Origin of the sequence: Streptomyces iranensis, from assembly GCF_017874715.1 — a bacterium.
Classification (GTDB): Bacteria; Actinomycetota; Actinomycetes; order Streptomycetales; family Streptomycetaceae; genus Streptomyces; species Streptomyces iranensis.
Genome location: NZ_JAGGLR010000036.1, coordinates 1 through 85,905, shown reverse-complemented (window position 1 = coordinate 85,905; position 85,905 = coordinate 1). Strand labels below are relative to the sequence as shown.

Annotated in this window: 74 protein-coding genes and 3 pseudogenes; 31 read left to right on the top strand and 46 right to left on the bottom strand. The window is 71.2% G+C overall.

What is annotated here, in order from left to right:
* Nucleotides 1-135 precede the first annotated feature (135 nt).
* From avaA7 to J2Z30_RS45355, 10 genes are all read right to left on the bottom strand, one after another.
* A complete protein-coding gene (gene avaA7 / locus J2Z30_RS45400; RefSeq protein ID WP_044567028.1) occupies nt 136-1,056 on the bottom strand; it encodes a 3-diazoavenalumate denitrifying reductase in 921 nt (306 codons plus the stop codon).
* Entirely contained in the window at nt 1,053-1,580 is a 528-nt protein-coding gene (locus J2Z30_RS45395; protein WP_044567029.1) for a hypothetical protein, read from the bottom strand. Before J2Z30_RS45395 ends, avaA7 begins: the two co-directional genes overlap by 4 nt.
* Entirely contained in the window at nt 1,577-3,283 is a 1,707-nt protein-coding gene (avaA6, locus tag J2Z30_RS45390) for a 3-aminoavenalumate diazotase (RefSeq protein ID WP_044567031.1), read from the bottom strand. The genes J2Z30_RS45395 and avaA6 overlap by 4 nt, the downstream gene beginning before the upstream one ends.
* Nucleotides 3,280-3,882, bottom strand: a complete 603-nt coding sequence (locus tag J2Z30_RS45385) for a hypothetical protein (RefSeq protein WP_052701133.1) — start codon at nt 3,880-3,882, stop codon at nt 3,280-3,282. The genes avaA6 and J2Z30_RS45385 overlap by 4 nt, the downstream gene beginning before the upstream one ends.
* Nucleotides 3,879-5,123, bottom strand: coding sequence for a beta-ketoacyl-[acyl-carrier-protein] synthase family protein (locus J2Z30_RS45380; protein ID WP_044567033.1), 1,245 nt, complete (start codon nt 5,121-5,123; stop codon nt 3,879-3,881). Before J2Z30_RS45380 ends, J2Z30_RS45385 begins: the two co-directional genes overlap by 4 nt.
* Complete coding sequence (locus tag J2Z30_RS45375; protein ID WP_044567035.1) at nt 5,113-5,376, bottom strand: phosphopantetheine-binding protein; 264 nt, start codon at nt 5,374-5,376, stop codon at nt 5,113-5,115. Before J2Z30_RS45375 ends, J2Z30_RS45380 begins: the two co-directional genes overlap by 11 nt.
* Nucleotides 5,373-5,651 (bottom strand): phosphopantetheine-binding protein, encoded by a 279-nt coding sequence (locus tag J2Z30_RS45370; RefSeq protein ID WP_020865623.1) that lies wholly within the window; start codon nt 5,649-5,651, stop codon nt 5,373-5,375. The genes J2Z30_RS45375 and J2Z30_RS45370 overlap by 4 nt, the downstream gene beginning before the upstream one ends.
* Nucleotides 5,652-5,731: 80 nt before the next feature.
* A complete protein-coding gene (locus J2Z30_RS45365; RefSeq protein ID WP_044567039.1) occupies nt 5,732-7,117 on the bottom strand; it encodes a class I adenylate-forming enzyme family protein in 1,386 nt (461 codons plus the stop codon).
* Nucleotides 7,117-8,154: a 3-dehydroquinate synthase II family protein gene (locus J2Z30_RS45360; protein WP_044567041.1), complete on the bottom strand. Its 1,038-nt coding sequence runs from the start codon at nt 8,152-8,154 to the stop codon at nt 7,117-7,119. Before J2Z30_RS45360 ends, J2Z30_RS45365 begins: the two co-directional genes overlap by 1 nt.
* Complete coding sequence (locus J2Z30_RS45355; RefSeq protein WP_078956413.1) at nt 8,151-8,957, bottom strand: 2-amino-3,7-dideoxy-D-threo-hept-6-ulosonate synthase; 807 nt, start codon at nt 8,955-8,957, stop codon at nt 8,151-8,153. The genes J2Z30_RS45360 and J2Z30_RS45355 overlap by 4 nt, the downstream gene beginning before the upstream one ends.
* A 209-nt stretch (nt 8,958-9,166) precedes the next feature.
* On the opposite strand from J2Z30_RS45355, the gene J2Z30_RS45350 reads away from it, so the two are divergent.
* The 3 genes from J2Z30_RS45350 to J2Z30_RS45340 are packed head-to-tail and all read left to right on the top strand — an operon-like array spanning nt 9,167 to nt 12,229.
* Complete coding sequence (locus J2Z30_RS45350) at nt 9,167-9,763, top strand: flavodoxin family protein (RefSeq protein ID WP_063791053.1); 597 nt, start codon at nt 9,167-9,169, stop codon at nt 9,761-9,763.
* Complete coding sequence (locus J2Z30_RS45345; RefSeq protein WP_308280268.1) at nt 9,760-11,367, top strand: MFS transporter; 1,608 nt, start codon at nt 9,760-9,762, stop codon at nt 11,365-11,367. The genes J2Z30_RS45350 and J2Z30_RS45345 overlap by 4 nt, the downstream gene beginning before the upstream one ends.
* A complete protein-coding gene (locus J2Z30_RS45340) occupies nt 11,360-12,229 on the top strand; it encodes a LysR family transcriptional regulator (RefSeq protein ID WP_209469120.1) in 870 nt (289 codons plus the stop codon). The genes J2Z30_RS45345 and J2Z30_RS45340 overlap by 8 nt, the downstream gene beginning before the upstream one ends.
* Nucleotides 12,230-12,252: 23 nt before the next feature.
* On the opposite strand, the gene J2Z30_RS45335 is transcribed toward J2Z30_RS45340, so the two are convergent.
* From J2Z30_RS45335 to J2Z30_RS45295, 9 genes are all read right to left on the bottom strand, one after another.
* Nucleotides 12,253-13,566 carry a sensor histidine kinase gene (locus tag J2Z30_RS45335; RefSeq protein ID WP_078957237.1) on the bottom strand — a complete coding sequence of 438 codons (1,314 nt, stop codon included), beginning with the start codon at nt 13,564-13,566 and terminating at the stop codon, nt 12,253-12,255.
* A 5-nt stretch (nt 13,567-13,571) separates the two neighbouring features.
* Complete coding sequence (locus tag J2Z30_RS45330; RefSeq protein WP_107073230.1) at nt 13,572-14,267, bottom strand: response regulator transcription factor; 696 nt, start codon at nt 14,265-14,267, stop codon at nt 13,572-13,574.
* 35 nt (nt 14,268-14,302) lie between these two features.
* Entirely contained in the window at nt 14,303-16,531 is a 2,229-nt protein-coding gene (locus J2Z30_RS45325) for an AfsR/SARP family transcriptional regulator (protein WP_063790840.1), read from the bottom strand.
* Between the two features lie 122 nt (nt 16,532-16,653).
* Nucleotides 16,654-17,835 carry a hypothetical protein gene (locus J2Z30_RS45320; protein WP_245389208.1) on the bottom strand — a complete coding sequence of 394 codons (1,182 nt, stop codon included), beginning with the start codon at nt 17,833-17,835 and terminating at the stop codon, nt 16,654-16,656.
* 2 nt (nt 17,836-17,837) lie between these two features.
* Entirely contained in the window at nt 17,838-18,734 is an 897-nt protein-coding gene (locus tag J2Z30_RS45315; RefSeq protein ID WP_044567050.1) for a class I SAM-dependent methyltransferase, read from the bottom strand.
* An 82-nt stretch (nt 18,735-18,816) separates the two neighbouring features.
* Complete coding sequence (locus J2Z30_RS45310) at nt 18,817-20,544, bottom strand: GH3 family acyl-acid amido synthetase (RefSeq protein ID WP_044567053.1); 1,728 nt, start codon at nt 20,542-20,544, stop codon at nt 18,817-18,819.
* The gene (locus J2Z30_RS45305; RefSeq protein ID WP_044567056.1) at nt 20,537-21,172 is read right to left on the bottom strand and encodes a hypothetical protein; all 636 of its coding nucleotides are present in this window, start codon (nt 21,170-21,172) and stop codon (nt 20,537-20,539) included. The genes J2Z30_RS45310 and J2Z30_RS45305 overlap by 8 nt, the downstream gene beginning before the upstream one ends.
* Before the next feature lie 201 nt (nt 21,173-21,373).
* Nucleotides 21,374-22,156, bottom strand: a complete 783-nt coding sequence (locus tag J2Z30_RS45300; protein ID WP_052701135.1) for a DUF6182 family protein — start codon at nt 22,154-22,156, stop codon at nt 21,374-21,376.
* A 113-nt stretch (nt 22,157-22,269) separates the two neighbouring features.
* Nucleotides 22,270-22,854, bottom strand: coding sequence for a TetR/AcrR family transcriptional regulator (locus J2Z30_RS45295; RefSeq protein ID WP_245389207.1), 585 nt, complete (start codon nt 22,852-22,854; stop codon nt 22,270-22,272).
* 161 nt (nt 22,855-23,015) lie between these two features.
* On the opposite strand from J2Z30_RS45295, the gene J2Z30_RS45290 reads away from it, so the two are divergent.
* The gene (locus tag J2Z30_RS45290; RefSeq protein ID WP_044580744.1) at nt 23,016-23,966 is read left to right on the top strand and encodes an SDR family NAD(P)-dependent oxidoreductase; all 951 of its coding nucleotides are present in this window, start codon (nt 23,016-23,018) and stop codon (nt 23,964-23,966) included.
* 35 nt (nt 23,967-24,001) lie between these two features.
* On the opposite strand, the gene J2Z30_RS45285 is transcribed toward J2Z30_RS45290, so the two are convergent.
* Nucleotides 24,002-24,925: a LysR family transcriptional regulator gene (locus J2Z30_RS45285; RefSeq protein WP_044567060.1), complete on the bottom strand. Its 924-nt coding sequence runs from the start codon at nt 24,923-24,925 to the stop codon at nt 24,002-24,004.
* Between the two features lie 50 nt (nt 24,926-24,975).
* On the bottom strand, nt 24,976-25,593 hold the full coding sequence (locus tag J2Z30_RS45280) for a TetR/AcrR family transcriptional regulator (protein ID WP_044567062.1): 618 nt from the start codon (nt 25,591-25,593) through the stop codon (nt 24,976-24,978).
* 113 nt (nt 25,594-25,706) lie between these two features.
* On the opposite strand from J2Z30_RS45280, the gene J2Z30_RS45275 reads away from it, so the two are divergent.
* A complete protein-coding gene (locus tag J2Z30_RS45275; protein ID WP_044567065.1) occupies nt 25,707-26,087 on the top strand; it encodes a nuclear transport factor 2 family protein in 381 nt (126 codons plus the stop codon).
* 79 nt (nt 26,088-26,166) lie between these two features.
* Nucleotides 26,167-26,469: a muconolactone Delta-isomerase family protein gene (locus J2Z30_RS45270; protein WP_044567066.1), complete on the top strand. Its 303-nt coding sequence runs from the start codon at nt 26,167-26,169 to the stop codon at nt 26,467-26,469.
* A 29-nt stretch (nt 26,470-26,498) separates the two neighbouring features.
* On the opposite strand, the pseudogene J2Z30_RS45265 reads toward J2Z30_RS45270, so the two are convergent.
* From J2Z30_RS45265 to J2Z30_RS45250, 4 genes and pseudogenes are all read right to left on the bottom strand, one after another.
* A pseudogene (locus J2Z30_RS45265) lies at nt 26,499-26,708 on the bottom strand (SDR family oxidoreductase); the annotation flags it as partial.
* Nucleotides 26,709-26,825: 117 nt separating this feature from the next.
* Nucleotides 26,826-27,470: a mycothiol-dependent nitroreductase Rv2466c family protein gene (locus J2Z30_RS45260; protein WP_044567070.1), complete on the bottom strand. Its 645-nt coding sequence runs from the start codon at nt 27,468-27,470 to the stop codon at nt 26,826-26,828.
* Between the two features lie 15 nt (nt 27,471-27,485).
* Nucleotides 27,486-27,641, bottom strand: a complete 156-nt coding sequence (locus J2Z30_RS45255; protein ID WP_209469119.1) for a hypothetical protein — start codon at nt 27,639-27,641, stop codon at nt 27,486-27,488.
* Between the two features lie 315 nt (nt 27,642-27,956).
* Nucleotides 27,957-28,670: an SDR family NAD(P)-dependent oxidoreductase gene (locus tag J2Z30_RS45250; RefSeq protein WP_044567072.1), complete on the bottom strand. Its 714-nt coding sequence runs from the start codon at nt 28,668-28,670 to the stop codon at nt 27,957-27,959.
* Between the two features lie 490 nt (nt 28,671-29,160).
* Between J2Z30_RS45250 and J2Z30_RS45245 the strand changes: the two genes are divergently transcribed.
* Nucleotides 29,161-30,378: a YbfB/YjiJ family MFS transporter gene (locus J2Z30_RS45245; protein ID WP_044580746.1), complete on the top strand. Its 1,218-nt coding sequence runs from the start codon at nt 29,161-29,163 to the stop codon at nt 30,376-30,378.
* An 8-nt stretch (nt 30,379-30,386) separates the two neighbouring features.
* On the opposite strand, the gene J2Z30_RS45240 is transcribed toward J2Z30_RS45245, so the two are convergent.
* On the bottom strand, nt 30,387-32,738 hold the full coding sequence (locus J2Z30_RS45240) for a thiamine pyrophosphate-binding protein (RefSeq protein WP_044567074.1): 2,352 nt from the start codon (nt 32,736-32,738) through the stop codon (nt 30,387-30,389).
* A gap of 153 nt (nt 32,739-32,891) precedes the next feature.
* On the opposite strand from J2Z30_RS45240, the gene J2Z30_RS45235 reads away from it, so the two are divergent.
* Nucleotides 32,892-33,371 carry an Lrp/AsnC family transcriptional regulator gene (locus J2Z30_RS45235; protein ID WP_044567075.1) on the top strand — a complete coding sequence of 160 codons (480 nt, stop codon included), beginning with the start codon at nt 32,892-32,894 and terminating at the stop codon, nt 33,369-33,371.
* A 4-nt stretch (nt 33,372-33,375) separates the two neighbouring features.
* Here the strand turns inward: J2Z30_RS45235 and J2Z30_RS45230 are convergent, their stop codons facing one another.
* Complete coding sequence (locus tag J2Z30_RS45230; RefSeq protein WP_044567077.1) at nt 33,376-36,231, bottom strand: helix-turn-helix transcriptional regulator; 2,856 nt, start codon at nt 36,229-36,231, stop codon at nt 33,376-33,378.
* Between the two features lie 158 nt (nt 36,232-36,389).
* On the opposite strand from J2Z30_RS45230, the gene J2Z30_RS45225 reads away from it, so the two are divergent.
* Nucleotides 36,390-37,904 carry a 4-hydroxyphenylacetate 3-hydroxylase family protein gene (locus J2Z30_RS45225; RefSeq protein ID WP_044567080.1) on the top strand — a complete coding sequence of 505 codons (1,515 nt, stop codon included), beginning with the start codon at nt 36,390-36,392 and terminating at the stop codon, nt 37,902-37,904.
* An 18-nt stretch (nt 37,905-37,922) separates the two neighbouring features.
* On the opposite strand, the gene J2Z30_RS45220 is transcribed toward J2Z30_RS45225, so the two are convergent.
* The 7 genes from J2Z30_RS45220 to J2Z30_RS45190 form a co-directional block, all read right to left on the bottom strand.
* Nucleotides 37,923-40,160 (bottom strand): helix-turn-helix transcriptional regulator, encoded by a 2,238-nt coding sequence (locus tag J2Z30_RS45220; RefSeq protein WP_209469118.1) that lies wholly within the window; start codon nt 40,158-40,160, stop codon nt 37,923-37,925.
* A 263-nt stretch (nt 40,161-40,423) separates the two neighbouring features.
* Nucleotides 40,424-40,906 carry a flavin reductase family protein gene (locus J2Z30_RS45215; protein WP_245389206.1) on the bottom strand — a complete coding sequence of 161 codons (483 nt, stop codon included), beginning with the start codon at nt 40,904-40,906 and terminating at the stop codon, nt 40,424-40,426.
* A 128-nt stretch (nt 40,907-41,034) separates the two neighbouring features.
* The gene (locus J2Z30_RS45210; protein ID WP_044567084.1) at nt 41,035-44,052 is read right to left on the bottom strand and encodes an AfsR/SARP family transcriptional regulator; all 3,018 of its coding nucleotides are present in this window, start codon (nt 44,050-44,052) and stop codon (nt 41,035-41,037) included.
* Nucleotides 44,053-44,088: 36 nt separating this feature from the next.
* Complete coding sequence (locus tag J2Z30_RS45205; RefSeq protein WP_044567085.1) at nt 44,089-44,958, bottom strand: dioxygenase family protein; 870 nt, start codon at nt 44,956-44,958, stop codon at nt 44,089-44,091.
* Nucleotides 44,959-45,027: 69 nt separating this feature from the next.
* On the bottom strand, nt 45,028-46,083 hold the full coding sequence (locus tag J2Z30_RS45200; RefSeq protein ID WP_044567087.1) for a maleylacetate reductase: 1,056 nt from the start codon (nt 46,081-46,083) through the stop codon (nt 45,028-45,030).
* 209 nt (nt 46,084-46,292) lie between these two features.
* On the bottom strand, nt 46,293-46,694 hold the full coding sequence (locus J2Z30_RS45195) for a cupin domain-containing protein (protein ID WP_044580748.1): 402 nt from the start codon (nt 46,692-46,694) through the stop codon (nt 46,293-46,295).
* A 154-nt stretch (nt 46,695-46,848) separates the two neighbouring features.
* Nucleotides 46,849-47,322, bottom strand: a complete 474-nt coding sequence (locus tag J2Z30_RS45190; RefSeq protein WP_044567089.1) for a carboxymuconolactone decarboxylase family protein — start codon at nt 47,320-47,322, stop codon at nt 46,849-46,851.
* A 157-nt stretch (nt 47,323-47,479) separates the two neighbouring features.
* On the opposite strand from J2Z30_RS45190, the gene J2Z30_RS45185 reads away from it, so the two are divergent.
* The 3 genes from J2Z30_RS45185 (at nt 47,480) to J2Z30_RS45175 (ending at nt 51,073) form a co-directional block, all read left to right on the top strand.
* Nucleotides 47,480-48,136, top strand: a complete 657-nt coding sequence (locus tag J2Z30_RS45185; RefSeq protein WP_209469117.1) for a hypothetical protein — start codon at nt 47,480-47,482, stop codon at nt 48,134-48,136.
* A gap of 81 nt (nt 48,137-48,217) precedes the next feature.
* A complete protein-coding gene (locus J2Z30_RS45180; RefSeq protein WP_052701136.1) occupies nt 48,218-49,591 on the top strand; it encodes a WD40 repeat domain-containing protein in 1,374 nt (457 codons plus the stop codon).
* 93 nt (nt 49,592-49,684) lie between these two features.
* Complete coding sequence (locus J2Z30_RS45175) at nt 49,685-51,073, top strand: WD40 repeat domain-containing protein (RefSeq protein WP_044567092.1); 1,389 nt, start codon at nt 49,685-49,687, stop codon at nt 51,071-51,073.
* Nucleotides 51,074-51,091: 18 nt separating this feature from the next.
* Here the strand turns inward: J2Z30_RS45175 and J2Z30_RS45170 are convergent, their stop codons facing one another.
* Nucleotides 51,092-51,499 (bottom strand): ester cyclase, encoded by a 408-nt coding sequence (locus J2Z30_RS45170; RefSeq protein WP_044567093.1) that lies wholly within the window; start codon nt 51,497-51,499, stop codon nt 51,092-51,094.
* A gap of 265 nt (nt 51,500-51,764) precedes the next feature.
* Between J2Z30_RS45170 and J2Z30_RS45165 the strand changes: the two genes are divergently transcribed.
* The 4 genes and pseudogenes from J2Z30_RS45165 to J2Z30_RS45150 form a co-directional block, all read left to right on the top strand.
* Nucleotides 51,765-52,889, top strand: coding sequence for a methyltransferase domain-containing protein (locus J2Z30_RS45165; RefSeq protein ID WP_044567096.1), 1,125 nt, complete (start codon nt 51,765-51,767; stop codon nt 52,887-52,889).
* A gap of 30 nt (nt 52,890-52,919) precedes the next feature.
* Entirely contained in the window at nt 52,920-54,080 is a 1,161-nt protein-coding gene (locus J2Z30_RS45160) for a sensor histidine kinase (protein WP_044567098.1), read from the top strand.
* Nucleotides 54,077-54,736 carry a response regulator gene (locus J2Z30_RS45155; protein ID WP_044567101.1) on the top strand — a complete coding sequence of 220 codons (660 nt, stop codon included), beginning with the start codon at nt 54,077-54,079 and terminating at the stop codon, nt 54,734-54,736. Before J2Z30_RS45160 ends, J2Z30_RS45155 begins: the two co-directional genes overlap by 4 nt.
* Before the next feature lie 395 nt (nt 54,737-55,131).
* Nucleotides 55,132-55,610, top strand: a pseudogene (locus tag J2Z30_RS45150) (aldo/keto reductase); the annotation flags it as partial.
* A gap of 28 nt (nt 55,611-55,638) precedes the next feature.
* Here J2Z30_RS45150 and J2Z30_RS45145 read toward each other — a convergent pair.
* Nucleotides 55,639-56,109 carry a MarR family winged helix-turn-helix transcriptional regulator gene (locus J2Z30_RS45145; RefSeq protein WP_044567103.1) on the bottom strand — a complete coding sequence of 157 codons (471 nt, stop codon included), beginning with the start codon at nt 56,107-56,109 and terminating at the stop codon, nt 55,639-55,641.
* Nucleotides 56,110-56,242: 133 nt separating this feature from the next.
* On the opposite strand from J2Z30_RS45145, the gene J2Z30_RS45140 reads away from it, so the two are divergent.
* From J2Z30_RS45140 to J2Z30_RS45130, 3 genes are all read left to right on the top strand, one after another.
* Complete coding sequence (locus J2Z30_RS45140) at nt 56,243-57,307, top strand: alkene reductase (protein WP_044567105.1); 1,065 nt, start codon at nt 56,243-56,245, stop codon at nt 57,305-57,307.
* Between the two features lie 35 nt (nt 57,308-57,342).
* Complete coding sequence (locus J2Z30_RS45135; protein WP_245389204.1) at nt 57,343-57,528, top strand: fumarylacetoacetate hydrolase family protein; 186 nt, start codon at nt 57,343-57,345, stop codon at nt 57,526-57,528.
* A gap of 517 nt (nt 57,529-58,045) precedes the next feature.
* Nucleotides 58,046-58,402, top strand: a complete 357-nt coding sequence (locus J2Z30_RS45130; protein WP_044580750.1) for a histone-like nucleoid-structuring protein Lsr2 — start codon at nt 58,046-58,048, stop codon at nt 58,400-58,402.
* Nucleotides 58,403-58,510: 108 nt separating this feature from the next.
* On the opposite strand, the pseudogene J2Z30_RS45125 reads toward J2Z30_RS45130, so the two are convergent.
* Nucleotides 58,511-58,940 (bottom strand): annotated as a pseudogene (locus J2Z30_RS45125) (type III PLP-dependent enzyme domain-containing protein); the annotation flags it as partial.
* A gap of 226 nt (nt 58,941-59,166) precedes the next feature.
* On the opposite strand from J2Z30_RS45125, the gene J2Z30_RS45120 reads away from it, so the two are divergent.
* Complete coding sequence (locus tag J2Z30_RS45120) at nt 59,167-59,784, top strand: TOPRIM nucleotidyl transferase/hydrolase domain-containing protein (protein ID WP_044567108.1); 618 nt, start codon at nt 59,167-59,169, stop codon at nt 59,782-59,784.
* A gap of 247 nt (nt 59,785-60,031) precedes the next feature.
* Here the strand turns inward: J2Z30_RS45120 and J2Z30_RS45115 are convergent, their stop codons facing one another.
* Both J2Z30_RS45115 and J2Z30_RS45110 read right to left on the bottom strand, forming a co-directional pair.
* Nucleotides 60,032-61,177, bottom strand: coding sequence for a Glu/Leu/Phe/Val family dehydrogenase (locus tag J2Z30_RS45115; RefSeq protein WP_044567110.1), 1,146 nt, complete (start codon nt 61,175-61,177; stop codon nt 60,032-60,034).
* Nucleotides 61,174-64,110, bottom strand: coding sequence for an FAD-binding and (Fe-S)-binding domain-containing protein (locus J2Z30_RS45110; protein WP_044580751.1), 2,937 nt, complete (start codon nt 64,108-64,110; stop codon nt 61,174-61,176). The genes J2Z30_RS45115 and J2Z30_RS45110 overlap by 4 nt, the downstream gene beginning before the upstream one ends.
* 170 nt (nt 64,111-64,280) lie before the next feature.
* On the opposite strand from J2Z30_RS45110, the gene J2Z30_RS45105 reads away from it, so the two are divergent.
* A complete protein-coding gene (locus J2Z30_RS45105; RefSeq protein ID WP_245389203.1) occupies nt 64,281-65,249 on the top strand; it encodes a LysR family transcriptional regulator in 969 nt (322 codons plus the stop codon).
* 202 nt (nt 65,250-65,451) lie between these two features.
* Here the strand turns inward: J2Z30_RS45105 and J2Z30_RS45100 are convergent, their stop codons facing one another.
* Together J2Z30_RS45100 and J2Z30_RS45095 are read right to left on the bottom strand one after the other, a co-directional pair.
* A complete protein-coding gene (locus tag J2Z30_RS45100; RefSeq protein WP_209469121.1) occupies nt 65,452-66,852 on the bottom strand; it encodes an amino acid permease in 1,401 nt (466 codons plus the stop codon).
* 273 nt (nt 66,853-67,125) lie between these two features.
* Entirely contained in the window at nt 67,126-68,106 is a 981-nt protein-coding gene (locus tag J2Z30_RS45095) for a LysR family transcriptional regulator (protein WP_044567116.1), read from the bottom strand.
* A 173-nt stretch (nt 68,107-68,279) separates the two neighbouring features.
* Between J2Z30_RS45095 and J2Z30_RS45090 the strand changes: the two genes are divergently transcribed.
* The 5 genes from J2Z30_RS45090 to J2Z30_RS45070 all read left to right on the top strand — a co-directional run bounded on the left by J2Z30_RS45090 (nt 68,280) and on the right by J2Z30_RS45070 (nt 73,804).
* Nucleotides 68,280-69,452 carry an NAD(P)/FAD-dependent oxidoreductase gene (locus J2Z30_RS45090; protein WP_044567118.1) on the top strand — a complete coding sequence of 391 codons (1,173 nt, stop codon included), beginning with the start codon at nt 68,280-68,282 and terminating at the stop codon, nt 69,450-69,452.
* A gap of 29 nt (nt 69,453-69,481) precedes the next feature.
* Nucleotides 69,482-70,879 (top strand): 2-oxoadipate dioxygenase/decarboxylase, encoded by a 1,398-nt coding sequence (gene hglS / locus J2Z30_RS45085; protein WP_044567119.1) that lies wholly within the window; start codon nt 69,482-69,484, stop codon nt 70,877-70,879.
* Between the two features lie 24 nt (nt 70,880-70,903).
* On the top strand, nt 70,904-72,433 hold the full coding sequence (gene amaB / locus J2Z30_RS45080; RefSeq protein WP_044567121.1) for an L-piperidine-6-carboxylate dehydrogenase: 1,530 nt from the start codon (nt 70,904-70,906) through the stop codon (nt 72,431-72,433).
* A gap of 260 nt (nt 72,434-72,693) precedes the next feature.
* Nucleotides 72,694-73,239 (top strand): MPN domain-containing protein, encoded by a 546-nt coding sequence (locus J2Z30_RS45075; RefSeq protein WP_308280267.1) that lies wholly within the window; start codon nt 72,694-72,696, stop codon nt 73,237-73,239.
* Nucleotides 73,240-73,393: 154 nt separating this feature from the next.
* Nucleotides 73,394-73,804: a VOC family protein gene (locus tag J2Z30_RS45070; protein WP_245389202.1), complete on the top strand. Its 411-nt coding sequence runs from the start codon at nt 73,394-73,396 to the stop codon at nt 73,802-73,804.
* Between the two features lie 44 nt (nt 73,805-73,848).
* Here the strand turns inward: J2Z30_RS45070 and J2Z30_RS45065 are convergent, their stop codons facing one another.
* Complete coding sequence (locus J2Z30_RS45065) at nt 73,849-74,379, bottom strand: GNAT family N-acetyltransferase (protein WP_044567125.1); 531 nt, start codon at nt 74,377-74,379, stop codon at nt 73,849-73,851.
* A 392-nt stretch (nt 74,380-74,771) separates the two neighbouring features.
* Here J2Z30_RS45065 and J2Z30_RS45060 point away from each other — a divergent pair, with 392 nt between their 5' ends.
* The 4 genes from J2Z30_RS45060 (at nt 74,772) to J2Z30_RS45045 (ending at nt 82,040) form a co-directional block, all read left to right on the top strand.
* On the top strand, nt 74,772-77,711 hold the full coding sequence (locus J2Z30_RS45060; protein ID WP_078957239.1) for an AfsR/SARP family transcriptional regulator: 2,940 nt from the start codon (nt 74,772-74,774) through the stop codon (nt 77,709-77,711).
* A gap of 241 nt (nt 77,712-77,952) precedes the next feature.
* Nucleotides 77,953-79,551, top strand: a complete 1,599-nt coding sequence (locus J2Z30_RS45055; RefSeq protein WP_052702004.1) for an FAD-binding oxidoreductase — start codon at nt 77,953-77,955, stop codon at nt 79,549-79,551.
* Nucleotides 79,552-79,665: 114 nt separating this feature from the next.
* On the top strand, nt 79,666-80,943 hold the full coding sequence (locus J2Z30_RS45050) for an MFS transporter (protein WP_044567127.1): 1,278 nt from the start codon (nt 79,666-79,668) through the stop codon (nt 80,941-80,943).
* Nucleotides 80,944-81,029: 86 nt separating this feature from the next.
* Nucleotides 81,030-82,040 (top strand): Glu/Leu/Phe/Val dehydrogenase family protein, encoded by a 1,011-nt coding sequence (locus tag J2Z30_RS45045; RefSeq protein ID WP_044567129.1) that lies wholly within the window; start codon nt 81,030-81,032, stop codon nt 82,038-82,040.
* A 36-nt stretch (nt 82,041-82,076) separates the two neighbouring features.
* Here the strand turns inward: J2Z30_RS45045 and J2Z30_RS45040 are convergent, their stop codons facing one another.
* The 4 genes from J2Z30_RS45040 to J2Z30_RS45025 all read right to left on the bottom strand — a co-directional run bounded on the left by J2Z30_RS45040 (nt 82,077) and on the right by J2Z30_RS45025 (nt 84,742).
* The gene (locus tag J2Z30_RS45040) at nt 82,077-82,460 is read right to left on the bottom strand and encodes a DUF7919 family protein (protein ID WP_245389201.1); all 384 of its coding nucleotides are present in this window, start codon (nt 82,458-82,460) and stop codon (nt 82,077-82,079) included.
* Between the two features lie 146 nt (nt 82,461-82,606).
* A complete protein-coding gene (locus tag J2Z30_RS45035) occupies nt 82,607-83,476 on the bottom strand; it encodes an ABC transporter permease (protein ID WP_044567131.1) in 870 nt (289 codons plus the stop codon).
* Nucleotides 83,436-84,290, bottom strand: a complete 855-nt coding sequence (locus J2Z30_RS45030; protein ID WP_044567133.1) for an ABC transporter ATP-binding protein — start codon at nt 84,288-84,290, stop codon at nt 83,436-83,438. Before J2Z30_RS45030 ends, J2Z30_RS45035 begins: the two co-directional genes overlap by 41 nt.
* Nucleotides 84,287-84,742 carry a MarR family winged helix-turn-helix transcriptional regulator gene (locus J2Z30_RS45025; RefSeq protein ID WP_044567135.1) on the bottom strand — a complete coding sequence of 152 codons (456 nt, stop codon included), beginning with the start codon at nt 84,740-84,742 and terminating at the stop codon, nt 84,287-84,289. The genes J2Z30_RS45030 and J2Z30_RS45025 overlap by 4 nt, the downstream gene beginning before the upstream one ends.
* Before the next feature lie 150 nt (nt 84,743-84,892).
* Here J2Z30_RS45025 and J2Z30_RS45020 point away from each other — a divergent pair.
* Nucleotides 84,893-85,905, top strand: a 1,013-nt coding sequence (locus J2Z30_RS45020; protein WP_209469116.1) for an alpha-L-arabinofuranosidase family protein, incomplete at its 3' end; no start/stop codon positions are given.

Below are 85,905 nucleotides of genomic sequence, written 5' to 3'. Positions count from 1 at the left end.
CCCACCGGCGGGTCCCCCTGTTCGCGGCGGCGGTGCGGGCCCCTAACCGGGGGGGGGTGGTCGCCGCGGCACGGCGGGCGGGGGTTCCCCCCCCGGGGCGGGGCGGGGCCGGGGGGGGGCCCCGCCCGCGCCCGGTCAGTCGGCGGCCAGTCCGGGCCGCCAGCTGGGTATCGAGGGTTTCCAGTCGAGCGCCTGCCGTATGCGGTCGTTGGACGCGCCGCGCATGGCGGTCAGCTGGTGGGCGGTGAGCCAGCCCAGCAGCCGCTCGGCCAGTGGCGTCGGCACCGTACGCGGCGGGGGTGCTCCGAGCAGCCGGGCGTACTCGGGCAGCCAGACCGCGGCCTCCGCCGGGTCGTCATCGGCCACGTTGAACACACCGTCGGTATCCGCCTCGACGGCACGGACCGCGGCCCGTGCGGCGTCCTCGACGTGGAGGAACGAGGTGACGCCGGTGGCGGGCTCGGGCAGTGGCAGCCTGCCGCGTGCCACCGCGCCGCGGATCGCACCGTCTCGGTGGTAGAGGGTGCCCGGCCCGTACAGGGTCCCGTAGCGCAGGACGATGCCGGAGAGGTTCGCGGCGCCCAGTACCCGGCGCTCCAGTTCGCTGATCGCGTGGGCGGTGATCGCCCAGCCCGGATCCGGTGCGTCGATATGGAGCGGCGCGTCCTCGGTGAGCACCGGCCCGCCGCGGGGCGCCGTGGCGAACGCGATGCTCTGGGCCACCATCCGCCGCGCACCGGCCGCCTCTGCCGCCGCGATCAGATGTGCGGTGCCTTCGGTGCGCAGCCGGGCGGTGCGCTCCAGGCCCTCCGCGGTGGGCCCGCGCAGCGCGGTCAGCTGATGCACCACCACCTCGGGCCGGGCCGAGCGCACCGCCGCGCGCACCGCCTCGGCGTCCAGCGCGTCGGCCACCACGATGCCGTCCGGGCCCAGCCCGGCCGCCCCGGACGGCTCCCGTACCAGCGCGGTCACATGGTGGCCGCGGGCGCTGAGCAGCGGGATCAGCACCCGGCCGATCACTCCGGTGGCCCCGGCGACAAGGACCCGAGCCGTCATGTCGCGCCTCCCTGGGCCCGCATCAGCAGGCGGCACGCGGGATCGCCGTCCCGCAGACACGCGGTGGCGCAGTTACGGGTGAGTTCGACCCCGAGCCCCTCCGACCAGCCGGCGTGGATGTCGGTGCACGGGCATTCGTAGCCGTCGAGCGAACCGGCCATCCGGACCATGGTCACGGCGAAGTTCTGCCGCATGGTGAGCTCGATGTCGCCGTCCGGGAGCACCGCGGTGCCGCCGTCGCGCAGTTCGTTCGGGAACATCCACTCGGAGCAGGCGTCGTACCGGCGGCGGAGTTCCTCGAGGTCGGCGGCCGGCTTCCCGCCGAACTGGCGGCGGATCCGCTTGCCCACCTGGACGGCCACATACCGCAGCGCCTCGGCGTTGACCTCGTTCGCCACGTCGTGTCCGAACCTCTTCGCCACGCCCTGGTACCAGCGCGCGTCGTGCAGCCACCACTGCCGGTACACGTCCATGGTCCTCGGCCGGGGGCCCGTACCGGGGCTCGTATGGTCGAGCGCGGTCATCGCACCTTCCCGTCCAGCTCGCCGTCGGCCACCCGGGCCCGGAACCGCTCGCGCATCTCCCGCTTGAGCACCTTGCCGGTGGCTCCCTTCACCACCTCGCTCGCGTCCATCCGGAGCGCTCCGGTCAGTTGCGGGAAGCCTTCGGCGGCCAGCACCCGGTTGACGTCGGCCGTCCATCGGGCGTCGTCCCGGTCCGCGTCCCCCACGTCCGCCACGTCCGCGCGCACCTGCAGCAGGGCGTAGGCGTCGGCGGCCCCGTCGCCGTCCCAGTCCGCGCGTACGCCCTCGGGCGCGACCGCCACCACCGTGCAGTCCTCGAGCTCGGGCAACTCGCGCAGCAGCAACTCCTCGGTGCGGGTGCTGAACACGATGCCCGCGGGGGTGCGGATCGCGTCCGGCGCGCGGTCCAGATGGTAGAAGTTTCCTTCCTCGTCCCGATAGGACAGATCGCCGGTGAGCCAGTAGCCACCGAGCCGCAGCCGGTGGAAGGTCAGCGAGTCGTTCCAGTATCCGGGGGTGAGCGTGGGTGAGCGCACACCGAGGCGGCCGATCTCGCCGGGCGGCAGCGGTGTGCCGTCCTCGGAGAGCACCGCCGCCTCGGCGAAGCTCATCGGTTTGCCGACGCAGCGGGAGAACGACGACTTGCCGGGACTGTGTCCGTTGTGGAAGAGCGAGTAGCCGGTCTCGGAGGAGCCGAGTCCGTCGGTGAAGACGGATCCGGAGACCCGGCGGCGCTTCAGGTCCCGGCCGACCGTCTCATGGCTGCCCTGCTCGATCAGCGCTTTGATATGGGTCTCGTGCGCCGCGTCCCCGGTGTTGTACCACGCCTCCACGCTGGACAGATCGCGCGCGGAGAGATCCTGGGCGGCCATCTCCCCGTAGGTTCCGGAGAACGCGAACACCGTGGTGGGGCGGAACGACTCCATGGCGTCGAGGACGTCGACCCCTCGCTGGCTGGACAGCATGCGGACGGGCGAGCGGAGCAGGAAGCCGAACAGCATGACCGAGATGGCGGCGTTGTGCGAGCCGGGCAGCGCGACCAGCAGCCTGCCCATCGCGGAGCCGACCGACAGCTTCAGCCGGTGCAACTGCGCGTACAGCAGGGTTTCGTGGGTGTGCGGTACGGCCTTGGGCATGCCGGTGGTGCCCGAGGAGTGGGAGATGATGATCGGGTCGGTGGCGTGGTGGGCGTACGGGTAGGCCGCGGGGAGGGGCTCGCGGTGTTCCGCGCGGATGTCGGCCGCCGTGACGCAGAAGCCGAGGCCCAGTTCGGCCCGGTCGCGGGCCAGGACGGCGTGGTGGGCCTGGTCGGTGATGGCGCCGACCGCGCCCTGGCGCCGCACATACTCGCGGGCGACCTCCGGGCGGAGGTTGCCGTTGACGAAGGAGGGGATCGCGCCCAGGGAGGTGAGGGCGAGGAAGTTGATGGCGAACTCGGTGCTGGACCAGGTCTGGATCGCCACCGGGTCGCGGGGCCCGACACCCTGTGCGTGGTACCAGCCCGCGTAGATCTCCACGGCCTCGTGCAGCTCTCCCAGGGTCAGTACCTCGGGGTGGCCGCCGTCCGGGGCCTGCCAGGTGGCGTCGGTCCACAGGACCTGCTCGTCGAGCGATCTGCCGTACGCCTTCAGCCGGTGGATCACATTCCCGGCCCCCAGGGCGGCGTCCTCGCTGATCCGCGCGCGTTCCTGCTTGGTGATCATGGTGTGGTTCCTTGGATTCGGGCGGCCAGCTCGACCAGGCCGCGAAGGGTGCCGTACTCCCCCGAGGGGGCGGGCGGGATGTCGGACGGCGGGCGCGGGACCGGATCGCCCCGGTCCAGCACGATGGCCACGGCCAGGTCCGCGGCAGGCGGGCCGGTACGAAGCTCGCGGTACGCCGCCGTGGTGCGCTCGGAGCCGGTCAGCTCGACCCCGATCAGCACGACGCGGTCCAGCTCCCCGTCCTCCAGCAGCAGTTCCGCGGCGGCCAGCAGCTCACCGGCCGGGTCCGCCACGGTGGACAGGCAGAGCAGCGGCCCGGTGATGGCGAACTCCCGGCTGAGCTGCCCCAGGACCGCGTTGGCGGTGGACTGCATGAACAGCAGCGGATTGTGCACCTGCCCGGCCACGAGCAGACGGCTGCCGAGGTCGAGGGTGGCGGCGTCCCCCATCGTGCTGGCCAGGACCATGGCGGTCCTGGAGCCGTCGCCCGGCCGGGCGGTCAGGCATCGCTCGACGGCCTGGTACACCATCGGGTTGAAGGCGGACTCCACGAAACCGGCGACCGGCGGCGCGGAGGGGCCGGACATCGCGGCGATCATGCTCGCTCCAGTACCAGCGCGGTGTTGGCGCCGCCGAACGCGGCGTTGACGGTGAGGGCACGCCGGAGCTCGGCCTTGTGGGGGCGGTTGGGCACATAGTCGAGGTCGCAGTGCGGATCCGGTTCGGTGAACCCGGCGGTGGGCGGCAGCACCCCGTCCCGCAGCGCGAGCAGGGTGATCACGAGTTCCACGGCTCCGGACGCCTCCAGCAGATGTCCCGTGGTGCTCTTCGTCGAGCTCACCGGCGTCCGGGCGGCCGCCGCGCCGAAGAGCGTGCGCAGGCCCCGGGTCTCGGCGGGGTCGTTGTACCGGGTGGCGGTGCCATGCGCGTTCACATAGTCGATCCGCGGGCCGCCCGCACGCCGCAGGGCCCGGCCGGCGGCCATGGCCAGCCCGGCGCCTTCCGGATGGGGCCGGGCGATGTGGTGGGCGTCGCCTGCGGCGCCCCAGCCGGTCAGCGCGCCGAGAGCGCGCGCTCCCCGGCGCCGGGCGCTCTCGGCGGATTCGAGCACGACGGCGGCGGCCCCGTCCCCGAGCAGCAGACCGCTGCGGTCGGCGCAGAACGGACGTACCATCCCGTCCCGGGAAAGGGCGAATCCCGAGTCGAACTTGGCCAGGTTCTCCTCCTCCACCAGATACGCCCCGGCGCAGATCGCGGTGTCGGCCCGGCCGGAGGCGATGAGCCCGCAGGCGTGTGTGATCGCGGTGGCCGAAGCGACGCACGCGCTGGTGAACGCCAGGCGGGGGCCGCGCAGGCCGAGGGTGTCCGCGAGGGTCTCGGCCTGCCACGCGGGCACGGTCTCCGCGGCACCGCCGGAGTCCACGGCGCCGGGAGAACCGGGACCGGGAGAACCAGGAGAACCGGGTGACCCGGAAGTCCCGGAAGGCCCGGAAGACCCGGGAGCGCCAGGTGCGCCGGGTGCGCCGGGTGCGTCCGCGGCGCGCCAGAAACGGGTCAGGCCGGTGAAGTCGCCCGCGGTCCCGACCAGGACGGCGGCCTCGGCACCCGTCGGCAGCGCGGCCATGGCGACCGCCGCCCCGGCGACCTCCGCCAGCACCTCCCGCAGCGGGGCGGCCTGGCCGCCGGTGGCGGCCAGGCCCGTTCGGTACGGGCCGGTGTCGAAGCGGGTGATCGGCGCGAACGCGGGCCGCCCGTCGAACACGCCCTCCCGCACGGCGTCCGCCCCGGTACCGAAGGCCGTGCGCACCCCGAATCCGGTCAGCAGCACCTCACGGTCCATGAACGCCCGCCAGATAGTCGGTGATCCGGCGTATTGAGGTGAATTCCGCAAGGAACGCGTCGGCCGGCTCGATCTCCAGGCCGTAGCGCAGCTCCAGTTGGTGCAGGAACCACACCAGCCCCAGCGAGTCCAGGGCGAGTTCGGCGTCGTCGTCCAGGACGGGCGGCAGATCGGCGAAGATCTTGGGGTCGGACAGCAGTTCCCGGACGGCGTCGGTGGTGATCCTCGGCCGGGCTTCGGATTCCGCGGTCATGCCGTGGCGCCCCGCTCCACGACATCGTTGATCAGGTCGCCCAGGTTCATCGCGCCGGCCTGCTCGATGTCGCTGTCGGGGAACTTCACGTCGAACCGGCGCTCCAGGCGGAGGAGCAGCTCGATCAGGCCCAGTGAGTCGATGTCGATTCCACCGGTGCCCATGGGGCTGTCATCGCTGATCTCGTCCGCGGCGAGCGGATGGTTCATCTCCTCGCTGATCGTGCTGAGCACGAAATCGCGGATCTCCTTCTGCAAGGCCGTCTGCGTCTCCATGGTGCGCAACCTTTCTGTGCCACAGGGGGTCGATGCGGGGTGGTCGGCGAGGGCTGGTCGGCAAGGGGCGGTCAGCCGGGTCAGAGGTCGGGAGCGCGGGCGAGCAGGGCATCGCGGCGCCTGATCAGCTTGCCGTTGGACGTGCGGGGCAGATCCGCCAGGACGTGGACGCCGCGGGGCACCTTGTAGTCGGCCAGCCGGTCCCGGCACCAGCGCAGCAACTCCCCCGCCGAGGGGCCGTCCGCCGCGACCGAGACATAGGCTTCGGTGGCACCGTCGTGCACGACCACGGCCCCGCTGACCCCGGGGTGCCGGCGCAGTACGGTCTCCACCTCGGTCAGGTCGACCTTGAGGCCGCCGATCACCACCAGGGAGTCGCCACGGCCCAGCAGCCGCACGGCGCCGGAGGGATCCAGCTCGGCCCGGTCATGGGTGCGCAGCCAGCCGTCGGCGAACCGGTCGCCGCCGGAGGCGTGCAGATACGGTGAGCCGTCCGGCAGCCGGACGTCCAGCTCGCCCTCGCGGATCCTCAAGAGCACACCGGGCGCCGCCCGGCCGACCGAGGGCCGTGAGGCGCCGCTCACCTCCATCGCGATGACGCCCGTCTCGGTGGTCCCGTACGACTCGCCGACCCCGGTGCCGAACCGTTCGGCGAATCGCGCGGCGGTCTGCGGCGGCATGATCTCCCCACCGGAGACCGCCGCGCGCAGGGCGGGCAGGGCGGGCAGATCCCGGGCGGTGCTCAGCAGTTCGTAGTGGAACGGGGTGCCGAAGATCACGTGGATGTCGTGGCGCCCGGCGGCGCCGAGGATGTCCTTGGCCGACACCCGTGGCGCGAAGACCGCCGAGACTCCCGCGGCGAGGGAGTGCAGCACCCCGGCGATCAGGCCGAAACTGTGCGCGGTCGAGCTCAGCAGCAGCACCCGCTCGCCCAGGACCGGCATCCCCTCGATCCGGGTGAACCGCTCGATCTCGGCCGACAGGGAGGCCGCGGTCCGCCCGATCACCTTGGGCAGCCCGGTGGAACCCGAGCTGAACTGCACCAGCCGGTGCTCGGTCGTCGCCGGGCGACCGTCCGGGTACCGGGAGGTGACCACCTCGTACCTGGGCTCGAACTTGAGCGGTGAGCGGCCCGCCGTACCCGCGCCGACCAGGAACTGCGGGTGGCACAGCGAGCGCAGGGCGTCCACCTCGGACGGTTTGAGCCGGTGGTCGACGAGCATCACCTGGGCGCCCAGCCGCCACAGCGCGAGCAGCACCTCTATCTGGGTGCAGCTCGGCGGGCTCTGGAGCATCACCGTATGCCCCTCGCCGATCCCGTGCCCGGCGAAGACCGCCGCCTCCATGTCCACGGCGGCCCGGACCTCGCCACGGCTCACCGGGTGGTCGCCATGGACGAGGTAGGGCAGCTCGTCGGGATGGGCGTCGAACAGCGTGTCGAGGAGCTCCCGCATCGGTGCGCTCATCAGTGTTCCTTGCAGAACTCGCCGATGGGGAAGCCCACATGACGCTGGTCCGTGGCCAGGTAGCCGAGCAGCTCGTCGCCGCGCCGCAGCTCGGTGACGTTGTGGACCTTGCCGCCGGGCCCGAGCACCCGCACATGCCAGTCGTCCTGGACGGTCAGGCTCACCACGGTGTCGTCGGCTGCCCGCGCGGTGATGGTCAGCAGCGGACGGGACTCCAGCTTGGCCCGGCCGACCGTGACCGGCCGGGTCCGGCCCTCGGAGTTGACGGCCAGGGTCGTGCTGCCCGAGCCCAGCTCGCTCAGGTAGTTGGTCCGGTTCTCCGGGCCGAGCACATAGGAGTGCAGGGCGCCGGCGTTGACCCGGAACGGACGGGTCGGCATGTACGGCAGCGGATGGGTCTCACTGCAGCACAGGATGAAGCCGGTCGAGTACGAGCCGACCAGGATGCCCTCGTCCTCGGCGAAGTGGGTGCAGGTGTCCACGCACACCCGGTCGCCGAGCCCGTGGTGCTCGATGCGGTCGACGGTCAGCGTGGTCAGCTCCAGCGGGGAGGTTCCGGCCTCCAGCAGCCGGGCCAGCGCGAACACCTCGGCGGCGTCGGAGGGAGCCAACAGGACTCCGTCCGAACCGCGTTCGAGCACGTCCAGCACGGTGGCGGCCTCGTCCAGGTCCGCGCAGACGGTGATCAGCTTTCCGGCGGAGCGGTCCGCGGCGGCGAGCACGATCTCCAGGGGGATCTTGGTCGGGTCGGCGAAGCGGACCACGGTGTGGGGCAGCGCGACCGCGGCGGCGCACGCCAGCCGCAGCGACGGTTCGTCGTGCACATCGACCCAGGCCGCGTCGGCGTCGAGGCCGTACAGCTGCTGCTCCTCGGTCACCGCCGCGGTGGTGACGGCGGTGACGGTGGGGGGCAGCGCCTTGAGGACGGATTCGTCATCGCAGAGCACACCCTGCATCCGGGTGTGGATGGCGGCGTCCACGACGGACTCGAGCCGGGCCTGCGGAACGGTGCGGAGGTCGATCCATGCGAACTTCATGCGGCTCCTGTCGCGATCGTCGAGGGGTGGGGGGCCGTTCCGGCTTCGGCGGCGTGCACGACGGCGGCGAGCCGTGCCACCAGCGAGGAGGGTGAGGGCGAGGAGAAGATCCGGCGGCCCACCGCGAGGCCCCGGCAGCCCGCGAGCATCAACGAGGTCCCATGGCTGACCAGGTCCGAGCCGTCGGGCGGACCGCCCGCCGCAAGGATCGGCAGCGGACAGCTGTTCACCACCTCGGCCATCCGCTCCATCGGCAGGGCGATCGAGGTCTTCACGAGGTCGGCGCCGAGATCCGCGGCGATGTTCACGGCATGGGCGAGCAGCGCCGGGTCGTGCGGATCGGCGATCCGCGGCCCCCTCGGGTAGATCATCGCGAGCAGCGGCATGTTCCAGAGGTCGCACGAGGCCGCGACGGTCCCGAGATCCCCCAGTTGCCGGTGCTCGGTGTCCGAGCCGAGGTTCACATGCACGCTCACCGCGTCCGCGCCCAGCCGTACGGCCTCTTCGACGTCGCCGACGAGCACTTTGGCGTCGGTGTCGGCCGCGTGCACGGTTCCCGCGCTCAAGTGAACGACCAGGGCGCAGTGGCGCAGGATGTCCGGTGCGATCGCCCGCGCCCGGCCCTTGTGGACGACGACCGCGTCCGCGCCGCCGTCCACCAGTGCCCGGAGCAGCCCGTTCCAGCGGGCCTGGGACACCACCGGCCCATCGGACACACTGTGGTCGAGCGGGACGAAAAGAAATCTTCCGTCCCCCGCGACCGAGAGCCTCCGCATCCGGAATGATTTACCAATATCGGTCATGTGCCAGGCACACCTCTCCCAAGGGGCGAACCACGCAGAGGATTGCGGAGACAGAATGGCACGGCTATGCAATAGCGAGCGGATATCGAATCTCCATAACTCTGCGGTTATGCGGCTCTGAGGAATTTCTGAGATTGCTCTGACAGGCTGTCCGACGGCTATTCCGCCGGAGCCGAAACCGCGTTTTCCAGGAGGCTGGTTTGACCGCCTTGACCGACCCGGTTCGCATCTCGATCGCCTGTCACGGCGGACGTGGTCACACCGCCAGGCTGGGTGAGGCCGTACGAACCGGCGCCAGCCGGGTTCCGCACACCGAGGTCACATCCGTCCAGGTCGACCGGATCACCGATCAGGACTGGCATCGGCTCGACGACGCCGACGCGATCGTCTTCGGTGCCCCGACCTATATGGGCACGGCCTCATCGGCCTTCCACACCTTCGCGGAGGCGAGCGCCAGGCGCTGGCTCACCCGCCGCTGGCAGGACAAGCTGGCCGCGGGATTCACCAACTCCGGCTCGATGGCGGGAGACAAGGCCGGCACCCTGGGCTATTTCGCCACCTTCGCCGCACAGCACGGCATGCTCTGGGTCAGCCTCGGACTGGCCCCCGGCTGGAACTCCTCCTCCGGCAGCGAGTTCGACCTGAACCGGCTCGGTTTCCACCAGGGCGCCGCCGCGCAGTCCCCCGTGGACGACAGAACGGGGACGGTGCACAAGTCCGACCTCGCCACCGCGGAACATCTCGGGCACCGGGTCGCGGAGCTCACCCGCACCGTCGTCGCGGGCAGACGAGCGCTGGAGTCGTGAGCCACCGGCCCGCCGCGTCGGCCGCGGCCGGGGACGAGGGCCGTGCCGTGGTGGCCCCCGCCCGGCAGTGGTGGACCGTGGCCGTGGCGGTCCTGGCGCAGACGCTGGTCCTGCTGGACAACACGGTCCTCAACGTGGCGATGGAAACCCTCGCCGATCCGGTCCACGGGCTCGGGGCGAGCGCGGCGGACCTGGCGTGGGCCAACGCCTCGTATTCGCTGGTCTTCGCCGCGGGCAGCTTCGCCGGTGGCGCTCTCGCCGACCGCTACGGACCGCGCCGCACCCTGGTCGCCGGGCTGGTGCTGCTGGCCGGTGCCTCCTCACTGGCCGCGTTCTCGGACGGGGCCACGGAACTGATCGTCACCCGCGGTTTCATGGGCGCGGGCGGGGCGCTGATCACACCGGCGACGCTGGCGATCGTCACCCGCGGCACCGCGCCGGCCGACCGGACCCGGGCGATCGCGGTCTGGGCCTCCGCGGGCGGCGCCGCCGTCGCGCTCGGACCGGTGGTCGGCGGTGCGCTGCTGACCCGGTTCTGGTGGGGCTCGGTGTTCCTGGTCAACCTTCCGGTGGTGGCGGTGTGCCTGGCCGGCACGGCTCTCCTGGTGCCCGAGCTGCGCTACGGCGAGCGCAGGGTGCTCGACCCGCTTGGCCTGGCGCTCTCCGTACTGGGGCTGGGCCTTGTGGTGTACGGCGTCATCCGGGGCGGCCGCCCCTCCGGCTGGACGAGCCCGGCCACACTGCTGCCGGTGGCGCTCGGCCTCGTCCTGCTGGCGGCGTTCGTGGTGTCGCAGCACCGCCGGGCGGTACCGGGCTTCGATGTGCGCCTGTTCACCGAGGCGCGCTTCGCGGGCGGCAGCGTGACCCTGCTGCTGCTCTTCTTCGGCCTGGCGGGGCAGCTCTTCTACTGCGCCTTCTATCTGCAGGGGGTGCACGGACTGTCGGCGCTGGCCGCCGGGGCCGTGATGTCGGCCGCCGCGGGCGGCATCGTCCTCGGCAACCAGGTCTCCCCCGCGCTGTCCCGGCTGCTGACCGTCCGCTGGTGCGCGGTCGCCGGGATACTCCTGTCGAGCGCCACCTTCGGCGGCTATCTGCTCTTCGACGCCGACACCCCGGTGGTCTGGATCGCCGGGACGCTGTTCGCGCAAGGCGCGGGTGTCGGGCTGGTGGTCGCGCCGATGACGGCGGAGATGATGGCCGCCCTGCCACCGCGGTACACCGGGGCCGGCGCGGCGATCAACGCCGCGGCCCGGCCGGTGGGCAGCACGCTCGGGGTCGCGGTGCTCGGCTCGGTCCTCGCCACCGCCTATCGCGGGGCCGTCCGGCCCGCGCTCACCGAGCTGCCTCCCGGGCCCCGGGGCCGGGCCCTGGACTCCGCGGAGGCCGCTCGGGCGGTGGCGAGGTCGCTGAACCGGCCCGAGCTCCTCGCCGCGGCGGACCGGGCCTATCTGCACGCCATGTACGTCACCGCCGCGTGGACGGCGCTGCTGTCCCTGGCCGGTGCCGTCCTCGTCATCGGATATTTCCGGCCGCGACCATCAATGACGGAGGCAGGAAGTGGATATGGGGCTGCGCCATCTTCGAATCGTGCTCACCGTGGCTGAATCGGGCAGCATCAGCCATGCGGCCGCCACCTTGAAGATCGCCCAATCCGGCCTGTCCACACAGCTCAGACGCATCGAGCAGGAATTCGGCGGGCCGCTGTTCCGCCGCCGCCCGAACGGCGTGGTGCCGACCGAGCTCGGCGTCCATGTGCTGGGGAGGGCCAGGCAGTTGCTCGACGAGTTCGGCGATCTGCTCTCCACGGCGCGGGCACTGGCCCAGCCGGCCGAGCCGCCGCGGGCCGTCGGGCTGGGCGGAGTGGACAACCCCTGGGTGCCTCTGATCGCCGCGCTCGTCCGGGAGCGGCTGCCGCACCATGAGCAGCTGACCTATCTGGAGCCCTCGTCCCAGGCCGTGCTGGAGCTGCTGCGCACCGAGAAGATCGCGCTCGCGGTCATCAGCGAGTTCCCGGACGTCGTGCCGCCCGCGGTCCGCGAGTTCGCCGTCCGCGACCTCGACACCGAGCCGGTGCTGATCGGGCTCTCCCCCGGCCACCGGCTGGCCCACCGACAGCTGATCACCCTCGAGGAGTTGGCCGAGGACACCTGGGTCGCGCCCGGCGACCGCTCCGACGGTCTCGGCCTGAGTCTGAGGATCGCCTGCGAGCGTGCGGGGTTCACCCCCCGGTTCCGCTACTTCGGCGCCGACCAGACGACCGCGGCGGCCATCGTGAGCGCGGGGAACGCGATCGGGGCCTTCTTCGCACCGGGCGACCACTGCCCGGGGGTCTCGTTGAAGCGGCTGGCGAACGGCCGGCTGTGGCGCCGGACACGGCTGGTGTGGGACGCCGAGTCGCCGCTTGCCGGGCTCGCCGAGGATCTCGACGGCGGCGCGCTCGACTGGCGCCGGCCGTACGCCTCGTGAGCCCGGCCGCGGATCCGGCCGGCTCAGCCCCCGGGAACGTCGGGCCGTCTGCCTCCGACGGAGAGGCACGACGCGATCGTCCGCTCCCGCGGCACCGTCTCCCCCACCACCCGCGCCGCCGGCAGCTCCACGGTGAACAGCGCACCGTGCCCCGGCCGCCCCTCGGCGGTGATCCGCCCCCCATGGCTTTCGACCACCTCGCGGGCCAGCGCCAGTCCGAGCCCGAACCGTCTGCCGCGCCCTGCGGAACCCCTGGCGAACCGCTCGAAGAGGCGCGCGGCCTCCTCCGGTGCGAACCCCACTCCGGTGTCGCGTACGGACAGCGACACGATGCCGGGAAGCGGGGTGTCCACGGACACCGTCACCTCTCCGCCGGGCGGGGTGTGCCCCATCGCGTTGTCGACCAGCGCGGCGATCACCCGGCGCAGGGCCGGCCCGGTGCCCACCACCACATGCCGCCCCGGCCCCGGCCGCAGCCGCACCGCCAGCCCCATCTCCTGGGCCCGGACGTCCTCGGCGGAGACCGCCTCCTCGGCGAGCGCGGTCAGGTCGACCGGATCGCGGGATCCCGGCGACTGGGACAGCCGCGCGGACAGCAGCAGGTCGTCGATGACGTCACCGAGCTGCCGGGTGCCGGTCACCAGCCGCTGCAGGTCGGTGGACAGCTGCTGGGGGGTCTCCGAGCCGCAGCGCCGGGCCAGCAGCTGGGCGCGGGTGTGCAGCTGGGTCAGCGGGGTGCGCAGTTCATGGCTGGCGTCCGCGACGAACCGCCGCTGCCGGTCCAGCGCCTCGGAGAGCGGCTCCATGGACCGTCGCGCGAGCATGCCGCTGGCGGCCGCGACGAGCAGCAGACCGACCGCCTCGGCCGCCGCGAAGGCGAGCAGCAGATGGTTGCGGTCGGCGCGCTGGAACCGTTCCCCGTACGCCGCCTGGACGAGCTCCGAGCCACGCCGGGCGGTGCGCACCGTGTACTGCTCACCGCCTCGCTCCACCCGTTCCAGCACCGGAGGAGCGCCCGCGCGGACCGCGGCCAGGCTGGATCTCACGGGCAGTCCGGCGGGGGTGCCGGGGGTGCTGCTGACCGCTCCGTCCCGCTCCACGGTCATCCACACACAGACCGGCGGACTCTCGACGGTGTTGTGGTCGATGCCCCACTGGGTTTCCCGCTCCGCGTCGGCGCGCTGGGCGAACAGTACGACGGTGTAGACGATGCCCCCGACGATCAGCATGATCACCGACATCACCAGCGAGATCCGCCAGGTGATCGTCCACTGGGCGGCGGCGAGCCTGCGCTGCTCGGGGCTCCGCGCCGGGCGGCGCGGAAGACGGATCGGCATCGCGTTCACAGGGCCCCCAGCTGGTAGCCGCGTCCCCGCACGGTGCGGACGACGTCGCGGCCCAGTTTCCGCCGCAGATAGTAGACATAGGTGTCGACGATGGACTCCGCCGAGGTGTCGGGGAAGACACGCTCACGGAGATGTGCGCGCTCGTGCACGGTCCTGGGGCCTTCGGCGAGCACGTGGAGCAGTCCGAATTCCCGCAAGGAGAGTTCGACGCCCGTGCCGTCGGCCAGGCGCACCTCGCGGCGCCGGAGGTCCAGCTCTCCGTCGCCGAGCGGAAGGACTTCGGCGTCGACGAGGTCGCGCCGGTGCAGCGCCCGCACCCTCGCCAGCAGTTCGTCCACTTCGAAGGGCTTGACCAGATAGTCGTCCGCGCCGGAGTCGAGGCCGGTGACACGCTCGTCGAGTGCGCCCAGCGCGGTCAGCACCAGCACCCGGGTGGTGACACCGACCCTTCGTAATCGTTTCACCAGGTCCAGGCCCTCGATGCCCGGAAGCATCCGGTCGATGACCATCACCTGATGTCGTCGTCCCAGAGCGAGATGAAGCCCCCGTTGGCCATCGAATGCCACATCGACGTCGTAACCCTCTGAGCTGAACAATTCGACCAGCATGTCTGCGGTTTCCCGGTCGTCCTCGACCAATAACAGCCGTGTCTGATCCGCAGTCGACCGGTCTATATCGGCTGGATAGATCATTCGCACATCTTGACCCAATCCGCGTCGGTACGACGTCAGGGGTGCGAAACAGGGTCGTGAAGGCGCCGGAAACGGCTCTCGGGAAATACGCGCGTCGCGGGTGCGGACCGGGCACCGACGCGGCTCAGGATGCTGTCGAGAACAGCTTCCAGACCAGGGAGAAGGTCTTCGACGGACCTCAGATCGGCGAAGGCCGCGACAAGCAGGTCGGCCGTGTGGCCCGCCCCGCGGCGCCGCCCCGCGAGCACCGCGCCCACGATGGAGTCCCGCTGCCGGGCCAGCCAGCGCGCGGCTGACTCATCGCCGTCGAGGGCGGGGAGCGGGCAGCCGGTGTGCGACGACGGCATCCGGGCGCCGTGCCGCGGACCGGGGTTGATCCGCTCGCAGGCCCGGCCGTACCAGGTCAGCAGCTCGCGGAGGACGGCACGGCCGACCGGCTCCTCGGCCTCGGCCACCTCCCGGGCCAGCGCCCGCACCAGGTCGTTGAGGTGGTACCGGCCGGGGCTCGGGGAGGTCAGCAACCGGGCGTCGACCAGCCGTTCCAGGGTGTCCTGGGCCTGGTGGACCCGGCAGTTCAGCATGACCGCCACCGGCTCGGGGGTGACATCGGCGGCGCCCAGGACACCCAGGGCGCGGAAGGCGGCGTCGGGGACCGGGCCCGCCGGAGGGCCGAGGTGGGCGGAGTGGGCGCGCAGCGCGGCGTACTGGGAGCGCAGACCGGTGCCCACGGTGAGATCGCCGACACGTAACTCGTCGAGTAATCGGCCGGATGAGGTGAGCCGTTCGGCCATGTCGTCGAGCGACCACTGCTCCCGGGCCAGACAGCGCGCACCGGCTATGCGGAGCGCCAGCGGCAGCCCGGCGCAGACGGACGCTATGCGCCGGGCCGCGAACGGCTCCTCCCGCACCCGCCGATGACCGACGACGCCGCCCAGCAACTCCAGTGAGGCGTCCTCGGGGAGCGGCCTCACCGTGAAGGTGTACGCCCCCTCCAGATCCGCGAGATGGCCGCGGCTGGTGATGATCAGCCGGCTGCCGCCGCTTCCCGGGATCAGGCTGCGGACCTGGGCGGCGTCATGGGCGTCGTCGAGGACGACGAGCATCCTTCGGTCGGCGATCAACGACCGGTACAGGTACACCCGTTCGGCCAGGCCCTGGGGAACAGCCGAACGACGCAGCCCCAGATCCGTCAGGAACCGGGCCAGTACGTCGGCGGGAGAGGCCGGCCGGCCGTTCGCGTCCCGCAGTTCGGCGAAGAGCTGGCCGTCCTCGAATGTGTCGCGCAGGCCATGGGCCAGGTGCAGGGCCAGGGCGCTTTTGCCGACGCCGGGCCCGCCGGTGAGGGCCACGATCACCGCGCTGCCGGGGTCCGACGCCGGGGAGCACACCAGGGAACGGAGCACCGCGGCCTGGTCGGCCCGTCCGGCGAAGGCCGTGGGAGCGACCGGCAGCTGGGCCGGCCGCGGCCGGTTCCGGGAGGGCCGGGCGGCGGTCACGCGCTTCTCGTGCCCGGCGGAGGGCCGCGGCCCGTCGTCCCTCAGCACCCGCTGCTGCATGCGTCTCAGCTCGGGCCCGGGTTCGGCGCCCAACTGGTCGATCAGCAGGGCTCGGCTGCGCTGGAAGACCTGGAGGGCCTCGGCCTGCTGCCCCGAGCGGGACAGGGCCAGCATCAGGCGGGCCGCCATCGGTTCGTCCAGCGGGTTCTGCAGGACCAGCCGCCACAGTTCGGGAAGCATGCCGTGGTGCCGGCCGAGTTCCAGCTCGACATCGATCCGCTTGGCCACGGTCTGCCTGCGCAGCTCCTGAAGGTGGCGCACCTCGACGTCGCACAGGGTGGACGAGGGGATGTCCAGCAGTGGTTCATCCCGCCACAGCGACAGGGCCCGGTTCAGTTCATCGGCGCCGGTGGACAGGTCGCCGGAGGCGATGGCGGATTCGCCGGCCCGACGGTGGGCGGCGAACCGGCCGAGATCGCTTTCGTACTCGTCCAGTTCGATGAGATATCCCGGAGAACGGGTCACGATCCGCCCGGCCACCTGCCGGCCGAGCACCTGTCTCAGCCGCATCACATAGGTGCGCAGAGTGGCCGAGGCACTGGACGGCGGAAATCCGTCCCACAGAAAGTGTGAGAGGCGGTCGGCGGACACGACACGGTTGGCGTTGAGCAACAGCGCGGCAAGGAGAACGCGCTGCCGCGCCGCCGGAACGGTCAACTGACAGCCCTCGGCGTTGATGACGAGAGGACCGAGAAGCGCGAAGTCCACAACTACCTCATTCGGACGTCGAGTAGACCTCACCACGCTCTTCGCAGCGTGGCCTCAATGAGGCTAAACCATGACTCAAACCAAAACACCGGCAGAAAACCTAGTGTCCTGGGTCAGGGATTTCAGCCGTGGAGAGAGGAGGTGAGTGCCTTCAGGGGAACTCGACGATGTCTTCCGAGGAGCGCGGAGGTGAGGCGGTAGGCGTCGACGAAGGCCCGGCCGCCGGTGTTCCGCCGCAGAAACGCCGCCACGTCCGGTGCGTCGGGCGCGTCGTCCCTGGCGAGCAGTTTCCCGGCGCGGCCGACGAATTCGCGCAGCAGGTCCATGCGGAACGACTGACCGCCGCCGTTGCCGAGAGCCGCGATGAAGTACAGGCGCGTCCCGAGCCGGACGGCGTCCGTGGATCCGCAAGTGCCGAGCTCGTCCGCGAGCCCGGCGACCGTGTGCCGGTGGTCGACGCCATGACGGCTGGAGCGCACGATGCCGTCGAGCGGCACTCTGCTGAGACCGAGGCGATGGGTGTCGGCGCCGAGCGCGCCGAAGATCTTCTGCAGGAGGATGTAGTCCTCCGTCAGCTCGCGGTCGTGAACGAGAACGATCTCGTCGTACTGCTCCAGCATCGGCACCAGGTCACGCAGCGCGCAGCCCAGGTAGTTGGGGTGCCCGGTGGCCGAGGTGACAGCGCGCAGGGGCAGGCCCTGGGCGGTGGCATCGAGATAGACCGGGCCTCCGTCGCGGCGGGCGTCCAGGCACAGACCGCGCTTGGCGAGATACTCGACCACCTCCTCGAGCCCCGTCCTGGGCGGCATGGCCCGGGTGATGCCCGGGTCGTACAGCCCCAGCCAGTCGTAGTGGCCACGCCAGATCTCCAGGACGCGCCGGCTCACCGGATGCGTCCAGCCGGTCTCCTCGACCGCGCGGACGTACGGCTGAAGCGCCTCGTCCGGTGGCGGCGACGGCTGCGCCTGAAAGGCGGTGTAGACCCGGCCGACATCGTCCTCCGTGCACCGGGACGGGTCGATGTCCGGGCAGGCGCGGTCCAGGTACTCCCAGAAGCCCGCGGTCTGGCGAGTGATGTTGAAGGCTGTGTGGTTGTAGAGGTAGTCGGTATCGGTCAGCGATCGGGTGGCGCGGTACATGACGTCCACCCACAGCAGACCCTTGAGGTGGCTGAGGCCCAGCGCCTTGGTGGGGGTCACGGTGACCGGGGCGATCAGCACCCTGGGGCGGCGCGGGGAACCGTCCGCCGCCGCCGGGCCGGTGCCGTCGTGCGGCCCGGCGGCGGGCCGTTGGGGGGCGGCCATGTTCACTTCCGCACGCCGTGGACGAGGAACACCCGCTCGACGTCCGGGACATGGCGCGGGTGGACGGGGTCGGGCCACCGTCCGTAGTGCGCGGATTCCTCGCCCGGCTGCACCGCTTCCGCCTCGATGCCGTACTCGGCGAAGAGCGCCTCCGGCTCGTCGTGCCCGGACAGCCAGGGGCAGCCCTGGCGCTCGAAGACCTCGAGCAGCGGCGCGACGGCGGGGGCGGTGAGGGTGGTGGCGCTGACCATGTCCGCGGCTATCCGGCTGCCGGGGGCGGCCAGGTCCGCGACACGGGAGAGAAGCTGCCGGGCCTCGTCGTCGGTGAGGTAGTACAGCAGTCCTTCCAGCAACCACAGGGAGGGCTCTTCCGGACGGTAGCCGGCCGTGACGAGGGCGTCCGTCCAGTCCGGGCCGAGCAGGTCGACGCCGATCGGACGTCTGGTGACCCGCTGCCGCACCGGCTCGTCGCCGAGGGCCGACTCCTTCGCCTCCAGGACGCCCGGCCGGTCGAGTTCGAAGAGCTCGACCGGCCGGGTCCAGGGCAGCCGGTAGGCACGGGTGTCCATGCCCGCGGCCACCATGACCACCTGGGGATATCCGCCGTCCGTCACCTGGGTGAGCAGATAGTCGTCGAAGTACCGGGTCCGGATCGCGTTGAAGTCGACGGTGCTCGGCACCTTCTGCCCGGGAACGTCGTGTCCGGGATCGCCCTGTCCGGGATCGGTGTGGCGGGGCCCGCTCGCATCGGCGACCTGGCCGAGCAGATCGCCTCCGAGGGCGCCCACGAGGCGGGCGGCCAAGGGGTCCTCGTAGAGCCGGTCCGGACGCTCGGTCTCCTTGGCGCGCAGCGCCGCCGTCAGCAGGGACGTCCGAGCGATCGCGTCGAGTGGTGCCACGTGGGTGCTCCTTGTACGAGGGGATGCGAGGGGATGCGAGGGGGGGGAAGGGCGAGGGCCGGACACGTGGCCGCAGAGCGCCTCAGCTGCCGAGCAGGCGCTGCCAGGCGGCGTCGTCGTGCTGGAAGACCCGGTCCTTGACCTGGGCCGGACGAGTTCCGGCGGCGACCCTGTGCTGCCAGTCGCGGGCGAAGGCGTCCGGCGCCACGCGGTGGATCTCGGGGGCGTCCAGCCGGCCCGTCCCACGCGCCGACCGGTAGCCGGGGGCGGCGGCGCTCAGCGCCGCGTCGACCGCACGTCCCAAGGCCGCGGTCTCCCGGTCCGACCAGGGAAGGAACGGCTCCAGTGCGAAGGCGTACCGCGGCCGCACGGCGCCCTGTGCCGGTCCCGCGCCCGCGGGATCCCCGCCGGGCCGGGTCGCCGGGGCGCCGACGACCCGGCAGGTGGCGTTGCGCACCTCGAGCCCGGTGGACGTGAGCGCCGTGCGCAGGGCGGTCACCACATGGGCCTCGCGCAGCCGCTCGCCGACGGCGTCCGAGAGGGTGCGCCGGCCGGCGTACTCGACCCGCGGGATGTCCCCGACCCGGTCGACCACCCGCACCACATCACCGAGCGCGTACCGGTACAGGCCGCCGACGTGGCTGATGACGGCGTGGTACTCACGACCGGTCTCCAGCTCGTGGAACAGCTGAGTGGCGGAGTCGGGCCGGAGGTCCTCGTCGGCGTCGACGAATTCGAGCAGCCCGCCGGTGATCGCCGGTGATCCGGCGGTCAGATGGCGGTCGAGGGCGACGGCCACGAAGCCTTCCGACGCCGCCACCGGGGCGGGCAGCGCGGTGACCCGGGGCCCGAACGCCTCCCGCAGCCGCGGCAGATAGAGCGAGGCCAGGCCGGTGGTCCAGCAGAACAGCAGTTGCATCCGGGGCCAGACATGCGTGGGCAGCAGCCCTCCCGCGCGCTCCGCCGACCTCTCCAGCAGTCGGGCGCGGCCGGGGTCGGGGATGCCGCCGGGGTGCCCGTCGACCGTGCCGTCGTGCAGATCCTTGACCAACCGGGGCCACCACTGGACGAGTTGGTGCGGCACCGCGGCGACCATGGCCGGGTTGATACCGATGACACACCGCACATCATGCTCGATCGCGGCGCGCAGCCGCACATAGCCGCGCTGCAGGTGGTCCGCGGGGTCCACGAAGTCGGGCAGGGTGCTCCAGGGGGCCCGGCTGCCCGGCTCCGCCGCGAGGGGCTCGCCGAACGCCTGGCCGAAGTCGACCTGGCTGGCGCCCAGATGCGGCTGCCCGGAACGGGTGGTGCCGACCGCGGGGGCCGGGTCGTGTTTGAGGTTGAGCGTGGCGTCCGCCCGGTGGACGGCCTCCGGGAAGTGCTCGACGAAGTTGGCCCACGCCGCGTAGTAGAAGGGAAAGAAGGACGTGCGCATGAACTGCCGGGTGATCGGGATCTGTTTGCTGTCCCCGGTGCTGCCGCTGCTCTTGAAGAAGACCACGGCGGGATCCGCGCTGAGCACGTGTCGTCGCCCGGCGGCGGCCGACTCGATCCAGGGGGCGAGCGAGGCGTAGTCGGCGATGGGGACCGCCGCGCGGTACTCGTCCACGCCGCCGCAGCGGGAGAAGCCGTGCGCCTTCCCGAACTCGGTGTCCGCGTTCTCGCGCAGCATGCCGCGCAGCGCGTCGTCCTGGGATTCCCGCGCGTTGTCCAGCGCGGCCAACAGCCGGTCACGCTCGCCGAGCACCCTGCTCCGGTAGGCGGAGAACGTTCCGCCCGCCGCGTCGGCCATCTCCGCCGCCTCAGCCATGTGCACCGTTCCTCACAGCCTTCTCCACGAGATCCACGGACTCCTCGACACCATCGGACCGGCCGAGGTTGATGACGTTCAGCCCGGCCAGCTCTTTCCTCAGCACATCGCCCAGATCGGCCTGAAAGCGCGTGAACGACTCCTCGGTGGGCTTCTCGCCGTAGTGCTCCATCGGATTCGCGTCCGCTCCCCAGCCGCTTCGCTCCCAGGCGACGGCGGGCTCCACATCGAGGTAGACGACCTGGTCGGGCGGCGGGAAGGACCGCCACCAGGAGAGCAGCGACGGGTTGTCGTAGCCGAGGAGGGAGCACTTGGCCAGGAGTTTGTAGTGGTAGGAGTCCACGATCACCGGTCGGTCCGGCGGGGCGTCCGCCACCCGGTCGCGCAGATGCACCGCCGCGATCTGCACCAGGGTGAGAAAGAGATCCGAGGAGTAACGTCCCGCGGGCGCCCGCAGCGCCTCGGTGAGGAATTCGTCGCGCACCCTGCCGATGAGCGAGTACACCGGGTCCAGCAGCGCCTCGTCGTACGAGACGACCGTCCAGGTCCCCCGCTCGGCGAGGCGCTCCAGCACCGAGGACTTCCCGGAGTAGTCGGGCCCCAGCAGGACCGTTGATCGCAGCCTCACCCGGCGGGCCTCCCCTCGGCGGCGGTGCCGGGTTCCGGGCCCGCTTCGGGAGGCAGCGCGCGGGCCGTACGCGTTTCGGGCATCTGCTCTTCCTTCGCTCGTCCACCTGGATTCACCGAGTATCCGAGCGCGATGTATCGCCTCGATAGCGTCGTCGGCGGCGACACGTCACGGGGCGGGTTCACCGGTCATGGGCGTAGGTCAGGAAACCCGGACTCCGCCGCTGACCGAGAGTCCCGCGCAGGCGCGCAGCCGGCCGGGGCCGGCGGTCTCCGGACCGTCACCGGAGGTGTCCGCATCCGTGTCGGGGACGACCCGGAGCATGTCGAAGGGGCCGTCCGACGGGTCGAGTTGGGGTACGTGGTGGATCGCCAGTTCCGTGTGCTCGTCGATCAGCTTCGTGATGACGGCCTCGGCGAGAACATGGTGGACGTGGACGAGGTAGGCGGCCAGGGACACCCGCGTCGTGACGGCGTACAGCCGTGCCCGGCGGACCGGTGCGTGAGCGTCGCCCTCCGGCGGGGGGACCGCCGCGGGCACCTCCAGCCGGGCGGGGAGGGCCGGCGGCTCCGCCGTGGGGAAGAGTCTGAGCAGCCGGCGAAGTGGCGACCGCTCCCCCGAGTCGTCGGGCGCCGTCCACGCCATGGAGCCGTCCCGGCTGATGTGGTGGAAGTCGAATCGGGTGGCGAGGTTCGCCGGATTTCCGGTGAGGAACACGGTCCTGGTGTAGGCCCGGAGCCATGCCTCGCGCAGGGTGTCGGGAAGGCTCAGGGCATAGCCCAGCACCGATTCCGCGTAGATCCGGGGTTCGAACCGGCGCAGTACGACGGTCACGGTCGTCGTCGCCGACGCGGCCTCCGCGGCGATCTCCGCCATCCGTTCCGCGGTGAGCGGCCGGGCGTCCAGCGCCTCCGGGTCCCGCCCCGTGTGTGCGACGCGGATCCTGGAGGCGAGCTGGGTCTGGAGAAACTGTTGGGTAAACATACGCAACTTCTCTCTGGCGCGGGACCGTCGCGATGGCGCCATTCCTCTGACCATCCGGTGTGGGTCCACCGAGTGTTCAGAGGACCTCTATCGTCCCGATAGCGCGGACCGTGTCAGCTCCTCACGACGCCGCGCAGGAGCAGGTCGATGAGCCGGGTGGCCAGGTCGCGCCGGTCCTCGCCCAAGGCCATGAGGCTGATCCCGCCGAGGGCCATCAGCACGTCCTGGGCGTCGGCCTCAGGCCGCGCCGCCGGCCGGCCCTCCCCGGACGACAGCAGGTGATCGATCGCCTCGGCGAGCAGACCCCGGGTCTGCAGCCGCTCGCTGTCGTCGGTCAGCACCACTCTCAGCGCGTCGGCCATCCCGCCCTTGGCGGCCATGAAGTCGATGAAGCGCTCCATCCAGGTCCGCAGCGCGTCCACCGGTGGCAGTGTGGCGGCGAGGTGCGGCGCCGCCTCGCACAGGCGCCGCACTTCCTGCCGGTAGACCGCCTCGACCAGGAGTTCCCTGGACGGGAACCGGCGGTAGAGCGTGCCGACGCCGACACCGGCCTCGCGGGCGATGTCCTTGACCGAGGCCCCCGCTCCCTCACGGGCGAACACGGCCGCCGCCGTCTCCAGCAGCCGGTCCTCGTTGCGTTGCGCGTCGGCGCGCAGCGGCCTCCGGTGCCGCGCCGCGTTCCCCTCGATGCCGGTCAATCCGGGTCCCCTCTCGCCACCACTTGCAACCGGAACCGGTTCCGCTTACCGTCGAGAAGCGAACCGGAACCCGTTCCGGATACGAGCGTACGACGGCCCACCGCCACCGCGCCACCGGCCGCGCGCTCGCCCCCCATGCCACCATCTCCCTGGAGCTCGACATGACCGACCACCTCATCACCACCCCCTTCGGGGCCCGGACGACCGCCGCCGAGGTGCTGGACGGCGTCGACCTCACCGGCAAACACGCCCTCGTCACCGGAGCGGCCTCCGGCATCGGACGCGAGACCGCACGCGTCCTGGCCGCCGCCGGTGCCGAGGTCACCATCGGCGTCCGCGACCTGGCGGCGGGTGGGCGGGCCGCCGAGGAGATCTCCCCGGCGAGTGGCCCGGAAACGGTGCACGCCGCCCTGCTCGACCTCGCCGACCAGAGCTCGGTGCGCGCCTTCGTGGCGGCTTGGCGCGGGCCGCTGCACATCCTGGTCCTCAACGCCGGTGTGATGGCCTCGCCACTTCAGCGGACGAAGGAGGGCTGGGAGACGCAGTTCGCCACCAATCACCTCGGCCACTTCACCCTCGCCACCGGTCTGCACGGCGCCCTGGCGGCAGCCCGTGGCGCACGTGTGGCCGCGGTCAGCTCGGTCGGCCACGTCAACGGCGGGGTGCTCTTCGACGACATCAACTTCGAGCGGCACCCCTACGACCCATGGGCGGCCTACAGCCAGTCCAAGACCGCCAATGTGCTGTTCGCCGTCGAGGCGAGCCGCCGCTGGGCATCCGATCTGATCGCCGTCAACGCCCTCAACCCCGGCCGTATCACGAGCACCCGGCTCGGCCGCCACATCGGGGACATCTCCGACAGCCCCGCCTCGTTCGATCCGACCAGCACCGACGTGTCCTGGAAGAACGTCGAGCAGGGGGCCGCGACCTCCGTGCTGCTCGCCGCCTCCCCGCTGACCGAGGGCGTGACCGGCCGGTACTTCGAGGACTGCGACGAGGCCGGACCCCATCAGCCCGGTGTCCGGCGCGGAGTGGCCGCCCACGCACTGGACGCTCGCCACGCGGCCCGTCTGTGGCAGGTTTCCTGCGACCTGCTCGCAACCACCGCCTGACACGCCATGCCCCACGAGGTCCGACGAGAGGGGAACTACCGCTTGCACGGATCCCCGTCGGGAAGCCATGCGTCCGGCGCGTGGATGCCGAGGTCGCCGACGCCTTCCGTCAGGGCGTCCACGGTGCTCAGAACGGCCGGGCGGAGCTCTTCCCGGCGCCAGACGAGGGACCAGGTCCAATAGACCTTCGGCTCGACCACGGGACGCATCACCAGATCAGGCGGCAGTGGAGCGGTCTGGCCCTTGGGCGAGTTGAGGATGGGCCGCCCGCGACGGCGTACGTGGTCGAAGAACACGGGGCCGGTGACACCGCCGTCCGTGATGCGCACGGCGGGGGCGCCGGTGTCGGCGGCCAGCCGCTCCGCGTAGTCGTTCCAGGACACCCATGTGGTGGCGTCGTCGTCCAGCAGAACGACGGTGTCCTGGGCGCGGACCTCGCCGGTGTCCTGCCCGACCGAGACGGCGTAGAGCCGGTCCGCTCCGATCAGCCGGGCGCTGAGCCCGCGCTTCTCCAGATCGTCCGTACGGATCCAGCACACCGCGAGGTCGAGGCTGCCGTCCGCGACGCGGGCAGCCTGGGCGTGGGAGGGCGCCACCCATGCGTCGATGTGCAGGCGCGCCACGGACGAGGCGCGGGCGGTCAGGTCCGAGGGCAGCCAGTTGACGTATCCGAGCCGGACCGGTTCCGAGCCCGCGATCCTCGCGGCGCGGTTGCGGAGATCGTCGGCGCGGTCGAGCAGGTCCCGGGTGTGCGGGAGCAGGGCCGCTCCGGCCGGAGTGAGGGCCACCGAACGGCGGTCGCGGTCGAAGAGCCGGACCCCGAGGTCCCGTTCCAGCGCCTTGATCTGCTGGGACAGGGAGGGACCGGCGATAAGGAGCCGCTCCGCGGCCCGGCCGAAGTTCAGCTCCTCGGCCACCGCGACGAAATACCGCAACTGACGCAGCTCCACGATCGCCATGCTACCCGCGGTGGGAGGCGGCACCCATGAGCGGATCACCGGCCCTCGCCTCAGGCGCCGACCGGCGCCTGCGGTGTGCGAGCTCCCAGCAACGCCAGGCAGTTCGGCCACACCGCGCTGAGCCGGGAAGCGTCGTTGTAGAGCTTGGCGAACAGGACCTGGCCCTCGAGCTGCGCGACCACGGACCGAGCGGCTTCGCGGGTGTCGGCGACGGTGGCCTCGTCACGCTCGACGGCATCGGCGATGACCGAGTCGACCATCTCGACCTGGGTCTCGAAGATCTCCTGTAGCCGCTTGCGGACGGCTTCGGTCTGATTGCTCATCTCCAGGGTGAGGTTCCCGAACATGCAGCCCGAAACGGTCCCGCAGCTCCGCTGGCCGGCGTGCTGGGCGGCCTCCGTCTCCTCGAACAGCCGCCGTAGCCGCCGCAGTGGCCGCGCGTCGCTGTTCAGGATGCGGGTCCAGTCATGCCGCTGGGCGGTCCAGTGCTCGTCGATCACGGCCAGCGCGAGGGCCTCCTTGGACTCGAAGAAGTAGTAGAAACTGCCCTTGGGCACTCCGGCCGTCTTACAGATCTCGGCCACCCCCAGAGCCGAGTAGCCGCGCAGCTCGATGAGCGACCGCGCAGCGCTGAGGATCTTTTCCCTGGCATCACTCGTCCGTCCCATGTTGCCAGTATACGACCGATCGACTACCTTTTTACTAGACCGGTCATCTACTGATGACCCTCCATCCGCGAACAACCCCGCCCCCGCACTCTCCCGTTGGAGGAGCCGACGCCGTGAGTACCGACGCAGTGAACGACCCGATGCACGAGGTGCTGAGGCACTGGCAGACCGCCTTCGACAGCCACCAGGCGGACGTCATGGCCGACCTGTTCACACCCGACGCCCTCTTCCAGGGATTCGGTCCCGGGACGATCTCCGGCCGGGACGCGGTGCGCGGCTACTACGAGGCCGTTCCGGACTACCGCAGGGCTCATCTCGGGGACGTCCACGGCTACCGGATCGGCGAACACGTGGCCGGTGGCTTCGCCGACGTCACCTTCCGGGATCCGACGGGCTGGGAGGCCCCGGTGCACCTGTCGCTGGTCCTCCAGCACGAGGACGGCAGTTGGCGGATCCGCCAGTACCACGTCTCCCGGATCGTCGCTGATCACTGAGGCCGGCGACGATCGCGCGATGCCAGGCCGGGCGCGCCGCACGGCCTGGCCCCCGCAGGGGCCCGAGAGAGGAAAAGCCATGAAAGAGTTCCTGGTCGAGCTCACCACCACCGTCCCCGAGGGCACCGACCCGGCCGAGGTCGACCGTCGCCGTGCGGCCGAAGCGGTACGGGCCCGGGAACTGACCGCCACCGGCCACCTGGCCAGGCTGTGGCGTCCGGTGGGTGAACTGCGCAGTATCGGTCTGTGGCGGGCCGCCGACGAGGCCGAGCTGCACGAGAAGGTGCTCGGTACGCTGCCGCTGTGGCCCTGGATGACCGCGGTGGTCACCGCCGTGCAGCCGCACCCCAATGACCCGGGTCGAGGTAGACGATCGCGTTGACCAGTGCGACGGTCGTCGACCCGGATGCCACGGGCCGCGTACTCGATCGCCAGCGCCCTGGTGACCGCGTTCAGTCCGCCCTTGGTCAGCGAGGCGAGCGCTGAGGGCGTCCGTGAGTTGGCGTGGTCGACCAGGCTCGTGGAAAGGTTCACCACGTGGCCGCCACCGTCCCGGGAGAGCATCGCGGCGACGGCGCTGCGGGAAGTTTCGGAGAAGCCACGCAGGTTGACCCCGCTCACGAGGCCATAGTGCCGTCTCCATGATGCGCCCGGCAGCGGCGCACCCGCACGCCGGGACGGCGGCACCGGATTCCTCCCGGCGCCGGCGCCCCGGCGTGTCACGTCGGGTGGCGGGGCTCAGTCGAAGAGCGGGCCGACGGCGCGGCTGCGCTTGATCTCGTAGAAGCCGGGCGTGGAAGCGACGGCGAGGGTCCCGTCCCACAGGCGGGCCGCCTCCTCACCCTTGGGCGCCGGTGTGACGACGGGACCGAAGAAGGCGACCTTGCCCGACGGCGTGTGCGGACCCGGCACGGCGATGATGGGACTGCCCACCTCCGAACCGACCAAGGTGATGCCCTCGCGATGCGACAAGCGCAGTGCTTCGTCGTAGGCGTCGGTGTCACCGGCGTCGGCGAGGTCGGCAGGCAACCCGGCCTCGCCGAGCGCCGCTTCGATGGTGGCGCGGGTCCTGGGTTCCTGGTTGAGGTGGTACCGGGTGCCGAGAGCGGTGTAGAGGGGCTCCAGCACGTCGGCGCCGAAGGCGATCTGCGCCGCGATCAGGGTGCGAACCGGTGCCCAGGCCCGGTCCATGAGGTCGCGGATGTGCTCCGGCAACTCGTCCAGGCGCGTCTCGTTGAGGACCGCCAGACTCATGACGTGCCAGGTGATGTCGACGGGCCGGGTCTTGCGGACCTCCAGCATCCAGCGAGAGGTCAGCCATGTCCACGGGCAGACGGGGTCGAACCAGAAGTCGACCGGCAGGGGCGACGGTACAGGGGGCATGTGGTGTCCAGTGGTTCAGTGATCGGTCGGGAAGTCGGTGGAAGCCGTCAGATGGGCCCAGTCGTCGATGTCGTTCTGGAGTCGTTGCCGGCCCGGCTCGATCAAGCGCGGCGCATCGCTGCCGAGCACCAGATGCACGGGCGGGTCTTCGGCGTCCAGCACGGTCAGCACGGTTAGCAGGGCCTTGGCGGCGCGGGCCGGGTCGCCGGTCCGGTTGCCGTCCTTGGCCTTGCGGGCAGCGCGGTGAGACCGGCCATGGACGGCAGGGTGACGATGTGTCCGCCGCGGCGGCGTCTCAGATAAGGCAGGACGGCCCGGATGGCCGCCACGGTCCCGTAGACGTGCTGATCAGCACGTCGATCGGGCCGATCCCGCGCTCGATCCGGTCGACGACGACCCGGTGCCCGGCGGCCGGCGCCTCCTGGGCGAAGGGCAAGGGCGTGCCCGGGGCGCCCTGTACCGGCGCCCGGGGCAGGCGGCCCGGGGTCAGTGGCCGGCGCTCTGGCCGCCGTCGACGTGGAGGATCTCGCCGGTGACGAACGGGGCGTTCTCCAGGTAGACCACGGCGTCGACGATGTCGCCGATTTCGCCCATCCGGCCGACCGGGTGGAGGGCGGCGAGTGTCTCGTGGTACTCCGCCGGGTGCATCGGCGTCCTGATGATGCCGAGGGACACGGCGTTGCTGCGTATGCCGCGGGTGGCGTATTCGATGGCCAGGGCCTTCGTGGCCGACTGCAGTCCGCCCTTGGTGAGGGAGGCCAGTACGGAGGTGACCGCGGAGTGGGCGTGGTCGACCAGGCTGGTGGTGATCTGGACGATGTGTCCGCCGCCCTGGCGGAGCATCTGCTCGGTGGCGAGCTGGGTGATGCGGAAGAAACCGCCGAGGTTGACGCCGGTGACCGCGTCGTAGTCCGCCTGCGTGTACTCGGTGAAGGGCTTGGCGACGAAGATGCCGGCGTTGTTGACCAGGGTGTCGATGCGGCCGAAGCGCTCGATGGCGGCACCGGCCACGCGCTCGGCGGTGGCGGGGTCGGCGATGTCGCCCTGGACGGTCAGGATCTCGGGGTCGGAAGAGGGGGCGATCCCTCGTGAGGTGGCGACGACGGCATGGCCGAGCTTGCGGTACGCCTCGACCAGGCCCGCGCCGATGCCCTGGGACGCGCCGGTGATGACGGCGACCTGCTGACCGGAAGTGCTCATGGTGACTGTCTCCAGTGGGGTGGGGTGTCCGGACCGGCGCTGATCACCGGCCCTTCCATGAACATAGACGACCGGTCGACAAACATCCAGGAACAGCGAGCGCGCCCCACCGCCCCCGCACGGCTGTGACCTGCGGTGGGAGCCGGCGCCTACCAGACGGGAGGAAGCCGGTCGCAGCGATGCCCTGGTCAGGCCGGTCCGTCCGAGGCATCGAGGCCGGGGAGAGGAGGGTCCGCACCTCCGCGTGCGTGGTGCCCGTAAGAGGCCGGGCCTACCAGGAGGGAGGAAGCCGATCGTGGCATTCGCCCTGGCGGCGGGCGCAGTCTGAGGCCATGGGAGCGTAACGCCCCCCAGGCTTCCGTACCGCGAAACCGTCGAGGACCACATCGTGACCGCAGCAGCTCCGCGCCCCCACGCCACCGGCTCCTGGAGCGTCCGCCACTCGCCCTGGACCCATGTCGCGCAGGCGGCCGCCGCGCTGGGGGCGGGCATGGGTGTCGGCCGTTTCGTCTACACGCCGATTCTTCCCCTGATGCACACTCAGGCCGGGCTGTCCGCGGCGACGGGTGCGAATCTCGCCACCGCCAACTATGTCGGGTATCTGATCGGCGCGCTCGCCGGAACCTTCCTGCCGCGTCTGATGCGCTCCCCCGCCGTGCTGCGGAGTTGTCTGGTGGTGCTGGCGGTGTCCCTGGCCGCGATGCCACTGACCCACGCCACCGGTGCATGGCTGCTGCTCCGGCTGTGCGCGGGAGTGGTCAGTGCGGTGATCTTCGTCATCGCCGTCAGCTCGCTGCTCAGCCATCTGCGCGACCATCCCGCCCACTTGCCCGGGTGGGCCTTCGGCGGCGTCGGAGCCGGTATCGCCCTGTCCGGATCGCTCGTCCTCGCCCTGCGCACCATCGCGGACTGGCAGGCCGCGTGGTGGGCCTCCGCCGGACTGAGCGCGCTGCTCGCCCTTCCCGCGTGGTTCCTGCGGCCGGAACCCGCGCCCGCGTCGGTGCCCGCCACTTCCCGGCCCGCCACTTCCCGGCCCGTCACTTCCCGGCCCGCAGCGGAACGGCGGGCGAGCGGCCCGCGCACCCATCGCTGGTTCACCGCGCTCTTCGCCTCGTACACGCTGGAGGGCGTCGGCTACATCATCGCCGGTACCTTCCTGGTGGCGGCCATCGAGCAGAGTTCCCCCGGCTGGATCGGCGGCGGTGCCTGGGTGCTGGTGGGCCTCGCGGCCATTCCGTCCTCCGCGCTGTGGGCGGGGCTGGGGCGGCGCTGGTCCCGCCCCAGCCTCCTGCTGGCCGCGCTGGGCGTCCAGGCCGTCGGCATCGCCCTGCCCGCGCTGATCGGGGGCGTCGCCGCGGCGCTGATCTCCGCGGTGCTCTTCGGCGCCACGTTCATCGGCGTCAGCACCCTCGCGCTCGCGACCGGCGCGCATCTGCGCTTCCCCCGCGCGGTCGCGCTGCTGACGGCCGGATACTCGGTGGGCCAGATCCTCGGCCCACTGGTCGCCACCCCGCTGCTGCGCCACGGGTACCACCAGGCCCTGCTCCTCGCGGCGGTGGTCGTGCTGGCCTCCGCTGTCGCGGCGGCCCTCCTCCGGATCGGGTTCCCCCACCACATGCCCGCGCTCGGCCACCCGGTCGTCCGTGCGGAGCCCGCACCCGACCGGCAGTCCACGGGCCTCGGCACCGCCGAGGCCCGGACGGACTGACCCCGCCTTCAGTCGACGAGGTCCAGCGCGGCGGTGACGATGCTGTCCGTGTCGATGCCGTGGTAGCGGTGGACGTCCTCGATCGCACCGCTCTGGCCGAACCGCGACACACCGAGGGTGGTGACCGGCGTGTTCTGGACCGTGCTCAGGAAGGCCAGCGTGTGCGGATGGCCGTCCAGCACGGTGACCAGCGGTGTGGCCCGGTCGGCGGGGAAGACCTGGTCGAGGATCCAGCTCGGGTCCTGCGACAGGCCGCGGCGGGCCTGAAGCGCGCGGAAGAGCAGGTCCGGGCTGGTCACACAGACCACGTCGGCGCCGTGGCCGAGGGCGGCGAGCCGGTCGGCGGCGGCCAGGGCCTCCGGGATCAGGGCGCCCATCGCGGCGAGGGTCACCACGGGCCTCTCGTGACGGCGCAGCCGGTACGCTCCCGCGGTCACCTGCCGGCGGCGGCGCTCGCGGGCGGCCGGGTCGCCGGGCACGTCGGCCGCGGACTGGTCGACGGGCCGGGTGGACAGCCGAAGATAGGCCGAACTCCCGTCCGGCCGACCGAGGTTGCCCAGTGCGGCCAGCAGACACCATTCGGTGTCGATCGCGAACGCGGGCTCGAAGGTGACGCAGCCGGGCTGTTCGATGCCCAGTGAGGGTGTGGTGATCGACTGGTGGGCGCCGCCCTCCGGGGCGAGCGTGACCCCGGACGGCGTGCCGATCAGGATCGACTGGCCGCCCGCGTAGATGCCGAACGACCACGGCTCCAGGGCCCGGTTGACGAAGGGGTCGTAGACGACGCCGATGGGCAGCAGCGGCTGGCCCCAGCGGCTCCAGGTGGCACCCAGCTCGCCGAGCAGGCCGACCAGGTTGGTCTCCGCGATGCCCAGCTCCACATGCTGGCCGGTGGGCCGCTCCCGCCAGTGCAGGATCGTCTCGGCGTCATCGGCGAACCAGTTGGGGCGCTCGGTCGGCGACCACACACCGACCTTGTTGAGCCAGCCGCCGAGGTTGGTGGTGGAGCTGACGTCCGGGCTGACGGTCACGATCCGGGCGGCCGCCTCCGGCGCCCGCCGGGTGAGGTCCAGCAGGACGCGTCCGAGGGCCTGCTGGGTGTTGCCGGAGCCGGTCGGTGCCGGGCGGGCGAGGTCGGCGGGGACCTCGGGGGCCTGCCGCGACGCGTGTCCGGGGCGGCGCAGCCGCCCGGCGGCCGCCGCGCACCGGGCCGCTTCCGGCGATCCGGCGGCGAAGGCCGCCCACGGCCGGTCGGGGTCCGTTCCCAGGCGGTCGGCCAGGGTCCTCATCTGGTCGGCGGTCAGCAGGGAGGAGTGGTTCTGCGGATGGCCCTCGGTGGGCAGCCCGTAGCCCTTCACCGTGTACGCGAAGATGACGGTCGGTCGGGTGTCGTCGACGCTGTCGAACGCGTCCATCAGCGCGCCGATGTCGTGCCCTCCCAGGTTGCGCAGCGCCGCCAGCAGCGAGGCGTCGTCCAGGGGGGCGATCAGGTCCGCGATCGGCCCGGCGGTGGAGCCGCTGCCGGGCAGGCGCTCGCGCAACTCGTCGGCGGAGCAGCGCAGCAGGCGCTGGTACTCGGGGTTGTCCATGGCGTCGATACGGGCGTGCAGGGCCTCGCCGCCCGGCCGCGCGAACAACTCCCGCAGCGCGTGCCCGTACTTGAGGCTGATGACCTGCCAGCCGGCCGCGGCGAACATGCCCTGCAGCCGGTCCGCGGCGATGCCGGGGACGACCCGGTCCAGGGACTGCCGGTTCAGGTCGACGACCCACACCGCCTCGCCCAGGCTGGGCACCATCGGGTCCTGGATCGCCTCCCAGATCGCGCCCTCGTCCAGCTCCGCGTCGCCCAGCAGGGAGTACTGCCGTCCTCTCCCCGCCCCGCCGAAGCGGCCCTCCACATAGCGCCGTGCGAGGGCGCCCCACAGGGGGGCGGTGGCGCCGATGCCGACCGAGCCGGTGGAGTAGTCGACCGGGTCGGGGTCCTTGGCCCGGCTGGGGTAGCTCTGCAGGCCGCCGAAGGCGCGCAGGGTGGTCAGGTAGGACTCGTCCAGCTCGCCCAGCAGGTAGTTGATGGCGTGCAGCACGGGTGAGGCATGGGGTTTGACCGACACCCGGTCCTCAGGGTTGAGCGCGTGGAACCACAGCGCCGTCATGATCGAGGACATCGAGGCGCTGGACGCCTGGTGACCGCCGACCTTCAGCCCCGAGGGGTTCGGCCGCACCCGGTTGGCATGGTCGATGATCGCGGTGGACAGCCACAGCACCCGCTGCCCGACCGCCTCCAGCACGGCGAGCTCCTCCGTCCGGGCACGGCCCGAGCCGTTACCGCCGATCGCTCTCAGCTCCGGGTCCAGGACCATCACCGACCGCCTCCGCTATCCGCACCACGCCGTGGGAAAATGATTTTGTGCTCCGTCAGTAGACAGATAGCTCTTCAACTGCACAAGATGCTTCTCTTTCGTTGAGCATTCTGCTCATGCTCCGGGTCGAATGAGGGACGTCGATTGAGCACTATGAACAGTGAGCGAGGGGTGGACGCCACCGACGCGCGGATCCTGCTCGCCCTCGCCGCCCAGCCACGGGCCACCGTCGTCGCCCTGGCCGAGCAGCTGGGGTTGTCCCGCAACACGGTCCAGGCGCGGGTGGCCAGAATGGAGCAGGGCGGCGCGCTGGGCTCCTTCGAACGGCGGATCACCCCGAACGCGCTGGGCCATCCGCTCACCGCGTTCGTCACCGCGCGGGTCGATCAGCGCCGGCTGGCCGAGGTGTCCGAGGCACTGGCGGGCATCGCCGAAGTCGTGGAGGTCTTCGGCCTCAGCGGCGAGACGGATCTGCTCGTACGGGTGGTCGCCGTGGACGCGGAGGATCTGTACCGGATCGCAGGGCAGATCCTCGCCGTTCCCGGCATCGAGCGCACGACGACGGCCCTGGCCATGCGCGAGCTGGTGCCGCACCGCCTCACCCCGCTGCTGCGCCGTGCCGCTGCGGAGTGAGCGTTCAGGACGCCCCGTCGGCGATGCCACCCCGTTCGAGCGCCAGCCGGGTCAGTTCGACGCGCGTGTTGATGCCGAGCTTGGTGAAGATGTGCCTCATGTGGGTGTTGACGGTGTGAATGGACACATAGAGCCGGTCGGCGATGGCCCGGTTGGTGAGTCCGTCCACCACGAGCGGGATCAGTCTCCGCTCGGATCGGGTCAGGTTCCCCCACCCCGGGGGGCCGGTGGTGTGGTGCCGTGGGGCCCCGGTGCGCACACCGAGCCGCCGGAGGCGCCCTCTGATCCGTTCGTGGTCGCGCAGGGCTCCTGAGGCCGACGCCAGCTCACCCGCTTCCTCGAGGTACGGGATCGCCGGGGCCGTATCGGCGGAAGCGGCCAGGAGTTCGCCGAGATCCTCGCAGGCCGCGGCCAGGGCCAGCGGTCTGCCACCGCTCCGGTAGGCGCTGATCGCGGACTCCAGTCCACGGGGATCGCCGTGGAGCAGGCCGTCCACATGGGCGCGGACCGCCCGGATGATCCGCTGGCTGTCGTCCCGCGCGGTCAGGCCGCGCAGGGCGGCGGACACGGCCTCCGCGACCGACGGGTCCCCGCCGCGGAGCGCGATGCGCACGATCCCGGGCCAGTGGGACGGCGTCACCGCCAGCAGCCGCGTCGGCTCACGGTCCCCGAAGCCGGCCGTGAGTGCCACTGCCGCCGGGGTGTCAAGGCCGCCCTCCGCGTCCGCCAGACAGGCCCGCGCGAGCGCCACCCACCGGCCGTACCGCTGCGTGGTCGGGTCGGGACCGGCTTCGGCGGCGCGGAGATGGTCCCTCGCCCTGGCGAGGTCACCACGCCGGATCTCCACCAGTGCCAGCACGGACCAGGCCCGCGCGTTCGGTCGGGTGATCTCGAGTTCGTCCGCCACCGTCAGACTGGCCTCGGCCTCCACGGCCGCGTCGTCCAGCGCCCCCTGTTCGAGGAGGGCGCAGGCACGGGTGGCATGCCAGTGCGGAAGTGACCAGCCGAGGCCCAGCGCCTCCGCCTCGCGCTGTCCGTCCCGCAGGATCCGCTCGGTGTCCGCGAGCCGGTCGGTGGCGAGCAGCGCCATGGCCAGCCACAGCGCCGGGATCCGCGGGGGCCGCAGATAGAGCGCGCCGGACTCCGTACCGGCGCGCCCGGCGGCCTCCTCGGCGAGCTCGACGGCGCGGGCGAGGCGCCCGCGGTAGAAGGACGTCTGCGACTGGAACACCATGGCGCTGACGACGACGGCCGGATCGTCGCCGCGGTAGGCGGCCGCGACCAGCCCGGTATCGGTCTGCTCGGCGGCGGTGATGTCCCCGAGGTACACATGGCCCGTCCCCTTGGTCTTCAACAGCCGGACGCGCACATCGGTCGGCAGCGCCGGAAGGTCCAGAGCCCGCCGGAGGTGTGTCATCGCGGCGGTGTCGTCGCCCGCGGCCTGGTGGATCTCGGCCGCCACCAGGCGCAGACACGCCTCCCGCGGCGGTTCGAGGCGGTCCGACAGGGTGGCGTCGACCAGGTCGAGGGCCTCGTGTACCCGGCGGGTCCGGCCGAGGTACTCGGCGGCGTCGGTCAGCAGCGTGACGCGGCGCCGGTCCTGTGGGGGCAGCAGTCCGGCGATCCGCTGAGCCAGGTCCGCGGCGGCGTCGGGGGCCGACGCCGACAGTTCCCGTACGGCGGTGGTCAGCGTGGTCACGGCCTCCTCGTCGACCGGGCCGCCCGACATGACGACATGCCAGGCCACCTCGGCCGACCGGGCCCCGATGCCACGCAGACTGTCGGCCGCCTCCCGGTGCAGAGCGGTCCGTACGGCCTGCGGCAGGTTCTCGTGGACGGCCTGCCGCATGAGGTCGTGGCGGAAGGCGAGTCGCGGGCCGTCGGCCGAGAGCAGACCGGCGTTCAGTGCGGCCTCGACGCCCGACAGCAGGCTGCCGACCCGTCTGCCGAGCATCCGGGCGGCCGTGCCGAGGTCGAATTCACGGCCGAGGACGGAGCCCATCTGGAGCAGGCGCGCGGCATCCTCCGGGAGCCGGTCCAGCCGCGCGGCGACACTCCGCCGGAAACCGGCGGGGATGGAGTCGTGCACAAGGCTCGCCACGCCCGCCTCCACCTTGACGGCGTCCGTACCGGCGAAGGCTCGCACCAGTTCGATCGCCAGGAACGGGTTGCCCGCGACATCTCGCAGACGACGGGCCAGACCGGGTGACGGCGTCGCCCCGAGGACATCGGCCGCGATCTGCCCCAGCTCCCGCTGCGGCAGGGGGCCGAGGGGCAGCCATCGGGCTCCGAGGCGCTCGAGGTCCTCCCGCACCGTGGCCACGGTCGGCCGCTCGGCGTCCGGCCGTACCGCCAGCACCCACAGGATCCGCGAGCCTGCCAGCCGTCCGGGCAGGGTGCGGAGCACGAAGAGGGTGGCCGGATCGGCCCACTGCGCGTCGTCCACCAGCACGGCCACCGGGGCGCGCTGGGCCCGCGTCTCCAGGGCGTCCGCGATGCCGTCCAGCAGCCGGAGCCGCTGGTCGTGGGTGGCCACGGCGGCCCGGTGGGGACCGTCGGAGGGCTGCAGGGCGGACTGCAGGGCCGCTCCCGCCGCGTACTGGTCGAGCTCGTCGGCCCGTACGGACACCACATCGAAGCCGGACCGGCGCGCCATCCCGTCCAGCTCCGCGAGCAGCCGGCTCTTGCCGACGCCGGGCGCGCCTTCCACGACGACGCGGGCGCCCCGCCCGGCAAGCACCGCTTCCAGATCCTCACGGACAGCGGCGATCTCGCGGTCCCGTCCTCTGAGGGGCAGCCCGGCCACGGCCCGGTCCCCGCGCCCCCGGGCCACTTCGCCCGCGGGGTCTGTGCTGCGCATGGGGCCAGCATGCCGCACGGCCACATCGCCCTCAACGCCGGTTCCCCCGCGCTGGACGCTTTCACCCGGGTGATTTCCGGTGCCGCGCCGTCCGCTCACCCCGCCGCGGCGCATGCTCCGAGCCGTCCAGATCTCTTGTCCCCGGAGAGGAGCACGACGTGCGTACAGGCAAGGAATACCTGGCGGCGCTGAACGACGGCCGCACGGTGTGGGTGGGCGACGAGCTCGTCGACAACGTGGCCACACACCCCACGACCCGGGCGTACGCCCGCAAGCTCGCCGACTTCTACGACCTGCACCACCGCCCCGACCTCCAGGACGTCATGACGTTCGTGGACGAGGAGGGCGTCCGGCGGTCCATGACGTGGTTCCAGCACCGCTCCAAGGACGACCTGCGGCGCAAGCGGCGCTACATGGAGACGGTGCTGCGGGAGCTCGGCGCCGGGGCGGTCCCGCGCACCCCGGACGTCAACAACTACGTCCTGCTGACCTACGTCGACGACCCGGAGCCCTGGAGCAGCCAGTCCGTCGGCACCGACGGGAGGGACCTCACCGAGGGCATCATCGACTTCTGGAACGTGGCACGGGAGGGCGACCTCAACACGACACCGGCGTTCGTCGACCCGCAGACGGACCGCTCGCGCGATTCCGCACAGGCCGAGTCCCCGGCCCTTCAGGTGGTCGGCACCTCGGACGAGGGCATCACCGTACGGGGCGTGAAGGCGATCAGCACCGGCGCGGCCTTCGGGGACTGGATCCACATCGGGGTCTTCTACCGCCCCGGCATCCTGCCGGAGCAGATCATCTTCGGGGCGGTGAAGCCCAGCACCCCGGGGGTCACCATCATCTGCCGGGAGAGCAACGTCCGGGACGGCGAGGACGTCGAGCACCCGCTGGCCTCCCAGGGTGACGAACTGGACAGCGTCATCGTGTTCGAGGATGTGCTCATCCCCTGGGACCGGGTGTTCCACATCGGCAACCCGAAGCACACCTCGCTGTACCCGCAGCGGGTCTTCGACTGGCTGCACTACCAGGCCCTGGTCCGGCAGATGGTGCGCGCCGAGCTGATGCTCGGCCTGACCCTGCTGATCACCGAGCACATCGGCACCTACCAGCTGCCGCCGGTGCAGACCCGGATCGCCCGGTTCGCCGGCTTCCACCAGACGCTCAGGGCGCATGTGATCGCTTCGGAGGACGAGGGGTTCACCACCCCAGGCGGCCTCTACAAGCCGAACGTCCTGATGTTCGACTTCGGGCGGGCGTACTACCTCGAGAACATCGCCGGAATGGTCCACGAGGTGATCGACCTCGCCGGTCGTGCCTCGCTCATCTTCCCCACCGAGGGCCAGTGGCAGCGGCCCGAACTGCGGCCCTGGCTGGAGGCGTTGCAGACGGGACCGGTCGGGAGGCCGCACGACCGGCTGAGGATCAGCCGGGTGATCCGCGATCTGTTCCTGTCCGACTGGGGCGACCGCATCAGCACCTTCGAGAACTTCAACGGCACGCCCCTGCTGGCCATCCGCACCCTCACCATGAAGCGCGCCGAGCTGTCCCCGAGCGGCAGCATGGCAGACCTCGCGCGCAAGGTCTGCGGCATCGAGGGCGTCGACGAGCGGGAGGAGACCGCGTACACGGCCCAGGCGGACTACGCCCGGCGCCAGGACGCCTCGTAGCGCGGTGCGGGGCCCGGGTCAGAGCACGCCGCGCTCCCGGGCCCCGGCCACCGCACCGCTTCTGTCGTGCGCGTCGAGTTTGCGGAAGATGGCCCGTACCTGTGTCTTGACGGTGTTGTGGGACACATGGAGCTCGGCGGCGATCTCACGCAGGGTCAGCGGGCCGCACAGGGCGCGGAGCACTCGGCGCTCCCCCGGCGACAGATCCTGGGGCCTCGGTGCGGAAGGCTCGACGGCCGTGTCCTCACCGGCTCGGCCGAGCAGGTCCGTCAGTACCCCGCGCGATTCGCACCCGGACGCCGCCCGCTCGGCCGCCTCGCGGGCCTCCCGCGCCGCGTCCGCGTTGCGCCGCGCGCTCTCCAGTCGCGCTCGCGTGGCGTGGCACAGGGCGCGGATGTGGGGTTCGTGCGACGTCCGGGGCGGGCCCGCCAGCGCCGCTTCCGCTTCGGCCAGAACTCGTGCGGCCTCCTCGGCCCGGCCCTCTTCGAGGAGCAGACCGGCGCGGGCGATGTAGGCGGACACGGAGACGAAGTGCCCGCTCAGGCCGGTTGTCGCGGCCACTTCGAGGGCCTCGTCGCTGAGCCTGCGCACCGGCTCGTGACGTCCGGCCAGCAGCGCGCACAGCGCCCGCAAACCCAGGGCGCGGACGAGTGCCAGGCTGTGCCCGGCGGCGTGTGCGTCACGCGTCGCCTCGCCGAGCAGTGCCTCCGCCTCCTCGTACCGGGAGGTCCACAGGGCGGCGGCGCCGCGGGCCGTACAGGCCAGGGCGCGCCAGGACGTCAACGGCGGGGTGCCGCCGACGGCGGACGCGCCGAGCCGGTCGGCGGTCAGGACCTCCCCCTTCAGACAGCAGGCCATGGCCTGGGCGACGGCCGCCGCATCGGACACCGTGCTGCCTTCGCCGACCGTCTCGGGCCCCGTCTGTCTGAGCCGGGCCACGTCCAGCCAGCGCCGGGCCGTCTCAGGGGCGCCGCCGGAGAGAGCCGCCATCGCCGCCACGACGCACAAGCGCGCGTCGGCGGCGACCGTGCGGCGCGGCAGGAGGTCCAGCCACCGCGCGACCAGCGCCCCACGGCCCGCCGAGATCGCCTTCTCCCAGGCGCCGAGGATCGAGGCGACGGCCGCCGGCTCATCGCCGCCGAGCACCCAGTGCCGTACGGCGGCGGTCGTCTCGCCCTGCCGGGAGTACCACTGAGCGGCGGCCCGGTGCAGGGACACGACGGTGTCCGGCCCTTCGGAGGTGAGGACGTCGGAGAGCAGCGTGGCCAGTGCCCGGTGATGCCGGTACGCCGGCGGATCGGCGGCGACGGGTACGAGCAGTCGCACGGTCCGCGCGAGCTCCCGCAGCAGTACGCCCGCCCGGTCCCCGGCGAGGGCCTGGCACGGCCCGGTGCTCAGCTCGTCGAGCACGCTGGTGCGCAGCAGGAACCGGCGCTGTTCCGTGGTGAGCCGGAACAGCACCTCGGTGGCCAGATACTCGGAGACCGCTTGCCTGCCGTGGGCCACGTTGCGTTCGGGGTCGGCCTGGTCGGCCGGGCGGGCGAGGACGCGCCCCATGACGCACAGCCCCGCCGCCCATCCCTCGGTGGCCTCGTACAGCGCGCTCGAGGTGTCCGCGGCCGGAGGGGCACCGAGCAGATCGGTGAGCACGGCCTGTGCCTCCTCTGGAGTGAAGGCCAGGTCGTGCTGGTCGAGTTCGGCGACCAGACCCCGGGCGCGCAGGGTCGGCACGGGCCTTCCGGGGACGTGCCGGGTCGACGACACGGCACGGAAGCCCCGTGGAAGGCGGGTCAGGAAGTCCGCCAGGCTGTGGACCGCGTCGGCGTCCGTGATCGAGTCCAGTCCGTCGAGGATCAGTGTGAGCGGCTCCTGTTCGCCCAGTCCGGTCACCAGGCTCGGCAGGATCTCCTCGAGCCATGCGTCGAGCGTCCACTCATCGCGGTCGAGGCGGACGGGCAGTTCCGGCCGTACCTGCCGCAACGCCCGCAGGATGCCGGCCCAGAGCCGGCCCGGGGCGTTGTCGTACCCGTCCAGGCTGAGCCAGGCGCACTTGCCACGGGCCGCCGCGCCATGCGCCCACTCGGCCAGGAGCACGGTCTTCCCGGCACCGGCCGGTGCGGAGACCACCACCACGGGCTCGGTCGCCGCGTCGAGCCGGCGCAGCAGACGCGGGCGGGTCAGGAGGTGCGGGGGCTGGGCCGGAGGACGCAGCTTGAAGGCCGGCACGGAGCGGGACATGGCACCTGCACGGGACATGGCACCTTCAGTGGAGTCGTCGGGACGGGCGGAGCCCCCGACGGCCGTGGCTCGCCCGGCGAGAACCGGCATCGGGGGCGGTGGTGGGCCGGTCACGGCCCCGCGGCGGCCTCCTTCGGGCCGCCGCGACCAGCGCTGAGCGGATCGGCGGAAGTCGGCTGCAGTTCGGTGGCGCGCCCGAAGGGGCGCGGGGAACTGCTCGACCAGCCACGACGGTGCCGCGGGACGATCGACGGCAGGTCAAGGCACTTCCAGCGGAACGCTTAGTGCCTGAACCCGCCGAACCCTCCCGCGAAGTAGAGCAGCGGCCGGCCGTCCACCCGGTGCGCGCATTGGCGGACGTCACCCACGAAGATGGTGTGATCGCCGCCGGGCAGCGCCTCGGCGACATCGCACACGACTGCCGCGATGGCGTCCTTCAGCACCGGCACCCCGTGGTCGTCGGCGGTCTCGACCCCCGCGAACTTGTCCGGTTTGGAGGCGCCGAAGTTCCGCGCCAGGTGCTCGCCGTCCTCGCCGAGGACATTGACGGCGAAGCGGCCGTGCTCCGCGATCGCGGTCCGCGTGTACAGGTGGTTGCCGACGCACACGAGCAGCTGGAGCGGGTCCAGGGACAGGGCGCACACGGCGCTCGCCGCCATGCCGATGGGTGTGGATCCGGAGCGGGTGGTGATCACGCTGACGCCCGTGGCGAGCCGGCTCATCGCGCCTCGGAAATCGAGTGTGGTGTCAACGGTTTCCATCATCGGAGGACCTCCGTGGAAGGGGAGCTGAACCCTGGTGGCTGGTGTGAAGCGTGCGACTCCGGCTGTTAACGCGGGAGAAATCACGGCCCTGGGCGTGACACCGCCCGGAGTTCACCCGGCCCGTCCGCTCAACGGCGCAATCGGTCGACCAGCCGTCGCAGGTCCGCGGACGGCGGCACTCCCAGCTCCTTCATGACGCCCAGATAGCCCCGGTACAGGTCGAGCAGTTCATCGTCCGATCCGGCCGCCTCCGCGGCGCACAGGGCGAGCCGCCACGCCTGCTCCCGGTAGGGATCGCTGTCCAGCACGGCACGCGCGAGCCGGCGGGCCTCCCGGACGCGGCCGAGGTGCAGCGCCACGGCCGCCGCGTCCACACGGGCCCGCAGGAGGGCGGAGTCGAGTTCGGCGCGCCTGGTGTCGAGCCAGTGGGTCGAGAGGGAGTCGAAGTACGAGCCGCGTTCGGCGATGGCCAGGGCGCGCCGCAGGGTGTCCCACCGGTGCTCGCCGTCCTGCCGCGCGGCTTCCGCGAGCAGTCGCCGCAGGGTCCCCGAGGCGCTCACGACGGCGGACGCCGGTGTCAGGCGGTACGCGTCACCGTCCTGGAGGAGCGACAGCCCGTCGGGCAGCACCTCGCGCAGCCGGTAGACGGCCTGCCGAAGGTAGCTGCGCCCCGTGGCGTCGCTGCGGCCGGGGAACAGCGCCTCCAAGAGGGCCTGGCGCCTGGCGCCCGCCGAGGGTTGGTCCAGCAGATAGGCGAGCAACTCGACGCTCTTGGCCAGACGAGGACGGACCTCCCGCCCGTCGGCGGCCAGCCGCACCGGGCCGAAGTCCTCCAGCGTCAGCAGGGGTTCGGCACACCCGGTCACCGGTCTCGCGGTGGCGAGCGCGGACACGAGCTCGTGCCAGCGTGAGGAGTGGGTGGGTTCCGCGTCGGCCCGGCGCACGGCGACGGAGGGCACGTCCTCCAGGGCCTGCAACAGCAGATTGCGGGGGCCCTGGGCGGTCGCGACCTCCAGGGCCAGATCGGCGGCGGCGTCCGCACCGTCCTCGTCGCCGGTGCGCCACAGCGCCTCGCTCAAGTAGACGGCTGCCGTGGGGAGTTCGAGATGTCTGTCGCCCCCGCGCATGGCGGAGACCGCGGTGGTGAGGTGGGGCACGGCGTCGTGGTCGCGGCCGGTCAGCAGCAGCGCCAGGCCCCGCCAGGTGCCGGCCAGTTCCGCGGTGAACGCGTAGTGCGCGCAGCCTCTGCGCTCCGCCTCGGCGAGCGCCCGAGCCGCTCGTGGCGGGTCGCGATCCAGGCGCAGGGCCAGTTTCGCCTCGAGGAGCAGGCTGAGGATCTCGTACACGCGGGAGCCGGTCGACGCGATCCGCCGCCGCCCGGCCAGCAGTGCGGACCACGCGTCGTCCCGGCGTCCGAGGTCCGCCATCAGCTCCGCGGCCTCGAAGGCCGCCAGCCAGACGGGCCCCGGTCCGTCTCCGACCGCCGCGTACGCCTCCTCCGCCCGGGAGATACGTCCCTCGGCGCGCAGCGCCGCGACCCTCCATGGCGTCCCCGCCACCCTCCGCCAGGCGCCGGAGGTGCTGTCCCGCAGCTCGCGGAGGTGGCCGGACCGGTAGGCGAGGCGCATCACCATGGCCTCGAGGGGGCCCGCGACCCGGTCGAGTACGTCCGGGGCGAGCCGGGGTGCGCTGTCGTCCGCCAGAGCCAGCACGGCCGCCGCGATGTCGCGGGGGTGCCCGGACGGCATGACGCCCAGGATCTCGCGCGCCCCGTCGATCCTCCCAGCGTGCCAGAGACACCACACCAGCAGGGCCAAGTCCTCCTCGCCGCCCGGCTGTTCGGCGAGGCCACGCCACCACCCACGGCCGTGGTGGTCGGCCAACTGCACGCCCCGCCAGCACTGTTCGAGCCCGAAGGCGACACGGAGCGCCGCGGAGGCCAGGCTCGGAGTGGGCGCCGGGCGCATCCGGTCGAGCCAGCCCTCGGCGGTCGTCAGGTCGAATCGCCCGAGTACATCGGGCAGCGCACGTTCGGCGACGTGTCGGGCGGCGGCGGTGTCACCGCTCATGAGCAGCTCGGCCACGGCATCCTCGTGGCGCCCCCGGCCCTGGAGCAACGTGGCGTACCCCCGGCGCAGCACCCGCAGGGCGTCCGCGTCCAGGCATTCGATCCGCCGTTGGAGATGGTGACGGAACCGCGGCAGTGCGACCATCCGGCTGCCGTCGGCGGACCAGTTGAGCGGCAGCCGTCGGCCGCGGAGGGCGGCCATCGTCCGGTCCGGCGACACCAGTCCGAGGGCGCCCGCCCGCTCGGCCGTCACCCCGTCGTCGAGCAGGCTCGTACGGATGAGCAGGGCCGCCTCCGCGGGCGTGAGCTGGGTCAGCAGCCCGGCCGCGAGGCACTCGTGCTGTGCGGCGGAGGCGGCCGCGTCGGCGCCCCACCAGTCGTACAGGACTCCGGTGACCCAGCCGCCCGTCGCCGCCACCAGGTGGGACGGGTCGTCGCCCCGGTCGGAGCCCCGGTCGGTGCCCCGCAGGGCTTCGGCGGCCTCGGCCACGTCGAAGGCCAGCTCCCCGTCCTCGAGGAAGGCGACGCGATGGACATCGCCGAGGCCACCGAGCCCCGGGGGCAGCTCCACGCGGGAGATCAGTACCAGCCGCGGCCCTTCCGGCAGACTTCCGACGAGTGCGTCGAGCAGCCCCTCCGCACCGGCGCACCCTCCGATCGTCTCCACGCGGTCGAGCACCAGCACCAGGTCCGTCCCGGCGAGCGCCCTGGCGAGCAGGACACCGGCCTCCGACGCCGAGAGTCCACGCGCCAGTGCATCGGTCAGCGCGGTCGCCGCGGCCGGCGCATGCGGCTCGACGGCCGCCGTGAGAAGGCGCGTCAGCGCCGGCCCGTCGGCACCGGGACCTGCGTTGCCGGGCATCCCGGCGAGCGATACCCAGGCGACAGGTCGGGACAGCGCCCGTGCGGCCTGGACCACGGCGATCGTCTTGCCCGACCCCGCCGAAGCGGCCACGACGAGCACCGGGTACCGGTCCAGCAGCCGATGGATCCCGCGGACCAGCCTCGGCCGGGGTATGACATGGCCGGGCAACCGGGGCAGGGCGCCACCCCTCTCGCCCGGATCGCCGCCGCTCATGGATGACCGCCTCGTCATGGTGTGCGGCCGCCGGGATCAGTCCGCGGGGCGGGGTTCGAGGACGAAGGTGTGCCGCAGCACGGTGTACGGCTCGTCGGTCAGCTCGCGGCAGGGCCCGGTGCCGGCCTCGTAGGTGTCATAGGACGTGATCAGCGACTCCTTCACCCCGAACACCGGATCCGTGTCCAGGTACGAGTCGTCCGACGGGAACAGCATGGTGGTCACGCGCTGGAATCCCTCAGCCTCGATCAGCAGGTGCACATGGGCGGGACGCATGAGCGACCTGCCGGTGGCGCCCAGGAGTTCGCCGACCGGGCCGTCACCCGGGATCGGGTAGCTGGACGGGCGGATGGAGCGGAAGCCGAAGTGTCCCGTCTCGTCGGTGCGGAGAAGCGCGCGCATGGCCGGGTCGACCTGGCCTGGCACATCCACGTCGTAGTGGCCGTCCCCGTCACTGTGCCAGACGTCCACCGCCGCGTCGGCCACCGGCGCTCCCGCACGGTTCACGACCCGTCCCTCGAAGAACAGCGGGGTCCCGGGCAGACCTCCGGAGATGTCGGCGGCGTCCGCGTGCCGCGGCCTGTCCTCCCTGAAGAAGGGGCCCAGGACGCTGTTCTGGGTGGTTTCCGTGGGCCGCCGGTTGCTGAGGGAGTCGACCAGCATGGTGATGCCCAGCACGTCGGACAGCAGGATGAACTCCTGGCGCGTCGATGTGCACATCTGCCCGGTGCGCGTCAGGAAGTCCACTCCCCGGGCCCACTCCTCCTCCGTAAGCTCGACATCGCGGACGAAGGCGTGAAGGTGCCGCACCAGCGATTCCAGGATCTCCGCGACGCGGACATCCTTGGTGTCCCGCATGGTGGAGATCACGGCATCGGTGATGGTGTCGCTGGTCAGATCACGCATGGCGCGCTCCCGTGGTGGTTGGGTGTCGGTGGCGGAGTCGGTCCGGGCATCTTCATCACCGGATGACGTTCACGGTGTCTCGCCGGCCCAGGCGCGGGTCAAGAGGGCGCGCACCGCGGTCCGTTCCACTGGCCGCGGATTCCAGTAGCCGTCCCGCACGATGAGGTCGGCCGCCCGCTCGATGCCCGATTCCGGCATGCCGAGGTCCCGCAGTGCCCTGGGGGCGCCGAGCCTCCCGGCGAAGTCGAAGAGACCGCTCGCGGCGTCGTCCCGGGCCAGCGCGTACGCGATGCGGGCCATGGCCTCGGGGGCCGCCGACCCGTTGTAGGCGACGACGTGTGGCAGGACGACCGTGTGGGTTTCGGCGTGCGGAAGCCCGAAGGTGCCACCGAGCACATGGCACACCTTGTGGTGCAGGGCCATGCCGACCGTGCCGAGGCAGGTGGCCGCCAGCCACGCCCCGTACAGCGCGTCAGCCCGCGCCTCGCCGTCGTCCGGGTGGAGCGCGATGGCCGGAAGGGATCGGGTGAGGGAGTCGAGCGCCTCACCGGCCATCAGGAAGGCCACCGGATCCCGGTCCTGTGCGTAGAGGGCCTCCACCGCGTGCGCCATCGCGTTGACGCCGCTGACCGCCGATATCCCCACGGGAAGCGTGAGCGTCAGGTCGACGTCGTACACCACCGTCTTGAGCAGCACTTCCGGCAGCCGGCGGGTCGTCTTCCTGCCGCTTTCGGTCTCTCCGAGGATCGGCGTCATCTCCGAGCCCGCGTAGGTGGTGGGCAGCGCCAGCTGCGGAAGACCGGTGCGCACGGCGATCGCCTTGCCGAGGCCGATGGTCGATCCACCACCGATGGCGAGCACGGAGTCCGCGTCCACGCTTCCGGCGTAGCCGACCGCCTTCTCCGTGATCTCGACAGGGGTGTGCGGCGCCGCTTCGGCGAACGTGCCCACTGCCGTGGCACCGAGCAGGTCGCGTATCTCCGCTGCCTGGTCCCATTGGCCGGGGGTGCACAGGATGAGCACCCGACGGCATCCGAGAGCATCGGCCTCCTCGGGGATACGGCTGCGGGTACCGCTGCCGAAAACCACCTTGGTGATCTGCCCCCGATGCACGAATGTCTTCATCAGAATGTCCTCGGTCCCGCCGGTGCTCTGTTCATGGAAGAAAGCCTCGGCATTCGGGTGATCTCCGTCAACGGAATCGGCGCGCGATGACGGGCATCGGCGTGGAAATACCGTGTTCATGCGACCGGCACCGCCATGGCCGGGGCCATGGCGGTGTGCGCGTGCGCGTGCGGGCGACGATTCGGCTCCGCCGCGGCAGCCTCGGCAGGTCAATCCGTGGGCCGCGGATGGCGCAGATGAGCCCGCTGCTCCAGCTCCTCCTCGTCGACCAGCGTGAGCATCGGCTGGCCCGGCGCGCACAGCATGAACACCACGAACTTGCTCGGGGCGTCCGACAGGGCGTTGCCGTTCTGGTAGTGGATCAGGTCACCGCCCGGCTCGAACAGCGTCTCACCGGCCTTGATCACGCGCTCCGGCTCACCTTCGAGCTCGAACCGGATCGCGCCCTCGGTCACATAGCCGTAGCACGGCCCCGAGTGGCGGTGCGGAGGAGTCCCCGGGTCGCCGGGAGGCCACTCGACGAGGACGGTCATCCCCGAAGCACCCTCGGGGATGAAGGGCGGCTTGACGTCCGCCAGCATCTTGGGTCCGGTCCCATCCGCTGAGTCCATCTCGTGCACTGTGCTACACCTCCGTGGGCCGGCCCGGAACGGGCGGACGATCCGCGTCGGGGATTCCGGGCTCGAACAACTCGAATCACAGGGAAGAAAAGGCACGGCCCGCATCTGTGACACGCCGTGCGCCATCAGGGAGAACGCGGTTGGCTCAGCCGAACTGGCCGACCTGGTAGCCGCCGGCCGGCTGCTGGTTGATGATGTTGATGCGGTTGTAGCTGTTGATGACGGCGATGAGGGATATCAGGGCGACGAGCTGGTCGTCGTCGAAGTGCTTGGCGGCGTTCGCCCAGACCTCGTCCGTGACCCCACCGGCCGCGTCCGCGACCCGGGTGCCCTGCTCGGCCAGCTCCAGCGCGGCGCGCTCGGCCTCGGTGAAGACGGTCGCCTCCCGCCACGCGGCGACCAGGTTGAGCCGTATCGAGGTCTCCCCGGCGTGGGCCGCGTCCTTGGTGTGCATGTCGGTGCAGAAGCCGCAGCCGTTGATCTGGCTGGCGCGGATCTCCACCAGACGCTGAACGGATTCCGGCAGGGTCGAGTCCGACACCACCTTGCCGGCCGAGTAGAGGTGCTTCAGCACCTTGGTCGCGAGGGCATTGCCGAAGTAATTGAGACGTGGATCCATGGGTCCTCCCAGCAGATGTGCCGTTATGCGTTCCTCCCTGACCACACTGGATCGGCGCGGCACCGAGGCGCATCGCATAAACGAGTGATTCGGGACCGGCCGCCTAACGCGTGAGGATGGGGACCGGTCCCGACGTGGCGTCCTTACGGTGACGGGCATGGTTCGAATGACGCGCCGCGGCGCGCTGGTCGGGGTGGTGGCCGCGGTGCTCGCGGTGGCCGGGTTCGGCGCGTATCTGCTGTGGCCCGCCCCCACGCTGGACGCCGCGGACGTGGACGCGGCGCTGCCGACCAAGCGGGACCTGCCCGGGTTCGTCCCGCACGACGGGCTCACCGGCGCCCTGTCGGTACCGGCCGGCAACAAGGAGGGGAGATCCGTGCTGGCCGGCACCGACCTGGACAAGCAGTGCCGGAAATGGCGCAAGGACGGCGACGGCTGGGCGTGCCGACACCTGCATGGGGCGGGCATGGTCGTGCTCGAGCGGTCGGAGAACGTGTTCTTCCGGGTCAAGTCCGATGTCCTCGCCTACGACGACGAGGACGCCGCGGAGGCGGCCTGGGACGGGCTGGTGGCCGACAACCGCGAAGAGATCCACAAGATCCGGGGCGCCAAGGAGCACTCGTCCGATCTGGGGGACGCGGCTCTGTCCTTCGAGGCGCCGGGCGTCACGGTCCTGGCGATCCGGATCGAGACGGTCGTCGTGGAGGCCATCGTCTGGGACGGGAGCAACCAGGTGAGCGAGGCGGACGAGGACGCGATGGTGGAGAAGTGGCCCGCACTGCAGCTCTCGAAGATCGAGAAGCAGCTCGGCTGATCGGGGGTGGGGTATGCCGTGGCAGCGGCGTACCCCACCGGCCGCCGACACGATGAGGGCCTTGACGGGGAGAGTGGCGATATGGACGACGAGGGCGAGCGGCTACGGGCCGAGTGTGAACGCCTCCGGGAGGAGGTCGGGGGGCTCAGGTCCCAAGTGGAGCAGCGACGGGCCGCCGCCGTGTCGACCGATGTGCCCGGCCCCGCGTTTGAGGGGGCGGCCGGGGACGCGAGGAAGGGAACGGATGGCGCACCCGTAGCCCGCGTACCCCAGGAGCCACCGCCCGCGCCCGATCCGTACGCCCCTACGGGAGCGGACGCCTCCGCTGCGCATCCGCGGTTCGCGGGGGTCTCCCGCCGGGGCCTGCTCGTCGCCGGTGGAGCCGTCGTGGTCGCCGGGGGCGGGGCCGCCGCCGCTCTCCTCGCCCAGGACGACGGCTCGTCCGCCTCCCCTCGCCCCCGGCCGTCGCGCCCGCGCCCGCGCCCCGTGACGAGCATTCCCGCACACCCCACGATCCGCCGCCTGGCCACCCTCAAGGGCCACTCCGGCACTCTCGGCGGTGTGTGGTTCAGCCCGGACGGGCGGACGCTGGTCTCCACCGAGGCCGATGTGGGCAACCTGCGGCTGTGGGACGTCCCTGCGCACCGGCGGATCGGCGCGCCGCTGACCTCGGCTTTCGTCTCCTTCCAGTCCGTGGCGATCAGCTCGGACGGCAGGACGCTCGCCACCGGTGGCGCGGACAGGGCGCAGTTCTGGCAGCTCCCCTCGCTTCACCGCAGTGGCAGGTCGCTGAGTCTCCCGGACCGCACACAGCGGCCGTTCGAGGTGGTCGCCTTCAGCCCGGACGGCAGGACGCTGGCCGCGGGCGGCACGAACGAACCGGGCGGTGACGTCGTGCGGCTGTGGGACGTCGCGTCCCGCGGACAGCGGGGCGAGCCGCTGACCGGACACGAGGGCGGTGTCGAGGGGCTGCTGTTCAGTCCGGACGGCAAGACCCTGGCCGTGAGCAGCCATGTCGGCGACGGAGTCGTGCGGCTGTGGGACGTCGCGTCCCGCAGACGGCGGGGCGAGCCACTGACCGGACACGAGGGCGGTGTCGGCGCCATGGCGTTCAGCCCGGACAGCGGGACCCTGGCGGTGAGCGCGAGTGTGGGTGGCGATGGCGTGGTACGGCTGTGGGACACGGCCACCGCCACCCGGCGCGGCAAGCCGTTGCGCGCCCGCACCGTCGGCGTCAGCGCGCTGGCCTACAGCGGGGACGGGAAGACCATCGTCACGCTCGGCTTCTACAGCGGGCTTGTGTTGCGTTTCTGGGACGCGGCCACGCACAAGGAACGCGCGAAGCCTCTGGAGCTCGCCTCCCTGTCCCAGCCCACGGCCTTCACGGCGGACGGGCTGACGCTGGCGACCGGCAGCTACGACGACAACGCCATACGGCTCTGGCGGATCGAGTAGCCGCCGAAGCGGCCGGTCTCGCGGTCGGCGCGTCACACGAAGTGGAACAGGTGCATCGCACGAAGTGGAACAGGGGAAGGGCGGGAGCCGGGTATGGACGAGCGAGGACCCTCGCCGGAGGGCGTACGCGGCGCGTCATCCGGTGCGGGGCGCACCGGGCCGGACGACGGGAGGACGACGGCGGAAGCAGGCGCCGGGGCCGAGGAGCTCGGCCAACTCCGGGCCGAGCGCGACCGGTTGCTGGCCGAACGCGAACGGCTCCGCCACGAGCTGAACGGACCGCCCTCGCACCTACCGCGGATACCCCCGCGCCCACCGCGGATACCCCCGAAGCCTCTGCCGTGGATATCCGGGAAGCCCCTCCCGCCCTCGCGGCGCCGTCTGCTCATCGGCGCGGGCGCGGCCGTCGCGGTCGCCGCCGTGGCCGTGCCCACCGGCATCGCCCTCTTCGGCGGCGGCTCGGACGGCGGGAAGGACACCGCCCACGGCAAGCCCGGCAAGGACACCTCCGGCAGCCCCTCCCCCACTCCCCTGCGCACACCCCCGCCCATCGCCATCCCCGCCCATCCCGGGCTGCGCCCGCTGGCGACCCTCAAGGGACACAAGGGGGAGATCGGCACGCTGCGCTTCAGCCCGGACGGAAAGAGCCTGGCCTCCAGCGAAGCCCAGGACGGAGTGTTGCGGCTGTGGGACGTGGCCACCCACAAGCAGCGGGCCAAAGCCCTGCTCTCCTCGCTCGTCGTCTTCGAGGGAGTGGCCTTCAGCCCGGACGGCCGGACGGTGGCGACCGGCCACGAGAGCAGAGCCCAGTTCTGGGACGCGGCCACTCTGCGCCCGCACGGCAAGGAGATCGCCCAGCACGACGATCCCTTTCTGTCCTTCGAGACGATCGCCTTCAGCCCCGACGGCAGGCTCTTTGCCACCAGCGGCTTCATCGACCAGGAGATCCGGCTCTACGACGTGGCGACTCATCAGCAGAAGGGCGCTCCACTCGAGTCGGCAGGCGCCCACCAGTTGGTGTTCAGCCCGAACGGGAAGACTCTGGCCGGCGTGGACGAGTCCGGCATGGACGGCGTACGGCTGTGGGACGTGGCCACCCGGAGACAACGGCCTCAACCGTCGAATGACTCCTTGGGCGGTGCCGGCGACATGGTGTTCAGCCCGGACAGCGGAACCCTGGCCGTCACCAACGACTCCACGGAAGTCCACTTCTTCGACGCGATCACCGGCAAGGAGCGCGGCAAACCGCTCGCCGGCCACAGTGGTTCCGTGACCGGCCTGGCCTACAGCACGGACGGCCGGACCGTCCTCACCACCGACTACACCGGCCTGCATTTGTGGGATGCTGCCAGCCACGAACACCGAGCCGCCATCAGCAACCCCGGGCCCTCCATCGCCCAGCTCGCCTTCAGCCCCGACGGCCGCACCCTGGCCACCCTTGGCTTCCAGGACAAGACGATCCACCTGTGGCGCCTGGAGTAGTCCGTGTGCTGCCGAACGCTACGCGTCGGGACCGCTGCCGGTGAGCTGTTCGCGGATCGCCTCCATGTCGATCAGCGACCAGATCTCCGCGATCCTGCCGTCCCGGTAGCGGTAGAAGACATGCTCGACGAACGAGATCGACCGGCCGGTGGGCGGTATGCCACGGAAGCTCGCCGTGGGGGTGCAGTCGAACCGGATGCGGCACGCCACCTCCTCGCCCTGGACCACGAGCCGCTCGATCGCGTAGTGCAGGTCGGGGATCTCCGTCGCGTCGCGGCGCAGCAGATCCTGGAACTCGGCGATGGTGAGTGTCCGGTCGTTGTGCACCACGGGGTCGTGCACGAACTCGGGAAGGTCGTGGAAGCGCCGCTCGTTCAGGCAGGTGAGGTACCCGCGATAGCGGTCCTCAAGGGCGAGTTCAGCCATGGGATGTGCTCTCTCGGTCTCGCGGGCGCGGTGCGGTACGGCAGCGCCCGAGCGGCGCCTTGGCGTGCTTGGCGTGCTTGGCCAGGACCGTACCCCTTCTGGCCATAACGCTCGTCATAGCCTAGCGGGAGCCCCGGCCGTAACGACTGTCACCCGTGCGAGCTACGCGAGGTGCGCTCCGTGGCGTGACGATCTCGGGCCGCCACATCCCTAACGTTCGGAGCAGCCGCGGCGCTCCGGCCGCGGATCTGGCGAAGGACTGCGAATGCGACGTTCCTACGTGGCGGAGTTAGCCGTTCCCGGTCATAAGGTGCCGGTGCGAGCCTGCGTCGACGAGTCGAATCCACCGATATGGCTGTTCCCCTCGGTCGGTGAGTACCCGGTCTACGACGACTTCGTGTACGACATGATGATCAAAGATGAGCGTCGGACGGGCCGGTATACCGAAGCCGTCCGGCGCTGCGCTCCCGGCCGGACCGTGCTCGACGTCGGCACGGGGCAGGACGCGGTGTGGGCGCTGGCCGCCGCCCGCGCCGGAGCACGGCATGTGTGGGCCGTGGAGGTCATGCCCAAATCGGCGCGGATCGCCCGGAAGACCATCGAGGAGGCCGGTTTCGCCGACCGGATCACGGTGATCGAGGGGCTCTCCACCGAGATCGAGCTCCCCGAGCCCGTCGACATGTGCGTCTCGGAGATCATCGGCACGCTCGGCGGCTCCGAGGGCGCGGGGTCGGTACTGCGGGACGCGCGGGAGCGGCTGGTGAAGCCCGGTGGGCTGTTCATCCCGCACCGCAGCGCCACCACGGCCGTCGCCCTGGACCTGGGCAGTGCGACGGGGGGCGAACCGCCCAGTTTCCCGTCCGCCACCTTCGACTTCGTGCAGGAGGTGTTCGCCGCGGTGGGCCGCCCCTTCGACCTGCGGGTCTGTCTCGCGGGGTTGCAGGAAGTGCCGGAGGTGCGGGAGCGGTCGTACCTGTCCGACGCCGTCGAGGTGGAGCCGCTGGAGTTCAACGGCGCATTGCGGCCGGAGGGTGTCGACCGCGCCGAGCTGACGTTCACCGGGCCGGGCCGCTTCTCCGGGCTCGCGCTCGGCGTGCGCTTGTGGGTGGCCGAGGACGGCGAGCCGATCGACTCGCTGTGTGAATGGAGCAATTGGACCCCCGTCTATGCGGCGCTGTCGGAGGAGGGCCTGCCGGTGCGGCCGGGCGACCGGTTCACCTTCGAGTTCACCACGACGATCAGCGACGACGGCGTACACCCCGACTACGCCCTCGTCGGCGAGCTGCACCGGGACGGCGGTCCGGCGGTGCCGTTGCGCTGGAGCTCGACGCACCATGGGGACGGTTTCCGCGAGACGTTCTTCCATCGCCGGCTCTTCCCCGAAGCCTGATCCACGAGCCCCCACCGCTACACTCGGCCGATGATCAGTGTTCGGCGTGTCCCGGAGATGTGGCACCGGTTCGATGTCACGGTCCGGGATCTCCCGCTCGGGCTGCTGATCCTCGCCGGGTCGCTCATCCCGGAGTTCCACAACCACGGGACGCAGCTGGGCGGCCTGCCCGCCCGCCCCTTCGACGCGCTGGCCATCGTGGCAGTCGCCCTGCAGTGCCTCCCGCTCGCCGTGCGGCGGCGGTGGCCGGTGGTCTGTCTCGCCCTGGTGTCGCTCGGTTTCGCCGTCGACCAACTCCGCGGCTACCACTCGTTCGCGGGCACCGCGATGCCCATCGCGCTGCTGAGTGTGGGGTCCCATCTGGAGCGGCACCGGCGCGCCATCGCGCTCGGGTTCTCCGTGGCGTATGTGCCGCTGGCGGTCGCGCTCCACCGGCTCGGTTCGGGCGCCGAGGCGCCGAGCGAGTTCGCGATGTACTACCTGGCGCTGGTCCTCCCCTGGGGCATGGGGTCGTGGCTGCGCTCCACCCGGGCCGTGGAAGCCGACCGCCGCCGCCGTGTCGCCGAGGACACCCGCGCCGCGGAACGCGCCCGCATCGCCCGTGAGCTCCACGACGTGGTGACCCACCATGTGACGGCGATGGTCGTACAGGCCGAGGCGGCGCGCTATCTGACCGCCGCGCCCGACCGCCTCGACCAGGCCCTGACCGCGGTCACCGAGACCGGCAGACGTGCCACCACCGATCTGCGGCACTTGCTCGACCTGATCAATCCCGACCACGGCACCGAGGCCACGACACCGACTGTCGGCAGACTTCTCACGCTCGTGGAGCAGACCCGCCGGTCCGGGCAGCCGGTGGAGTTCACCGAGGAGGGCACACCGGCGGAGTCGACCGGCAGCGCCGACCTGGTGGCCTACCGGGTGGTGCAGGAGGCCCTGACCAACGCCCTCAAGTACGCCCACGGCAGCCGCACTTCGGTCCAGGTCCACCACGGGGAAAGGGACATCACCGTGGAAGTCAGCACGGACGGCGCCGGCTCGCGGGCCCCCGCCTCGCCCGGTGGGAGCGGGCGGGGGCTGGCCGGTCTGCGCGAACGGGTCGACGTGCTCGGCGGCGACTTCAGCGCGGGCGCCCGGACCGGCGGTGGCTTCGTCGTCCGGGCGCGGATACCCGCGGGGAGCCCGTCGTGACCGAGTCGATCCGGGTCCTGGTCTGCGACGACCAGGTGCTGGTCCGCACCGGGCTGGTGACGATCATCGATGCCCAGCCCGACCTCGAAGTGGTGGGCGAGTGCGAAGACGGCCGGACCGCGGTCGACCTCGCCGGCCGGCTGCACCCGGACGTCGTGGTGATGGATGTCCGCATGCCGGTGCTCGACGGTATCGAGGCCACCCGCCTACTGGCCGGTGCGGGGGTGCGGCGCCCCGTCAAGGTGCTCGTGGTGACCACGTTCAACCTGGACACCTACGTCTACGAGGCGCTGCGCGCGGGGGCGAGCGGGTTCCTGCTCAAGGACGCACCGCCGTCCCAACTGCTGCACGGGATCCGGACCGTGGCCACGGGCGCGGCCCTGCTGGACCCCGAGGTGACGCGCCAGCTCGTGGGCAAGTACGCCGCCCGGATCCGCCCTCCCGAGGGCGCCCCGCAGGACATCCCGCTGACCCCTCGCGAACTGGAGGTGCTCCACCTCATCGCCAACGGCCTGTCCAACAGCGAGATCGCCGCGACTCTGGTGATCAGCCAGGAGACCGTCAAGACCTTCGTGTCACGCATCCTCACCAAACTCGGACTCCGCGACCGTGTGCAAGCGGTCGTCTACGCCTACCGCCAGGGTCTGGTGACCTGACCCGCCACGCGGCGGACCGCGGGTCGACGGCGGGTGGCACGACATCGGCGGGAGGGTCCTGGTCGGCGCCGAAGGCGATGGGGCCGGGTCCTCGTCCAGCGGTGAGATGTCGTTGTCCTTGAGGTAGACACCGCCGATCCCGTTGGGCAGTGGGCCGGCCGCCGCGAACACGACGGTGCCGGCGAGGTGGCCGTCATGGCCCGTGGTGAAGTGCGGATCGTCCCAGCGGATGTCGGAGAGACGATGGCCACCGGATGATTTCGGGGAGCGGCGGCTCCGCGTTCAAACGGGAAGTGGGCGAGTCACCGCTGCGCTACCGGCACCGGCCGCGTGAGACGGGGTCGACTTCGGCTCCACCTCGGGGTGCCCGCCGGTCCTGAAGGCGCGCCGGGGCCCGTGAAACGCTGTATCCATGTCCCGCAGCGCCGCACATCGTGACCAAGGTCGGCGCGGTCCGCGATCAGCAAGGCGGCTGGCCCCCTGCCCGGCACCCCGAGGACCTGCGCCGCGCCGTCCACGAGAATCTCGAGGATCTCGGCCTCGATGCGCTCGACGTGGTCAACCTCCGGCTCGGCGACGCCCAGGGCCCCGGCCCGGCTCACTCGCCGAGCCCTTCGAGACCCTCGTCGAACTCCAGCAGCGGGGCCTGATCCGACACCTCGGAGTGAGCAACGCGACGGCGGGACAGGTCGCCGAGGCCCAGGCGATCGCGCCGCCGATGTCGGTCGCCCTGGCCTGGCTGCTGCGGCGGTCGCCGAACATCCTGCTCATTCCCCGCACCTCGTCGGTGGCGCACCTGCGCGAGAACGTCGCCGGCGCGGGACTCTCGCTCTCCGACGAGGATCTCGCCGAGTTGGACAAGATCGGCCACTAGCGGGACGCGGGAGACGCGGGAAGTCGCTTCAGCCGTCGTCGGTGGAACTCAGGTTTTTTTCGATCTTCGAAAGGATCCTGGCGAACGCCTCGCGTTCTTCGTCGTCGAGCCCGTCCAAGGTGTGCTCCTCCAGCTGCGCCCAAACCTGCGCCACCTTGGGCCGCAGGGCATAGCTCTCCGCCGAGGCCCGGACGAGCATGACGCGCCGGTCCTGTGGATCGCGCGTGCGGACGACATGTCCGCCCTGCTCCAACCGTCGCAGCATCAGAGTCACGGTCGACGGGTCCAGGTCGAGCGTCTTCGCCAACTCCGACTGGCGGACCGACCCCTCCCTCCACAAGGTCATCATCAGGAATTCCTGGCCGGAACAGAGGCCGGTGGGACGCAGCAGCTTGCCGCCGGAGAGGCGGTGCAAGCGGGAAACGCGGGCCAGGGTCTGGCTGACGGGGCCGTCGTCTCCGGCCTCCGTCGCCTCGGTCCGCGTGGGCTCTGAGGTCATGCGGACAAGGCTATCGTGGTCGGCCAATCATTGGCCACCCAACGAATGGGTTATGGTGGCCCCCGGTGAATTCGTTGGTCGACCAATGAACTCGCTCGTCAGTCCGTATGCACATCAATCCCCGGGAGCCGTCGTGGCCACAGCATTCGATCCGATCGACCTTTCCGGGCTGCGCCTGCGTAACCGCGTGGTCATGCCCGGAATGGGGCGCGCCCGCGCCTTCGGACCCGGCAATACGCCCACCGACTCGATGGTGACGTACTACGCACAGCGGGCCACGGCCGGTCTGATCATCACGGAGGGGTCCCAGCCGTCGGTCGTCGGCCAGGGCTTCCCCAGCACGCCGGGGCTGCACAGCGCCGAGCAGATCGCCGCCTGGCGCCGCGTCACCGACGCGGTGCACGCCGAGGGCGGCACGATCTTCGCCCAGATCTCGCACGTCGGCAGGGTCGGCGACCCCGGCCTCCTGCCCGACGGACTGGTGCAGGTCGCTCCGTCGGCGATCGCCGCACCCGGCCAACTGTTCACCTTCGACGGGATGAAGGACTTCACCACCCCACGCGAGCTGACCTCCCAGGAAGTGCGGGAGACGATCGCGGACTTCGCCCAGGCGGCGCGCAACGCCATCGAAGCGGGGTTCGACGGAGTCGAACTGCACGCCGCCTACGGCTACTTGCTCCACCAGTTCCTCGCCCCCAACTCCAATCTGCGCACCGATGAGTGGGGCGGCTCCATGGAAGGCCGGGTCCGGTTCGCGGCGGAGGTGGCCGCGGCCGTGTCCGAGGCCATCGGGGCACGGCGCACGGGAATCCGCATATCGCCCGGCACGGGCTACAACGGAGTAGAGGAGCCCGGCCCCGAGCCCACGTACGTCCATCTCGTCCGCCGGCTGAGCGAGATCGGCCTGGCCTATCTGCACATCGTCGAGAACTCACGCGATCTGACCAGCATCCTCCGCAAGGAGTTCTCCGGAACCCTCATCCTCAACCCCGCGACGGACGGGTTCACCAGCGCGGGGGAGCTGGCGCTCATCGAGGACGGCACGGCCGACATGCTGTCCTTCGGCGCGCTGTTCCTCGCCAACCCGGATCTGCCCGCACGTCTGCGGGCGGGCGGGCCGTTCAACACACCCGACCAGACCACCTACTACGGTGGCACCGACAAGGGCTACCTCGACTACCCCTACCTGACCAGCTGAGCACCCGGCCCCTGCGCACGCCGGCCAGGATGATCATGCCCGTGCCGGTCCTCATCGAGCGGATTTCCTCGGTGTGCACCCTCTGCCCGGGAGATCTGGTCTTCACCGGTACTCCGGCCGGGGTCGGCACGGGACGGACCCCGGCCCGTTACCTCGCCCCCGGCGATCAGGTCCGCACAAGCATTGACGGCATTGGTGAGATGACCCATGTCCTGAGGTGACCGATGCCGCCATGGGCATGATTCGATGTGATGTGCGACGCTCCAGATTTTTCGCGTCACCCGCCGTCCGATGACGATCCGTCCTCCCTCAATTATCACGTCGGTCAAGTTCGCTATGAACTTGGCGATGTCTCGGGCACAATCTCTGTGATGCAGTCGGATCAGTTGCGATACGACGTATATCGGCGGCCCATGTGCGGCACCGGGCACTTCTGGCAGAACGACAGCTCGAAATGGGCTACCTGGAGGCTGCCGGTGCTACGTGGCATCTATCGCTGGATGATCGACCTTTGGTTCGAGAGTCACCCACCGCCTAGCACCTACCTTGACGGATACACGGGTGACTGTATTTGGATAAGCCCACCTAAGTCGCCCCCCATGACGAGGCGTTCGTCGGCGGCGTTGTTGGCGAATGGGGCATCTGGGCCACTTAGCAGCAGGTGCAGGTGGAGTCCCTGGTTCTGGTCCATCAGGGGTTTCATTCACACCAAGGACTCGTTGGTTTATCATCCTGAGCATGGCCCAGAAAGTAGTCACCACGTACGTAGATGATCTCACTGGTGAGGAATCAGAAGAGATCAGCACCCACACCGTCCTGATCGACGGAGCTGGGGTTGAGCTTGACCTGTCATCCCAGAACTACGACCAGCTCTTGGAGGCCTTGAGCCCCTACCTGAACGCCAAGGGCGCTCGTCGCGTACGTGGGAGCGTCACAAACGGCGCTGCCGCCAGGGGGAAACGCCGGTCCACAACACCGGTGGGAGGCCAGGACACTGCCGAAATCCGGGCCTGGGCCAAGGAGAACGGCTACGAGGTCAGCGACCGCGGCCGCGTTCCGGCGACCGTCCGTGAGGCATACGCGAAAGCCAACTGAGAGGCGCCCTCCTTCCAGGGGACTCAGATCCCAGACACCTGGCGAGGGCCCTTTCCCAGTATCCCGGGGAAGGGTCCTCAGCGGGACGTAATCGCCCATGGTCCGGATCGCGGCTGAGCCGCAGGCGTGGTTCGGCAGGATGCGCAGGCGGGTCCCGATGGGCAGGTTCGGCAGGGTGGCGCCGTCGCGGGCGGTGGCGGTGCCGTGCTCCTGGCTCGCGGCGCTCCCGACCGGCCGGCGATCGGGCGCCCCGCCAGGTCGGTGACCAGGCCGTACCCCTGGTCCTGGGGCTGGGCCGCCGTACCGCGGACGCGGGACATCTCCGGCACACCCCGAGACCGGCCATCACCAGATCGAAGAACACTTAGTTGCCGACGCGCAGTTCGGTGACGCCGGTGAGGTCCTCGGCGGCGTGCGCGGTGGGCGTCGAGCCGACGCTGACGGTCGCGACGGGCAGACCGGCGGCGCGCAACTTCTCGGCGGCGGCGACGGCGGTGTCGCGTTCGTTCTTCGCCGCCGGCCGCTGCTCCTCCGCCGAGTAGACCCGCTCGACGGTGGCAGCCCCTTCGGCCCGGACGCCGACGGCTTCCCGCGGCTGAGCTCCGCCACGTCCCATGCCGTTCTCGAGGACATCCTGGACAGACGCGTCCGAGCGCTGCGACCGGGGCGGAGCCACTGAGCTGATTCCGGGACTTCGGGACTCCGGGACTCCGGGAGGGTGAAATTCTCTGGCGTGGCGGCCGGAAGGGCCGGAGACTCGTCTCATGGCTGACATGGGGGCGTTCCAGGAAGCGGTCACCGCGTGGGCGGCCGGTGGCCCCGACGGCCCCGCGCGCGAGCTGGCCGCGCGGCTGCCCGTCCGAGCAGTCGTCCTGCTCGAAGGGCCGAGCGACGCCGCGGCCGTCAGCGCGCTCGCCGCGCGCCGCGGCCGGGACCTGGCGGCCGAAGGGGTCTGTGTCCTGCCGATGGGCGGTGCCATGAGCGTCGGACGCTTCGCCCATCTCCTCGGGCCGCCCGGCCTGGGCCTCCGCCTCACCGGATTGTGCGATGAGGCGGAGCGCCGCTTCTACACCCGCGGTCTGGAGCGGGCCGGCGCGGCGCGGCAGGAGTTCTTCGTCTGTGCGGCGGATCTGGAGGACGAGCTCATCCGCGCCCTGGGTGTGACGCAGGTGGCGGAGCTCGTTCGGGTGGAGGGCGACCTGCGCGCCCTGCAGACCTTCCTGCGCCAGCCCGCTCAGCAGGGCCGCACCTCACAGCAGCAGTTGCGGCGCTTCCTCGGTACGAAGAAGGGGCGGAAGATCCACTACGGCCGCGTCCTCGTCGAGGCCCTGGACAACGACCGCGTACCCGCGCCACTCGACGACCTGCTCACCAGCCTCTGACCCCGGCGGCTCGGTGAGCGATGGTGAACCCGGGCCCTGGCGTTCTGCCCGGAGACTCGCACGGCGGCCGACCGGACGTCACGATGTGACGTCCACCAGGACCGGGGCGTGGTGCAGCAGCCAGGCGAGGCCGACCTGGGAGGGCGTGACGCCCAGGGACTCGGCCGCGGCCTGAATGGCACCCCGATACGTCGAGCTGATGCCTGGGCGGCCGCCACCGTCACCTGCCTGGCAGGTGACACAACGATCAGGAGCCGAGGCGGCCCTTGCTGCGCATGGCGGCGCGGACGCGTTCCTCGGCGAGCCCGCGCCCGGCGATATGCGGAGTGGTGGCGCGGCGCTGGGCCTCTTCGAGAACCGTGACGGCGTTGGCGCGCAGCCGCTTGGAGATCGTCTCGAAGATGGTGGAGGTCTCGGGCCGGAATCCGGAGTAGCGGGCGTCCATGGCGAAGGCGGCGGCGACGACGCCACCGGCGTTGGCCACGAAGTCGGGCAGGAGGGAGATGCCACGTTCCGCGAGGATGGACTGCGCCTGCGGCGAAGTGGGCAGATTGGCGCCTTCCACGACCAGCTTGGCCTTGATCCGGTGGGCGATCGTCTCGTCGATGACGTCCTGGAGGGCGGCCGGGACGAGGATGTCGCAGTCGACGGTGAGTTCCTGGCCGGGTGGTACGGCGATGCCCTGGTGGTGGCGGGTGACGAAGTCGTCGCCGTGCTCTTCCCGCGCGGTCCGCAGCGCGGGCACGTCCAGTCCGGCGGGATCGTGGAGGGCTCCCTTGGCGGTGGAGACGGCGACGACGGTGGCGCCGAGTTCGGCGAACCGCACGGCGGCGGCGTGGCCGACGGCTCCGAACCCCTGGATGGCGACCCGGGCGCCGCCGAGGGGCAGCCGGAGGTGCTGAGCGGCCGCGTCGGCGGCCTCGGCCACTCCGTAGCCGGTGACGCCGAGCTCGTCGTAGGCCACTCCCCCGAGGTGGCCCGGGGTGCCGACGGCCGCGCCGCGGTCGCCGAGCTCGTCCTGGACGATGGCCGCGTCGTTCTCGGTCAGGCCCATGTCGAGGCCCATGACGTATTCGCGGGGCACCTCGTTGGACAGGGCGCGGGCGAAGGCGCGCAGGATCGCTTCCTTGTCGGGGGATGCCGGGTCGGCGACGATTCCCGCTTTCGCGCCGCCGTAGAAGAGGTCGACGCCGGCCCACTTCCATGTCATGACGCGGGCCAGCCTGGCGACCTCACCGACGGAGACGGTCGGGCTCATCCGGGTGCCGCCCTTGCCGATGCCACGGGCGGTGTTGTCGATGACCAGGACGCCCTTCATGCCGGTGCGCCGGTGGGAGACGACGACGATCTTCTCGGGTCCCCAGTCGTCGATCAGCGACAGTGCGTCAGTCACGGTGCGGGTTCCTTGTCTGCTGAGGAGAAGGGCTGATGGCGCAAAGCACGGGCGATGAGTTCGGCGAGGTGGGTGCCCGCGCGGTCGGTCCGCTGGGTGATCTGGGTGCGGCAGCTGAAGCCGTCCGCGAGGACGACGGTGTCCGGTGCGGCGGCTCGGACGGCGGGCAGCAGGATCTGTTCACCGGCCGCCACGGACACGTCGTAGTGGCCACGTTCGAAGCCGAAGTTTCCGGCCAGGCCGCAGCAGCCCGAGTTCAGCACGCTGTTGTCGACGCCCATGGCGTCCAGGAGTGCGCTGTCGGCGCTGAAGCCGCTGGTGGCGTGCTGGTGGCAGTGGGTCTGACTGATGGAGCGGGTGTCGATGTGCGGCGGCCGCCAGCCCACCGTGTGATGGACGAGGAGTTCGGCGAGGGTGAGGGTGGACCGGGCGAGCGCGCGTGCGTCGGTGTCACCGTCCAGGAGCTCGGGCAGATCGGTTTTCAGCGCCGCGGTACAGCTCGGCTCCAGGCCCACGACCGGCATGCCCGCGCGTACGGCCGGTGCGAGCGCGGTGGCGGTGCGGCGGGCGATACGGCGGGCGATGCCCAGCTGTCCGGTGGTGATCCAGGTCAGGCCGCAGCACTGGGTGCCGGGCGGGACGTGGACCCGATATCCGGCGTGTTCGAGAACCGCCACGCCCGCCTTCAGGACGTCGGGTGTGAAGTGGTTGTTGAAGGAGTCCACCCACAGCACGACGGGGCCACGGTGTCCGTCGCCCCCAGGGGTGCGCGCGCGGAACCAGGCCAGAAAGGTCCGGTCGGCGAAGCGGGGCACCTCGCGCTCGGCGGCGATGCCTCCCAGTCGCTTGATCGCCGGTGCGAGGCGGGACGCCGTGAGGGCGTTGACCAGCCGGGGCATCCGGGCGGCGACACGGGACAGCAGGGGCAGCCAGCCCATGGAGTAGTGGGAGGCGGGCCTGATCCGTCGCCGGTAGTGGTGGTGCAGGAACTCCGACTTGTACGTGGCCACGTCCACGCCGACCGGGCAGTCGGCACTGCACCCCTTGCACGACAGACACAGATCGAGCGCGTCCCGCACTTCGGTGGACCGCCAGCCGTCGGTGATGACCTCGCCCTGCGTCATTTCGTACAGCAGGCGGGCACGGCCGCGGGTGGAGTCCTTCTCGTCGAGGGTGACGCGGTAGCTGGGGCACATGACGTCGCCGCGTGGAGCGGCCGTACGGCATTTGCCGACGCCGACACACCGGCGGGTGGCCTTGGCGAAGTCGCCGTCGTCGGCGTGGAAGGGAAGGACGGTGGTCAGGGGCAGGGGGGTGCGGTGGGGGCTGACCCGCAGATTGCCGTCGACGGGCAGCGGGTCGACGATCATTCCGGGGTTCAGGCCGTTGTCGGGGTCCCAGACGTCCTTGAACTGCTGAAACAGGGCCATGACGGCCGGGCCGTACATCAGCGGCAGCAGCTCGGAGCGCGCCTGGCCGTCGCCGTGCTCTCCGGAGAGGGAGCCACCGTGTGCGGCGACGAGTGCGGCGGCTTCGGTGACGAAGGCACGGAAGCCGGCGGTCCCGTGTTCGGTGGTGAAGTCGAAGTTGATCCGTACGTGCAGACAGCCCTCCCCGAAGTGCCCGTAGACGGCTCCCCGCAGATGGTGTCGCGCGAGCAGTTCGGTGAGCTGCCGGAGATATGAGCCCAGTCGCTCGGGAGGGACGGCGGCGTCCTCCCAGCCGGGCCACGCCTCCGATCCGTCGGGCAGACGGGTGGCCAGCCCGGCTCCGTCCTCCCGGATCCGCCACAGCCGCCGGGCGCGCACCGGGTCGGTGACGATCTCGCCGCCGGTGAAGCCCGCGGTCTGCCCGGCCGCCGCGACAAGTTCCTCGGCACGCCTGGGCAGTTGCTCCTCCTCGCCACCGAGTTCCGCGAAGAGCCAGGCCCGCGCCTCGGGCAGGGTGTCGATCGTCCGGCGGGTCTCGGTGCGGGTGACGATGTCGGTCAGGGCCTGGTCGAGCCCTTCCAGCGCCAGGAGGCGGTGTCCCAGGAGGCCGGGTACGGCGTCGGCTGCCGCGCATGCGTCGCGGTAGCCGAGCACCACCAGGGCTCGTGCGGGAGGAGGCGACACCAAGCGGACGGTGGCGGAGAGGATGACGGCGAGTGTGCCCTCGCTGCCGACCAGGGCCCGCGCGAGGTTGAAGCGCCGCTCCGGCAGCAGGTGTTCGAGCGCGTAGCCGGAGACCTGGCGGGGGAACCGGCCCAGCCGGGTGCGCAGGGTTGCCAGATTCCGCTCGGCGAGGCGGTGCAGGGATGCGATGAGGTGGGCGCGGTCGTCGCCGACGGCGATGGCCGCGTCGATCTCTCCCTGCGTCATTTCACCGAGCCGCAGCACGGTGCCGCGATAGGTGACCACTTCGAGCTCCAGCACGTTCTCCGCGGTGCGCCCCCAGGCGACGGAGTGTGAGCCGCACGCGTTGTTGCCGATCATTCCGCCGAGGGTGCAGCGGCTGTGGGTGGAAGGGTCCGGGCCGAAGAGCAGGCCGTGTTCGGCGGCGGCCCGTTGCAGGTCGTCCAGGACGATGCCGGGCCGCACCGTGGCCGTGCCCGCCTCGGGGTCCAGCGCGAGGAGGCGGTTGAAGTAGCGGGAGAGGTCCATGACCACGCCGGAGCCGATGGCCTGCCCCGAGGTGCTGGTGCCCGCGCCGCGCGAGGTGATCGGCACACCCAGGCGGCGGCAGACGGCGATCGTGTTGAGCACGTGCCGCCGCTCGCGGGGGAAGACCACCGCCAGGGGGACCTGGCGGTAGTTGGAGGCGTCGGCCGCGTATTGGGCCCGGCGTCCCGCGTCGCCGTGCACCTCGCCGCAGTCGCCTCGAGTGAGCGCCTCGGTCACGGCGGCGTCGAGCCGTTGCGGGCCGCGCGCTGTCGCGGCGTCGGGACGTGCCATGCCCCGCACCGTCGCGGCGTCGGGACGTTGCGGGCCCTGCGCGGTCGCCGTCACTGCGGTAGCTCCTTTGTCCATCGGCCGTGTTCGACCTCGTCACAGCCACGATCCGGGGCCCCGGCCCGCCTCACAAGACCCAGTAGCACGAAAGTATTGACCCATGAGCCACAGCGATGCTTACGCTGTGGCCCGTTCCGGAGTCCGGCGGGAGGTACGCGTTGCTCAAGCCGCAGCATCTGCTCACCCTGAGGGCCGTTGTGCGCACCGGCTCGTTCGTCATCGCGGCCCGCGAGCTCGGGTACACCGCCTCGGCGATCTCCCAGCAGGTCTCGGCCCTGGAGAAGGAGACGGGCCTGGTGCTGTTCGAGCGGGAGGCGCACGGTGTCCGGGCGACCGCGGCGGCTCACCGGCTGGTCGGCCTCAGTGTCCCGGTGCTGGCGGCCATGGACGACCTCGGCCATCAGGTGCACCAGCTCGCCACCGGTGCCACGGCTCGGCTGCGGCTGGGAAGTTTCCCCACCGCCGGTGTCCGGCTCGTGCCACCGGCGCTGTCGGCCCTGACGTCGGCCCACCCGCGGGCGCAGGTGCAGCTCGAGGAGGGCGAGCCGGAGGAGCTCGTCGCCGCGCTGAACGCCGGGGATCTGGATGTGGCGCTGGTGTACGAGTACGGGCTGAGCCCCCGGCAGTGGTCGGACGGCCTGGCCTGCCATCAGCTCGTGCGCGAGGACCTCGTTCTGCTCAGGGCCCGTGGCAGCGGTCTGAGCCCGCGCCTGGCCGGGCTCTCGCAGGCCCGCTGGATCACCAGCAGGGAAGGCACGGCCGGTGCGCTCTCGCTCGCCCGGCTGTGCGCGGCGGCAGGTTTCGAGGCCGCGGTCACCTTTCGCAGCAACAACTACGACGTCGTACGGGAGCTGGTGTCCGCGGGTCTCGGCGTCGCTATCGTGCCGGGGCTCGGTCACTCGCCCGGCGACTCGGTGGAGGCGACTCGACTGGCGCAGCGCTTGGCGTTCCGCCGCGTGATGGCCCTGCACCGCCACGAGAACAGCAACCCGCTGCTGGGCACGATGATCCGCTCGCTGCGCGGCGCGGTACCGGAAGACGAGCCGTATGTACACGCCACGCGGGACGAACAGCCGGACTAGGGCCCGTCGTCAAAGGGGGCGCCCCGCTTCCCTGGGCGACAGACCCCAGCGGGCTGCCGACCCCGTCCCCTCCCCCGGGCCCGGCGCCGCCACTTGTGGACCTGCCACGCCGGCTGGTCGCAAGCCGGAGGCGCTGGCCATCGTCACCGAGGTGCTGGTCACGGCCCCGGGTCGCGATATCGCACACCGCTCCGGTCCGCCACTAGGCCTCCAGGGTGTGCGGCTCGGGATCCTCGGTGTCGGTCAGGTCGTCCAGGGTGTCGAGGTCCACCGACCCTCCGGGCATCACCTGGCGGGTGCGGCGGTAGCCGTAGGCTCCGTAGATGACCAGCCCGGCAACGAGCCAGGCCCCCAGACGTACCCAGGTCTCCCACTGCAGGAACGACATCAGCCAGCCGGAGAAGATCATGCCGAGGACGGGCACCACCGGCATCCCGGGGCATCGGAACGAGCGCTTGAGGTGCGGCTTCCGGTAGCGCAGGATCAGCACGGACGCGCAGACCACCATGAAGGCCAGCAGGACTCCGATGTTGGTCAGTTCCGCCACCGCGTTGATGGGCAGCGCGCCCGCGAGTACGGCGGAGACGATGCCGATGATCCAGGTGGCGCGGTGCGGCACCTTGCGCTTGGGGTGGATGGCCCCGAACCACGCCGGCATGAGTCCGTCCCGGCTGAGCGCGTACCACAGGCGCGAGGCGCCCATCATGAAGGAGAACGTCACGGTGACGATGCCGATGACCGCTCCGACGGCGATGACGTTGGCCAGCCCGGTCAGGCCCACGTCGGCGAAGGCGCTGGAGATGCCGCTGTTCGGGTTGAGTTCGCTGTAGTGCTGGATGCCGGTGAGCACGACGCACACCAGCACGTACAAGGCCATGGAGATGCCGAGCGACAGCATCATGGCCTTGGGCAGCTTGTCGCGGGCCTCCACCGACTCCTCGGCGGCGGTGCTCAGCGCGTCATAGCCGAAGACGGCGAAGAAGACGGTGGCGGCGCCGGTGAAGGCCCCGCCGAGTCCGAAGGGCGCGAACGGCGTGAGATTCCCGGTGTCGACCTTGGTGAAGCCGACCGCGATCACCACGAGAACGATGGCGATCTTGACGATGGTCAGCACGGTCTCGACGCGGGCGGAGGTACGGGTGCCACGGGTCAGCAGCCAGGCGACCGCCAGGCAGATCGCCATGGCCAGCAGGTCGATCCTGTGACCGGCGCCGGTGCCGGGCGCGCCCAGTGCCCAGGTGGGCAGGTGGACCCCGACGGCGTCCAGGAGGAAGCCGAGGTAGCCGGACATGCCGATCGCGACGACCGCGACGATGGCGGTGTACTCCAGAAGGAGGTCCCACCCCACGATCCACCCCACGACCTCCCCGAGGACCGCGGCGCAGTAGGTGTAGGAGGAGCCCGCTTTCGGCACCATGCCGGCGAACTCCGCGTACGCGAAGGCCGCGCACAGCGACGCGGCTCCGGCGACCAGGAACGAGATCAGTACGGCGGGACCGGCGACGTCTCTGGCGACGGCCGCCGCCAGGCTGAAGATACCGGCCCCGATGATCGCGCCGACGCCGATCATCGTCAGCTGGGTCAGCCCGAGGGTGCGGACCATGCGCTCGCCCGCGGGCTGTTCGGAGGGGAGGGTGCGCCGGAAGATCCCCTGGGGGCCTCTTCCCAGGAGGGCGGGAAGCCCGGACTTGGGGGTGTGGTTGGGGGACATGGCTGGCTCCATGGCAGACAAGCGGCGGCACGACGGGCCACCGACGTGGTGTGGGTCACCACTGGCCTGAAACCATCACCCACGGTCTGCCGCCCCCGAAAGACTCAGCAGCGCGACAACTTGCGCCCCTCAGCCCAAGAAAACCTGGGCCCCTTCGTGGCCTCGTCAGCGGGTGAGGTGCGTGTTCCCGCTTTGCCGCTGACGCTCGGGGGGCCGCCGATCCGCCGAGGTGCGCAACACATCCACCAGCGCGGCCACCGTCGGCCGGTGCTCGGCGAAGGAGCGGCACACCACCACGATGTGGCGTTCCATCGTCTCGTGCAGCTCCAGGACATCGAGGCAGGACGGGCGCAGCCGAAGCATCAGCTCCGTCACCACGCTGACCCCGACTCCGGCCTCGACCAGGGCCAGGGTGGCGGCGGTGTCGGTCACCTCGTGCAGCACCTGCGGTTCGAATCCGGCGCGGCGGCAGGCGGTGAGCACGGCGCGGCCGTAGTAGCTGCCGGCTGACGGCAGGATCCATCCCAGGTCCCTGGTGTCGGCGAGCGAGACCTTCTGCCGACCGGGCCTGCCGGGCCTGCCGGGCCTGCCGGGCCTCCCGGACATGGCCCCGGTGGGTACCGCGAGCGAGAAGCGCTCCCTGGACAGCTCCCGCACCCGCAGGGACGGATCCCGCGGGATGGGCACGTCCGGGTAGTCCAGTCCCAGCGCCAGGTCCACGCTTCCACCGGCCACCGCGTCGTACACCTCGTCCACGTCCATGTCCCGGCTGCGGACGGTCACGCCGGGATGGGTCTCGCGCACCTGCCGCAGGGCGGGCGGCAGGATCTCGGCGGCGGCCGTGGCGAAGAGCCCTACCCGCAGCGTCCCGGAGACCTCGTTCCGGGTGCGCTCCAGCGCTTCGACGGCCTCGGCCTCCGTGGTGAGGATGCGCTCGGCGTGCAGGGCCAGGGTCGCTCCGGCGTCGGTGAGCTCCACCCGGCGTCCCACCCGCCGCAGCAGTTGCATGCCGGTGGCCTTCTCCAACGCGGTGATCTGCTGCGAGACCCCGCCGGGCGTGTATCCCAGGGCCTCCGCGACCGCGGTGATGGTGCCGCGTCTGGTCAGTTCCACCAGCGAACGCAGCTGCGCACTCGTCCAGTCCATATAGGGATTCTAAAAGATCAGAAGCATGGACCGTTGATAGACGTCAACGTTTGGTGTGCTGCACGATGACGCAGAGATAGCTGATCGGCATCGCTCTGTCCTGACAGCCCTGCCGCCCCCGGGCGTGGACCCGTCCTCGTCCGGCGAGGTGGCCTCCGGAAGAGAGTGGTCTGTTGTCCTCATCCGCCTTCCGCACCGTTCCCGCCTCCGCCGATGTTGTGATCGTCGGTGGCGGCGTGATGGGTGCGAGCACCGCGTTTCACCTCGCCGAGGCAGGGGTGACGAACATCGTCGTCGTCGAGCGCGACGACCTCGGCTGCGGCAGTTCGGGCAAGCCGATCGGCGGTGTGCGCGCCCAGTTCTCCGATCCGCTCAATATCGAGCTGGGCAGCCGCAGCCTCCGTGCCTACCAGGAGTTCCGCCACCGGCCCGGCGCCGACATCCGCCTCGACACCGTCGGCTACCTCTTCCTGCTCGACAGCGCACAGCAGGCGACTGACTTCGAGGCCGCGGTCCGGCTCCAGAACAGCCTCGGCGTCCCGAGCCGCATGATCGCCCCCGAAGAGGCCCGGCGCCTGTGTCCCTATCTCAGCACCGACGGCCTCGTGGCCGCCGCGTACTCGCCCGCCGACGGACACGCCCGCCCCGGGCTGGTCGTCCAGGGCTACGCACGGGCGGCGGCCCGAGCCGGCGTCACCATCGCCACCCACACCGCGGTATCCGGCCTCGACACCGCCGGGGACCGGGTCGTCGGTGTGCACACCAGCCATGGCCGCATCGCGTGCTCCACCGTGATCTGCGCGGCGGGGGCCTGGTCGGCGCGGATCGGGGAGATGGCCGGTGTCAACCTCCCGGTCCGGCCGGTGAAGCGGCAGCTGGCGTTCACCGCGCCGATCACCCCGCCCGCCCCGCGCATCCCGTTCACCATCGACTTCTCCTCGACCGCCTACTTCCACAACAGCGACGACGGTCTGCTGCTCGGGCTGGCCGACCCCGACCAGGACGACGGCTTCGACACCACCTGGACCCCGGAGTGGCTGGAGCTGTTCCGCACCGTCGCCCGCCACCGCGCCCCGGCCCTGGCCGGTATGGAGACCGTGGGCGGATGGGCCGGTCTGTACGAGGTCACACCGGACCACAACGCGCTGATCGGCCGCTCCGCGGAGCTGCCCAACTTCCTCTACGCGGCCGGGTTTTCCGGCCACGGCTTCCTTCAGGCACCCGCGGTCGGCGAGGCCGTGCGCGATCTGTACCTGGAGCGTGCGCCGTTCACCGACATCTCCCCGCTCAGCGCCGACCGGTTCCACCACGGCGCCGAGACCCGCCCCGAAGCACACGTGGTGTGAACCATGAACCCCGATCGAAAGGCCGAACCATGTCAACGCTCAGCCAGTGGCAGCTGAGGGCCGCGTTCGCGGCCCGGCTGTCGGAGATGTACGGGCGGGAGGTTCCCGCCTACACCACGCTCGTGGACGTCTCGCGCGAGGTCAACGAGGACGTCCTGCGCGTGCGGGGAGCCGATGCGACACGTCTCGGGTCCATCGGCCGGGTGACGGCCGAGCGCCACGGGGCCATCCGTGTCGGCACGCCACGGGAGTTGGGGCAAGTGGCCCGGATCTTCGGGGCCCTCGGCATGCACCCGGTGGGCTTCTACGACCTGCGGGAGGCCGCGGCCAGCGCCGTCCCCGTCGTCTCCACCGCCTTCCGGCCGGTGGACGGCGAGGAACTGGCGCGCAACCCCTTCCGGGTGTTCACCTCCATGCTCACCCCTGCCGACCCCCGTTTCTTCGACACCGAGCTGCGCGTCAGCCTGGAAGCCTTCCTCGCGGACCGCGAGCTCTTTCCCCCCGAGCTGCTCGCCCTGGCCGACCGTGCCGCCGCCGAGCGGGAGCTGCCCCAGGAGGAGGCCGAGCGCTTCCTGCACCTCGCCGTGCGGGCGTTCGAGCTGTCCGCCGAGCCGGTCGACAAGAGCTGGTACGAGACCCTGGAGCGGATCTCCGCCGTGGCCGCTGACATCGGCGGCGTGCGCAGTACCCACGTCAACCACCTCACCCCGCGCGTCCTCGACATCGACGAGCTCTACCGGCGCATGACCGACCGCGGCATCGAGATGATCGACACCATTCAGGGCCCGCCGGCCTGGAAGGGCCCCGATGTGCTGCTGCGGCAGACCTCCTTCCGGGCCCTGGCCGAACCCCGCGCGATGCGGACCCCGGACGGCAGTGTCATCAGCGGCGCTCTGAGGGTCCGCTTCGGTGAGGTCGAGGCCCGTGGCATCGCCCTCACCCGCGAGGGCCGGGCCCTCTACGACGAACTCCTCGGCCACGTGGACGAGCAGGCGTCCCGGAACCCCTCGGCATCCCGCGGTGAGCTCGCCCGCGCCGTATGGGAGCGGCACCTGCCCGGCAGTGAACAGGAACTCGCCGCCGAGGGGCTGGCCTACTTCACCTACCACCTCCACCCCGACCGGCCCCGCGACGGCGGCAGGCCGCCCACCGGCGTCGGCGAACTGCTGCGGCAGGGCTGGGTGCGCGCCGAGCCCATCGTCTACGAGGACTTCCTGCCCCGCTCCGCCGCCGGGATCTTCCAGTCCAACCTCAGCGGCGAGGGCACCCGCCACGGCGACCAGCAGGGCACGGCGTACGACGCCGACTGGCTCTCCGGCGCCATCGGCCGCGACGTCCTGGACCCCTTCGCTCTCTACGCGCGGCAGCAGAACGACTCCCTCGCACACGTCGCCCATGAGCTGGGCCTCACCGGCACCCTCAGCTGACCCCTCACTCCCCGGAGGACCGCCATGACCAGCACCGCACTGCCCACCACGGACGAACTGCGCGCCCGCGCCCGCGCCGCCCTCGACAACATCGGCGTCGACGTGGCCGAGGGCGGCGACTTCGCCGCCCGCACACCGCTCACCGGCGAGAACCTCTTCGGCCTCACCGCCGCCACCGACGCCGAGGCCGAGGACACCATCGCGGCATCCCATACGGCCTTCCTCACCTGGCGCACCACACCCGCGCCGCGCCGCGGTGAACTCGTGCGCCGCCTCGGCGAGTTGCTGCGCGCGCACAAGGGCGACCTGGCCGACCTCGTCACCATCGAGGCGGGCAAGATCCGCTCCGAGGCGCTCGGCGAGATCCAGGAGATGATCGATATCTGTGACTTCGCGGTCGGCCTGTCCCGGCAGCTGTACGGCCGTACGATCGCCTCCGAGCGTCCCGGCCACCGGCTGGCCGAGACCTGGCACCCGCTCGGCGTGGTCGGCGTCATCTCCGCCTTCAACTTCCCCGCCGCCGTGTGGTCGTGGAACACCGCCGTCGCCCTCGTCTGCGGCGACACCGTGATCTGGAAGCCCTCGGAGCTCACCCCGCTGATCTCCCTGGCCTGCGACCATCTGCTCGGCCGGGCCGCCGACGAGGTCGGCGCGCCCCGCGACGTACACCGTCTCCTGCTCGGTGACCGCGCGGTCGGTGAGAAGCTCGTCGACGATCCGCGCGTCGCCCTCGTCAGCGCCACCGGTTCCACCCGCATGGGCCGCGAGGTCGGCCCCCGTGTCGCCGCCCGCTTCGGCCGCAGCCTGCTGGAACTCGGCGGCAACAACGCGGCCATCGTCGCCCCGTCCGCCGATCTCGACCTCGCCATCCAGGGCATCGTGTTCGCCGCGGCCGGCACCGCGGGCCAGCGCTGTACGACGCTGCGCCGCCTCATCGTCCACCGCGACATCGCGGACACCCTCGTCGAGCGGCTGACCGCCGCCTACGGCAAGCTCCCCATCGGCGATCCGTTCGCGGACACCACGCTGGTCGGCCCGCTCATCTCCGCCGCGGCCCTCGACACCATGAACAGCGCCCTCACCAGTGTCCGGGCCCAGGGCGGCAAGATCCTCGCGGGCGGGAACCGGCGCCTGGCCGAGGCCGCCCCCGCGGCCGCCTATGTGGAGCCGGTCCTCGTCCGCGTCGACGCACAGACGGACGTCGTAAGGGAGGAGACCTTCGCTCCGATCCTGTACGTCCTCACGTACGACACCCTCGAGGAGGCGATCGCGCTGCACAACGACGTCCCCCAGGGCCTGTCGTCCAGCATCTTCACCCGCGACCAGCGGGAAGCCGAGATCTTCCTGTCCGCCGCAGGCTCCGACTGCGGCATCGCCAACGTCAACATCGGCACCTCGGGAGCCGAGATCGGCGGTGCCTTCGGCGGCGAGAAGGACACCGGCGGCGGCCGGGAGTCCGGCTCCGACGCCTGGAAGGCGTATATGCGCTCGGCCACCAACACCATCAACTACTCCAGCGAACTCTCCCTCGCCCAGGGCGTCAGCTTCCTCTGATCAGACGGGTGGTGTGGGCGGCGCGGGGTGGACCGCGCCGCCCGGCTTGCGGTACCGAGACTGCCGACCCACCCCGGCCACCTGGAAGTTCGTGGATGCCGTTTGAGTCCAAAAGAATACCGGGGTACAGTACGACGGCTCCGCACCCCCACCGCATTCGACATCCACACCCCCATAGGTGGTTTGACATGCGCGCGTCGCACTTAGGTGAATGTTGTACGGTCCTGGTAGAGGATCGGGCGCTCGATGAATTTCTCGAGGTGGCCGTCGGTGAGTACCAGCGCATCACCTCCGAAACACCGCTGCCGTGCTTCGCCCTCCTCGTGGGCTCGGCGGACCAGGCGACCTTGACCGTCGAGCGCGTCGCGTTCGGCCGCAATGCCCGTACCACCGACCCGGCCGCGCGCCGCGAGTTCACCGAGTCGATCGTGCCGCTCTTCGGCCCGGCGTACGAGAACGAGACACGTGGCTGGTGGATCGACTCCCACGACCTGCTGAGGGCCTCACGCGAGGCCGAAGCCGACGGTCTGGAGATCCTGGGGTCCGTGCATATGCACCCCGACTGGCATCGCATCGGCCCACCGGAGGAGCGGCAGCTCATCCTCAGCGAGCGCCCGACCCCGATGGATCAGCACGTCTTTGGCAACACCGGCTGGCCCGTCAATCTCATCTGCTACCTGGAGCGTCGCGGCGACGTCATGTACCACGCCCTCGCCGCCTGGGCGCCGCCCCCACCCGAGAGCCCTCACCTTCCGTGCGCCGAACTCCCGCTGCGGATACGGACCCGGGCCGTGGTCGGGGTGTGAGGTCGGTGATCCCACCGCGTTCCACACCATGATTCCCGCCGTTCCACACACCTTGATTCCCGCCGTTCCACACCTTGATTCCCGCCGTTCCACACCTTGCTTCCCGCCCCCGACCGGCCACCCCGCCGGTTTCCGACCGCTGGAGGAATTGCCCATGTCTGACGCGTCCACCCCGGACCGGCCCAAATTGCGGCATCTGGCCATCGTCGCCCGTGACCCCGAGAAGCTGGCCGAGTTCTACAGCGGAATCTTCGACATGGAGCTCTTCCACCGGGATCCCGATGGCAGCTGCTTCCTATCCGACGGGTATCTCACCCTCGCGCTGATCAAGCATCGGCTCGACGGCGAAACCCCGTTGGGCATGAACCACTTCGGTTTCCATGTCGCCGACACGTCCGAGACATCCGCCGCTCTGGTCGCCTCGGGCGCCGATGAGCCCGCCGAGCGCTTCACCAACCGCCCGTTCGCCGAATACCGGGCCATCGACCCGGAGGGCAACTGGTTCGACCTCTCCGCCCACGGTTTCGGCGGCCCCCGCCCGGCCGCCGAAACCGGCGACGCGTAACGGAGTCCGGGGCGCCGGACCGCATGGGCGGCGCCCCGCACACGTCAGTCGACCCGCCGCGCCAGCACCTGCCCCGGCCACGCCCCGGACAGGAAGCGCTCGGTGGACGTGAAACCGTTGCGCTCGTAGAACGCGACCAGTTCGCCCCCGCCGCCCGCCCAGCAATCGACCCGCAGCAGCCCCACTCCGGCCCGCCGGGTCTCCTCCGCGGCGTGGGACAGCAGCGCCGCCCCGATGCCCCGGCCGGCGTGCCGCCGGTCGGAGATCAGCAGCCGCACGTATCGCTCGGGTTCGCCGGCCGGGGCGATCGGCATCTGCGAACTGGGCCCGGAGTCCAGCACCAGGGCTCCGACAGGCGCCCCGCCCAACTCCGCGATGAACGGGGCGTTCTCGGTCAGATACCGCTCGACCCGCGCCACTCCCCCGGGCCGCCGCGAGTACGGCGTCGTGCCCCACTGCTCGGTGTTGCCGCGACCGTTCATCCAGACCACCGCGGCGTCGAGCATGTCCAGCACCGCTGGCGCGTCGGCCGGATCGCCCGGTCTGATCCGTATGGTGTGTGTGGTGTCGTTCACGCCGGAAGTCTAGACAGAAAAATGCACGGAATCGTCGGCCGATCGAATAGACGTTCAACCGGATTACGAAATTCCCCGGGCGAGCGGGAGTTTTGCATCAGACTTTCGGCTGGTTGTGTGCTGCGAGTGGTTCAGCCTGGGACTACGGTGTTTTCGAGGGTCCGGCAGAACGAAATCGGCGGCACCGGGGCGTGGCGGCATTGGGGCAAACCGTATTCGGGCGACTGTGCGAGGAGCGTCAGTGGGCTCACCCCGCGGTGTTTCTCGCGGTCTACGCCAACGTCGCCGCCCGTCTGGGAGAGCCGGAGCAGGTGACGGCCCGGCAATTCCACCGGTGGCGTGAGCCTGATCCGCCGTACCCGGGGCCGTCGAGCCAACGGGTGCTCGAGGACATGTTCGGCGCATCGCTGGAACACCTCGGTTTCCCCCTCCCCCGGCGGCACCGCGGCCCATCGGCATCCGGTGGCGCGGGCTCGGCGTTGCGGTTCGCCGTACTGGGGCCCGTTCGCATCTGGCGTGGTGAGCAGGGGCTCCCGGTCCTCAGGCCGCTGGAGCGCGCCGTGTTGTGTGTGCTCCTGCTGCGCGGACGCACCGCCACCGCGAGCGAGCTGGTCGACGGGGTGTGGGGCGAGACCCCGCCACCTCAGGCGATCGCCAGCTTACGCACCCACGCCTTCCGCCTTCGCCGAGCGCTGGGGCCCGGTGTCCTGGTGTCGGAGGCGGGAGGGTACGCGCTGCGGATACGGCCCGGAGCACTGGACCTCGCGGTGTGCGAGGACTACGAGACACGAGCGAAACGTGCCCGCGCGGAAGGGGAGTCGACCGGCGCGCGGAAGCTGCTGCACATGGCGGTGGAGCTGTGGGAGGGGCGGCCGCTGGCCGGAGTTCCCGGCCCGTACGCCGAGGCCCAGCGCGCCCGTCTGGAGCAGTGGCGCCTGACCCTGCTGGAGGCGCGCCTCGATCTCGACCTGGAACTGGGCCTGCACGCCGATGCGGTCTCGGAGCTGACCGCGCTGACCGCGGAGCACCCACTGCGGGAGCGATTGCGCACGCTGCTGATGACGGCGCTCTACCGCAGCGGCCGACAGGCAGAGGCGCTGGGTGTGTACACCGACACCCGCCGCCTGCTGTCCGAGGAACTCGGCGTGGCGCCCAGCGCGGAGCTCGCCCGGCTCCATCAGCGCATCCTGCGCGCCGACCCCACACTCGCCGGGCCACGAAGGCTCCCGGCCGGGACCAAGGCCGTACCCACGGCCACACCCGCGCCACGTCCGGCACAACTCCCGGCGAAACTCGGCGACTTCACCGGACGCACCGCCGTCATGGACACCTTGCGGAAGCGGCTGCGGCTCACCCGGGGGACGGTGATGACGATCTCCGTGGTGCAGGGGCTCGGCGGGGTGGGCAAGACGGCCCTGGCCGTGTGCGTCGCGCAGGCGGTCCGGGAGCGGTTCCCCGACGGGCAGCTGTTCGTCGATCTCATCGGCCACCACGCCCAGCCCGCCGACCCCGCGGCCGTACTGGGCACCTTCCTCCGTGCGCTGGGCACCCCGCCCGCGGAGATCCCGGAGGGGTTGCCCGACCGGGCGGCGCTGTACCGCTCGGTCCTGGCCGACCGCCGGGTGCTGGTCCTGCTGGACAACGCCCACGACACGGCACAGGTGCGCCCGCTGCTGCCCGGCTCTCCGAGCTGCGCCGCGCTGATCACCAGCCGCACCCCCATGACCGGGCTCGACGGCGCCCGGGTGGTCGACCTCAGCATCATGGACCAGCCCGAGGCACTGGCCCTGTTCACCCGCATCATCGGCGACGAGCGGGCCGCGGCCGAGCCCCACGCCTGCCGCAAGGCCGTCGCCGCCTGCGGCTATCTGCCCCTGGCCATCAGGATCGCCGCCGCCCGGCTGACGACCCGCCCCGCCTGGACCGTGCGCAACCTGACCGACCGCCTGGCCGACGCCCACCGCCGCCTGCACGAACTGCGGGCCGGGGACCTGGCCGTCAAGACGAGCTTCGAGTTCGGATACACGCAGTTGGGACCCTCCCAGGCACGGGCCTTCCGGCTGCTCGCGCTCACCTATGGACCTGATATCTCGCTGGCCGCGGCCACCGCCATCCTCGGCGTCACCACGCAAGAGGCCGAGCGATTACTCGAATCACTCGTCGATACCAGCCTGCTGCATTCGCCCGAGCCCGGCCGCTACCGCTACCACGACCTCGTGCGCATCTACGCGCGCGACCGCGCCGAGCGGGATGAACCGCCCGCAGGCCGGGCGGCCGCGATGTCGCGCATGCAGGACTTCTATGTGACCTCGGCGGCACGCGTGTACGCCATGGGACGACCGGGAGACCGGCTCGTCGACCACCTGATGTCCACCGAGCGCCCCGGTCAGGACTTCCCCGACGCCCGCACCGCGCTGGACTGGCTCCTCAGCGAAGCGGACTGCCTCCTCACCTGCGCCCAGCAGGGCGCCAAGTCCCTGGAGACAGGGGCCGTTCGCCGCGCGGCGGACCTCCTCCTGGTCACCCGGGACCTGGTCGAGTCCGGTACGCACTATCTCCAGTACGAGGCGGCGGCCCGTTCGGTGGGCAATGCCGCCAACATCGCCGGGGACACTGCCGCGGAGGGCCGGGCCCGCCTGGCGCTGGCGGGGATGTTCCCCGTCACCAGGGGCCAGCAGCAGGCCGACGACGAAGCCCGCCGCGCGGGCCTGCTCGCGACTGCCGCGGGAGACCTGACCGCCGCCTGCCACGCGTTGAACGTACGCGGCGTGGTAGCGATCTACCAGCAGCGCTACGAGGACGCGGAAGCACACCTCCGCGAGGCACTGCGTGGCTTCCGGGCCGACGACAACCTCGCCTGTGTGGCCAGTGTGTTGTCCAATCTCTCCCGTGTACACGCCGCCACGGACCGGGCCGACAGCGCCGTCGAACTCGCCAGGCGGGGAGTCGACCTCCGGCGGAGCCTGGGCAGCACCTGGCGCATCGCCAATGGCCAACTCGCCCTGGGAATCGCTCTGCACCGGGCAGGACGGCATGCCGCGGCAGTGAGCGAACTGCTGGAGGCGCTCGGCACCTTCCACGACAACCGGCAACGGCTCTGGGAGGGATCCGCCCACGCCCGGCTGGCCGAGGTGTACCTCGCGTCGAACCACCCGGCCGAGGCGGCCACACATGCCGAGCAGGCACTGGCGCTCGGCTCCATCGGCAACAAGTGGCGCCGCGGATCGATCCTGAGCGTACTGGGCGAGGCATTGGAGCAATTGGGACAGCCGGACAGGGCCCGCGCGTGCCGCCGCAAGGCCGAGATGTCCTGGGTCTGGTGGAGCCCCTGATCGCGCGGCGAGCGGCCCCGGGTTCGAAGTCCGGGAAGAGCCCACGAAACTCGAACCGCCCCCGAGCGGCTGAGCTCTGCTTTTCGTACCGGCCGGGGCATTCAGCGGTAGGTCGGCATCCTTTCGGGTTGCGGGCCTGTCGGCGGAAGCCGATTCGCGGCCGTGCCGACCAGGGATCGGTTGACTTGGCGCGGGCGGAGGCGATCGCGTCTCCGGAGCGCGTCTTGTGAGGGCGGCCACGTTGATCAACAGACGGAACGTACTGCGGGCAGGCACGGCCGGTGTTCTGGGCACGGAGATGGTGGCTTCGCAGTCACCGCCCGCCGCCGCCACGCCACCACCCGATGTGGCGGAGCGGGTCGGCCGGCGGGACTGGGAGCTGCTGGCCCAGGCGCTGTCATCGCGTTCCACGCTCTACCGGCCGGGAGATTCCGGCTACCCACCGCTGGCGCTCCCGTTCAACCACCGGTACGCCGGGATCCGGCCGGCGGGAATCGTGGCGTGCGGCACCACCAGGGATGTCAGTACGGCGGTCCGCTGGGCCCGTACGGTGGGGCTGCCCGCCGTACCCCGTTCCGGGCTGGGCCACAACTACGCGGGGTACTCCGCCACCACCGGTCTGCTGCTCAACATGGCCCGTATGAAGAGCATCGACTCCACCCCGGTGCCGGGCCCCCGCTCGCGGACCCGGACGTACGGGCGGATCAAGGTCGTGCACGATGCGGGTACCGTCACCGTCGGGGCCGGGGTCACCAACGGCGATCTGCACCCGATGCTGGAGGACCGCGGCATGTTCGTGCCGACCGGCCGCTGCCCCACGGTCGGGGTGGCCGGGCTGGTGCTCGGCGGCGGGATCGGCTTCAGCGACAAGATGTTCGGCCTGACCTGCGACCGGCTGGTCTCGACGACCGTGGTACTGGCCGACGGCGACGTGGTGGAGGCCAGTCGGAACTCGCACTCCGACCTGTTCTGGGGCTGCCGCGGCGGGGCGGGGAACAACTTCGGCGTCAACACCTCCTTTACGTTCCAGTACGAGCGGTTCCAGGGCGACGTGGGCTTCTACCGGCTGAACTGGAGCCTGGACTCGGCGCTCCCGGTGCTGGCCGCCGCGCAGCGGATCGCCGTGGACACCCTGCACGACAAGCGGTTCCATCTCCGCGTCGGCATGGGCACTCATGGGCTCACCAGGGACGAGATCCGCGCCAACGCGGGCGTCAACGCCATCGGCCAGTACTACGGCGACCTGGCGGAGTTGCGCGACGTCCTGGCTCCGCTGCTCGCCATCGGCACGGCCGGGGAGCGGGCCGCCAACAACGCGTCGGTCCGCGAGGTCACTCCCGGTGAGGCGAGCGTGCTGCTGAGCGCCACGACGCCGGTGCAGCAGTTCGCCGCCAAGTCCGCGGTGCTGACCTCCCGGACGCTCCTGACCGATGACCAGGTCGCCGCCGCCGCCGAGCAGCTGCTGGAATGGCCCGGCAGCGACAATGAGGACGGAGCCGGGTTCGCCATGTTCGCCCTCGGTGGCGAGATCAACCAAGTGCCGCCGGACGCCACGGCGTTCGTCCACCGCAACGGCGTGTTCATCCTCGCCGCCGAGACCTCGTGGGCGGACTACGATCCGCCCCGCGTCGCCACGGCGAATCTTCGCTGGCTCCCCGAGTTCTACCACGCCCTTTTCGGCGGTACGCCTCCTCGGCACTCCTACCAGAACTTCCCGGATCCGACCCTGAAGGACTGGCGGCGGGCCTACTACGGCGCGAACTACGACCGGCTGGTCCGGGTGAACCGTCAGTACGACCCGACCAACTTCTTCAGCTACCCGCAAGCGATCGGCACCTGACCTTTCGCGGGGCTTGACAGCCGATAGGGCCCTTCATACGTTGCTCATCTTGCCCTTTTCGGGGCGGGGTCGCATGAACCGTGGTGCGGCTGGGACGTCCCGAAGGGTTCCGCGGTGCGCGCATGGCTCCCCGACGCTCGTGGCCACCGGCGCCTGTTTTCCGCGCTGTCCATCGATGCCCTGGGCACCGGGCTCTTCCTGCCGTTCTCCATCCTCTACTTCACCGCGACCACCGACCTGACCCTCGGCAGGGTCGGACTGGCCTTGTCCATCGCGGCGTTGGTGCGCATTCCGGCGACACCGGGTGCCGGGATGTTCTGCGACCGGTTCGGCGCGCGGAGCACGGTGGTGGTCTCCAACCTCATCCAGGCGGTCGGGTTCTTCAACTACCTCTTGGTGGACTCCTTCGGTCATCTGCTCATCGCCGCCGTCGTCGTACAGCTCGGCATCTCGGCGTTCTGGGTGGCCTATCCGGCGCTGGTGCATGACGTCGCCGAGGGGAAGCGCCACGAGTCCTGGTTCGCCCTGATCACCTCGCTGCGCAATGCGGGACTCGGCGTCGGCGCTCTCGGCGCGAGTCTCGCCGTCGCGATCGGCGGGACGGACGGATACACCGCGATCGTCGCCGTCAACGCCCTGTCGTTCGCCGTGGCGGCGATCCTGACCCGGCTCGACGCCTCAGGCGGCACGCACGCCGTCTCCGTCAACGCCATACCAGGAGACGACGCGCCCTCAGCGCACACGCCCACGAGCGGCTGGGCGAGCACCCTCCGGGACCGGCCGTTCCTCGCCTTCGTCGTGCTCAACTTCGGCCTCGCCCTGCTCTCACTCGCCTTCGGCCTCGGCGTTCCCGTCTTCCTGGTCGACACGGTGCACCTGCCGCCGTGGATACCCGGCACCGTCCTCGCGGTCAACGCCGTACTCGGCGCGGTGGGCGCCACGCCCGTCGGCGCGGCCATCACGGGGCGCAGCCGGAGCGGCGGCCTCATGGCCTCGCAGGCCATCGTCGGCTGTGCGTTCGTGGCGGTGCTCTGCTGCGCGTACGTGCCGTCGGCATTCGGCGTCTGCCTCGCTCTCGCCGCGGTCGTCCTCGTGACCCTCGGCGAACTCGTCCAGAGTCTGATCGTGTCTCCCATCGTCAACGACTGTGCCACGGCGGCGAGTCGCGGCCGCTACAACTCGCTCTCCCAAATGGCCTTCAGCATCGGCGATGTCGTCACACCCGCCCTCATGACCACACTTCTCGCCCATGGACCGGCCGCCGCCTGGATACCGTTGGCAGCCCTCGCCGCGGTCAACATGCTCGGCATCGCCCTGCTCACCAACCACCTCCCCGCGCTGCGGCGACGCGTCAACCACCCGGGTCCCACCGAACCCGACCGCCGCGGATAGACGCCGACGGGCGAGTGTCGGCCGGGACGTCCGGGTGGAGCCGGGGCGTCGGCCGCTTGTCAGTGCCGCCGGTGAGAATGCCGGGCATGATGACACCGATCCATGCCGATGGCTTCGAACAGGTCGCGCTCTGCCACGATGAGGAAACCGGGCTCCAGTCGGTCGTCGTGATCCACGACACGACGCTCGGACCGGCCCTGGGCGGGGTACGGATGCATACGTACCCCGACGAAGACGCCGCCGTGGCGGACGGCCTGTGCCTGGCCGAGGCCATGACGCTCAAAGCCGCGGCCGCCGGGCTGGGACTGGGCGGGGGCTGGAGCATCATGATCGGCGACCCGGCGAGCCACAAGAGCGAGAAGCGGCTGCGGGCGCACGGCCGTGCCCTCGCGGCCTTCGACGGGCGGTTCATTCCGGTCAACGACATCGGCACCACGCAGGCCGACATCCGAGTGATCGGGCGGGAGACCTCGCCGGTGTGCGCGGCCGGGGATCCCTCTCCCCTGACGGCGCTGGGGGTGCTGGAGGGAATCCGTGCCTGTCTGCGCGCCTCCGGTGGTGACGGCGACCTGGCCGGGGTGCGGGTATGCGTCCAGGGAGTGGGCAATGTGGGATCGGCCCTGGCCGCTCTGCTGGCCGCGGAGGCCGCGGAGTTGATCGTGGCGGACACCGACCCCCGCCGGGCGGACGCCGTCGCGGCGCGGCACGGCGCTCGGGTCGTCGCACCGGAAGCGGCACCGACCGTCGCATGCGATGTGCTGGCGCCCTGCGGGCTGGGCAGCGTCGTGACCGACGAGACACTGCCGCGGCTGGACTGCCGCATCATCGCCGGCGGCGCCAACAACGTCCTGGCCACGCCCGCGCACGCCGCCATGCTTCAGGCGCGCGGAATCCTCTACGCACCCGACTTCTGCGTGAACGCCGGCGGCCTCATCTTCCTGGAGGAGCAGCTCCTCGGCCACGACAGCGCACACGCCGAGGCACGCGTCCGCCAAGTCGGTGTCCGCGTGGCCGAGCTGATCGACCGGTCACGGCGCACGGACGTGACCACCGTGGACGCCGCCACCGAACTCGCGCGGGCACGGCTGCGTCCGTGACGCGCCGCGCGGACGGGACCCGGCGGCCGCCGATGGCTAGAACCACGGCCTCTCCGAAGGGCGTTCCGGAATCGCCCGCCTTGCCATCACCGCCTCGATGAACTCCCCTGGCGGGAGGTAGCCATGGGCGGCCACGTAGTGGAGTACGAGATTGGGGGCGATGAGCCACCGGCCGTCGCGGGCCAGGAGTCTGATCTCGGCGCTCCCGAGGGTGACCTCGGTGCCGTCGACGCTCACCACGACGGGGTAGGGCGGCCTTCCCTCCGGGTGCGGGAGGGTGCAGCTCTGCCAACCCCGCATACAGTTGCTGGAGTTGTCCCGGCAGAGGGCCGCGAGCGCGTGGACGAACTCCGTCGGCACCTCACCCCGGGAAAACTCCTCCTGCCGCTCCAGCCATCCGACAATTGACCGCCTGGACACCCTGGGGCACCCCGATGCCGGGGGTGTAGGCGTAAGGCGAGCCGTCCTCGTACCGCACCGCGTGTTCCTCCCGTACTCGTGGGGCATCGCTGATGGCCGCTGCCCCGGCGACCGTACGGTGTGGCGCGCTCCGCACACCGAGCGGGTCAGCGGGCCAGCCGTCCCAGCAGCGAGGAGGCCGCCGCGATACCGGCCGCCGCGGCCAGCACCAGGACGGCGTAGTCGAGTGCGAGGTGGTGCGGGGTGCCCAGCAGCAGTCCACGCAACGCGTCGACCTGATAGCTCAGTGGATTGGCCTTGCTGACGGCCTGGAGCCAGCCGGGCATCAGCGCCACCGGATACAGCGCGTTGGAGCCGAAGAACAGTGGCATGGTGATGGCCTGCCCGATGCCCATGAGGCGGTCGCGGTTCAGCACGATCCCCGCGATGGTCATGGAAAGGCAGGAGAAGAAGGCCGAGCCGAGGACCACCGCGACGGCCACCCCGAGGAGCCGCAGCGGGTTCCAGGTCAGCGCCACCCCGAGCGCGGCCGCGATGACGATCACCACGACCGCCTGGATCAGCGCCTTGACCCCGGAGGCGAATGCCTTGCCGGTGATCAGGGCGGCTCGCGGGGTCGGGGTGACCAGCAGTTTGGTGAGGATCCCGGCGTCCCGCTCCCAGATGATCTGGATCCCGTAGAAGATGGCGATGAACATCGCGGACTGGGCGATGATGCCGGGCGCGAGATAGTCGATGTACGGCGTGCCGCCGGTCGGTATGGCCTTCAGCCGGGTGAAGGTCTCACCGAAGATCAGCAGCCATAGGGCGGGCTGGACCGCCCGGGTGTACAGCTCGGTGCGGTCGTGCCGCAGCTTCTGGAGCTCGACCACGCACATCGCGACGACCCGCGCGGGCAGCATCCGCCAGCCGGTGCGGGCGCGCGGCGGGGTCAGCAGTGGATCGGGGCGGCCGTCCGGCCCGGTCCCGGCGGCGTCAGCCGACCCGGGACGCGGTGCGACGGGTGCTTCGGACATCGCGGAAATCTCCTCCCTGCTCGTCGAGGCCGCTGCCGGCGACGTCGCGGAAGACGTCCTCCAGGGTCGGCTTCGGATCGGCCTCGCCCTCCGCCCGGCGGCGGTCGGCCAGCTGGGAGCGGAGTTCGTGGGGCGTTCCGAGGGCGTGGATCCGGCCGCGGTGCATCAGCGCGACCCGGTCGCAGTACTGGTCGGCCTCGTCCATGTAGTGCGTGGTGACCAGCACGGTCATCCCGGTGGCCGCCCGTACCGCGTTGATGTGCTCCCACACGCTGGTCCGGGCGATCGGGTCCAGGCCGATCGTCGGCTCGTCCAGCATCAGCAGCCGGGGCGCGCTGACCAGCGCCTGGGCCAGTTCGAGGCGGCGGATCATGCCGCCGGAGTACGTCTTGGCGAGCCGGTCGGCCGCCGCGGTGAGATCGACCGCCTCCAGCACTCGCGCCACGCGGTCGGCCCGCTCCCGCCGGGTGATGTCGAAGACGCGGGCGAACAGCTCCACGTTCTCCCGGCCGGTGAGCCCGGCGTCGGCGGACAGCTGCTGCGGTACGTAGCCCAGCAGCCTGCGGACCGCCATCCGCTCCTTCGCCGCGTCGTGCCCGAACACCCGCACCATGCCGACGGGGACCGGCAGCAGTGTGGTGATGCAGCGGATCGCGGTGGTCTTGCCCGCTCCGTTGGGGCCGAGCAGGCCGAAGACCTCGCCCGCCCGGACCGTCAGCTCCAGGTCGTCGACCGCCTTGGTCTCCCCGAACGCGTATCGCAGGCCGTCGCAGACGAGCGCGACGGAAGCGGTGCTCTCCGGTACGTCGGTCATATCCCTTCCACCTCCTCATGAAGGTTCTCGGCCAGTTTGCGCAGCGCCGGAACGGCCGCGGCCAGCGCCGCCCGGTCGCTCTCGGACAGCTTCGCCACCTGCTCACGGACCAGTGCGCCGCGCCGTGCCTGCCACTCCCGCAGCCGGGCCTCGGCGGCGGGGGTGGCCGTCAGCTGGGCGGAGCGCCGGTCCGCGGGGTCGGTCTCGCGGTGCAGATAGCCCGCCTTCACCAGCTGATTGACCAGGGTGGAGACCGAGTTGCCCGCGAGGTAGAGCTCCTTGGCCGCGGCCGACACCCGGATCCCGGGGCGGGCCATGACCAGCCGCAACAGCTCCACCTGGGCACCGCGCAGCCGCGGCTCCGTCATCCCGGCCCGCAGCCGCCGCCGGATCAGCCGCTGGACTCCGCCCAGTACGTCGGCGAACGAGTCGGGGAACTCCTCTGTGGCCATGTCTCCACTTTACCTCTCAGTGAGAGGTAATTCTCAAGCAGCCGGACCAGTCGAGGCCCGGCAGATCACCTCACAAGAACCACACAAGGCCGTCCCCTACCGTCCCGTGCTCACGGAAGCGAAGATCGTCCAGGGAACAGAGGGACCGATATGAGCGAGACACGTCGGCACGGGATAGGCCGACGCCACTTCCTGTACGGCGCGGCCGCGGTGGCGGCCGGTGTCATGGGCACCGGATGCACCCCCGAGGACGCGCAGGGGACCAGCGGCTCGGGTGGTGAGCCGGTCGTCGCCATCGACGCCCAGCGGCGATCGTTCAAGGTGAGCCCGTACATGACCGGGGTGAACGGGGCCAAGTGGTACGACGACGCCTTCGGGATGTGGGACTCGAAACACAACCGCCCGGCCCCCGGCATCGTCGAAAAGATGAAGAAGTCCGGGATCGGGATGATCCGCTATCCCGGCGGCACCTCGTCCAACCTCTTCAACTGGAAAGGCGCCATAGGCCCGCAAGCGGACCGGGCCCGCCAGGTGGAGGGAAAGCAGGGCGCCACCGTCGACAGCCGGTTCGGGCCGGACGAGTACATGGCCTTCATCCGGCAGGTCGGCGCGACGCCGGAGATCATGGCGCCGTTCGCCAACTCGACCCCGGACGAGATCGCCGACTGGGTCGCCTACATGAACGCCCCACAGGGCACCAAGTGGGGCGACCTGCGAGCGCGGAACGGCCACCCAGAGCCCTACGGCGTAGGCCACTGGGAAATCGGCAACGAACTGTTCGGCAAGTACCAGCGCTACTGGATGAGCGCGGACGACGACAAGGCCATGCGGCAGTACGCCTTCGGCGGCACCCAACGGCAAAAGCGCCAGCGTGTCGGAACGCCCACCGACCACCGCCCCTCCGCCTCGGTCAGCAACGGCCAACCGAACCAGACCTTCACCGTCTGGTACCCACCCGTCACCCCCAAAACCCAGACCATCCGCGTCGATGACACCACATGGCACGAGGTCGCCGATCTCTCCTCGGCGGGGGCCGACGACCTCGTCTACACCTTCGAGCCGCGCAGTGGCACGATCCACTTCGGCGACGACCGGCACGGGAAGATCCCCCAGAACGGGGCGAAGATCACCGCCGACTACGACTCCGGTCCCCACGCCGGATT

What these genes read in the sequence shown, in the direction of transcription:
- J2Z30_RS45240 (WP_044567074.1), bottom strand. Translation starts at nt 32,738, where the DNA reads ATGGTCCTGGACCCGGAGCTGAGAGCGATCGGCGGTAACGGCTCGGGC.
- J2Z30_RS45095 (WP_044567116.1), bottom strand. Translation starts at nt 68,106, where the DNA reads ATGGACTGGACGAGTGCGCAGCTGCGTTCGCTGGTGGAACTGACCAGA.
- J2Z30_RS45060 (WP_078957239.1), top strand. Translation starts at nt 74,772, where the DNA reads ATGTTCGGCGCATCGCTGGAACACCTCGGTTTCCCCCTCCCCCGGCGG.
- J2Z30_RS45235 (WP_044567075.1), top strand. Translation starts at nt 32,892, where the DNA reads ATGAACAGTGAGCGAGGGGTGGACGCCACCGACGCGCGGATCCTGCTC.
- J2Z30_RS45120 (WP_044567108.1), top strand. Translation starts at nt 59,167, where the DNA reads ATGGCTGACATGGGGGCGTTCCAGGAAGCGGTCACCGCGTGGGCGGCC.
- J2Z30_RS45130 (WP_044580750.1), top strand. Translation starts at nt 58,046, where the DNA reads ATGGCCCAGAAAGTAGTCACCACGTACGTAGATGATCTCACTGGTGAG.
- J2Z30_RS45175 (WP_044567092.1), top strand. Translation starts at nt 49,685, where the DNA reads ATGGACGAGCGAGGACCCTCGCCGGAGGGCGTACGCGGCGCGTCATCC.
- avaA6 (WP_044567031.1), bottom strand. Translation starts at nt 3,283, where the DNA reads ATGATCACCAAGCAGGAACGCGCGCGGATCAGCGAGGACGCCGCCCTG.
- J2Z30_RS45355 (WP_078956413.1), bottom strand. Translation starts at nt 8,957, where the DNA reads ATGACCGATATTGGTAAATCATTCCGGATGCGGAGGCTCTCGGTCGCG.
- J2Z30_RS45260 (WP_044567070.1), bottom strand. Translation starts at nt 27,470, where the DNA reads ATGCCCCCTGTACCGTCGCCCCTGCCGGTCGACTTCTGGTTCGACCCC.
- J2Z30_RS45135 (WP_245389204.1), top strand. Translation starts at nt 57,343, where the DNA reads ATGCCCGTGCCGGTCCTCATCGAGCGGATTTCCTCGGTGTGCACCCTC.
- J2Z30_RS45195 (WP_044580748.1), bottom strand. Translation starts at nt 46,694, where the DNA reads ATGGACTCAGCGGATGGGACCGGACCCAAGATGCTGGCGGACGTCAAG.
- J2Z30_RS45200 (WP_044567087.1), bottom strand. Translation starts at nt 46,083, where the DNA reads ATGAAGACATTCGTGCATCGGGGGCAGATCACCAAGGTGGTTTTCGGC.
- J2Z30_RS45035 (WP_044567131.1), bottom strand. Translation starts at nt 83,476, where the DNA reads ATGTCCGAAGCACCCGTCGCACCGCGTCCCGGGTCGGCTGACGCCGCC.
- J2Z30_RS45380 (WP_044567033.1), bottom strand. Translation starts at nt 5,123, where the DNA reads ATGGACCGTGAGGTGCTGCTGACCGGATTCGGGGTGCGCACGGCCTTC.
- J2Z30_RS45145 (WP_044567103.1), bottom strand. Translation starts at nt 56,109, where the DNA reads ATGACCTCAGAGCCCACGCGGACCGAGGCGACGGAGGCCGGAGACGAC.
- avaA7 (WP_044567028.1), bottom strand. Translation starts at nt 1,056, where the DNA reads ATGACGGCTCGGGTCCTTGTCGCCGGGGCCACCGGAGTGATCGGCCGG.
- J2Z30_RS45335 (WP_078957237.1), bottom strand. Translation starts at nt 13,566, where the DNA reads ATGCCGATCCGTCTTCCGCGCCGCCCGGCGCGGAGCCCCGAGCAGCGC.
- J2Z30_RS45250 (WP_044567072.1), bottom strand. Translation starts at nt 28,670, where the DNA reads ATGAGCACTTCCGGTCAGCAGGTCGCCGTCATCACCGGCGCGTCCCAG.
- J2Z30_RS45160 (WP_044567098.1), top strand. Translation starts at nt 52,920, where the DNA reads ATGATCAGTGTTCGGCGTGTCCCGGAGATGTGGCACCGGTTCGATGTC.
- amaB (WP_044567121.1), top strand. Translation starts at nt 70,904, where the DNA reads ATGACCAGCACCGCACTGCCCACCACGGACGAACTGCGCGCCCGCGCC.
- J2Z30_RS45370 (WP_020865623.1), bottom strand. Translation starts at nt 5,651, where the DNA reads ATGGAGACGCAGACGGCCTTGCAGAAGGAGATCCGCGATTTCGTGCTC.
- J2Z30_RS45395 (WP_044567029.1), bottom strand. Translation starts at nt 1,580, where the DNA reads ATGACCGCGCTCGACCATACGAGCCCCGGTACGGGCCCCCGGCCGAGG.
- J2Z30_RS45110 (WP_044580751.1), bottom strand. Translation starts at nt 64,110, where the DNA reads ATGGCACGTCCCGACGCCGCGACAGCGCGCGGCCCGCAACGGCTCGAC.
- J2Z30_RS45320 (WP_245389208.1), bottom strand. Translation starts at nt 17,835, where the DNA reads ATGGCCGCCCCCCAACGGCCCGCCGCCGGGCCGCACGACGGCACCGGC.
- J2Z30_RS45330 (WP_107073230.1), bottom strand. Translation starts at nt 14,267, where the DNA reads ATGATCTATCCAGCCGATATAGACCGGTCGACTGCGGATCAGACACGG.
- J2Z30_RS45045 (WP_044567129.1), top strand. Translation starts at nt 81,030, where the DNA reads ATGATGACACCGATCCATGCCGATGGCTTCGAACAGGTCGCGCTCTGC.
- J2Z30_RS45205 (WP_044567085.1), bottom strand. Translation starts at nt 44,958, where the DNA reads ATGCGTGATCTGACCAGCGACACCATCACCGATGCCGTGATCTCCACC.
- J2Z30_RS45375 (WP_044567035.1), bottom strand. Translation starts at nt 5,376, where the DNA reads ATGACCGCGGAATCCGAAGCCCGGCCGAGGATCACCACCGACGCCGTC.
- J2Z30_RS45100 (WP_209469121.1), bottom strand. Translation starts at nt 66,852, where the DNA reads ATGGTCCGCACCCTCGGGCTGACCCAGCTGACGATGATCGGCGTCGGC.
- J2Z30_RS45180 (WP_052701136.1), top strand. Translation starts at nt 48,218, where the DNA reads ATGGACGACGAGGGCGAGCGGCTACGGGCCGAGTGTGAACGCCTCCGG.
- J2Z30_RS45365 (WP_044567039.1), bottom strand. Translation starts at nt 7,117, where the DNA reads ATGAGCGCACCGATGCGGGAGCTCCTCGACACGCTGTTCGACGCCCAT.
- J2Z30_RS45105 (WP_245389203.1), top strand. Translation starts at nt 64,281, where the DNA reads ATGCTTACGCTGTGGCCCGTTCCGGAGTCCGGCGGGAGGTACGCGTTG.
- J2Z30_RS45270 (WP_044567066.1), top strand. Translation starts at nt 26,167, where the DNA reads ATGAAAGAGTTCCTGGTCGAGCTCACCACCACCGTCCCCGAGGGCACC.
- J2Z30_RS45230 (WP_044567077.1), bottom strand. Translation starts at nt 36,231, where the DNA reads ATGCGCAGCACAGACCCCGCGGGCGAAGTGGCCCGGGGGCGCGGGGAC.
- J2Z30_RS45220 (WP_209469118.1), bottom strand. Translation starts at nt 40,160, where the DNA reads ATGTCCCGTGCAGGTGCCATGTCCCGCTCCGTGCCGGCCTTCAAGCTG.
- J2Z30_RS45280 (WP_044567062.1), bottom strand. Translation starts at nt 25,593, where the DNA reads ATGGGACGGACGAGTGATGCCAGGGAAAAGATCCTCAGCGCTGCGCGG.
- J2Z30_RS45285 (WP_044567060.1), bottom strand. Translation starts at nt 24,925, where the DNA reads ATGGCGATCGTGGAGCTGCGTCAGTTGCGGTATTTCGTCGCGGTGGCC.
- J2Z30_RS45210 (WP_044567084.1), bottom strand. Translation starts at nt 44,052, where the DNA reads ATGAGCGGCGGCGATCCGGGCGAGAGGGGTGGCGCCCTGCCCCGGTTG.
- J2Z30_RS45030 (WP_044567133.1), bottom strand. Translation starts at nt 84,290, where the DNA reads ATGACCGACGTACCGGAGAGCACCGCTTCCGTCGCGCTCGTCTGCGAC.
- J2Z30_RS45185 (WP_209469117.1), top strand. Translation starts at nt 47,480, where the DNA reads ATGGTTCGAATGACGCGCCGCGGCGCGCTGGTCGGGGTGGTGGCCGCG.
- J2Z30_RS45190 (WP_044567089.1), bottom strand. Translation starts at nt 47,322, where the DNA reads ATGGATCCACGTCTCAATTACTTCGGCAATGCCCTCGCGACCAAGGTG.
- J2Z30_RS45165 (WP_044567096.1), top strand. Translation starts at nt 51,765, where the DNA reads ATGCGACGTTCCTACGTGGCGGAGTTAGCCGTTCCCGGTCATAAGGTG.
- hglS (WP_044567119.1), top strand. Translation starts at nt 69,482, where the DNA reads ATGTCAACGCTCAGCCAGTGGCAGCTGAGGGCCGCGTTCGCGGCCCGG.
- J2Z30_RS45245 (WP_044580746.1), top strand. Translation starts at nt 29,161, where the DNA reads ATGGGTGTCGGCCGTTTCGTCTACACGCCGATTCTTCCCCTGATGCAC.
- J2Z30_RS45385 (WP_052701133.1), bottom strand. Translation starts at nt 3,882, where the DNA reads ATGATCGCCGCGATGTCCGGCCCCTCCGCGCCGCCGGTCGCCGGTTTC.
- J2Z30_RS45300 (WP_052701135.1), bottom strand. Translation starts at nt 22,156, where the DNA reads ATGTTTACCCAACAGTTTCTCCAGACCCAGCTCGCCTCCAGGATCCGC.
- J2Z30_RS45070 (WP_245389202.1), top strand. Translation starts at nt 73,394, where the DNA reads ATGTCTGACGCGTCCACCCCGGACCGGCCCAAATTGCGGCATCTGGCC.
- J2Z30_RS45215 (WP_245389206.1), bottom strand. Translation starts at nt 40,906, where the DNA reads ATGATGGAAACCGTTGACACCACACTCGATTTCCGAGGCGCGATGAGC.
- J2Z30_RS45360 (WP_044567041.1), bottom strand. Translation starts at nt 8,154, where the DNA reads ATGAAGTTCGCATGGATCGACCTCCGCACCGTTCCGCAGGCCCGGCTC.
- J2Z30_RS45290 (WP_044580744.1), top strand. Translation starts at nt 23,016, where the DNA reads ATGACCGACCACCTCATCACCACCCCCTTCGGGGCCCGGACGACCGCC.
- J2Z30_RS45310 (WP_044567053.1), bottom strand. Translation starts at nt 20,544, where the DNA reads ATGGCTGAGGCGGCGGAGATGGCCGACGCGGCGGGCGGAACGTTCTCC.
- J2Z30_RS45025 (WP_044567135.1), bottom strand. Translation starts at nt 84,742, where the DNA reads ATGGCCACAGAGGAGTTCCCCGACTCGTTCGCCGACGTACTGGGCGGA.
- J2Z30_RS45170 (WP_044567093.1), bottom strand. Translation starts at nt 51,499, where the DNA reads ATGGCTGAACTCGCCCTTGAGGACCGCTATCGCGGGTACCTCACCTGC.